A 113,572-nucleotide genomic window follows, 5' to 3' on the forward strand; every position below is an offset into this window, starting at 1 on the left:
TTGCCAATCATCGGCCGGAATTCGTGCGGGATCGGCCCCTTGTGCTCGATGGTGAGATAGGAGATGCAGCGGCGCGCATCCAGTTGATAGGGCGCGGGGAAAGCGGCCGTCGGACAGGCATCGAGACAGGCGCGGCAGGAGCCGCAATGGTCCCTCTCGGCCTCATCAAGACAGAGTTCGGCCGTGGTAAACATGCTGCCGAGAAACAGCCACGAACCATGGGTGCGGCTGACGAGATTGGTATGCTTGCCCTGCCAGCCGAGACCGGCGGCGGCGGCAAGCGGTTTTTCCATTACGGGTGCGGTATCGACAAAGACTTTCACATCCTCGCCGGCACGCGCGGCAAAACGGGTGGCGATTTCCTTCAGCCGCCCCTTGATGATGTCGTGATAATCGCGATTGCGGGCATAGACCGAAATGGCAGCCTTGTCGGGTTTGGAAAGCAGGTCGCGTGGGTCTTCCTCGGGACCGTAGTTCAGCCCGAACATGACGATGGAGCGCACGTCTCCCCAGAGCGTTTTCGGCTCTGACCGGCGGGCCTCGGTTTCCTCCATCCACGCCATCGTACCGTGATAGCCCTTGTCGAGAAACTGTCTCAGCCGTTCGGGCGCGAGCGGAATGCTGTCCGGCGCGGTGATGCGACACAGATCGAAGCCAAGCGAAAGCGCTTCCTGACGAACGAAGTCCGTCAGTTTACGCGCGCGTATTCGCTGCTTTTCGCTCGCGACGTCGATGGTCGTCTCTCCTGCGGGTTATTCTGCGGCATATATAATGCATGTCGCCCGAAAGTGTGCAGCGGTTTCGGGACAACGACATGCTTTAGATAAAACCGCAGGCCACAGCAAATAACCGGGAGGCCAGACCTCAGAAGTCCAGATCGGCGTAGTGGGAGGAAGGGGCAAGGCGCGGAATGCGTTCGCTGAGGAACGGCCGGAAGGAAGGACGGGATTTCACCCGCTGATACCATTCCTTGGCAATCGGCGCTTCGAGCCAGTTGATCTCACCGAGATAATCCAGCACCGAGACCGCGGCAGCCGCGGCAAGATCGGCATAGCTCAACCGGTCGCCGGCGAGCCAGGTGCGCGAGCCGGCCAACCATTCCAGATATTTGATGTGCTGGCGAATGTTGTTGCGGGCGGTGCGCAGCAGCTTTGAATCCGGCGGTCCGCCACCCTGCGCCGCCGTCATCTGCAATTTATAGACCCTTTCCCGCACCAGCGGCCGGGTCACGTCGTTTTCCATCTTCTGCAGAAACCATTCCGTCAGCCGGCGGATTTCCGCACGCTGAAACGGGTCTTCGGCGAGAAGCCGACGGTCGCGCTTCAGAACCCCATGCGTTTCGTCAAGAAATTCCGCAAGCACATAGGGCCCGCTCAGCGAGCGCATATTGTCATCCAGATAGACCGGCAGGGTGCCGGCCGGATTGAGCGCCAGAAACTCCCGCCGTCTTTCCCACGGCTGCTCCTCCACGAGATCGGTCTGGAACCCGTATTCCGCGAGGATCAGACGAACGAACCGGGATGCGGTCGACATCGGAGAGTGATAGAGAGTTGGCATCGGTACTCAATTTTTACGATTGGTTGTCATGATCGGCATTTGCCGAAAAACTTTTTCAGTTTCGCTTCATCAAGACGCTATAAGAGCTTGGCTACTTTAAAACAAGTTTAACGCAATTGCCTTCCATTGCCACTTTCCCCCTGAAAAGAAGGATACCTCATGGGTGACCAATCGATCATCAGCGCGCTTCTGCTGGGCATTATCGAGGGTCTGACGGAGTTCATTCCCGTCTCCTCAACGGCGCACGTGCTGCTGGCCGGGCATTTCCTCGGCTTCAAATCACCCGGCAACACCTTTGCCGTTCTTATTCAGCTCGGCGCGATCCTTGCGATCCTTCTTGTTTATTTTCAAAAGCTTGTGTCGATTGCGCTCGCTCTGCCGACAAGCGCGAAAGCGCGCCGTTTCGTGCTGGCCGTCGCTCTCGCTTTCCTGCCGGCGGCGATAATCGGCGCTTTGGCGCATGACTTCATCAAGACCGTGCTGTTTGAAACGCCGATGCTCATCTGCGTGGTGCTGATCATCGGCGGCGTCATTCTGCTCGGCGTCGACCGCATGCCGCTGAAGCCGAAATATACCGACATCATGGATTATCCGCCGTCGCTTGCCTTCAAGATCGGCCTCTTCCAATGCCTTGCGATGATTCCCGGCACGTCGCGGTCCGGCGCCACAATCGTCGGGTCGCTGCTGATGGGAACGGACAAGCGCTCCGCCGCCGAATTTTCGTTCTTCCTGGCGATGCCGACCATGCTCGGTGCTTTCACGCTCGATCTTTACAAGAACCGCGATGCGCTGAGCTTCGATGACGGTGCGCTGATCGCCGTCGGTTTCATCGCCGCTTTCGTCTCCGGCCTCTTCGTCGTTCGCTCCCTGCTGGATTTCGTATCGCGGCGGGGCTTTGCACCCTTCGCCTGGTGGCGCATCGCCATCGGTTCGCTGGGACTGGTGGCACTTCTGGTTCTGGGTTGAACCAGGGGCGGGAATAATCTCCGTTCGCGACGAACGAACAGAAAAAGAAAAAGCGCCCCGGAGAACCGGCGGCGCTTTTTCTTTGAAACTTTTAAAGGCCGATCAGTTGGTGCTGATCGAAGCCGTTGCGCAGGGGTCGACGCCATAGGCGGGAGCGCAACCGCTCTTACCCGCTGCAACCGTTCCCGGCGCCATGAAAGAACCCGCCAGAACCACCAAAGCCGCACACGCAAAAAAGAGTGCGATAGATCTGCCCATTTTATGATTGCCTTTCAGACGTTCGTTCGCGCGGATCATGCCGCCGTGTGTGAATTGAGTGGTCGGGATATGTTTGGAATGTGGCGAATATCAATAAAGCAGCTTGTTGAATACCGGGTTAATACGAAGTCTTTTCCACAGTTGCGCTTGTGCCACGCTTGCCTGTGGAGGCCGGACCACCGTTAACTTTTACCCGGCTTTGCAAAACAGCCCTGGTTCATTCAACACCTCCCCTGCAGTTGAGGGGAAAATGCACGAATAGCGGTTTGGTTGCGATTGAATTGCGCAAAAACAAAAAGCGGGAATGGCTCCCGCTTTGTTGTGTTCGATGAGGCTGAAGGTGGGCTTCAGGCCGCTTTTCCGGCATTGGAGAACTGGCCGTGCGGGCGGTATTGCACCATGTAGGAAGGCAGAATGGACGCGACGCGAACGGGGGTGATGCCAATGCCTTCCAGTGTCAGGCCGTTCTTTTCGGCGTCGGTGGAAACGACATTGTCCTTTTTCAGCATGGTCACCTGATCGGGCGTCAGCGGCGGCGCAATCAGCGGCACCATTGAAGCGATCTTGCCAATCATGGACGCGACGCCGAAGGGCAGGTTGACGAAGGGACGCTCCCGGTAGGTCGCGGCAAGAACCGCCTCGAGACAGTCACGGAATGTCATGACATCCTGACCGCCGAGTTCATAGATCGCGCCGGGTTTCAGCTTGCCATCGACGCCAAGGGCGACGGCTTCCGCGACATCCTCGACATAGACCGGCTGGAACCTGGTTTTCCCGCCACCGATCAGCGGCAGGAACGGCATGCTGCGGGCCATTTTTGCGAACTTGTTGAAGAAATCGTCTTCCGGTCCAAAAATGATCGACGGGCGCAGGATCACGGCGCCAGGCAGAATGGAATGGATGGCGGCCTCGGCGCGGCCCTTGGTGCGGCCATAACCGGTCGGCGAACCGGCATCCGCGCCGATGGCGGAAATATGCGTCAGCGTGGCGCCAGCATCGCGGGCCGCCTCGGCAATGGCTTTCGCACCGAATTCCTGTACGGCGTCAAAGGTGTTGCGGCCGCTTTCGGTCAGAATACCGACGCAATTGACCACATGGTCGGCGTCTTCCACGGCTTTAACGATGGAATCGCGATAACGCAGGTTCGCCTGGGCGAAGGAAATCTGGCCGACATTGCCGAGCGGCTGCAGGAACCCGGCGAGATCCGGGCGGCGCACGGCGACGCGGATGCGGTAACCGCGCTTCGCAAGTATCCGCACGACATGCCGCCCGACAAAACCCGAACCGCCGAAAACGGTGACGAGGGGTGGAAGGTTGGCCAAGGTCATGAGAGGCTCCTCAGAAGCTGTCGATAAAGCGTTTTTCAGTCTCTTAGCCCAAAGCCGCGCGCGCGTGAAGAGATGTTGTCGCGAGGCTGGAAGACGGTTTGGGAAATGCGGTTGACGGACGTCAAATTCCTTCGACGATCATCATCTCCGCATCCGCGACTTCCTGGCGGATTTTGGCCGCGGCCTGATATTCGGGAGAATTATAGCAGTCGATGGCGTGCTGCACCGACGGGAACTCGATGATGACGTTGCGCGCACGCGCCTTGCCCTCCAGCTCGGTCAGCGCGCCGCCACGGGCCAGGAAATTGGCGCCGAACCGCTCGAAAGCGGGCTTAGCCGTCGTGACATAGTCCTTGTAACGCTCACTATCGCGCACATCGACGCGGGCGATCCAATATCCCTTTGCCATTTCATCTCCTCCGATTGTCGTTACTGATTGGCCGGAAAGCTGGCGCGCAGCATGTCGTCAAGAATGGCGCGGGCCGCCGCTTTCGGGTCTTCCGCCCTGACGATCGGGCGGGCGACGACCAGATGGCTCGATCCGGCCTTGATGGCGTCGTAGGGTGTCATCACCCGCTTCTGATCGCCGAGATCCGCGCCGGCCGGGCGAATGCCGGGGGTGACGACGGCAAGGTCCGGGCCGAGGATTTCGCGCACGGCGGTCGATTCTTCCGCCGAACAGACGATGCCGCCCATGCCAGCCTCGCGTGCCTGCTCCGCCCGGCGCAGGACCAGCGAACGGGCGTCAGAGGCATAACCCGCCTCGGCGAGATCGACGTCGTCCATCGACGTCAGCACGGTGACGCCCAGCAGGCAGAGACCGGAGCCTTCGGCGGCCTTGACGGCGGCGCGCATCGCTTTGGGATAGGCATGCAGCGTCAGCATCGACATGCCCATGCGGGCGATGTTTTCGACACCGGAGGCGACGGTATTGTCGATATCGAGCAGTTTCATGTCGAGAAAGACCTTCTTGCCGCTCTGGACAAGGTCGCGCGCGAATTCGAGACCGCCGGCAAAGACCAGCTGATAACCGATCTTGTAGAACAGAACCTCGTCGCCGATTTTCGACACGATGTCTTCGGCTTGCTGCACAGTCGGAACATCCAGCCCGACGATGAGTTTTTCGCGCGCGGTCATTGTCTTATCCCTGCCATGTTTCCATTGCCGTCCAGTCGCATGTGGGGGACGCGGCTGCAAGTGAAAAGTCGGCGATGGAGAAGCGAAAGAGATTGCCGCCGCCGGGCGGCTGGTCCTTGTTGCGGCTGATGCCGCGGCCTTCGATATGGCATTTCAAAAGCGTACCTACGCCACCATGGCCGACAAAGGCAATCGGCTGCTGCGGGTCGTGCCGGTCGAGAACGGCTTTGACCGCCCCGACGATCCGCGCCTGCGCGTCGATTGCACGCTCCCAGCCGTGAAAGCTTTCCTCGGGATGGGCGAAGAACCAGTCCGCCGCCTTTTCGAATTCCGGCGGCGGCAGAAAACCGGTGGCGGACCGGTCGTTTTCATGCATCGCCTCGACGATGTCCATTTCCGCCCCGGAGGTTTCAGCCAGGATGCGGGCGGTTTCGATCGCCTTGGTTTCGGCGCTGGAAACGATGCGGCGCAATGACCGTGCCCAGGGCAGGCGGCTTGCCTCGCGCGTCCGCTCGGCACCCCTGTCCGAAAGCCCCCATTCGGGAACGGGAACAGCCGGATCGATCTTGACCTGGGGGTGGGTGATGTAGAGCGGATGCATGACAATCGGTCCTCAAGGGCGATGGAAAGGGCAAATCGACACCCTAACCATTCGTCACGACCGGGAAATGACGAGTTCCCGCACTCTGTCGAAGATCAGGCCCGCGTATAGGTCCACAATTGCGCCGGCGGAATATTGCGCACGATGAAATCGAAATGGCGGATGTGGTAGAGATGCGGCTGCGCGACGATGGGGGAAATCGGACCGTAGGATATCTGCACGACGGGGCGGCCATGGGGCACGCGCTCCAGCAATTCGTCGAGAAGCTTGATACGGGCGGCCATGGGGAAATTCAGCATCGGCACGGCGGAAACGACGCTGTCGAACATCTGGCCCTTGTGTTCGCCAAGCGTCGCATCGAGATCGAAGGCGTCGCCATTGACGAAATTGACGCCCGGATAGCTCCTGAGGAGCTGATTGTAGAAATCGGTCGAATATTCGATGGCGGTCAGGTTCTCCGGCTTGATGCCGCGCGCCAGAATGGCCTTGGTGATGACGCCCGTGCCCGGGCCGAGTTCGAGAACCGGCAAGCCGGAATGGGGATTGATGACACTCGCCATTTTTTTCGCCGTGATGGACGATGTCGGTACAATGGCCCCGACTTTTTTCGGCTGGCTGACCATGCCCTTGAAAAAGCGGATTTCTTCTTCAAATTTCTGTTCAAGCCGTTGCTTCAGGTTAAGTGCCATAGTTCCCTCAGATGCTTTTGGTCATTGTCAAAAAACTGTTACGCAATGTTGATCCCATTTGGCGCAAAAACAAGGCAAAATGTCGTAACTGGAAAAATTCGCTTACGGTTTGAAATACACCGTCGCCGAATCAAAAAAAGCCGGTGAAGCGTTCCACCGGCTTTTTTGATGAAACCTGCAAAAAAGTCCCGTTTCAAACGCGCATCGGCATCAGAACATAAAGCGCATCGTCGCCGGCGGTGTCGCGAACGAGCGTCGGCGAGCCGGCGTCGGCCAGCAGGAAAATCGCGTCGTCGCCGGAAAGCTGCGAGGTGATGTCGAGGAGATATTTGGCGTTGAAGCCGATTTCCATCGAATCATTGTCGTAACCGACAGCCACTTCTTCCGTAGCACTTCCCGAATCCGGGTTGTTGACGGTCAGCGTCAGCTGGCCGTTGGTGAGCGCGAGCTTCACGGCGCGGCCGCGCTCGGAAGAAATGGTCGAGACGCGGTCGACAGCCTGCGCGAAGGTCTGGCAATCGACGCGCATTTCCTTGTCGTTGCCGGTCGGGATCACGCGCTGATAATCCGGGAATGTGCCGTCGATCAGCTTCGAGGTCAGAACGACCGAACCGATGGTCAGGCGGATTTTCGCATCCGAGACTTCGACGGTGACTTCCAGCTCAGGGTTGTCCATCAACTTCTGCAACTCGCCGACGGTCTTGCGCGGTATGATGATACCCGGCATGCCTTCGGAACCGGAAGGCGCATCCACATCGGCGCGCGCCAGGCGGTGGCCATCGGTCGCGACGGCGCGCAGCTTCAGGTCGCCATTGCTTTCGATGGTATGGAAGAAAATGCCGTTCAGGTAATAACGCGTTTCTTCGGTCGAGATCGCAAATTGCGTCCGGTCGATCAGCATCTTCAGATCGGTCGCCTTCAGTTTGAAGGTGTGGCTGAAGGTGCCGGCCGTGAGGTCGGGGAAGTCCCCTTCCGGCAGGCATTGCAGCGAGAATTTCGAACGGCCGGAGGCAACCGTCATCGAGGAGCCGTCCGGATTGGTGGCCAGAAGCACTTCGGAACCGTCCGGCAGCTTGCGCACGATTTCATAAAGCAGATGCGCCGGCACGGTGGTGGCGCCTGCCTGCTCCACCATGGCCGGTGTCGCTTCGGTGATTTCGAGATCGAGGTCGGTCGCCTTCATGTCCAGATTGGCGCCGGATGCGCGCAGCAGGACGTTGGACAGGATCGGGATCGTGTTGCGACGCTCGACGACCCGGTGGACGTGGTTCAGCGATTTCAGAAGGTTCGACCGCTCAAGAGTAATACGCATGGACGCTACCGCTTTCAACCGTTGCGAACCGGCCACCGCCGGATCGGCAAGAAGAGTCTTCACCGGCCAGAAAGCCGGATAATGTGGACGGGCAAAATGGCAGAGTTATTGCAGGAAATGCAAGAGCCGAGTGCATCTGCCGCGGGTCATTTTGCTGCTATACAGCATGATCCACAGGCTGGGGGCGTCCGTGGACCTTGTTCGCCGGTTTTCTATTGCCCATAAAGAGAGGAAACCAGAGCGACCGGCCGCGAATAATCGGCCAGAATGATTGGAAGCCGTGTGACGGAAGAAATATCGAACAGCGACTTGAGAGATGCAACAAAGAGCTTCAGGATCGGCACGGCCACCATTCCGGCGCGGCCGCTGGAGCCTGCGCTTTATCTCGTGGCCACGCCCATCGGCAATCTTGGCGATATCACCATCCGCGCGTTGGAAACGCTGGCCTCGGCCGATGTTCTCGCCTGCGAGGATACCCGCGTCACCCGCATCCTGCTCGAACGTTACGGCATCCGCAACCGCCCGCTCGCCTATCATGAGCACAATGCAAACGAAGCGGGGCCGAAGCTCATTGCGGCGCTTGAGGCGGGAAAATCCGTGGCGCTGGTCTCGGATGCTGGAACGCCGCTCGTTTCCGATCCCGGTTACCGCCTCGGCCAGCTCGCGCTCGAGGCCGGGCATCGTGTCGTACCGGTGCCGGGAGCATCCGCGCCGCTCGCTGCCCTCGTGGGTTCGGGAATGCCGAGCGATGCTTTCCTGTTTGCGGGCTTCCTGCCGGTGAAGGATCGGGGCAAGCGCGACCGTTTTGCCGAACTCGCAAAAATCCCGGCCACCTTGATCTTCTTTGAATCGCCGCATCGCATTGGCGCTTCCGTCAAGGTCGCGTCCGAAGTGCTCGGCCACGACCGCCGCGCCGTGGTCTGCCGCGAGCTGACCAAGACCTTCGAGGAGTTCCGGCGCGGCACGCTTGGCGAGCTTGCGGATTATTACGGTGGTGACCGTGTGGTGAAGGGTGAGATCGTGCTTCTGGTGGAGCCGCCCTCTTATGACGAGATTCCCGATATCGAGGATGTCGAGAAGCTTCTGAAGGACCTCGTCGCCACCATGCCCGCCGCCAAGGCGGCAGGCGAAGCCGCCAAGCTGACGGGCCTGCCGCGCAAGGAGCTTTATCAAAGGCTGCTGGATATGAAGGAAACGGATGGCCGCTGACGGGCGAAGCAATAACAGGCGCAAGGCCGAGCGACGCGGCCATGCCGCGGAATATTGGGCGGCACTTTATCTGCTGCTGAAGGGATATCGCATCCTCGCCATTCGTTATCGTACCCGGCTGGGGGAAATCGATCTCATCGCCCGCAAGAAGGACCTCGTCGCCATTGTCGAGGTCAAGGCGCGAACGTCCGGCGAAGGTGCCGTGGATGCCGTCGGTTTCCATTCGCAGCAACGCATTCGGGCGGCGGCCGATCTGTGGCTCGCCCGTCGCAAGGATGCCGCGCGGTTTTCGCTGCGTTTCGATATCATCGCCGTTTTGCCACGACGCCTGCCGCAGCATTTTATCGACGCCTTTTAAAGGGGAGGGAAACATGTCCACCGAGCGGGAAAAAATGGCCGCGGGCGAATGGTACAGCTGCATGGATGCCGAGCTGGATATATTGCGCTGGCGGGCACGAGGGGCCGTCCACCAGCACAATACGATGCCGCCGGATGAGCGCGGGGCAATGGCCTCCTTGCTACGGTCTCTGTTCGTTTCTGTTGGTGAAGGGGCATTTATCGAAGCGCCGTTTCATTGCGCTTACGGTTTCAACATCACGCTGGGCAAAAATGTTTATCTCAATGCCGGCTGCACCATTCTCGATTCCGCGAAGGTTACGATAGGCGACGGCGCGATGCTCGGGCCTGCGGTGCACATCTATTGTGCGGAACACCATCTGGACCCGGTGTCGCGCGCGCAAGGCATTGAAATCGCAAAGCCTGTCACGATCGGCCGTGATGTCTGGATCGGCGGCGGAGCGATCCTTCTGGCTGGCATCACCATCGGTGACGGCGCGATTGTCGGTGCCGGTTCGGTGGTGACGCGCAATGTGCCGCCGGGCGTCACGGTGGTTGGAAATCCGGCTCGGCCCATAAAGCGCATGACCGACTGAGATTTTCGTCAGTCGCTGTAATAAATCTGACATGGAACTGTCAAAGAGGCGTCATGGAACGTCTCTATTCGCATCCTCATCCCAATAAATGGTGGAGAGGATTTAGTAATGTTGAAGAAGATTTCCATGGCCGCAGTGGCCGTCAGCATTTCGGCGACATCTTCCATGGCTGCTACCAACATCACCTGGTGGCACGGCATGGGCGGCCGCAATGGCGAAGTCATCAACGAAGTCGCCCAGAAGTTCAACGAAGCCCAGAAAGAATGCGCTCTGACGCCGGTTTCCAAGGGTTCCTATGAAGAAGCCCTGGCCAGCGGCATCGCTGCTTTCCGCTCTGGCGAACAGCCGAACATCCTCCAGGTTTTCGATGCTGGCGCCGCCACCATCATCAACGCCAAGGGCGCCGTCATTCCTGCCGAAGACCTCATCAACAAGGCCGGTTACAAGTTCGACCGCGACGCCTTCATCAACGGCGTGCGTTATTTCTATGCTGCCGCTGACGGCAAGTTTGTCGGCATGCCGTTCAACTCCTCCGCCCCCATCATGTACGTCAACGACGAAGCCCTGAAGAAGGCCGGCGTCGAAGCCCCGAAGACCTGGGAAGAGTTCGAGCAGGTTGCGCCGAAGCTGAAAGAAGCCGGCTACATTCCGCTCGTTCAGTCGCAGCTCACCTGGCAGTTCACGGAGAACTTCTTCTCCCGCAACAACATCCAGTTCGCCACCAACAATAACGGCTACAACAGCGTCACCGACACCAAGCTCAAGGTCACCGACCCGAACCTCGTCATGATGTTCGACAAGCTGAAGGACTGGAAGGACAAGGGCCTGTTCGCCTATTACGGCGCCGGCTGGAACGACAACCAGAAACCCTTCGAAGAAGGCAAGGTCGCGTTCTGGATCGGTTCTTCGGGCTCCTTCGGCGGCCTGCAGAAGACGGCGACCATGCCGTTCTCGGCAACCTTCCTTCCCTACTGGGGCTCCATCAAGGGTGCTGGCACCAACTCCTTCATCGGCGGCGCTGCGCTCTTTGCAATGTCGGGCAAGTCTGAAGCCGAAAACAAGTGCGTGGCCGACTTCTTCCAATTCCTGACCTCGCCGGAAATCCAGGTCTTCTACCACAAGGCAACCGGTTACGTCGCCATCACCAAGGCGGCTTACGAAAAGGCCAAGGCTGAAGGCTTCTACAAGGAGAAGCCGGTCGCGGAAGTCGGTATCCAGCAGCTCTCGCTGCCGGGCGGCGAATGGTCCAAGGGCTACCGCCTTGGTTTCTACCCGCAGATCCGCGCCGTCATGGAACGCGAATATAATCGCATCTTCTCCGGCGAAGTTACGCCGAAGGCTGCTTTCGAGATCATCGAGAAGGAAGGCAACGACCTGCTCGCCCGTTTCGCCAAGACGGCCGGCTGATCGTCTGTTTCGAAACCAATGACCATTGCCGAGCCTCCTTTCCCACGGAAGGGAGGCTCGCTCTCGGATAAGGAAGCGCAAGCGTGGCCTATACATCGTCTCAACCGCGCCGGTTTTTGTCCGGCTGGTCCGCAAAGGCTGGAAAGCCAGCCAAACCTGCCGACGCCGGCATGAAGCGCGTGCAGTTCTCCTCGTCCTACGTACCCTACCTGTTTCTGGCGCCGCAGCTTGCGGTGATTTTCATCTTCTTCTACTGGCCATCGGTTCAGGCCATACATTCGTCCTTCTATATCGAAGACCCGTTCGGTTTCGGCGCTTCCTTCGTCGGACTTGCCAATTATTCGGATGCGATCTTCAGCCCCGAATATCTCAGCATCGCCAAATTCACGGTCGTCTTCACCGTGCTGGTCACCTTCTTTTCGCTGGCGCTCGGCCTGCTGCTCGCCGTCAAGGCCGACGCGATCATTCGCGGCAGCTCGACATACAAGACGCTATTGATTTCCGTCTATGCCATCGCGCCGCCGGTCGCGGGTCTCATCGGCATGATGTTTTTCGACCAGCATATCGGCCCCTTCGTCAAAATGGCCGCATTCCTCGGCTGGGACATGAAGGTCGGCCTAAATTATTTCGATACGGCCTTCGCGATGATCGTCGTCGCGGTCTGGAAGCAGATCCCTTACAACTTCATCTTCTTCCTTTCGGGTCTTCAGGGCGTTCCGGTCTCGGTGCGGGAAGCCGCCGCCATCGACTGCCGTTCGGGCTTTCGCCGGTTCTGGACGGTGATCATGCCGCTTCTGGCGCCCACGGCCTTCTTCCTGCTGATCATCAACATCACCTATGCGCTCTTCGACACGTTCGGCGTCATCGACGTGATGGTGAAGGACAAGGCGGCCAACAATCCGATCACGCTGGTCTACAAGGTGTTTCTGGATGGTTTCCGCGGCAATGACATCGGTGGCTCCTCGGCCCAGTCCGTCATCCTGATGCTGGTCGTCTTCGTTCTCACCATCATCCAGTTCCGCTTCATCGAAAAGCGCATCCACTACAATTGAGGGAAAAGACCATGTACAAGACAAAACCCCTCGATCATCTGGTGCTGATCATCGGCGCGCTGTTCCTGATCTTGCCGGTCATCGTGGCCTTCATGACCTCCACCCATACCGCTGCAGAAATCCACCGCAGCGGTCTGACGATGGTTCCCGGCGACAATTTCATCGAGACTTATGAAAAGGTCCTGACCCAGAAGGGCGGCTTCACCGGGCAGATCACGGGTCTCAACATGGTGCTGAATTCGCTGATCCTCGGCATCGGTTTTGCCGTCGGCAAGATCGTCCTGTCGATGACGGCGGCCTATGCGATCGTCTATTTCCGCTTCCGGTTCGCAACGCTCGCCTTCTGGATCATTTTCACCACGCTGCTTCTGCCGCTTGAAGTGCGCATCATGCCCTCCTACGAGGTGATGAGCAAACTCGGCCTTTTGAACTCCTATACCGGCCTCATCGTGCCGCTTCTCGCTTCGGCGACGGGCACCTTCTATTTCCGGCAGTTCTTCAAATCCGTGCCGGAGGAACTTCTGGAGGCTGCCCGTATCGATGGTGCGGGTCCGGTGAAATTCTTCATCGACGTTCTCATCCCGCTGTCCCGCACCATGATGGCGGCGATCTTCATCATCATGTTCGTTTATGGCTGGAACCAGTATCTCTGGCCCATGCTGATGACGACGGATGAGGGCTTCTTCACCCTGATGCGCGGCATCAAGTCGATCCTGCAGGTCTGGGTCGGTTCGCAAATTCCCGATTACAACGAAGCTTTCGCGCTCGCCGTGCTGGCCATGCTGCCGCCGGTGCTGATCGTCGTCATTTTCCAGCGCTGGTTCATCAAGGGCCTGACCGAAAGCGATAAATAAGGAGACCGAAATGGCCGCGATAGAAATCAGTCAGGTCTGCAAGGATTATCATGGCGGCGTGCGCGCCGTGCACCACGTCGATATCGACATCAGGGATGGCGAGTTCATCGTTCTGGTCGGCCCCTCCGGCTGCGGCAAATCCACGCTTCTGCGCATGGTCGCAGGGCTTGAGGATATTTCCGAAGGCACGGTGAAGATCGGTGACCGGGTGGTCAATCAGGCCGATCCGGCCGACCGGGATATCGCCATGGTGTTTCAGAACTATGCGCTTTATCCGCATATGTCGGTGCGCCAGAACCTGGAATACGGGTTGAAGAATCGCAAGACGCCGAAGACGGAGATCGATGCGCGTGTGGCCGAAGCCGCGCGTATGCTGCAGCTCGAACCCTATCTGGACCGCAAGCCGCGCGCGCTTTCCGGCGGCCAGCGGCAGCGTGTCGCCATGGGTCGCGCCATCGTGCGCAAACCGGCGGCCTTCCTGTTCGACGAGCCCCTGTCCAATCTCGATGCCAAGCTGCGCGTTTCCATGCGCGGCGAGATCAAGCGCCTGCAAAAGCGCCTCGGCACCACCTCGATCTACGTCACCCACGATCAGCTGGAGGCCATGACGCTGGCCGACCGTCTTGTGGTGTTGAATGGCGGCCGTATCGAACAGATCGGCGCGCCGCTCGATGTCTATCACACCCCCGCCTCGACCTTCGTTGCGAGTTTCATCGGCTCTCCCGCCATGAACCTGCTGAACGCCGAATTGCATGGCGATAGCCTCGCCATCGGTCCGTCGCTCTTTGCGCTCAACGGTTTCGCACCTGCCTCCGGCCCCGTGACGGTGGGCATGCGGGCGGAAGATTTCCGCCTCGCTACGGCAGGTGAGCAGGGCTTCCCGCTTCGGGTCGATTACATCGAGGAACTGGGTTCGCAGCGACTTATCCACGGCATGATCGGCGACCAGAACCTGACAGTTGCTTTTCCGCCGGATGTCGAGGTTCCGTCTGCGCTCTCCGTCACGATCGCACCGGAAAAACTGCATTTCTTCTCCAGCGAAACCGGCAAGCGCATTGCCGGCAAAGCCGAGCAGCTGGCTGTGCAGCCCGCGCAAATGGCGACGGCCTGAGCGCATCGCAGAAATCGGCGTGATGACTAAAATTGCGCCGATTGTCAAAACCGCTTCGTTACGATCCCGATGATAGAAGACCTCCAATATTTCACGGGGGTTTTCTAATATGTCCTTCAAAATGATGTTCGCTGCCGCAGCAACCATGGCGGTCCGGACCGTGCCGATATTACCAGCCTATTTGCGCCGGTCAAAAGACGAGGCTGTCGTCAGCGCATCCTGCACCGATTTGCGGCTTCAGCCGGCCCCCATCAATCCGGAATGGATCATTTCCGGCAACCCCCAGGCGCGCGCGGCGGATCATTCCAGAAGCGGCGACCGTGCCTCCAGCACCGCCATGTGGGATTGCACGGCGGGTGAGTTCCGCTGGTTCTTCGGCTGGGATGAAACCGTCTATATTCTCGAAGGCGAAGTGCATGTGACCGCGGAAGACGGTTCAATCAGCATCCTGCGGGTCGGTGATGTCGCTTATTTCCCTGCGGGAACATGGGCCACCTGGCGAGTGGATGATTATGTCCGCAAGGTTGCCTTCATGCGCCGTCCGTTCCCCAAGGCGCTGGCTTTTGCCTATCGCGTCAAGAACAAGCTATTTGCCGGCCGTTCCTATAAGCTGGCGGCCTGAACCCATAAAACATTCCAGTCGGTGGGGCTGCACGGCTCCGCCGACGGAATTGTGAAGGTTCAATAAAACTCACACAAACCACCGCTTGCAGCAGTTGCCTTTGAATGGTCGCTGCCCTACATCTTCAGGGTTTTCTGAAGCATTTCCGGGTTTCTACCGGTCCTGCAGGGAAGCTTGAAAAGGCGAGGCAATGGGCACCGCGGGCCGACAAAGCGTCCGTATGCTGCAAGAGGAACATGCGCATGGCGAAGATCAAGAACGTCGCGATCCAGATGGATCATGTCTCCGGCATCAATATCGCCGGTGACTCCACCTTCGCCATGAGCCTTGAGGCGCAGGCACGCGGATACCGGCTGTTCCATTATACACCCGAGCGCCTTTCCATGCGCGATGGCAAGATTTACGCCACCGTCGAGCAGATGGAACTGCGTGACATCAAGGGCGACCATTTCTCCCTGTCCGAACCGGAGCGCGTCGATCTGTCGACCATGGATGTCATCCATCTGCGTCAGGATCCACCATTCGACATGGCTTACATCACCTCAACCCATCTGCTGGAGCGCATTCATCCGAAAACGCTGGTGGTCAACGATCCCGCCTGGGTGCGCAATTCGCCGGAGAAGATTTTCGTCACCGAATTCGCCGATCTGATGCCGAAGACGCTGATCACCAAGGACGTGGAGGAAATCGCCCGCTTCCGCAATGAAATGGGCGATATCATCCTCAAGCCGCTTTACGGCAATGGTGGTGCAGGCGTCTTCCATTCCGCGCGCGACGACCGCAATTTCTCTTCTCTGCTGGAGATGTTCGGCCAGATGTTCCGCGAGCCTTATATCGCCCAGCAATATCTGCCTGACGTCCGCAAGGGCGACAAGCGCATCCTCCTGGTGGATGGCGAGCCGGTTGGCGCAATCAACCGCGTGCCGGCGGAAAACGACGCCCGCTCCAACATGCACGCCGGCGGCCGGCCGGAACCGACGGAACTGACGGCGCGCGAGAAGGAAATCTGCCGCCGCATCGGCCCTGCCTTGCGGGAGCGCGGTTTCCTCTTCGTCGGTATCGATGTGATTGGCGACTATATGACGGAAATCAACGTCACCTCGCCGACCGGCATTCGCGAAGTGCGGAAATTTGGCGGTGCGGATGTCGCAAGCCTGTTGTGGGATGCGATCGAGAAAAAGCGCGAAGCCCAGGATTTCTGAGGCGAGCTTTCGCCGGTCCAGCTTTGTTCCGCGAGTACAACTAGACACAACTAAAATACATCGTCAGCGAGAAATTGTTCGCTGGATGTTCTTGTTTTATTCTTTGCCCTGTGGCACGTTGCTTGCGGGTGGCCGTGATAGGGCATGAAGCTCTGACCAGCGCGGCCGGTTTGCGGGGGCAGGCCATGGTGGCAAGGGTCAATACGGTTGCATTTCAGGGCATAGAGGGTGTGCCCGTCGAGGTGCAGGTCATGGTCGCACCGGGAAAGGTGGGCATCCAGATTGTCGGCTTGCCCGACAAGGCGGTGGCCGAAAGCCGCGAGCGGGTGCAGGCCGCCCTGCATGCCTCGGGTCTGGCGCTGCCGGCAAAAAAGGTCATCGTCAATCTCGCGCCTGCCGATCTGCCCAAGGAAGGATCGCATTTCGATCTTCCCATTGCGCTTGGCCTCATGGCCGCTTTGGGCGCGATACCGGCAGAAATGCTGGCACGTTATGTGGTTCTCGGCGAACTCAATCTCGATGGCACCATCGGTATGGTTTCGGGCGCCCTTCCAGCGGCGATCGGCGCCAATGCGCTTGGCAAGGGGCTGATCTGCCCGGCGGAAAGCGGGCCGGAAGCGGCCTGGGCCGGCGCCGGTATCGATATTCTCGCCCCGCGCAGCCTGATTGCGCTGGCCAATCATTTTCGTGGCACCCAGCTTCTTTCGCGCCCGACGCCCGCCATCCGCGCCAACCCGGTCAATCTGCCGGATTTAGCGGATATCAAAGGACAGGAGAGCGCCCGGCGTGCGCTGGAGGTGGCGGCCGCCGGCGGCCACAACCTGCTCATGGTCGGTCCGCCCGGCTCCGGCAAATCCATGCTCGCAGCCCGCCTGCCTTCCATCCTGCCGCCGCTGGAAGCGGCGGAATTGCTGGAAGTGTCGATGGTCCATTCCATCGCCGGCCAATTGTCCGGCGGCAAGCTTTCGGACCGCAGGCCGTTCCGCACCCCGCACCACTCCGCCACCATGGCGGCGCTGATCGGCGGGGGGCTTCGCGCCAAGCCGGGTGAGGCTTCGCTCGCCCATCACGGCGTTCTTTTTCTGGATGAGTTCCCGGAATTTTCGCCGCAGGTGCTGGATGCATTGCGCCAGCCGCTGGAAACTGGCGAATGCATCATTGCGCGGGCCAATCATCGCGTCAGCTATCCGGCGGAAATCCAGCTCGTTGCGGCGATGAACCCCTGCCGCTGCGGCATGGCGGGAGAGCCGGGTTTCACCTGCGCCCGAGGCCCGCGTTGTGTGACGGATTATCAGGCCCGCATTTCCGGCCCGCTGCTGGATCGTATCGATATCCGCATCGACGTTCCCGCCGTCTCCGCTGCCGATCTCATCCGCCCCGTCCCGTCCGAGCCGAGTGCGGCGGTTGCCGCCCGTGTCGCCCGGGCGCGCCTTGCGCAGCAGGAACGTTACGCGGCGGCGGGATTTGCCGCCATTCGCACCAATGCCCGCTGCACGACGACCCTGATAGAAAAATATGCCGAGCCGGATGCATCCGGGCTGCAATTGCTGCGCGATGCGGCCGAGCGGCTGAAGTTCTCCGCGCGCGGTTATCATCGCATTCTCAAGGTTGCCCGCACCCTGGCCGATCTGGATGGCAAACAGACGGTCGGCCGCATCCATGTGGCGGAAGCCGTGTCCTATCGTATCGCTGGCGAAAGGCTGACGGCGGCGGCATAGAACATTTCCAGTAAACGCACGAAGCGGTTTTTGGTGGGGAAGTGTGTAAAAACAAGTAATTAGAGCACATCTAACGATTCCGTTTAAACCGGATATGCTCCAGAAGGTCGCCTGTTGTACCTTCCCTGAAAAAACACTGTGCCGCCAGCGGAAGCCGGCGGCACATAAGAATATTCGCTACTCTGGCGCGCGATCCTTACCGCGCTTGAAAGCCTGGCTTAAAGCCCGAGGCCTTCGAAAAGCGCCGTCGAAAGGTAGCGTTCCGCAAAGGAAGGAATGATGACGACGATGTTCTTGCCGGCATTTTCTTCCCGCGCGCCAACCTTGATGGCCGCCGCCAGCGCCGCACCCGAGGAGATGCCGACCGGCACGCCTTCCAGCCTTGCCGCCAGACGTGCGGTTTCGAAAGCCTCGTCATTGGTCACGGTGACGATCTCGTCATAAATGCCGGTATCGAGGATGGCGGGTGCAAAACCGGCGCCAATGCCCTGAATCTTGTGCGGGCCGGGGTTGCCGCCGGAAAGAACCGGGCTGTCGGCAGGTTCGACGGCAATGACCTTCACCTCGGGCTTGCGGGATTTCAGCACCTGACCCGTGCCGGTGATGGTGCCGCCGGTGCCGATGCCCGAGACGAGAATATCGACCGTGCCTTCGGTGTCGTTCCAGATTTCTTCAGCCGTCGTCTTGCGGTGAATATCGGGATTGGCGGGGTTTTCGAACTGCTGCGGAATGATCGCGTCAGGCAGGGTCTCGGCCAGTTCCTGCGCCTTGGCGATGGCGCCCTTCATGCCCTTGGGGCCTTCGGTCAACACCAGTTCGGCGCCGAGCAGGGCCAGCATTTTCCGGCGTTCAACCGACATGGTTTCAGGCATGGTCAGGATCAGCTTGTAGCCCTTCGCGGCGGCGGCGAAGGCAAGCGCGATGCCCGTGTTGCCGGATGTCGGCTCCACCAGCGTGGTTTTGCCGGGGGTGATCTTGCCCTGCGCTTCCAGAGCTTCGATCATGGCGACGCCAATGCGGTCCTTCACGGAAGCGATGGGATTGAAAAATTCAAGTTTGGCGAGAAGGTTGGCCTTCACGCCCTTCTCCTTCGCCAGCTTGTCGAGCCGCACGATCGGTGTGTCGCCGATTGTTTCCGTAATCGAGGAATAGACGCGTCCGCGTCCGGGCTTTCTGGCTTCGGGCATGATGCTCTCCTGTGTAAAGACCGCAAGATTTGAGCGGCAGAATAGGAGCAATAGCTTTCGCAAGCTAGCGAACGTTCGTCCTAATATCCCTAAATTGCAGGAATAATTTCACGATAAATCGCATAAATGCACGAATTTGTTTTACGTGCTGCGGATCGCGATCATGGTGGCGGTTCCGGCCAGAATAGCCGCCGCCGTACGGTTGAGGATCGTCAAGGCGCTCGGCCTTTTCAGGAGGTTACGCGCCTTGGCCGCAAGCAGGATGTAAGGCAGGAGAACCGCCATCAGCACGACGAAGGTGATGGCGAGAAGTGTCGCATATTCCGAAGGGCCGATCATGCGGATATCGATCAGTGTCGGCACCAGCGCCACATAAAAAAGCATGGTTTTGGGATTGCCGAGGGTGATCAGCAGGCCGGACAGGAAGGACATGGACATGCTGGTGCTCTTCTTCGCCTTCAGGTCGTGCGGCAAGAGACCGGCGGTCCAAAGCTTCCAGGCGATATAAAGGAGATAGGCCGCGCCCGCGAATTTCAGCACCATGAAGGCTTCCTGAAAGGTCTGCGCGACGAAGGCCAGGCCCAGGATCACAGCGGTCAGGTAAATCATGTCGCCCAGCACCAGCCCGAGACCCATGAAAAAGGTTTCGCGAAAGCCCGAACCCAGCGCCCGCGCCACGATCGCCGTCATGCCGGGGCCGGGAATGGCGGCAGCGATGAAGAGGGCGGTGGCATAGGCGAAAAGGGTCGTCAGCGTCATGATCGTATTTCCCGAAAAATCCGCCAAATCCATAGCGAAATTGCCGGGTAAAGACAATCGGTCCGCGCTTCTGTCCCAGCGCTGTCGCTAAACGCCGGTGGAGCCGAAACCGCCGGCGCCCCGCGCCGTCTCAGAGGTCTCCGTCACTTCGCTCACAACAACCTGGGTTACCGGCGCGATCACCATCTGCGCAATGCGCATGCCGCGCTCGATGACGAAAACCTCCTGGCCAAGATTGGCGAGGATGACTTTCACCTCGCCGCGATAATCGCTGTCCACCGTGCCGGGAGAGTTGAGGCAGGTGATGCCGTTCTTGATGGCGAGGCCGGAGCGGGAGCGGATTTGCGCCTCATAACCCTGCGGAACCTCGAAGATGAAACCGGTCGGGACCAGGGCGCGTTCACCCGGTTGCAGGGTCAGCGGTTCACCGGCAGGTACGGCAGCGCGCAGGTCCATGCCGGCGGCGCCACGGGTTTCGTAGGACGGCAATTCGAGGTCAGCGCCATTGGCGAGGCGGACGAGCCGGAGAGGGGGGCGATTGTAGTTTTGAAGGGTCATCCGGCATTAGTTTGCCGAGATCGCGGCAAGGTCAATTGCAAATGCGGGCCTGAAACGCTAGATAGCCCGCAATTCCACAGGATTTGTCAGATGGCCGAAACACTTGCCGAGGCGGTCTCCCGCCGCCGCACCTTTGCTATTATCGCGCACCCGGACGCGGGTAAGACCACGCTCACCGAAAAACTGCTGCTGTTCGGCGGAGCGATCCAGCTTGCCGGTGAGGTGAAGGCGAAGAAGGATCGCATCCAGACCCGTTCGGACTGGATGAAGATCGAGCGCGAGCGCGGCATTTCGGTCGTCACCTCGGTCATGACCTTCGAATATAATGACCGGGTCTTCAACATCCTCGATACGCCCGGCCACGAGGACTTCGCCGACGACACCTACCGCACGCTGACGGCGGTGGATGCGGCGATCATGGTCATCGACGCCGCCAAGGGTATCGAGCCGCGCACGCTGAAGCTGTTCGAAGTCTGCCGCATGCGCGATATTCCGATCATCACCTTCATCAACAAGATGGACCGCGAAAGCCGCGACCCATTCGAGATTCTCGATGAGGTGGAAGAGAAGCTCGCGCTCGATACCGCGCCGATCACCTGGCCGGTCGGTCGAGCAAAGACCTTCTGCGGCGCCTATAATCTCGCCGACAGCACCTTCCGTGGCGTGGATACGCAGGTGGAAGCCATGCCGGTCAACGGTCCGCAGGCGGTTGCCGATCGTCTGCCGGAAAATGAGCGCCATCTTTTCGTCGAGGAAACGGAGCTTGCGCTGGAAGCCTGCCGTCCTTTCGATCGTCAGGCGTTTCTCGAAGGTCATATGACGCCGGTGTTCTTCGGTTCGGCGCTGCGCAATTTCGGTGTGCGTGATCTCATCAATGCGCTTGGCGATTTCGCACCGCCGCCGCGCGATCAGGTGGCGGACACCCGCACCGTCCATGCAGCTGAAGAGAAAATGACGGCCTTTGTCTTCAAGATTCAGGCCAATATGGACCCGAACCATCGCGACCGCATCGCTTTTGCCCGCATCTGCTCCGGCAAGCTGGAGCGCGGCATGAAGGCGCGGCTTGCCCGCACCGGCAAACAGATGGGCCTCACTGCGCCGCAGTTCTTCTTCGCCTCGCAGCGCCAGCTTGCCGATACGGCCTTTGCGGGTGACGTGGTCGGCATCCCGAACCATGGTACGCTGCGCATCGGCGATACGCTGACCGAGGGTGAAAACCTCGTCTTCCAGGGCGTGCCGAACTTTTCGCCGGAAATTCTCCGCCGCGTGCGTCTGGAAGACGCCATGAAGGCGAAGAAGCTGAAGGAAGCCCTGCAGCAGATGGCGGAAGAAGGCGTCGTGCAGCTGTTTTCGCCGGAAGACGGCTCGCCGGCCATCGTCGGTGTTGTCGGTGCGCTGCAGCTCGACGTGTTGAAGGAGCGTCTGATGGGCGAATATGGCCTGCCGGTCTCCTTCGAAATGTCGCGCTTTTCCGTCTGCCGCTGGATTTCTTCCGATCAGCCGGCGGAAATGGACAAGTTCCTCAACGTCAAGCGCGGCGATATCGCCCGCGATCTGGATGGCGATCCGGTGTTTCTGGCGCAGGACGCCTTCTCGCTCCGCTATGAGTCCGAGCGTTTTCCGGCGATCAAGATGGTCGCGATCAAGGAATATCACGTCGCCAAGGCGGCGTGACAAAGGCGTGATTGCACTTTGTATGCCAAGGGCTTAGTTTCCCCTGAAACGGGAAACTGGTCCGGCATCATGACGCTTTCAGGCAAACATATTCTCCTCATCATCTCCGGTGGCATCGCAGCCTATAAAAGCCTCGATCTCATCCGCCGCCTGAAAGAGCGCGGCGCGAAGGTGACGCCGGTGATGACGAAGGGCGCCCAGGAATTCGTCACGCCGCTTGCCGTCGGTGCACTTTCCGCCACCCATGTCTTCACCGATCTCTTTTCCCGGCAGGATGAACAGGATGTCGGCCATATCAGGCTGGCGCGTGACTGCGACCTCGTGCTTGTGGCGCCCGCCACCGCCGATCTGATGGCGAAGATGGCGCATGGTCTTGCAGACGATCTTGCCTCCACCATTCTTCTCGCGACGGATCGCAAGGTGCTGGTGGCACCGGCAATGAACCCGAAAATGTGGGCGGCAAAGCCCACGCTGCGTAATGCCGAAACGCTGAAAAAAGACGGCGTGTTTTTCATCGGACCCATGGCCGGTGAGATGGCAGAGAAAGGCGAGGCTGGTTTTGGCCGCATGGCCGAGCCATTGCAGATCGTCGAAGCCGTCGCCGCACTGCTGGATGAGGGGCCAAAGCCCCTGAAGGGCAGAACGGCGATCGTGACCTCCGGCCCCACGCATGAACCGATTGACCCGGTGCGCTACATCGCCAACCGCTCCTCCGGCAAGCAGGGCCATGCCATTGCGGCGGCTCTGGCGGAACTGGGGGCAGAGGTTACGCTGGTTTCCGGCCCGGTCACCATCGCCGATCCTGCCCGGGTCACGACGATCCATGTCGAGCGCGCCGAGGAGATGCGCGATGCGGTGATATCGAGACTGCCGGCGGATATCGCCGTCATGGTAGCCGCCGTCGCCGACTGGCGGGTGACGGGCTCGTCGGAGCAGAAGATCAAGAAGCAGCCGGGCGATGCCCCGCCGGCGCTGCAACTGACGGAAAATCCCGATATTCTCAAAACCGTCGGCCATCATGAAAAGCGCCCGAGAATTGTGGTGGGCTTCGCCGCCGAAACGCAGGATGTCGAGAAGAACGGCCGGGCGAAGCTGGAGCGCAAAGGGGCGGATTATATCGTCGCGAATGATGTTTCGGCGGAAACCGGCATCATGGGCGGGGATCGCAACAGCGTGAAGATTATTTCCGCGGATGGCATCGACGTCTGGCCGGATCTCGACAAGGCCGACGTTGCAAAACGTCTGGCGGTCCTGATCGCGGAGAAACTCGCATGAGCCTGTTCGATCGCAAGACATTCGACAGGGTGCTCGGCAAATGGCCGGGCGTGCGTTTCGTCGACCAATGGGATTCCCATGTCGCCAAGGTGGGCGACAAGGTCTTTGCCGTGCTTGGCGAGCGGGAGGACTGGCGGCTGGTCGTGAAATGCTCGGAAGAGAGCTTCGAAATATTGACCTCGCTGGAAGGCATAGGGCAGGCGCCCTATTTCGCCAAACGCAAATGGATATCGATTGGCGATCATTCCCCGCTCGAACAGGAAGAACTGGAGCATTATGTGCGCCGCTCCTATGAGCTTGTCGCGGCCGGTCTTACCAAAAAATTGCGGGGCGAACTGGGTATCGTGACCGATACTGCGCGTGCCCTGTAGTTTTTCGGTTCAGTCGAGCTTGGTGTCCTTGCCGATGATCTGGCGGACGCCTTCCTTGGTGAAGGGCTGCAGGAGCTGCGGCAGGAATCCTTTCGCAATCTTGCCCTTGATACCGATATCGGTGGAAGAGGGCCTGTCGGGATTATGGTAGGAGCCGAAGATCAGATCGAAGAAGACGAGATTCTCGCCGTAATTGGTGTTTCCTTCCGGAAGCTGTTTTGAATGGTGCCAGCGGTGCAGGCGCGGGGTGCTGAATACGTAATCGAGCGGCCCCGTTTTCATATCGACGTTGCAATGGGTCAAAATACCGATGAATGCGGTAACGGCACCGAGCCACCAGAAAACCTGTAGCGGCGCACCCATGAAATAGAGCGGAATCTGGCTGAGCGCGATCTTGAACAGGGAATCGGCCACATGGAACCGTCCCGTATTGACGACCCAGAGCCGCACGACGCTGTGATGCAGTGCATGGAAACGCCAGAAGAATACGGTTTCATGCGCAATACGGTGAGACCAGTAGAGGCCGAATTCGGCAATCGTCACTGCAAGGGCGACCTGAACGATCATCGGCAGATGAGACGGCCAGAGGTCGAACCGCATGGCGGCGAGCGGCTGCAGCACATTGGCGGTCACCATCGGGAAGATTGCCGCTGCGGCGGCTGCGAGCTGGACCAGCCCTTTCGTCAAAAGCGTGTGGCCGATGCTGTTCACGGTTTCGCCGTCACCCTCAAGCCATTGGATTTCGTAGGGAATATAACGTTCGAGAAGAAACAGGCTTAAAACCGCGCCCGCATAAACGGTCAAAAAGGCCGCGATGGGATGGCTGCTTGTGAAAGCGAAATAGGACCCCACGAGGCCGCCGACGAACACCAGCGGCCATGAAGAATAGGAAAGGGCCTCTTTCAATACTTGCGCTTTTGCCATCAAAATCAAATCCCGTCCGGCATCGTCCGTCTATACCGCCGGCGCAATTCCGCGCAGGCATCAAAGCAGCCCTTACCCCGCATCGATCACCTGTCTCGATTGGAGATCAGGCCCTTATCGCTCCAATGCATTACACAAACATGGCACTCACCGGTGCCGAGATGCTCAGCTTATCCTGATGGCGATGTAAAGAAGCGTCAGCGCTATGACCCAGAGTGCCGCCCGTCCCCATTTGGTGTGGCGCGCTTCCGCCTTGCCGATGGCTTCCGCCGTCTGCGCGTCGAAACGCAGGCCGTTCTCGCTCATATACATCAACTCGGAATGCAGCTTTTCGGTCTTGGCGGCGATCTCCGGCGCTGCCTCGGCAAGCTTGAGGGCCGCCTTCACGCCGTCCTTCAGATCGGTGACGATGCGTTTCGGGCCGAGATTGTCCCTGATCCAGCCACCGACGACGGGGTCTGCCGCCTTCCACATGTTGAAGCGCGGATTGAGCATGCGCGACACGCCTTCCACCACCACCATGGTCTTTTGCAGCATCACCAGTTCCGGCCGCGTTTCCATGTCGAAAAGCTCGGTCACTTCGAACAGCAGCGTCAAAAGCTTGCCCATGGAGATCGTTTCGGCCGGCTGGCCGTGGATCGGCTCGCCAATGGCGCGGATCGCCTGGGCGAAGCTTGCTATATCGTGATGGCCCGGCACGTAACCGGCTTCGAAATGCACTTCCGCCACCCGCATGTAATCGCGGGTAATGAAGCCGTAGAGGATCTCGGCAAGGAAGCGGCGTTCCTTTTTGCCGAGACGTCCGGCAATGCCCATGTCGACGGCGACGATCTCGCCCTCAGCATCGACAAAGAGATTGCCGGGATGCATGTCTGCATGGAAGAAGCCATCGCGCAGCGTGTGCCGCAGGAAGGACTGGATCAGCGTGTCGGCAAGTTTGTTCAGGTCGTGGCCGGCGGCCTTCAACCCTTCGATATCCGACATCTTGACGCCGTCGATCCACTCCATGGTGACGACATCGCGCCCGGTGCGTTCCCAGTCGACCTCGGGCACTCGGAATCCGGGATCGTCCCTGGTGTTTTCCGCAAGTTCGGAAAGGGCGGCGGCCTCGAGCCGCAGATCCATCTCGATCTTGGTGGTCTGCTCCAGCGTGCGTGTCACCTCGACGGGGCGCAGGCGACGTGCGGAGCGGACGAAACGCTGCTGCAGATCGGCGATCAGATACATCGCCTCGAGATCGTTCTGGAAACGCTGGCGCACGCCGGGGCGGATGACCTTGACGGCCACCTTGCGCGGCCCCTTCGGCGTATCCACAATTGCCGGATGAACCTGGGCAATGGAGGCGGCGGCAATAGGATCGCCGAATTCCCTGTAGAGATCGGACACCGAACGGCCGAGCGAGCCTTCGATATTCGCTTTCGCCGCAGCCGCCGGGAAAAAGGCCATGCGGTCCTGAAGGCTCGCAAGATCGTCGGCGAAGTCGGCGCCCACCACATCCGGCCGGGTGGCGAGAAACTGGCCCATCTTCACGTAGGAAGGACCAAGCCGCTCGACAGCCACCGCCAGACGGTCGCTGCGCTGCGCCCTTTTCGCCTTGCTGCGGGCGAACGGTTTCAGCAGCGCTTTCAACAATTGGGCGGGAGCAGGCAGGTCATCGGAAGGCAGGGCCAGCACGACGCCTTCGCGCACGAGAACCCAGCCAACCCTTGCGAGGCGGAAATATGCGCCCAAAGTACTCATGCTTATGCTTGTCTCCTGCGTCTGCCGGCCATGGTCTTAAAGCTTCCAGCCGGAATGCAGGGCGGCGATGCCGCCGGTGTAATTGGTATAGGTGACGCGGGAGAAGCCGGCGGTGCGGATCATCGTCGCGAAATCCTCCTGATTGGGGAATTTGCGGATCGACTCGACCAGATATTGATAGGGCTCGGCGTCACCCGTGATCATCTTGCCGAATTGCGGGATGGCGTTGAACGACCAGGCGTCGTAAACGCGGTCAAGCAACGGCATTTCTACCTCGGAAAATTCCAGCACCAGCAGCCGTCCGCCGCGCTTCAGCACGCGATGCGCCTCCTTCAGCGCGACGTCGATGCGCGGCACGTTGCGGATGCCGAAGGCAATCGTATAGGCGTCGAAACTGTTTGCCTCAAAAGGCAGTTCCTCGGCATTGGCCTCGACGAAGGTCAGATTGTCGGAAAGCTTCTTTTTTGCCGCGCGTTCTTCGCCGACGGCAAGCATCGAGCCGTTGATGTCGAGAACGGTGGCATGCGCCAGGCGGTTGGAGGCTTCGATGATACGGAAGGCGATATCGCCGGTGCCGCCGGCAACATCCAGAACCTTGTAGGACGCATCCTTGCGCGGCGAAAGCGAAGAGACCATGGCGTCTTTCCACAGCCGGTGCAGGCCGGCCGACATCACATCGTTCATGATGTCGTAGCGTTTGGCCACCTTGTGGAAGACTTCGTTGACCAGCCCCTGCTTTTTGCCTTCGTCCACCTTGTGGAAGCCATAGGACGTTTCCATGCCGCCTTGGGCAGTGGTACGGGCGTCGGTCATCGTCTGTCTCCATATTTATTGCGTGGCGGACCATAGCGGAAACGCCATGGCAACGCTATCTGTTGCCGCATCGCCTGGGCGCGACATTTCGCGTGCACTGTATAGACCACATGGTCCTAACGATAAACTGTCGGATAAGCCAGATGCCAGAACTGCCAGAAGTCGAAACCGTCAGACGCGGCCTTGCGCCCGCCATGGAAGGCGCAAGGGTCCGCAGGCTCCATCTCGGCCGCCCCGATTTGCGCTTTCCATTTCCGCAGGATTTCGCAGCGCTTATCGAAGGCAAGACGATCCTGTCGCTCGGGCGCAGGGCGAAATATCTTCTGATCGAACTGGAGGATGGGCTGACCATCGTTTCCCACCTCGGCATGTCCGGCTCGTTCCGTATCGAGGCGGAGGCAGATGAGGCCGGCGATGCTCCCGGCGTGTTTCACCATGCCCGTTCCAAGGACGGCAAGCATGACCATGTCGTCTTTCATCTGGATAAAGGAGAAAAGCGCGTCTGCGTCATCTATAATGATCCGCGCCGCTTCGGCTTCATGCATCTGGTGGAGCGCAACAAGCTCGACCTTTACCCCGCTTTTGCCGAGCTCGGCCCGGAGCCGACAGGCAATGCGCTGAGCGCGGATTATCTGGCGAGCCGGTTTGAAGGCAAAAGCCAGCCCCTGAAAAGCACATTGCTCGACCAGAAGGTCATTGCCGGTCTCGGCAATATCTATGTCTGCGAGGCGCTGTGGCGCGCGCATCTTTCGCCTTTGCGGGCGGCGGGGACGCTGGTGACGAAAGGTGGCAAGCCCAAAGCGCAGCTCGTCGATCTGACGGAGAAAATCCGCGACGTGATCGCGGATGCGATCGCCGCTGGCGGCTCCTCATTGCGAGACCATATACAGACGGACGGAACGCTCGGTTATTTCCAGCATTCCTTTTCGGTCTACGATCAGGAAGGCCAGCCTTGCCGGACGCCCGGCTGCCGGGGTACGGTTGAAAGGGTGGTGCAGGCCGGTCGTTCGACCTTTTATTGCGCCGCCTGCCAGAAGTAACGGAGCCGGAGTGCCGGAAGGGGAGATTGCCGTGGACTATGAAACGATACTGGTCGAGAAACGCGATGAGGTGGGTGTCATCACCCTCAACCGCCCCAAGGCGCTCAACGCTCTCAATTCGGTGCTTCTGAAAGAGCTGCGGCACATTCTGTCTTCGTTTTCCGCCGATGATTCCATCGGTGCGATCATTATTACCGGTTCGGAAAAGGCATTTGCGGCAGGCGCCGATATCAAGGAAATGCAGGGGCTGGATTTCGTCGATGCCTATGTCGGTGATTTTCTCGGCGGCTGGGACGAGGTTGCGGCCACCCGCAAGCCAGTCATCGCCGCCGTATCCGGCTTTGCGCTTGGCGGCGGCTGCGAACTGGCGATGATGTGCGATTTCATCATCGCTTCGGACACGGCAAAATTCGGCCAGCCGGAAATCACCCTCGGGGTCATTCCGGGCATGGGCGGCTCGCAGCGGCTGACACGGGCGGTCGGCAAGGCGAAGGCCATGGACCTGGTTCTGACCGGGCGCATGATGGATGCGGCGGAAGCTGAGCGGGCCGGTCTCGTGTCGCGTGTCGTGCCGGCTGCAAATCTCATGGACGAGGCGGTGGAGGCGGCAACCCGCATCGCTTCCCTGTCGCGTGCTTCCGTTCTCATGGCCAAGGAAAGCGTCAATCGCTCCTTCGAGGTGCCGCTTGCGGAAGGACTGAGATATGAAAGACGATCCTTCCAGTCGCTCTTTGCGACAGCGGATCAGAAGGAGGGCATGGCCGCCTTCGTGGAAAAGCGCAAACCCGCTTTCCGGAATCGCTAAGGATTCGGAATATCGGCGCTTTTAAGCGTTTTGCGCGTTGACGGGCGTAAGCTTTAGCGGTATATGCCCGCCCACGGTTAAGGAAAGCCATCCGGCTTGTCCGAAATTACTCCCGCATTCTTGGGTTACGTGAGGTCTTCGAACGACCCGATCCTATGGTTGCGGAATTTGGTTTGAATTCGAAGAGAGGCATACATGGCCAATACAACTTCGGCGAAAAAGGCGACCCGCAAGATCGCTCGCCGTACCGCAGTCAACAAGGCTCGCCGTTCGCGCGTTCGCGGCTTCATCCGCAAGGTCGAGGAAGCCATCGCTTCCGGTGATCTCGCAGTCGCTACCGAAGCTCTGAAGGCAGCTCAGCCCGAGATCCAGCGCGCCGCCACCCGGGGCGTGCTGCACGGCAACACCGCATCCCGCAAGGTGTCGCGTCTCGCACAGCGCGTTAAGGCTCTTTCCGCCTAATCCGGCTAATCACAAATAATTATTCAAAAAGCCTGGTCTTTTGACCGGGCTTTTTGTGATTCTAACTGCCCGTTAACCATTGCTGCCGTAACGTGACAAACGCATGTCAGATGGACGACAGGAAATTTGCAGTAAAAACAACAGCTTGCTGGAGGTCTCTGGAAAACTCGGGGGCTTTCTCTACGGAAGTCGCGGCCAGTTTTGAGTCAAGAAGATTTTTATTTTTTTGCCAAAATCAGCTCTCAAAAATTGCCAAAATTGAATCTCATTGATTCATAAGCGATTCTGCTTCGCACCCTGTCGGTGATGCAAAACGGCCTTTGCGAGTCAATGGCCGATCTGAGTTTTTGCAGAAAAAACGCCATTGATCTCTCCCCACGATCCTGCCTAAATGCATTTCAACAAGGGGTGCGGATCTCAGTCCACAGATTATCTCGATGATCGTATCGACGATATTCACCTTCTTGCTGGCGGGTCTTTCGGGGTCCGTTTTTTCAGGTCATGGAGCTTTTTGTGCCGTTTCGGTCTCCGGAACGGGCGGGAGCTTTTGTCCTCAAGGGTGCGCCTTAAGGTTGTAACGAAAGGAGCGTTTTAGCGTGTCGCAGGCCTCTCCATGAGGGGGAGGGAAATGGGATAACCGGCTCGCAAACGAGTAGTCGCCTTTGACGTTCTTTCGAGGGGAACGCTGGAGGCAAAAATATACGAGGGGGATCTCTGGCGATCGATCTTTGATCGTCAGGCTATGATTGGCAATTTGAAAGGCGGCAATATGCAATTGAATTTGGCGATGGGTGCGGTGGCTGATGGGGACCGCGCACCGAAGACGCGTGATGCAGCTTGCTCAGATGCGGCAGGGGACAAATCGGCAATGACGCACGATGCGCTGTTTGAACGTTTTAGCGCGCGGCTCAAGGCACAGGTTGGTCCGGAGGTCTATGCAAGCTGGTTTGCACGGCTCAAACTCCATTCCGTTTCGAAAAGCGTCGTCCGTTTTACCGTTCCGACGACCTTTTTGAAGTCCTGGATCAACAACCGTTACATGGATCTGATCACGAACCTCGTCCAGAGCGAGGATCCGGATGTGCTGAAGGTGGAGATTCTGGTCCGCTCGGCCAGCCGCCCGGTCCGTCCGGCACAGACAGAGGAAAGGGCGCAGCCCGTTCCGGAAGTCGGCGCGGTTCAGCGTAACAAGTCCTTCATTCCGTCGCAGCCGGCGACGCCTGCCGCACAGCCTGCGGCTTCGCAGGCGACCCTGCGTCAGGGCGGTTCCGGGCCGTTGTTCGGTTCGCCGCTCGACACACGTTTCACCTTCGATACCTTTGTCGAAGGCTCGTCCAACCGCGTCGCGCTTGCGGCGGCAAAGACGATCGCCGAAGCCGGTGCCGGCGCCGTGCGCTTCAATCCGCTGTTCATCCATGCGGGTGTCGGCCTCGGCAAGACGCATCTTCTGCAGGCAATCGCCAATGCCGCCATAGACAGCCCGCGCAATCCGCGCGTGGTCTATCTGACGGCCGAATATTTCATGTGGCGTTTCGCAACCGCGATCCGCGATAATGACGCGCTGACTCTGAAGGATACGCTGCGCAATATCGACCTGCTCGTCATCGACGACATGCAGTTTCTGCAGGGTAAGATGATCCAGCACGAATTCTGCCATCTGCTGAACATGCTGCTCGACAGCGCCAAGCAGGTCGTGGTCGCTGCTGACCGTGCGCCATGGGAGCTGGAATCGCTCGATCCGCGTGTCCGTTCCCGCCTTCAGGGCGGCATGGCCATCGAGATCGAAGGTCCCGACTACGACATGCGCTATGAAATGCTCAACCGCCGCCTCGGCTCGGCACGCCAGGACGATCCGTCCTTCGAGATTTCGGATGAAATCCTGACCCATGTGGCCAAGAGCGTGACGGCAAGCGGACGCGAGCTTGAAGGCGCCTTCAATCAGCTGATGTTCCGTCGCTCTTTCGAGCCGAACCTTTCGGTTGATCGTGTCGATGAGCTGCTGTCGCATCTCGTCGGAACGGGTGAGGCCAAGCGTGTACGCATCGAGGATATTCAGCGCATCGTCGCCAAGCACTATAATGTGTCGCGACAGGAGCTGGTGTCCAACCGCCGCACCCGCGTCATCGTCAAGCCGCGCCAGATCGCCATGTATCTGGCAAAGATGCTGACGCCGCGTTCTTTCCCCGAGATCGGTCGCCGTTTCGGCGGTCGCGATCACACCACGGTTCTGCATGCCGTGCGCAAGATCGAGGAACTGATTTCCGGCGACACCAAGCTCGGCCATGAGGTTGAGCTGTTGAAACGCCTGATCAACGAAAACAACGCATGAAAAAAGCGGCCTTCGGGTCGCTTTTTTATTGTCGTCTTGTCTATTGGGCTAAAGCTGGGGTGGAGGCTGGCGTCAGCAGGCGAGATCGGCCACCACCGCGTCCAGAATAAGCATGCCGGACGGCGTGCAGCGCAGGCGGGAATTGCCGAGCCTCTCCACGAAACCGTGCTGGAGGAGGAATTCCTCCTTTTCCGGATCGAGATCGCGGCCGGAAAGGTCGCTCCAGCGGGCGAGATCGATACCTTCGCGCAGGCGAAGTCCCATCAGCAGCAATTCATCGGCCTGCTCATCGACGCCAAGCAGCTCCTGATCGACCATGCCGTGGCCTTCCCGCTCAACGGTTTCGAGCCAGTTTTCCGGGTGGCGCTCGGTGGCGGTTGCGAGCTTGGAAGCGCCTCTCGTCAGGCGTCCATGCGCGCCGGGGCCGATGCCGGCATAATCGCCATAACGCCAGTAGGTCAGGTTGTGGCGGCTTTCAGCACCCGGCCGGGCATGGTTGGAAACCTCATAGGCCGGCATGCCGTAACGCTCGGTGATTTCCTGCGTCGCCTCATAAAGCACAGCCGAATGTTCGCCATCCGGCACGATGAGCTTGCCGGCCTTGTGCAGCCCGTAGAAGGGTGTGCCTTCCTCGATGGTCAGCTGATAGAGCGAAAGATGGTCGACAGCGTAGGAGACAGCCTCTTTCAGCTCTGCGTCCCATTCGGCCACCGTCTGGTTCGGGCGGGCATAGATGAGATCGAAGGACATGCGCGGAAAAATCTCCCGCGCCAGCCGGATGGCTTTCAAAGCATCGGCAACATCATGCAGGCGGCCGAGGAACTTCAGGTCCCGGTCGTTCAGCGCCTGTACGCCGAGCGAGACACGGTTGACGCCCGCCGCGCGGTAACCGCGAAAACGTTCCGCCTCGACGCTGGAAGGGTTGGCTTCCATGGTGATCTCGATACCATCCGGCACATGCCAGAAGCGCGAGACACCATCGAGAAGTGCCGCGACCGTCTGCGGGTCCATCAATGATGGCGTGCCACCGCCCATGAAAATGCTGGTCACAACACGCGGGCCGCTCAGCGTCCGCATATGTTCCATTTCACGGAGAAAGGCCGCCGTAAACCGTTCCTGATCCACCGGCCGGTGGCGGACATGGCTGTTGAAATCGCAATAGGGACATTTGGCCGCACAGAAGGGCCAATGCAGATAGATCCCGAAACCGGGATCGCCCGTATCCGGCAAAAGCGACGCGCCGGGGGCAGAAAGTTGATGCTCCCCGACCATCGGGTTCATGCCTCCAGGCAGGTTTCTACGAATTTTTTAAACGCCCGGGCACGGTGGGAAAGCGCGAAGGCGTCACCATGTTTCCAGCCGTGTTTTTCATCCGCGCTCATCTCGCCGAATGTGGTGTCGTATCCCTCCGGTTTGAAGACCGGATCATACCCGAAACCGCTCGTTCCGCGCGGCGGCCACACCACCGTGCCTTCTACCTCGCCACGGAAATATTCGACATGCCCGTCCGGCCAGGCGAGACACAGCACGCTGACGAAACGGCCGGTGCGATCTTCCGGCTTCGAAGCTCCTCGCTCGGCCAGCGCATCCTCAACCTTCTGCATCGCCATGGCGAAGTCCCGGGTACCATCGGCCGTTTCCGCCCAATTGGCGGTATAGACACCCGGCGCACCATCCAGCGCATCGATAACCAGACCGGAATCGTCGGACAAAGCCGGAAGACCCGATGCCTTCGCGGAGGCAAGCGCCTTGATGGCGGCATTTTCCTCGAAGGTCGTACCCGTCTCATCCGGCTCTTCGAAATTCAGCTCCGCCGCCGATTTGGCGGAAAAGCCGAAAGGCCCGATCAGATCGGCGATTTCGGCGATCTTGCCCTTGTTATGGCTGGCGACGACGATCGTTCTGGTATCGAGCTTGCGCATGGTGCTTTCCTGTCGGCTCAGGCGATCGCCTGTTTCTGAAGGGCGACCAGTTCGCTGCAACCGGCCTTGGCAAGACCGAGCAGCGTCAGGAATTCTTCCTCGGAGAAGGGCGCGCCTTCCGCCGTGCCCTGAACCTCGACGATGCCGCCGGAGCCGGTGATGACGAAATTTGCATCGGTCTCGGCGGAAGAATCCTCGAGATAATCGAGATCGATCACCGGCTGGTTGGCGAAGATGCCGCAGGAGATCGCGGCGATATGGTCCTTCAGAACCTTCTCGACCTTGATCATGTTACGGGTTTCCATCCATTTCAGGCAATCGTGGAGCGCAATCCACGCGCCGGTGATGGAGGCGGTGCGGGTGCCGCCATCGGCTTGGATCACGTCGCAGTCGATGCTGATCTGGCGCTCACCCAGCGCTTGCAGATCAACGACCGCGCGCAGCGAACGACCGATGAGGCGCTGGATTTCCTGTGTGCGTCCGCCCTGCTTGCCGGAGGCAGCCTCGCGCTTCATGCGTTCATGGGTGGAACGCGGCAGCATGCCATATTCGGCGGTGACCCAGCCCTTGCCGCTGTTGCGCAGCCACGGTGGGGTCTTTTCTTCAAGGCTTGCGGTGACGAGCACATGCGTGTCGCCAAACTTCACGAGACAGGAGCCCTCGGCATGCTTCGAGAAATTGCGCTCGAAGGAAACCTTGCGCATCTGGTCGGTTTTTCTGCCTGAAGGCCGCATATGATCCACTCTCCATGTTGGTCCCTGCCTTCTAAGGCGAGGTCCGGGCTTTTGCAAAGCCAATTTCCATTTTGCCCCGGCGTTGCAACGCATTATATTGATGCGAGCTGGTTTGAACGACAAAGAACGGACGAAATGGGTTTTTCCGCACCGCTATCAAAAGATCAGGCATCGCTGCTGGATGAACGGTCTCGGGAAATTTTCCGGCGCATCGTCGAAGGTTATCTCGATACGGGTGAGCCGCTCGGATCGCGCAGCCTGTCGCGGCTGTTGCCGATGTCGCTTTCACCCGCCTCCGTCCGCAATGTCATGAGCGATCTCGAAGAGCTCGGCCTCATCTATTCGCCGCATATCAGCGCCGGTCGCCTGCCGACCCAGACGGGGCTGCGCTTCTTTGTTGACGCCTTCATGCAGGTGGGTGATCTGCCCGCCGAGGAAAGGGCGACTATCGACCGTCAGATCGGGCCGGTCGCCGGCCACGAACAGTCCCTGGAAGGGCTTTTGACGGAGGCAAGCCGCATGCTGTCCGGCATGTCGCGCGGCGCGGGCCTCGTATTGACGGCGAAGAACGATGTCATCCTCAAGCATGTCGAATTCATAAGGCTGGAACCCACCAAGGCGCTCGCCGTGCTGGTGGGCGACCACAATCAGGTCGAAAACCGCATCATCGAATTGCCGGCCGGCATTTCCTCATCGCAATTGACCGAAGCGGCGAATTTCATCAATGCCCATCTCTCCGGTCAGACGCTGCATGAGTTGCGCGGTCAGTTCCAGACGCAGCGGGCGGAACTGCAATCGGAACTCGGCATATTGGCGCAGGACCTCGTGGAGCGCGGTCTGGCGGTATGGGCGGGAGACAATGAGGAGGGCAAGCTCGGTCGTCTCATCGTTCGCGGTCGCTCCAACCTGCTCGAAGGTCTCGCCGGCGAGGAAGATATCGATCGGGTGCGCCTGCTGTTCGACGATCTGGAACGCAAGGAAAATCTCATCGAAATCCTCAATCTCGCGGAAAGCGGCTCGGGGGTCAGGATTTTCATCGGCTCGGAAAACAAGCTGTTTTCCCTCTCCGGTTCGTCGCTGATCGTCGCGCCCTATCGCGATGAGGACAATCGTGTCGTGGGTGCGGTCGGCGTCATTGGCCCGACCCGGCTGAATTACGCCCGTATCGTGCCGATGGTGGACTATACGGCGCAGATCATGGCCCGCCTTTCCCGCAAGCAGAGATAGGACAGACCCGCAAGGTTAGGGAATGCGGCAAGCTTTTCGCCGCAAGCCTTGATTTTTGCCCGTCAAAGCTCGATATCGGGCGCAACCAACATATTCAAATCTGGAGAACGTCATGACCGACGATACAAAAAAGCCCGGACCTGACGCGGACGTCGCGGAAGAGTTTGTCGATCTTGCTCAGGCAGGTGAAGAACAGGCCGAAACGGCAGAGCCCGATCCGGTGGAGCTGCTCAAGGCTGAGAACGCCGATCTGCGCGATAAATTTCTGCGCCTTGCCGCCGAGATGGACAATCTTCGCCGCCGCACCGAGCGTGATGTCAAGGACGCCAAGGCCTATTCGCTGGCTGCCTTTGCACGCGACATGCTTGCCGTTTCGGATAATCTTCGCCGCGCGCTTGAAGCCATTCCCGATGAACTCAAGACCAATGGCGAAGCCGGTCTCAATGGTTTGATCGAAGGCGTCGAGATGACGGAACGTTCGATGCTGTCGACGCTGGAACGCCACGGTGTCAAGAAGATCGACGCGGAGGGCCAGAAGTTCGACCCGAATTTCCATCAGGCCATGTTCGAAATTCCGAATCCGGCAGTTCCGAACAATACCGTGCTGCAGGTGGTTCAGGCCGGTTTCACCATCGGCGACCGCGTCCTGCGCCCGGCAATGGTCGGCGTCGCCAAAGGCGGCCCGAAGGCGGAAGTTGCCTCATCGGCCGAGCCTGGCACCTCGTCTCTCAATGAAAAGGACGCGTAAGGCATCTATCCTTACGTCAGAAAAAACGCGCCTTCAGGGCGCGTTTTTTATTGCCGTTAAACTGAGGAAGTTAGCCCGCGATCAGGCCGCCGTCGCCTGCTCCTGATTGAGGAAAGCGTAGATTGCGGTGTCGGAATCGGTGGCGCGCAGCTTGGCGACCAGTTCAGGGTCGCGCAGGGCGCGTGCAATTCTGGACAACGCCTTCAGGTGATCCGCGCCGGCGCCCTCGGGCGCGAGCAGCAGGAAAACCAGATCGACGGGCTGGTCGTCCAGCGCTTCGAAATCGACCGGTGTTTCAAGACGTGCGAAGACGCCGGTGATCTGATGGATGCTGTTGAGCTTGCCATGCGGAATGGCGATGCCGTGGCCCACACCGGTGGAGCCGAGTTTCTCACGCTGGAGGATGACGTCGAAAACTTCCCGTTCCGAGACTCCGGTAATTCTGGCTGCCTTTGCGGCCAGCTCCTGAAGCAACTGCTTTTTGGAATTCACCTTGAGGGCGGGAATAATCGCATCTTGTTGCAGCAAATCTGCCAACGCCATTCTCTTTTTCCTTCATGCCATCGAGACGATGCAGGAGGCAGGTGCACTTTCGCGCTCTGCCTCCCACGTCTTGTCAGACTGTTCAGCTCTTGATCGTTTCCGCGTCGATCCAGCCAATATTGCCGTCATGACGCCGGTAAACGATGTTGAGATATTCCTTGCCCGGGCTGCGGAACAGCAGAACCGGTTCGTCCGTCATGTCGAGCGCCATCACGGCGCTGGCGACGGACATTGTCTTAATCTGTTTCGAACTCTCCGCTACGATGGTGGGTGCGTAATCTTCGGGAACCTCGTGGTCCTCATCGGGAATAGCATCCATCACCGTATAGGCGATTTCCTGCGACACGCCATTCGCACCATTGTGGTGGTCCTTAAGCTTGCGCTTGTAGCGGCGCAGGCGCTTCTCGATCCGCTCTGCGGCGGCATCGAAGCTGGCCTGCGGATCATTTGCCTGACCCGCCGCATGCAATACAATGCCCGTATCGAGATGCAGCTTGCAGTCCGCGGCAAAACGCGATCCGGACTTCTCCACGGTCACCTGGCCTGAATACCCCCCATCGAAGTATTTGGTAACCGCCAGACCTATATTGTCCTCGATCCGCTGACGGAAAGATTCACCGATCTCCATATGTTTACCAGATACACGCACACTCATGGAAATTTTCCTTTTTGTAGTGATTTGCGAGTACCAGCTTACGTCAAGCCGCGCGCGCATCCAAGCGTTTCGAAGACCTTAAAAAGCCCTCATTCGAATTTTACGCCCATGGACGGTGGAGATGAATCCGTTACAAATGACCTTGCTTACGTGTGCGGCGGGCTTCTAGCCCTTGCCGTGGCAAGAGTCAATGGTGCGGCAAAAAACCGCCATAAACGTGATCGCGGCCGCCGCTCAGAAGGTGGACAGCTTGGCCATCGCCTTCTTTTCCCGGCGCCTTTGCACGGAGGAGGGGATGTTCATCGCCTCGCGATATTTGGCGACGGTGCGGCGGGCGATATCGATGCCGCTCTTTTTCAGATTGTCGACGATATCATCGTCTGAAAGAACCGCCTCGGCGGCCTCCTGCGAGATCATGGCCTTGATGCGGTGGCGCACCGCTTCTGCCGAATGGCTGTCTCCGCCTTCCACGGCGCTGATCGACACGCTGAAGAAATATTTCAGCTCGAACAGACCGCGCGGCGTCAGCATGTATTTTTTCGATGTCACCCGGCTGACGGTGGATTCGTGCATCTTGATGGCGTCGGCCACCGTCTTGAGGTTCAGCGGGCGCAGATGATCCACGCCATTGACGAGAAAGGCGTCCTGCTGGCGCACGATTTCCGTCGCGACCTTCATGATCGTCCGGGCGCGCTGATCGAGGCTACGGGTCAGCCAATGTGCCGTCTGCATGCACTCAGTCAGAAAATCCTGATCCTCGCCTGCACGTGCCTTATGTTTCGACACCTCGGCGAAATAACTCTGGTTGATGAGCACGCGCGGCAGGGTCTCGGGATTGATTTCCACCAGCCAGCCGCCGGTGGAGGAGGGGCGAACGATAATGTCGGGAACGATGGTCTCCGAAACCATCGAATCGTAACCCGCGCCGGGGCGGGGGTTGAGCGTGCGGATTTCCGCCAGCATGTCGAGGAGGTCTTCCTCATCGACGCCGCAGATTTTTTTAAGGGAGGCGAAATCGCGTTTCGCCAGAAGTTCCAGATTGTCGACGAAAGCCCGCATGGCCGGGTCGAGCCGGTCCTTCTGGGCAAGCTGGATTGCCAGACATTCGCTTAAGGAACGGGAGAATACACCCGGTGGGTCGAAGCCCTGAAGCGTCTTCAGAACGTGCTCGACCGCTGACGGGGCCGCCCCCAGCCGTTCGGCGACGTCGTCGACGGCATCCGCCGCAATATAGCCGGTCTCGTCAAGCTGCCCGATCAGCGCATCGGCGATCATCCGGTCTTCGGCGGCGGATATGGCGAGCGGCAGTTGCTGATTGAGATGGTCGCTGAGGCTTTGGCTGGCCGCGACGAAATCGTCGAGATCGTAACTTTCCCCCGACTCCTGGCCGGGCATGGATTTCCATTGGCCGGCCAGTTCGGGCGCATCGGCCTTTCTGGGCTCGGCATCGTCGGGAAAGACGTTTTCGAAGCTGGTGTCCAGTTGCTCGCCGAGATTTGCGGCGCGGTCGCCATACCAGTCGTCGCTGTCAGGCGTCACCGTGGCGGATCTGTCCGGGCCTTCGCTATCCGCGTCGCCGAAACTCTCCGTCTCTGCCGGGGCATCGCTGCTCAAATCGCCATCGTTTGCCGCAATTTCCAGCAGTGGATTGCGCTCCACCTCCTGCGCGATGAACTGCGTCAGCTCGAAATGCGTCATCTGAAGCAGCTGGATGGACTGCATCAGTTGCGGTGTCATCACGAGTGACTGGTTTTGACGCAGCAAAAGGCTGGCAGACAATGCCATGGCGGACGCGAAACTCCCCTTACAGCTTCTCCATCGCCTTATTTTCCAGAAATTTTACTGAGACGATGGAACTTGGCCCAAAAATTGCTTTTTTATCTCATTTGGTCAAGCGTCAGGGCGGGGCGCGATGAAGAATCTTTCGCGCGCCGATCATGATGATTTTAGGCGGAAACGACCTAAAATCTTAAATCATGATCTAGATCATATAATTAGAGCGGGATTTCAAGCGAAAACCGCGCACACTTTTCGCTATCCCGCTCCAGGCGTTCAAAGGCTGAAATTATTGCCGAGATAGAGGCGGCGTACATCCGGATTGTTGACGATATCGTCCGGACGTCCATGCGTCAGCACCTCGCCGGCATGGATGATGTAGGCGCGGTCGATAAGACCGAGAGTTTCACGGACATTGTGATCGGTCACGAGAACGCCGATGCCGCGCGCTGTCAGGTGTCTCACCAGATTCTGGATATCGCTGACCGAAATCGGATCGACGCCCGCGAAAGGTTCGTCGAGCAGCATGAAGGTCGGATCGGTCGCGAGTGCGCGCGCGATTTCCAGACGTCGCCGCTCGCCACCCGAAAGCGCCACTGCAGGCGACTTTCGCAGTTGCGCGATATGAAACTCTTCCAGCAGCTCATCGAGCTTGCGGTTGCGCTTGGCAGCGTCCGGCTCATGCACTTCCAGCACGGCGCGGATGTTTTCCTCGACCGTCAAGCCCCGGAAGATCGATGCTTCCTGCGGCAGATAACCGACGCCGAGACGGGCGCGTCTATACATCGGCATGGTGGTGACATCATTGCCGTTGATAGCGATCTTGCCGGTGTCCACGGGCACCAGGCCCGTGATCATGTAAAAACAGGTGGTTTTACCCGCACCGTTCGGGCCGAGCAGTCCCACGGCCTCGCCTCGGCGCACGACCAGCGAAACCCCGTTGACGACACGGCGCGTATTATAGGTCTTCGTCAGGCCATGCGCGATCAGCGTGCCCTGATAGGGGGTCTTGTCCGCCGGCGAGGCCGCATCCGCGGATCGGCTGCGCCCGCCGCCGAATATCTTTGAGATCGAGGGTATCTTCACGAGGAAAGACTACTGTTTTTTCTGCGATTTCGGATCGAGCATGATCCGGACAGGGCCGCCGCAGCTTTCCAGCTTGGCCTGTCCCGTATTCATCAGAACGGTGAGCTTGCAGCCAGTGAAGACATTCGTGCCTTCGGACAGCACGACCTGCTTGCCGGTCAGGATGAAGGTCTGCGCCGCCATGTCGAATTCGCCGTGATCGGCCGTCGCCTTCTGGGTCTCGGACGTCAGGTAGACATTATTGTCGACGAAGATTTTTTCGATATTGGCGTCGCCGCTGGTGAGCGAAGAACCCTCGCCCTTGTAATTCACGGTCATCTTGCCGGCCTGAAGGGTGGTCGTTCCCTGCACCACTTTCACATTGCCGGTGAAATAGGCCTTGCGCTCCTGATCGCGAATCTCGAGCTGATCGCTTTCAATCGCGATCGGCTGGTCGCCTGAGAGCTTGACGCCCTGCATGTTGCTGGTGGTGTTCTGGGCGAAAGCCACAGTTGCAAGACAGGAAAAGACAAGGCCTGCGGCTGCAAGGCCGGCGGATTTGCCAAGGGAAACGGGACGGGAAATTTGCATCATCTGGACCGGGCTCTCACTTGCCTTCATTCTTGATATTGGATGCAGCGATACGTGCCCGTACCTGCCCCGAAAATGTAATTGTCTTGCCATTATCGGCGATGTCAATCGATTGCGCAACAATCGAGCCGTCGTTTGTTTTGATCGAAACCGGCTCCTGGCTGCTCATTTTTCCGGCCTTCAGATCGACATCCGCAGACTGGAACTTCGCTTGTATGCCATTGCTGAGATTGATGTCAAAAGGGGCGGTCATCTTCAGCTTGTTGGTCGCCCGGTCGAAAATGCCTTCCTGGGCGATCACCTGCGCGACACTGTCGTTCACCGGCACTGCCGCCAGAACCTTCTCAAGCGTCATGAGATTGGGGTTGGCGATGTCCTGCAACGCACGGTCGGCGTTCATGGAATAATCGATCCCCTTCTCGTTGCGGCCGGCAACAGCGGGTTTTTCCATCACGATCTTGCCGTCTTCAATTCGCGCGCTCTCCAGAGAGACCTCATCGGGCGCCCAGGTTCGGATAACCGAAACAGCGATGAAGGCGAGCGAAATGATTGCCGCGGCGAGCGGCAGAATGATTTTCAGCCGCTTTACGCGCGCAGAATGCCGCAGCGCGGTGTCATAGGCGCCGTTCTGGTCATTGGGCAGCGAAAATGCTGGCGCGGGTTCGCGGAGTCTTTCGAGCATAAGAGTGGGTCCGGAATGCTTCTAGGGCGCCATTGTGGCGCACAATCGAAGCTTGTGTCTCTATCTAAATGTCTTTGGCATGAGTGCTTTGTCCTGCCAATATGGTTTTTGTCTGGAGAGGTGCAAGGGAAATGCGAATTTTATCGTAATTCTGGTTTCCTTATTGTTTCCTTGCGGCTTCGCGTTAGAAGAACCATATGGCCTGAAGCGCAAAAGCGGATGACAGAGGTTTTTATGGACAACATGGCGATAGCGGATCGCAGGCGGTTGCGCCGCAAGCTGACTTTCTGGCGGATTGCCGCCGTTCTCCTACTTGTCGCCGGCGCTTTCGGTCTTTACCGGTTTTTATGGGATGGACCGCAGCAAAGCGCGAAGCCCCATATTGCCCGCGTCGAGGTCTCCGGCCTGATCACCGACAATACCGAACTTCTCGAGCGGCTCGACAAGATCGCCAAGAGCGAGAACGTCAAAGGGCTGATCGTGTCGATTTCCTCGCCAGGCGGCACCACCTATGGCGGTGAGCGCATCTTCAAGGCCATTCGTGGCGTTGCGGAAAAGAAGCCGGTTGTCTCGGATGTGCGCACGCTCGCTGCTTCGGCAGGTTATATGATCGCATCGGCAGGCGATGTCATCGTCGCCGGCGAGACCTCGATAACCGGCTCGATCGGCGTGATCTTTCAGTACCCCCAGCTTGGCCCGTTGATGGAAAAGCTCGGCGTTTCGTTGCAGGAAATCAAGTCGTCGCCGATGAAGGCGGAGCCTTCGCCGTTCCACGAGGCGCCGGAGGAAGCGAAGACGATGATCCGCGCCATGGTAATGGACAGCTACGGCTGGTTCGTCGATCTTGTGGCCGATCGCCGCAAGCTGCCGCGCGAAGACGTGCTGAAACTGGCGGATGGATCGATTTTCACCGGCAGGCAGGCGCTCGCCAACAAGCTGGTCGATACGCTTGGAGGCGAAAAGGAAATTCGCGCCTATTTCGAAACACGCGGTGTTGCCAAGGATTTGCCGATCGTCGAATGGCGTGCGCCATCATCCCGCTCGCCTTTTGCGGTTTTCAGTGTTGCGCAAATAGCGAAGTTTCTGGGATATGACGATTTAATTCCCTTCGCAGGCCCCGGCCAGCTCGGTACGGACAAGTTGTTTCTTGACGGTCTTGTTTCCGTTTGGCAGGTTGAGCCGCGTTAAAAATCCAATTCTTTCAGGGGGCAACCGTGATCAAGTCTGAACTGGTGCAGATCGTTGCTGCGCGTAACCCGCACCTTTATCACCGTGACGTGGAAAACATCGTCAATGCGGTGCTGGATGAAATCACCGACGCCCTGGCGGCAGGAAATCGTGTCGAGCTTCGTGGTTTCGGCGCATTTTCGGTGAAAAACCGTCCGTCGCGTTCCGGTCGGAACCCGCGCACGGGTGAGTCGGTTTTCGTCGAGGAAAAATGGGTGCCTTTCTTCAAGACGGGCAAGGAACTGCGCGAGCGCCTGAACCCCGGCATGGGTGACGAAGAGGACGATTGATCGTCCTCAGCCCGCGCCGGAAACGGAGCGAGCGGAGCCCCGCAGCGATGGAGTATTCTCGGATGTCGAAAAAAATCATCAACCTCATCATCCTGCTTCCGCTGGCGATTATTCTCGTCATCCTGTGCGTGGCCAATCGTCAATCCGTGACGCTGGCGCTCAATCCATTCCGACCGGAAGATGGCGTTCTGTCCTTCACCGCACCGTTTTTCGTATTCCTGTTTCTGGCGGTCATTTTCGGTGTGCTGCTGGGATCGGCGGCCACATGGTTCGCCCAGGGCAAACATCGCAAACGCGCCCGTATCGAGGCCAAAGAAGCCGTTCGCTGGCACGATGAGGCGAACCGCCAGAAGGCGGCCGCAACCGGGCAGCTGCCGCATGCGGGCCAACTCCCGGCAAAGTGATGGTGCCGACAGTCGCTCCGGCTCTAGTCGAGCGGCGTTCGGAATGCTATTTGCTGGCGCAATAAGACGCGGGCAGAAGCGGAAAGATTTCCATTGAAGAAAAAAGACAGCCGGCCGGGCAATCGCGCGCGCGCCGGGAGCGATAAAAAACAGGTCCATGCCGCAAAGCCGGCGCGCCGTGCGGATGCCACGCCGAAAAAGCGCGAGCCCGATGCAGTGCGCAACGTGCAGAAAGCCGCGCCGAAGGAAAAGACCGTCGTAGCGGCCCCCGTTGAACAGGTTCCTGCGCGCGCGCTTATGCAGCGCACCGGTGAACTGCCGGCAGAACAGGTTCCAGTCATTCTGGAATCGAGCGGCGCGGGTGATTTTCACCTGATCGACAGCGGCAACGGCCTGAAGCTCGAACAGTACGGTGACTACCGCGTCGTTCGTCCCGAGGCGCAGGCGCTGTGGCAGCCTTCCGTTCCTGATCGTGTGTGGCAGAATGCGGATGCCGTCTTTACCGGCGACACGGATGAGGACGGTATGGGGCGCTGGCGTTTCCCCAAGGCGGCTCTGGGTGAAACCTGGCCTCTCTCCCTGCTCGGGGTCGACTTTCTTGGCCGTTTCACCGCTTTCCGTCACGTCGGCGTCTTTCCGGAACAGATCGTCCATTGGGAATGGCTGAAAAATGCCGTCGAGACCGCCGACCGTCCGCTGAAAGTGCTGAACCTCTTCGGTTACACCGGCGTCGCGTCGCTGGTCGCGGCGGCCGCAGGCGCTGAAGTCACCCACGTGGATGCCTCCAAGAAGGCGATTGGCTGGGCGAAGGAAAATCAGGCACTTGCCGGGCTTGAACAGGCGCCGATCCGCTGGATTTGCGAAGACGCGATGAAGTTTATCCAGCGCGAGGAACGTCGCGGCAGCACATACGACATTATTCTCACCGACCCGCCAAAATTCGGCCGCGGCACCCATGGCGAGGTCTGGCAATTGTTCGACCATCTGCCGCTGATGCTCGATATCTGCCGCGAAATCCTGTCGCCCAAGGCGCTCGGCCTTGTGCTGACGGCCTATTCGATCAGGGCCAGCTTTTATTCGATGCATGAACTGATGCGTGAAACCATGCGCGGCGCCGGTGGCGTCGTCGCGTCCGGCGAACTGGTCATTCGCGAAGCCGGGCTTGATGGCAAGACGCCGGGCCGTGTGCTTTCCACATCGCTGTTCAGCCGCTGGGAGCCGAAATGATGAAAGATATGCGCGAAAACACCACGCGCCGGGTTGGCCAGGTCAAGGAAGTGACGAGCCTTGCCAATCCCATCATCAAGGATATCAAGGCGCTCACCCAGAAAAAGGGCAGGGAAGAGACCGGCACCTTCATGGCGGAAGGCCTGAAGCTGGTCATCGACGCGCTTGAACTCGGCTGGACGATCAAGACGCTGGTTTATGCCAAGGCCGCCAAGGGCAAGCCGCTGGTGGAGCAGGCGGCGGTGACGACTGTCGCATCGGGCGGTCTGGTGCTCGAAGTCAGCGAAAAGGTTATCGCCTCGATCACCCGCCGCGACAATCCGCAGATGGTCGTCGGCATTTTCGAACAGAAATGGAAGGCGCTGAAGGATATCCGCCCGGAAAAGGGCGAGACCTATATCGCGCTCGACCGGGTCCGCGATCCCGGCAATCTCGGCACCATCATCCGCACGGCTGATGCGGCGGGTGCTTCAGGCGTCATTCTCGTCGGGGATTGCACCGATCCGTTTTCGCTGGAAACGGTGCGCGCCACCATGGGGTCGGTTTTCGCAACTCCCGTCGCCCGCGCGTCGGTCGAGGAATTCCTGTCCTGGAAAAAATCGGCGCAGGTCAGCGTCGTCGCCACCCATCTGGCCGGCTCGGTTGACTATCGAAAGATCGACTATGCCGGAAAGCCGGTCGTGCTCCTGATGGGCAATGAGCAATCCGGCCTGCCGCCGGAACTCGCCGGCAAGGCCGACCAGCTCGCGCGCATTCCCCAGCAGGGCCGCGCCGACAGCCTCAATCTCGCCATCGCAACCGCCGTCATGCTTTTTGAAGCACGGCGACATCTCCTCGAACTCGCACCGGTGACGTAATGCCCAAAGCGGCTTTGTTCTCGAAATTCGGCCCGGCCTTCGCGCTGATCGTCGCCGCACTGGTGCTGGACCAGATCGTCAAGCAGCTGGTCGAAGCCTATCTGCCGCTGCAGGAGATGGTTCCCGTTGCCCCGTTCCTGGCGCTTTACCGCACCTATAATCTCGGCGTGGCCTTTTCGATGCTGGAGGACATGCATGGCTGGTTCATCGTCAGCATGCGGCTCGTCATCGTGGTCTTCGTCCTGTGGCTGTGGCGCAAGACGGCGGCGGACCGCACCTTTGCCCATCTCGGCTTTGCCTTCATTATCGCAGGTGCTGCCGGCAATCTGCTCGACCGTTTTTTTTATGGACATGTCATCGACTATATTCTGTTTCATACGCAGACATGGTCTTTCGCGGTCTTCAATCTGGCTGACAGTTTCATAACCATCGGCGCAGCCTGCGTCATTCTCGACGAGTTTTTGCACGCCCGGACGGCTAAAAAGTAAAATTTTAGGGTTTCAGCCAAACATATCAAAACCGCTGCCGTGGTAGCGGTTGCCTATGAGCGAACTGGCAAGACTTCGGCAGAAGGTTTCAGACGGGCTGGGCCTGGCCGCGACGGCGGCGCAGCCGGCGGATCGTGTCGAGGCAACAACGCGCCATGCTGAAGAACATGCGACCGATACCAGGTCGATTGCGCTCTATGTCGCCGCGTCGTTATCGGTCGGGGCTTTTTCCGCAGCCCTGATCGCGCTTGCGGTGCCTAATGCGGTTACCGTTGCGCTGGCGACCTTCTTTGGAGCGGTTCTCGTCGGTGTGCTGCTCTATGCGCTCTTTGATGAATCTTTCCATCAGCCCACCGTGCGGGCTGCGGATTCCGATCTTCAGCTGCGGCAAACGCAAAACCGCTCGCTGATTGCCGAGATGCAGGAATTCATGGGCGATATCGTCGTGATCCGTGACATGAACAGGCGCATTGTCGAAGCGAACCGGGTCTTCCGCGAAATGACCGGCTGTGCGGCGCCCGAAGGGCTGAGCTGCGAGGAAATCGGCATCGCTTTCCGTCCGGGCGACAAGGTCCATGCCTATGATGTGGAGATCGCGACCCCGTTCGGTCAGCGCATCTTTTCCTGGCATGATGTCGTGACCCGCGATCTGACAAGCAGCCGTCTCCTCATCAGCAGCATCGCCAGAGACGTGACCGAAGAGCGGCTTGCGCTCGGCGAGCGCGAGGACGCCCGGCTGCGCGCCGAAAAGGCCGATGCCGAAAAGGCGCGGCTGCTTGCCACCGTAAGCCATGAAATCCGCCTGCCGCTCTCCGGTATGCTCGGCATGAACCATCTTCTGTCGCAGACGAGGCTCAACGAGGAGCAGCGAAATTATCTCGATGGCATGCGGCAATCCGGCCAGTCGCTGGTGCAGCTTGTCGAGGATCTGCTGGATTATTCGACCATGGAGGCCGGCCGCTTCAGGCTCAATCCGCGCGCGGAAAACCTGCGCCGGCTGATCGAGAGCATCGTCGAGATGCTGGCCCATCGCGCCCATGAAAAAGGCATAGAAATAACCTCCTTCGTTGCGCCGAATGTGCCCGATCATCTCGATTTCGACCCGGCGAGGCTACGTCAGGTCCTCTTCAATCTCCTCGGCAATGCCGTCAAATTCACGCAGGAAGGCGGCGTCGTCATCCGGGCGCGCATGGCCGACGACGAATTGCACATTGCCGTCGAGGATACCGGCCCGGGCATGAGCCGGGCGGAACAGGCCCGTATTTTCGGGGAATTCGAGCAGGCGGGCCCGTTGTCGCAGCGAAGCGCCGGCACCGGCCTTGGACTTGCGATTTCCGCCCGTATCGTGCGGGAATTCGGCGGCCGCCTCACGGTTTCCAGCCGCAAGGGCAAGGGCAGCACGTTCAAACTGGCGTTTCGCCCGGCGGGCGCGCCTGCCGAAATGGCGGATCCGGCAAGGCGTCATTGCCTGCGGCATACAAATGTCCTGCTCATCGCACCGAAGGGCGTGGCGGCGGCGGTGACGATGGAGGCGATCGAGGCTTTCGGCGGTCAATGCACTCTCATCCATCAGCCTGAGGATCTGGAAAAGCTGAGGAAGGGTTCTGCTGCGCGAGCGGCCGACCTTACCGATATGATCGTCGACCGGCGCATTTCGCCGCTCTTCAGGGACGCCCTGAAGGATTGGCCGCAACAGAATGTCCGCCGCACGCTGCTGGTCAGCCCCGAAGAGCGGCCGTCGACCATGCATGTGGCCTTCGATGCCTGGTTGATCCGGCCGCTGCGGGAAAAATCCCTGATCGACGTCCTGTGCGGCCGTCTGCGCGGCATTGAGAGGCGCGACGCCATCAACGACAACCACCCGGATGTGGGATTTTCCTCGCGGGTGGCGGAAGGGGCGAGCGGTATCGAGATACTGGTGGCCGAAGACGATGCCGTCAATCAGCGCATCATCCGCGCCGTTCTGGAAAAAAGCGGCTATATCGTCCGCGCTGTCGAGGATTTTGAGGCGTTGCGGCAATCTGTGGAGCCGGGCGCAACCCGCCTGCCTGAACTCATCGTCTCAGATCTCAACATGCCGGGCGGCGAGGGGCTCGATGTGCTTCCCGACCTTCTCTATAAGCTCAAGGGCGAAAGAAATATTCCCGTCATCGTGCTCAGCGCAGATGCGAGTGACGCGACTGCCGAAATCCTGCTTGGGGCCGGTGTCGGTGCGGTTTTGACCAAGCCTGCCGACCCGCGACGGCTGGTTGAGGAAATTCGCCGTCTGCTGGAGGCGAAACGCCTGTCGCTATCATAACTTGACAGACTCGCGCTGGCGGCATTTTGTCACTATTCTGTCGTCAATTAGTGATTTATGACAGGAAAATTCTTTGGTGGCGGAGCGATTCCCCATGGTTGCCGAAATCCTCAATCACGACATTTGTGAAAACAATGTTGTCATTCATCCTCGTCCCGAGGCAGCTCAGGACAATGAGGGTCTTTTCGGCCGTATCGGCACGCTGGAAACACGGCTCGCCAGAAATGAACGCGAGATCGATGCCGCGCAATCAGTGCGTTACCGGGTTTTCGTCGAGGAAATGAAGGCGCGGCTTCCCGCGGAAGCCATGCGCCGCAAGCGCGACATCGATGCCTGGGACAGCGTCTGCGACCATCTGCTGGTGCTCGACAAGGCGATCGAAGGCGACAGCGAAGACCAGATCGTCGGCACCTATCGCCTGCTGCGGCAGGAAATCGCGCTTGCCAATAACGGTTTTTATTCCGCCAGCGAATTCGATATCGCCGGTCTCGTCGCGCGCCATCCGGGCAAGCGTTTCATGGAGCTTGGCCGTTCCTGCGTGCTGCCGGAATATCGCACCAAACGCACCGTCGAGCTTCTGTGGCAGGGCAACTGGGCCTATGCCGTAAAACACCGCATGGATGCCATGATCGGCTGCGCCTCCTTCCCCGGCGTGCAGCCGGAAGCCCACGCGCTTGCCCTGTCTTTCCTGCACCATAATTGCGTGGCCAAGGGTGAGTGGGAAGCTTCCGCCCTTCCCGAGCTTTATCATGAGATGGACCTTGTGCCGGCAGAGGCGCTCAACGCCCGCAAGGCGCTGAACGCCATGCCGCCGCTGATCAAAGGCTATATGCGCCTCGGCGCCATGTTCGGCTCCGGCGCGGTCGTGGACCATGCCTTCAATACCACAGACGTCCTCGTAGTCCTGCCGGTTTCGTCCATCGCCGGCCGTTACATCAGCTATTATGGCGGCGAGGCCGAGCGCATCAACGGCTGACCGAGTTTCGGCGCAGCCGGGCGGGATGTTCCTGTGGGCAGCGTTCCCGCGCGTGTTGTATTGAGGTGGAGATTGCCGCTAGTGTCGGCCCTTCTTTTCCGCAACACGATATGACATCGGCAGACCATTGACGGACGTTCTGACAACCGCTTCCCTGATCTCGGAAGAGAGCCGCGCGACGGCCACTCCGATGATGGAGCAATATATCGAGATCAAGGCGAACAATCCCGGTTCGCTGCTGTTTTACCGCATGGGCGATTTTTACGAATTGTTCTTCGACGATGCGGTCGAAGCCTCCCGCGCTCTGGGCATCACGCTGACGAAACGCGGCCAGCATATGGGTCACGATATTCCCATGTGCGGCGTCCCCGTCCATGCGGCGGATGATTATCTGCAGAAACTGATCCTGCGCGGTTATCGCGTTGCCGTCTGCGAACAGGTGGAAGATCCGGCGGAAGCCAAGAAGCGCGGTTCTAAATCCGTGGTCAAGCGTGATGTGGTGCGGCTTGTCACGCCCGGTACGCTGACCGAGGAAAAACTGCTGTCGCCGACGGAATCCAACTATCTGATGGCGCTCGCCCGCATTCGCGGCAGTGCCGAGGCGCAGTTTGCGCTCGCCTGGATCGATATTTCCACCGGCGTCTTCCGTCTGGCGGAAACCACGCTGACGCGGCTTCTGGCCGATATCTGGCGCATCGATCCGCGCGAGTTGATCGTCGCCGACAGCCTCTTCCATGACGAGGAACTGCGGCCGGTCTTCGATGTGCTTGGCCGCGTGGCCGTGCCGCAGCCGGCGATCCTCTTCGACAGCGCCACGGCGGAAGGGCGCATCGCGCGTTATTTCAACGTCTCGACGCTGGACGGCTTCGGCACCTTTTCGCGGGTGGAAATGGCGGCCGCCGCCGCTGCCGTCGCCTATGTCGAGAAAACCCAGATCGCCGAGCGCCCGCCGCTCGGTGCGCCGGAGCGCGAAAGCGCCGCTTCGACCCTTTTCATCGATCCCGCCACCCGCGCCAATCTGGAGCTGGTAAAGACGCTGTCGGGCGAGAGGGACGGATCGCTGCTGCATGCCCTGAACCGTACGGTAACAGGCGGTGGCGCGCGGCTTCTGGCCGAGCGGCTGATGTCGCCCTTGACCGACCCGGAAAAAATAAACGCTCGCCTCGATGCCGTGGCCTATCTGATCGATGACGTCTCGCTCTGTGACGGCCTGCGTGATGCGCTGAAACAGGTTGCGGATATGCCGCGTGCGCTCTCCCGCCTTGCTCTGGAGCGCGGCGGCCCGCGCGATCTCGGCGCCATCAGGCAGGGGCTGGCTTCTGTCGAGAAGATTGCCGCCATTCTCGATCAGGGATTGTTGCCGGACGAGCTGGCGGCGGCGCTCGCGGATTTGAAAGCCCTGCCCGGCGGTCTCGAAGCCATGCTCGGCTCGATGCTTGCCGACGATCTCCCGCTTCTGAAGCGTGATGGCGGTTTCCTGCGTGAAGGCGCCAATCCCGAACTCGACGAGGTGCGGGCGCTGCGCGACCAGTCGCGCCGGGTGATTGCCGGGCTGCAACTGAAATATGCCGATGAGACCGGCATCAAGTCGCTCAAGATCAAGCACAACAACGTGCTTGGCTATTTCATCGAGGTGACGGCAGGCAATGCCGATGTGATGATGGCGACGGACGAGGCCAAGGCGCGTTTTATCCACCGCCAGACCATGGCGGGCGCCATGCGCTTCACCACCACCGAGCTTGCCGATCTTGAAAGCCGCATCGCCAATGCCGCTGCGCAGGCTTTAACCATGGAACTGGAAGCCTTCGAGCGCATGGTCAAGGCTGTGGTGCACCAGGCGGAAGCGATCAAGGCCGGCGCACTGGCGCTTGCTGTGATCGATGTCGCCTCTAGCCTTGCTTATCTCGCGACCGAACAGGCCTATTGCCGCCCGATTGTTGATGCCTCCATGACCTTTGCGATCAAGGGCGGGCGGCATCCGGTGGTGGAGCAGGCGTTGCGGCGACAGTCTGCCGGACCCTTCATCGCCAATAATTGCGATCTGTCAGCCGTCAACGGTGGTAAGAACGGCGCGATATGGCTGCTCACCGGCCCAAATATGGGCGGTAAATCGACCTTCCTGCGCCAGAATGCGCTGATCGCCATCCTCGCGCAGATCGGTTCCTTCGTTCCGGCGGAAGCCGCCCATATCGGCGTCGTCGACCGGTTGTTTTCCCGTGTCGGCGCCTCCGACGATCTGGCGCGCGGCCGCTCGACCTTCATGGTGGAAATGGTGGAAACCGCCGCCATTCTCAATCAGGCGACGGATCGTTCACTGGTCATTCTGGATGAGATCGGCCGGGGTACGGCGACCTTTGACGGTCTTTCCATCGCCTGGGCGGCGGTGGAGCATCTGCACGAGGTCAATCGTTGCCGTGGTCTCTTCGCTACCCACTTCCACGAATTGACCGTGCTGTCGGAAAAGCTCGGCCGCCTTTCCAATGCCACGATGCGGGTGAAGGAGTGGGAAGGTGACGTCATCTTCCTGCACGAGGTCGGACCGGGTGCTGCGGATCGTTCCTATGGTATTCAGGTGGCCCGGCTTGCGGGCTTGCCTGCATCGGTGGTGGAACGCGCCCGCGAGGTGCTGACGAAGCTTGAAGATGCCGACCGCAAGAACCCGGCCAGCCAGTTGATCGACGATCTGCCGCTGTTCCAGATCGCGGTTCGCCGCGAGGAAACCCGCAAGGCCGGACCATCGAAGCTGGAGGAAGCTCTGAAAGGCTTCAACCCCGACGAAATGACGCCGCGTGAGGCATTGGACGCGCTCTATACGTTGAAGAAAGAACTTGGCAAGGCTTAAGAGGATAGACTGCCTGTCCATCGCCTTTAAAACTCGCTATAGGACACTCCCATCGCAAGTGGTGGGATTTCCCACAGGACATGGATACCGGCATAGATGGCCATCAAGGACCTGGATTTTTCCGACATTCTCGATGTATCGGCGCTGAAGCGCGACTGTGACATCATCTTCAAGGAAGACGGCAAACGCATCGCCGATATCAAGTCCGATCTACTGCCGATCTTCCGCAAGGCCAGTACGGAAGGCCGGGAAAAGGCCAGAGAACTACTGAAAGCCGATGGCAGCGGCATTGACTGCGCCCGGCGCATCTCCTGGCTCCAGGATCGGCTGATCGAAACGCTCTATGATCTCGCCTGCCAATACGTCTATCCGAAAGATGCGCCGCAGATCGCGGTCGCCGCGGTTGGCGGTTACGGACGCGGCACACTGGCGCCGGGATCGGATATCGACCTCCTGTTCCTGTTGCCGGCCAAGAACACGCCCGACATGCACAAGGCCGTGGAATTCGTGCTCTACCTCCTCTGGGACCTCGGTTTCAAGGTCGGCCACGCCACCCGCACGGTGGATGAATGCATTCGCCTCTCCAAATCCGACATGACGATCCGCACGGCGATTCTGGAAGTGCGGGCGATCTGCGGCAAGAAATCCCTGACCGACGATCTCGAAAAACGCTTCGAGTCGGAAGTCGTCACCGGCACCGGCCCGGAATTCATCGCCGCAAAGCTCGCCGAGCGCGACCAGCGCCACCGCAAGGCGGGCGATACGCGTTATCTGGTGGAGCCGAACGTCAAGGAAGGCAAGGGTGGCCTGCGCGACCTGCACACGCTGTTCTGGATCGCCAAATATTATTATCACGTCCGCGATACGGCCGATCTGGTCAAGCTCGGCGTCCTGTCGCGGCCTGAACTCAGGCTGTTCGAAAAGGCCGATGATTTTCTCTGGGCTGTGCGTTGCCAGATGCATTTCATCACCGGCAAGGCGGAAGAGCGCCTTTCCTTCGACATCCAGCGTGAGATTGCTGATGCCCTGAATTATCAGCCGCGCCCCGGCCTCTCCGCCGTTGAGCGTTTCATGAAGCACTATTTTCTCGTGGCGAAGGATGTCGGCGATCTGACGCGCATCGTCTGCGCCGCACTGGAAGACCGGCAGGCGAAGGATGTGCCGGGCCTTTCCGGTGTGCTGAGCCGCTTTGCCCATCGCGTGCGTAAAATCCCCGGCTCGGTGGAATTCGTCGAGGATCGGGGGCGCATCGCGCTTGCCAAGCCAGATGTCTTCAAGAACGACCCGGTCAATTTGATCCGGCTGTTCCACATTGCCGATATCAACAATCTCGAACTGCATCCCGATGCGCTGCGTGTCGTCACCCGCTCGCTGTCGCTCATCAATGACGAGCTGCGGGAAAATGAAGAGGCAAACCGGCTTTTCCTGTCGATCCTGACGTCGCGGCGCGATCCGGCGCTGACCCTGCGCCGCATGAACGAGGCAGGCGTGCTCGGCAAGTTCATCCCCGAATTCGGCAAGATCGTCGCGATGATGCAGTTCAACATGTATCATCACTATACGGTGGATGAGCATCTGATCCGCTCTGTCGGCGTGCTTTCGGAAGTGGACAAGGGAACGGCCGTCGATGCCCACCCGCTTGCCAACCAGCTGATGCCGAGCGTCGAGGAACGTGAGGCGCTTTATGTCGCCGTTCTATTGCACGATGTGGCAAAGGGCCGGCAGGAAGACCACTCGATTGCCGGCGCGCGTGTCGCCCGCAAGCTCTGCCAGCGTTTTCGCCTCACCGGCAAGCAGACCGAAACGGTGGTCTGGCTGATCGAGCAGCATCTTCTGATGTCCATGGTCGCCCAAACGCGCGATCTGCATGACCGCAAGACCATCACCGATTTCGCCGATAAGGTGCAGTCCATGGAGCGGCTGAAGATGCTGCTCATCTTGACGGTCTGCGATATCCGCGCCGTCGGTCCCGGCGTTTGGAACGGCTGGAAGGGGCAGCTGCTGCGTTCGCTTTATTACGAGACCGAACTGCTGCTGTCGGGCGGCTTCTCGGAAGTCTCCCGCAAGGAGCGCGCGCAGATCGCCCGGCAGGCGCTCTACGACGCCCTCGACGACTGGGGCCAGAAGGCGCGGCGCAAATATACCAAGCTGCACTACGAGCCCTATCTGCTGACGGTGGCGCTCGAAGACCAGGTGCGTCACACCCGCTTCATCCGGGAGGCCGACAAGCAGGAAAAAGCGCTGTCGACCATGGTGCGCACCCATTCCTTCCACGCCATCACCGAAATCACCGTGCTGGCGCCCGACCATCCGCGCCTGCTGTCCATCATCACCGGCGCCTGTGCTGCCGCCGGCGCCAATATCGCCGATGCGCAGATTTTCACGACGTCCGATGGGCGAGCGCTCGATACGATCCTGATCAACCGCGAATTTCCGATCGATGAGGACGAGACGCGGCGCGGCAACAATGTCGGCAAGCTCATCGAGGAGGTTCTGTCCGGCAAGCAGCGCCTGCCGGAAATGATCGCCACGCGCACCAAGAGCCGCAAGAAGAAGAGCGCCTTCACCATTCCGCCCTCGGTCATCATCTCCAACGGGCTGTCGAACAAGTTCACCGTCATCGAAGTGGAATGCCTCGACCGGCCGGGGCTTCTGGCGGATATGACGGCTGTGATCGCCGACCTGTCGCTCGATATTCACTCTGCCCGCATCACCACCTTCGGTGAAAAGGTCATCGATACCTTCTATGTGACGGATCTCTTCGGCCAGAAGGTGACGAATGACAACCGGCAGGCCAGCATCGCCACGCGCCTGAAGGCCGTGATGAGCGAGCAGGAAGACGAATTGCGAGACCGTATGCCGAACGGCATCATCGCCCATCCAGACGTGGCGGCCCTGCCGGCCGCGCGCACGGCAAAGGCTTGAGATTATGAGCCTGATCGGCAAGTTCGCCACCGTCGGCACCGCCACGCTCGGCAGCCGCATCTTCGGCTTCCTGCGCGAAACCCTGATGGCAGCCGCTGTCGGCACCGGTCCGGTGGCGGACGCCTTCAATGCCGCTTTCCGTTTCCCCAACACCTTCCGGCGGCTGTTTGCCGAAGGTGCGTTCAACTCGGCTTTCGTGCCGCTTTTCGCCAAGGAGATCGAGGCGAACGGCATGGAGGGCGCGAGACGCTTTTCCGAGGAAGTCTTCGGTGTCCTGTTCACCGTGCTTCTGGCCTTGACGATCCTGATGGAACTGTCGATGCCGTTCATCGTGCGCACGGTGATCGCGCCGGGCTTTCTGGAAGACCCGGTGAAATTCGACAACACCGTCCATCTCGCCACCATCATGTTCCCCTATCTCGCCTGCATGTCGCTGGCGGCAATGATGGGCGGCATGCTGAACTCGCTGCATCGTTATTTCGCAGCCGCAATTGCTCCCGTTTTCCTCAACATCATCCTCATCGGCGTGCTCGCTTTGGCATGGTGGAAGAATTACGATCCGCTTCAGGTAGGTTATGCGCTCTCCTGGGGCGTGATGGCGGCGGGTCTGGTGCAGCTTGCCATCGTCTGGATCGCCGTGCGCAATGCCGGCATGCGCATCGGTTTCCGCAGGCCCCGGCTGACAAAGAATGTGCAGCGCCTTCTGGTTCTTGCCCTGCCGGCAGCGATTACCGGCGGCATCACCCAGATCAATCTGCTGATCAACACGAATATCGCCTCTGCCGGCGAAGGTGTGATTTCCTCGCTTGCCTATGCGGACCGGATTTACCAGCTGCCGCTTGGCGTCGTCGGCATTGCGGTGGCCACCGTGCTTTTGCCGGAGCTGGCGCGGGCGTTGCGCGGCGGGCATATGGTCGAGGCCGGAAGCCTGCAGAACCGCTCGGTCGAATTCGTGCTGTTCCTGACATTGCCGGCTGCCGCAGCACTTCTCGTCATGGCGGAACCTATCGTTCGTTTTCTTTATGAACGCGGCAACTTTTCGCCCTCGGCCACCGTCACCGTCGCGCAAATCCTCGGTATCTATGGTCTTGGTCTGCCGGCTTTCGTGCTGATTAAGGCCTTCATTCCGGGCTTCTTCGCCCGCGAGGATACGCGCACACCGATGATCTTCGCGGCGATTTCCGTCGTCGTGAACGTCTCCCTGGCGCTGACACTGTTTCCGCGCCTTGGGGGGCCGGGCATCGCCATTGCCGAAATCACCGCCGGCTGGGTCAATGCCGCCTTGCTGTTCGGCATGCTTTTGTGGCGCGGGCACTGGCAGGTGGATATTCCGCTGCTCACCCGCATTCCGCGTTTGCTGCTGGCAGCAGCCTTGATGGCCGGTTTCGTGCACTATGCGCTGACCTGGCTGAGTTTCGAACTGTCTTCCGCTTCGTCCATTTTCGTGCGGGCTGGCACCATCATGGCTCTCGTCTTTGCGGCCATGCTGGTTTATTTCGTGCTCGCTTTCGTTTCCGGCGGTGCCGATATCGGCATGGTCAAGCGAGCTATCCGCAAGCGCGGCAAAAAGAACGTCGAAACGGAGGCGGGCTGATGTCCTTTGCCGAGAACCGCCGCATCGCGCTCGTCACGCTTGTCGTGGACGATTACGATCGGGCGAAGGCATTTTATTGCGACATTCTCGGGTTCGAATGCCTGTCCGATCAGCCGCTTGGCGACGGCAAGCGGTGGCTGGTGGTGAAGCCGCAAGGAACCGATGGCGGGGGCCTGCTGCTTGCCGAGGCCGATGGCGAAGAGCAGCGCCTTGCGATCGGCAACCAGACCGGCGGCCGTGTCGGATTTTTCCTGCACACCGATAATTTCCAGCGCGATTACGAGACCATGCTCGCCCGCGGCGTGCGCTTTCTGGAAGAACCGCGCCACGAGGTTTATGGTTCCGTCGCGGTCTTTGCCGACCCTTACGGAAATCGCTGGGACCTCCTTCAGCCGCGCCTTGGATAGCCCTTGAAAGCGCTTGATTGCGAGGGGCTGCGGGTGCATAAGCGCGCGTGCAATTCCAACCATGGGGCGGGGCCCTCCACAAGCCTTTTCGAGGACGACAATGAACGCATTCAAGCCGCTGGTTTTCTCGGGCGTCCAGCCGACCGGCAATCTGCATCTCGGTAATTATCTCGGCGCCATCCGCAAATTCGTGGCGCTGCAGGAAGATAACGACTGCATCTATTGCGTCGTCGATATGCATGCCATCACCGCCCAGCTCGTTCATGCGGACCTGAAGGCGCAGACCCGCTCGATTGCGGCCGCCTTCATCGCCTCGGGCATCGACCCTGTAAAACATATCGTCTTCAACCAGTCGGCCGTGCCGCAGCATGCGGAACTCGCATGGGTGTTCAACTGCGTGGCGCGCATCGGCTGGATGGAGCGCATGACGCAGTTCAAGGACAAGTCCGGCAAGAATGCCGAACAGGTGTCGCTGGGTCTGCTCGCCTATCCGAGCCTGATGGCTGCCGACATTCTCGTCTATCGCGCCACCCACGTTCCCGTTGGTGACGACCAGAAGCAGCATCTGGAACTTGCCCGCGATATTGCCCAGAAATTCAATATCGATTTCGGCGATCATATCCGCAAGGCGGGTCTCGGGCTCGATATCACCGTGGGCGATGAGCCGGTGCACGCCTATTTCCCGATGGTGGAGCCGCTGATCGGCGGTCCGGCACCGCGCGTGATGTCGCTCAAGGACGGCACCAAGAAAATGTCGAAGTCCGACCCTTCCGATCTTTCGCGCATCAACCTGATGGACGATGTCGATGCGATCTCGAAGAAGATCAAGAAGGCAAAGACCGATCCGGACGCGCTGCCGAGCGAAGTGGAAGGCCTGAAGGGCCGTCCCGAGGCCGAAAACCTCGTCGGCATCTATGCTGCTCTCTCCGACAGGACCAAGGCGGATGTTCTTTCCGAATTCGGCGGACAGCAGTTCTCGGCGTTCAAGCCGGCCCTCGTCGAGCTTGCGGTTAATGTTCTGGCCCCCGTCAACAACGAGATGCGCCGCCTTCTCGATGACCCGACCCATATCGACGCCATCCTCAAACAGGGCGGCGAGCGGGCACGCACCATCGCCGAAAAGACGATGAACGAGGTACGCGACATCATCGGCTTCCTGCGCTGACAGGTCGCTGCTGCGCGAATGCGGCGGGCGGTTTGCGCCTGCCGTGATTTGATATAATCTCCGCCCGAACCGTCGGGCGGTTTTACGGATCACGGCGGACCTAGGGAGTGCAGAATGGTTTCAAAACGGCTGTCGCGTCTGGAAGGGCATCGTCGCAAATTTCTCGCTGTTATCGATGACACACCGGAATGCGAAAGGGCCGTGCACTATGCCGGTCGTCGTGCCAAGAACTCCAATGGCGGGCTGGTGCTGCTTTACATGATCCCGGAAGGCGATTTCCAGCAATGGCTGGGTGTCGAGCAGATCATGCGGGCCGAAGCGCGTGAGGAGGCGGAAGCCACGCTCGCCAAGATCGCCCAGAAGGTGCGCGAGACCATCGGGATCGAGCCGGAAGCGGTGATCCGCGAAGGCAGCGCCACCGAGCAGATTCACGGGCTGATCGAGGAAGACCGCGATATAGCCATTCTGGTGCTCGCGGCTGGCTCGACGAAGGAAGGGCCGGGACCGCTTGTTTCCTCCATCGCCGGACGTGGGGCAGCCTTTCCCATTCCCGTCACCGTGTTGCCGGATACTTTGTCCGATGAGGAAATCGACGCTCTCTGCTGATCCGGGTCCCGGACAAGATTTAGGGGCTGACGATTTCTTGAATGTAATTATCATGTCAGGGCTTGAAGTGCAGCTTCGCCGGGCGTATTTTTTGGAAGAATTCTAAATTGCGGGGCGTGAACGGCGACCTCGAAGGAGACAGACGATGTTCATTCAGACGGAAGCCACGCCGAACCCGACGACGCTGAAGTTCCTGCCGGGCAAGGTGGTGCTGGAAAGCGGCACGGCAGAGTTTCTCAACCCGTCGCAGGCGCAGGCTTCGCCGCTGGCAGAGCGCCTCTTCACCATTCCGGGCGTGACCGGCGTTTATTTCGGTTTCGATTTCATCACCGTCACCAAGGACGGCGCGGAATGGCAGCATTTGAAGCCCGCCATTCTGGGCGCGATCATGGAACACTTCATGTCTGGCCGCCCGATCATGGGCACGGCTGTTGCGGCTGAAGTGTCGGATGAGGAAGGCGAATTCTTCGAAGAGGGTGACGAAACCATCGTCGCCACCATCAAGGAGTTGCTGGATACCCGCGTTCGCCCCGCCGTGGCGCAGGATGGCGGCGATATCACCTTCCGCGGTTTCCGCGACGGCACGGTGTTCCTGAACATGAAGGGCGCCTGCTCGGGTTGCCCGTCCTCCACCGCCACGCTGAAGCATGGCGTTCAGAATCTGCTTCGCCATTTCGTGCCGGAAGTGCGCGAAGTCGAAGCGGTATAAAAGCGCAAGCCAGGCCATCATGATTGTTCTCGCACTCGACACCTCAGGTGTGGATTGTTCCGCATGCGTTTATGACAGCGCCTCCGACAGGGTGCTCGGCGAGGTATGCGAAACGATCGGCAAGGGCCATGCCGAAAGGTTGATGGCGGTGATCGACGGTGCCCTGGAGCGGGCGCAACTGTCGCTCCAGAACATCGGGCGCATCGCCGTGACCATCGGGCCGGGGTCTTTCACCGGTATCCGCGTCGGGGTCGCCGCCGCGCGCGGCTTTGCCCTGTCGCTCGGCGTCGAGGCCGTGGGCGTCACCACGCTTGAAACGCTGGCGCTTCATCATCTGCTTGCAAATCCCGGCCGGTCCGTGGCCGTTGCGCTGGATGCCAAGCGCGGCGAAGCCTATCTCCAGACATTCGGTGCGGATGGATCGCCGCTGAGCGATGCTGCGCTTCTGCCCCTGGACGACGCCAAAACGGTTACCACCGGTTTTGATGGCGCCGTTATCGGTTCAGCCGCGCCGCTTTTGGCGGGGTTGGAGGCGGGTTCGGGACCGGATCACTTCCCGATTGCCTCGGTCGCGCGTGCTGCTGCGCGCAAGCCAGCTGGCCAGCCGAAACCCGCGCCGCTTTATCTGCGCGGGCCGGATGCCCGGCCGCAGACCGGTTTTGCGCTGGCACGTCAGGGCGTTGCCTGATAGGGCATTCGTCAACATGTGCGAATGATTCCTGTGATGCCCGATTCCTGTTATGTTTGACGACTATCTGACCTGGAAGCCCTATTTCGAGATCGTGCCGATGCAGCATGAGGATTGCGCCGCGGTGGCGGAGTTGCATGCGCTGCGCTTTCCGCGCCCGTGGAACGACGGGGAGTTTTCCGGGCTGCTGACGCAAGGGTCGGTTTTCGGTGCTGTCGCACGCCAGACCAACGCCTTTTTCAGCAAGCCGCTCGGTGGTTTCGTGCTGGCGCGGGAAGTGGCGGGTGAGGCGGAAATCCTGACCGTTGCCGTGGCGGACAAGTTCGCACGCGCCGGTCTCGGCTGGCGTCTGATGCAGTCGGCCATCCGCGAGGCGATGATGCGCGGCGCCGAAACCATGTTTCTTGAGGTGGATAATAATAATGCCTCTGCGCTGGGGCTTTACAGGAAGCTCGGCTTCAAAACCGTCGCGGAACGCAAGGCCTATTACACCGCAAAGGATGGAACGAAGTCGACGGCGCTTGTCATGCGCCGCGATCTTCGCTAGTTCCCTGCGACAGGCATTTTTCGGCGAAAGCCGCAAACCGGAATTCTCAAAAGGCCAGAAGACGTGACAGACCTTTCGAAAACGCTGGAGGAGCTTTGCGCCGAACGCGGCATGCGGATGACGGATCAACGCCGTGTCATCGCCCGCGTCCTTCAGGAGTCAGCCGACCATCCCGATGTCGAGGAGCTTTACCGCCGCTCCTCCGCCGTGGATCCGCGCATCTCGATTTCCACCGTCTACAGAACGGTGAAGCTGTTCGAGGATGCCGGCATCATCGAGCGTCACGATTTTCGCGACGGCCGTTCGCGCTATGAGACCGTGCCCGAGGAACATCACGATCACCTGATCGACTTGAAGAACGGCGTGGTCATCGAATTTCATTCCGCCGAGATCGAGGCACTTCAGGAAAAGATCGCCAGGGAACACGGCTTCAAGCTCGTGGATCACCGGCTGGAACTTTACGGCGTGCCGTTGAAGCCCGGCGAACACTGAGACGCCGGTGAGCAGACGGGCGTTCCAATCATGATGTGGCTCCGGACAGCCTATATCGCGGTCGTTCTTCTGATCGTCACGCTCATATTGCTGCCGCTGCAACTGTTGGGCCTTGCCTTCGACTGGCGGCTTCGCCGCCGCATTCCGCGCCTCTGGCATCGCATCGCCTGCCATGTTCTCGGCATCCGCGTGCATGTGCATGGCGATGTGGAGCGGGCGAAACCGCTGATGCTTGCGGTCAATCACGCCTCGTGGAAGGACATCCTCGTTCTCGGCAGCATTGCCGACGTCGTGTTCATCGCCAAGACGGAAGTGCGGGACTGGCCGGTGTTCGGCTGGCTTGCCCGCTTGCAGAAAAGCATCTTTGTTCAGCGTGAGCAGAAACGCAGCACCGGCGCGCAGGTGAGCGAGATCGCCAGCCGCATGGCCGATGGCGAGATCGTCGTTCTGTTTCCCGAAGGCACCACCTCGGACGGCAACCGCATGCTTGCCGTCAAATCCTCGCTGTTCGGTGCGGCCTCCACCGCCGCTGAACAGGTGCCGGGCAAGCTGGTTTATGTGCAGCCGGTCGCCATCGCCTATACCAGGGTGCAGGGCATGGCCATGGGGCGCTACCATCGCGTCATCGCCGCCTGGCCGGGCAGCATCACGCTCGTGCCGCATCTTCTCGGCATCATCAGGGCCGGCGCCATCGATGTCGACGTGACCTTCGGTGACAGCGTTCCGTTTCACAGCACGGATAACCGCAAGCGCCTGGCGACCGATATCGCCGCCTCCATCCGCTCCATGCTGGCCTTCAGCCTGCGCGGCGGCTGGCGGAATTAGCGAGATCGTAGCTTTTCCGGCATTTTTCTGTTTAATCTGGCCGTGAAAAACACTAGATAGCCGCCATGACCCAGGAAACGCTTGGCCTCGACGCCCCACCCATGATTGCCCGCGAGGGTTCGAACAGCAGAAAGGTCTTCATCAAGACCTACGGCTGTCAGATGAACGTCTACGATTCCGTCCGTATGAGCGATGCGCTGGCGAAGGACGGCTATGTTCAGACGGAGGATATGGGCGAGGCGGATCTGGTTCTGCTGAACACCTGTCATATCCGCGAAAAGGCGGCTGAAAAGGTCTACTCGGCGCTCGGCCGCCTGCGCGACATGAAAAAATCGCGCGAAGAGCAGGGTCGCGAATTCATGATCGGCGTTGCCGGCTGCGTTGCGCAGGCGGAAGGCGAGGAAATCCTTCGCCGTGCGCCCGCCGTCGATGTCGTCATTGGCCCGCAGACCTACCATCGCCTGCCGGACGCCCTGAAGCGGGTGCGCGGCGGCGAGCGTGTCATCGAGACCGAATATGCGGTTGAGGATAAGTTCGAGCACCTGCCTGTCGCCGAAAAGGCGACGCTGCGCACGCGCGGCGTAACGGCGTTTCTGACGGTGCAGGAAGGTTGCGACAAGTTCTGTACCTTCTGTGTCGTGCCCTATACGCGCGGTTCGGAAGTCTCCCGCCCCGTGCGCCAGATCGTCGATGAGGCGATGAAGCTCGTCGATGCCGGCGTGCGCGAGATCACGCTGCTCGGCCAAAACGTCAATGCCTGGCAGGGCGAAGGCCCGAAGGGTGAGAAATGGGGCCTTGCCGAGCTGCTTTACCGGCTGGCGGAAATTCCCGGCCTTGCACGGCTTCGCTACACCACCAGCCATCCGCGCGACATGGACGAGCGCCTGATCGGCGCGCATCGCGATTTGCGCATCCTGATGCCCTATCTGCATCTGCCGGTGCAATCGGGTTCGGACCGCATTCTGAAAGCGATGAACCGTCGCCATACGGGTGAGGAATATATCCAGCTTATCGAAAAAATCCGCGCCGCCCGCCCTGATATTGCCATGTCGGGAGACTTTATTGTCGGTTTCCCCGGTGAGACGGATCGCGATTTCGAAGATACGATGGCGATGGTCGAGACGGTGAAATATGCGCAGGCCTTCTCGTTCAAATATTCCACCCGCCCCGGCACGCCGGGAGCCGATCTCATCGATCAGGTTGCGGAAGAGGTGAAGGCTGAGCGACTGGAAAGATTGCAGGCCCTGTTGCTGCGGCAGCAGAAGGAATTTGCGGAATCGCTGGTCGGAAAAACCATGGATGTGCTGCTGGAAAAGCCCGGCCGCATGCCTGAGCAGTTGATAGGTCGCTCTCCATGGCTGCAATCCGTGAATCTTGATGCAAAGACGTTGAAAATCGGTGACATTGTTAATGTACGAATCACCGCAACGGGTCCAAACAGCTTGTTTGCCGAGGTGGCAGGGAGTTAGAGTGAGGAGCCGACACTGATTGGGACAGGAGTCTGACCGCTTGAACGCACACGAATTGGTATCAAATTCATCGCGCCAGCCACGCCAAGCCGCGACCGACGCCAATCACTTCGTCCTCACGTTCGAGAATAACAGGATAGCGGGAGAGCTATTCGGTCAGTTCGATCAGAACCTGAAGCTTCTGGAACAGCGCCTCAATATCGACGCTCGCCCGCGCGGTAATTCCGTTGCCATCACCGGCGATGTCGTTGCCACCAATCAGGCTCGTCGGGCGCTGGATTTCCTTTATGAACGGCTGCTCAAAGGCGGAACCGCCGAGGTTTCCGATGTCGAAGGCGCGATCCGCATGGCCATGGCCGCGGACGACCAGCTGACCTTGCCGACGATGGAACGCAAGGCGAAGATTTCCATGGCACAGATTTCCACCCGCAAGAAGACCATCGCTGCCCGCACGCCGACACAGGATGTCTACATGCGGGCACTGGAGCAGTCCGAACTGGTTTTCGGCGTCGGCCCCGCCGGCACCGGCAAGACCTATCTTGCCGTGGCGCATGCGGCGCAGCTTCTGGAGCGCGGCGCGGTTGACCGCATCATCCTGTCGCGCCCCGCCGTCGAAGCGGGTGAGCGCCTGGGCTTCCTGCCGGGCGACATGAAGGAAAAGGTCGATCCTTATCTGCGTCCGCTTTACGACGCGCTTTATGACATGATGCCGGGCGACAAGGTGGAGCGCGCCATTCAGGCGGGCGTCATCGAAATCGCGCCGCTGGCCTTCATGCGCGGTCGTACCCTTGCCAACGCCGCCGTCATTCTGGACGAAGCCCAGAACACCACGACCATGCAGATGAAGATGTTCCTCACCCGTCTTGGTGAGAACGGCCGCATGATCGTGACCGGTGACCCAAGCCAGGTGGATTTGCCGCGCGGCGTGAAATCCGGTCTTGTCGAGGCGCTGCAAATCCTCGGCGATGTGGAAGGCGTGTCCGTCGTGCGCTTCAAGGATGTCGATGTCGTTCGTCATCCGATGGTGGCGCGTATCGTCCGGGCTTACGAATCCCACACGGCCGTGCCGGATGAAAGCCTCGTAAAGGGCAGCTGACGTAAAGCAATGACAGCTCTGGATATTCAAATCAGCGTCGAGGCCGAAGGCTGGTCCTCGGAAGAGGACTTGGCTGCCTTCGCCACCAGGGTGCTGGATGCGGCGGTCGATTTCCTGAAGCGGGAAGAGGACCAACCCTTCCCGAAAATGCCGGTGGAACTGTCGCTGGTTTTCACCGACGACGAAAATATTCGCGAAATCAACGCTGAGTGGCGCGACAAGGACAAGGCAACCAATGTCTTGTCTTTCCCGGCTTTTCCGCTGGAGCCGGGCGGAATGCCGGGCCCCATGCTGGGCGATATCGTCATCGCGCGCGAGACGGTTGAACGCGAGGCTCTTGAACTTGAGAAGAGTTTCGGGGATCATCTGACCCATCTGCTCGTTCATGGGTTCCTGCATTTGTTCGGTTACGACCACATGGACGAGGAAGAAGCGGAAGAAATGGAGTCGCTTGAGACTCGCATTTTGGCGGTGCTTGGCCTATCTGATCCTTACGCGGGTCAGGAACCGCTTTAAATATTGTCTGGAGCCATGAACGAACATTCTGCACGACCTGCCAATGAGGGCAGAGAAAACGGCGAGCAGTCCTCTTCGGAGGAGGGCAGTAGTCACTTACGTCACGACTACAACGCCAAGCCGAAATCGACCATCTGGTCACGCATCGCACGGTTGCTGAAACCATCTCAGGGCGAGCGCCTGCGCGAGGATTTGACCGACGCGCTGATGGACGACACCGAAATCGGTGCGGCCTTTTCGCCCGAAGAACGGGCGATGCTCAACAATATCCTGCGTTTCCGCGAGATTCGGGTCGAAGATATCATGATCCCGCGTGTGGACATCGACGGTCTCGATGAGAATATGACGATCGGCGATGCGCTGATCCTCTTTGAGGAAACCGGGCGTTCGCGCATGCCGGTCTATGACGAGACGCTGGATAATCCGAAGGGCATGATCCACATTCGCGATCTGCTGGCCTATGTCGCCAAGCAAGCCCGCAACAAACGCCGGGCCGGTTCGCGAAGCGTCGCTTACGGTGAGGTGAAGGCGCCGCGTTCACCGCGGCCGAATTTCGACCTGGCACGTGTCGATCTGGAGCAGACGGTCGCCGCTGCCGGGTTGGTGCGCAAAATTCTTTTCGCACCGCCCTCCATGCTGGCCTCCGACCTTTTGAAGACGATGCAGGCCCAGAGAACCCAGCTTGCGTTGGTGATCGATGAGTATGGCGGCACCGACGGTCTCGTCAGCCATGAGGATATCGTCGAGATGGTCGTGGGTGACATCGATGACGAGCACGACAAGGACGAGGCGATGTTTTCGCGTCTTTCCGCCGATGTGCTTGTCGCGGATGCGCGCGCGGAACTCACCGAACTTGCCGAGGCGATCGGGCCGGAATTCGATGTGCGTGAACATCTGGAGGAAATCGATACGCTCGGCGGTCTCATCTTCTTCGCGCTCGGCCGCATTCCGGCCAAGGGCGAGGTGGTCAGGGCCGTGCCAGGTTTCGAGTTCCAGATCCTCGATGCGGATAGCAGGCGCATCAAGGGCGTTCGTATCGTCCGCGATCACGGCTCCGAAGGTGAGGATGATCGCGCTCCGGGCGAAGCGGGCGCCAATGAGGTGATTGCGCTGCCTGCGCCGGATGTTCGCCTTATCACGCACCAGCAGAACGCCGATTAAGAAAGGGTGACGGGGTTTTTCCCCGTCGCTTCCACCTTTCGACATATCAATGCGACAGGGATGAGTGCCCGTGTTCGGCGTCGAAAAGAACAAGTGGCGCTTCGGTCGCCACGCCTCCTGTGGACTGCGAATCTTTTTTCCTTTACGTCGGGTCTGAGGGGAAATTCCGTGGCGCGGCCTTGTCGGCGGCGGGCTTTTCCGGACGCGCATAAACGGAGATGGCATGGAGCGTCTTGCAGGCAGGGTAATGCTGGCCGGCGGCATGAGCCGCGCAGTTATGGCGATTGCCGCAGGTGCGGTCGGGGCGCTCGCTTTGCCTCCATTCGGCTTTTTCGCGGCGCTGTTTTTCTCTTTCACCCTGCTTGTCTGGCTTGTGGATGGCTGCACTGGAAAACCGGGCGGCGGCCTCTTCAGCCGCATCCTGCCGGCCTTCGGCATCGGCTGGTGTTTCGGGCTTGGTTACTTCGTCGCTGGCCTGTGGTGGCTCGGCAATGCTCTCCTGCTGGAGGCCGATGAATTCGCCTGGGCGCTGCCGCTCGCCATCCTTGGTCTTCCCGCTTTTCTGGCGTTGTTTTACGGTTTTGCGGTTGCCGCAGCCAATCTCCTCTGGTCGGAGGGCCTCGGCCGTATCGCTGCACTTGCTGCCGCGTTCGGCTTTTCGGAATGGCTGCGCAGCTTCCTGGCCACCGGCTTTCCCTGGAACGCCATCGGTTACGGCATCATGCCCATCCCGATCATGATGCAGTCGGCACATCTGCTTGGTCTTTTCAGTGTGGCGACGCTTGCGGTTTTCATCTTCGCCTCGCCGGCGCTGATAGGCACGAAAAAAGGAATGTGGTCGGGTCTCGCCGTGGCGGGGCTGCTACTGGCCGGCCATTTCGGTTATGGCTTCTACCGTCTCCAGACGCCGGCGGAGGTGCCCGTAGATGCACTGACCGTTCGGATCGTGCAGCCTTCCATCGATCAGTCACGCAAGATGCTGAACGCGGACAGGGCGGAGATTTTTGGCGAGCACCTGCGGCTCTCGGCTCTGCCGCCCGGCGAAGGGAAAAAGCGCCCTGATATCATCGTCTGGCCGGAAACCTCGGTGCCGTTCATTCTGACGCAAAACCCGGATGCTCTGGCGGAAATCGCCAAAACGCTGGAAGATGGGCAGGTGCTGTTCACCGGCGCCGTCAGAATGGAAGATCAGGGGGCAGGCCGCCCGCCGCGTTATTACAATTCGGTCTATGCGATCGACAGCCAGGGCGAGATCATCGGCGCGACCGACAAGGTGCATCTCACTCCTTTTGGCGAATATGTCCCCTTTGAAGGCATCCTGCGGGAATTCGGCATCGACAATGTCATCGCCCTGCCGGGAGGTTTTTCCGCCGCTTCCTCGCGCACGCCGCTCACGCTTCCTTCGGGCAAGACCTTCTATCCTCTCATCTGTTACGAGATCATTTTCCCGGGTGAGATGACGCCGGGGTTGGCAGGCTCGGCCGCCATCCTGAATGTGACCAATGATGGCTGGTTCGGCGATACGCCCGGCCCCTATCAGCATTTTCTGCAGGCGAGGGTCCGGGCCGTTGAGACGGGCGTGCCGGTGATTCGCGGTGCCAATACTGGAATTTCCGCCGTCATAGACCCCTATGGCCGCATTATTGCGGGGCTCGATTACGGTCGGGTGGGAATTGTTGATGCCACTTTGAGTGGTGGGTCAAACGACGCATTTACTTACGACATACATCGGACGTATTTCTGGTTGATTTTTTCTATCTTGATGATCGTTGCGGTATTTCCCGCCTTGAGTTTCGCTCGGCGCCAGAATTGACCGGGAACCCCTGTAATTGCATAGTGAATACGTCAGTCGTAAAACAAGTTTAGACGCTGTCGAATTGCCGACTCATTTCTTCGAATAGTAATGAAGCGAGATATCAACCCTTTCCGAGTGTCAGGACCGCATGATGACCGAGAATAAGAAAAAGCCTAACCCCATCGACATTCATGTCGGAAGCCGAATTCGCCTTCGCAGAACCATGCTCGGAATGAGCCAGGAGAAGCTGGGTGAAAGTCTCGGAATTACCTTTCAGCAAATCCAGAAGTATGAAAAAGGCACGAACCGCGTTGGCGCCAGCCGCCTCCAGAATATTTCCGCGATCCTTAATGTGCCCGTTTCCTTTTTTTTCGAAGATGCACCCGGCGATCAGGCTGGCGGCACACCCGGCATGGCGGAGGCGTCGAGCTCCAACTATGTGGTCGACTTTCTGTCCTCGGCTGAAGGTCTGCAGCTGAACCGCGCCTTCGTGAAGATCGCCGACCCGAAGGTTCGCCGCCGTCTCGTCGATCTCGTCAAGGCGCTCGCCGCCGAAGGTGACGCCGAGTAAGCGCAGCCCGCGCGACGCAGAAAATTTCCGGCACGGGATGCCGGGCACTCAACGGTCCGCAAGGACCGTTTTTTTGTGCCCGATTGGAAAGGAATTCTCACATAAAGATATATTTATGTGGTTGTGTCCTTGTTTTTCACGGCCGAAATGACTAACAAACTCCAAGACCGTTCTTTGAGGGGAATCCCGCATGCGTGCCAATTATCTGTTCACCAGCGAGTCCGTGGCCGAGGGTCATCCGGACAAGGTTTGTGATCGTATTTCCGATGAAATTGTGGATCTCATCTATCGTGAAGCGTCCAAGACGGGCGTTGACCCGTGGACCGTGCGCATTGCCTGCGAAACGCTTGCGACGACCAACCGCGTCGTTATCGCCGGTGAGGTTCGGGTTCCCGATACGCTTCTGAAGAAGGACAAGGACGGCAAGGTCCTCAAGGACGCCGCTGGCCATCCGGTCATCAACCCCTCGAAGTTCAAGTCCGCCGCCCGCAAGGCGATCCGCGACATCGGCTACGAGCAGGATGGTTTCCACTGGAAGACCGCCAAGATCGACGTTCTCCTGCATCCGCAGTCTGCTGATATCGCGCAGGGCGTGGACAACGCCTCCGACAAGCAGGGCGACGAGGGCGCCGGCGACCAAGGCATCATGTTCGGTTACGCCTGCAAGGAAACGCCGGACCTCATGCCGGCTCCGATCTATTATTCCCATCGTATCCTGCAGCTGCTCGCCACCGCCCGTAAAAGCGGCGAAGGCGAAGCGGCCAAGCTCGGCCCCGACGCCAAGAGCCAGGTCACGGTTCGTTACGTCGACGGCAAGGCGGCGGAAGCCGTATCCATCGTTCTGTCCACGCAGCATCTCGATGCAAGCTGGGATTCGAAGAAGGTTCGCGCCGTTGTCGAGCCCTATATTCGCGAAGCTCTGGGCGACCTGAAGATCGCTGACGATTGCCAGTGGTACATCAACCCGACCGGCAAGTTCGTCATCGGCGGTCCCGATGGTGACGCCGGCCTGACGGGTCGCAAGATCATCGTCGACACCTATGGCGGCGCCGCGCCCCATGGCGGCGGTGCATTCTCCGGCAAGGACACGACCAAGGTCGACCGTTCCGCCGCCTATGCCGCCCGTTATCTCGCCAAGAACGTCGTGGCTGCCGGTCTTGCCGAGCGCTGCACGATCCAGATTTCCTACGCAATCGGCATCGCCCAGCCGCTGTCGATCTATGTCGATCTGCATGGCACCGGCAAGGTCAGCGAAGATCAGGTCGAGGCCGCGATCCGCAAGGTCATGGACCTGTCGCCGTCGGGCATCCGCCGTCATCTCGATCTCAACAAGCCGATCTACGCCAAGACGTCTTCCTACGGCCATTTCGGCCGCAAGGCCGGCCGTGACGGCTCCTTCTCATGGGAGAAGCTCGATCTGGTGAAGCCGCTCAAGGAAGCTTTGAGCGCTTGAAGCATTTCCGGTAAAATCGCGTAGCGGTTTTACGTCCGGAAAATGCGTCAACCAGATATCGCGCTTGTTATTTGACGGCGATTGAGAGATACCGTCACCAATTTTGTAACCCGCACAGTGCCTCATGTGGCGCTGTGCGGGTTAAGTCTATTTGTTCTTGAGAGTATGAGATGACGGAAGAACGGCGTTCGCGCGCGACGGAAGCTTTTTTTGGCAGACGCAAGGGCAAGCCCCTGCGCAATCAGCAGGTCGATACAATCGAGAACCTGTTGCCTTTGCTGAAAATCGATCTGGAAAGCGTCCCGCCGCAAAATCTCGCCGCTCTTTTTCCCGCGGATGTGCGGTTGATCCGTCTGGAGATAGGCTTTGGCGGCGGCGAGCATCTCGCCCACCGCGCGGTTGAAAACCCGGAGACGGGTTTCATCGGCGTGGAGCCCTTCGTCAATTCCATGGCCAAGCTGCTCGCCGCCGTGCGTGAACGCGAGCTGATGAATATCCGCCTTTACGACGATGATGCGACGCAATTGCTGGACTGGCTGCCCGAGGGATCGATCGATCATATCGACCTTCTCTATCCTGACCCGTGGCCGAAGAAGAAGCACTGGAAGCGTCGTTTCGTTTCAGACGTCAACCTCGCCCGTTTCCATCGTGTGCTGAAACCCGGCGGAAAGTTCTGCTTCGCTTCCGATATCGATACCTACGTGAACTGGACGCTGCAGCATTGCGCCCGCCATGGCGGCTTCGAATGGACGGCGACGAGTGCTGATGACTGGCGCACGCCCTACGCCAACTGGCCGGGAACGCGTTATGAGAACAAGGCGAAAAGAGAAGGCCGCAGCTCGGCCTATCTCACCTTCATTCGTCGTTGAGCGGCTGATCCCTCAGAGTGCCGCATCCACTTCCGCGGCAAGCGGAATGGAAGGCTGGGCGCCGGCGCGGGTGCAGGCAAGTGAGCCTGCGACGGCGGCTCGCTTCAGCGCCCTTTCGAAATCCATACCCTGATCGAGGCTCGCGGCGAGATAACCGCAGAAGGTGTCGCCCGCACCGACCGTATCGACCGGTTCGATCTTGAGGCCGGAAGCCCGGAAAACCTTGCCGTTGCGCATGGCGATCACGCCATCGGCACCGAGCGTCACGATCAATGTCTGGCCGGTCCTGTCATGCAGGGCTTTCAGTTCGGTTTCCCGCTCAGAACCGGAAAGGCCGTTCTTTCCGATCAGCAATTCGAACTCGGTTTCATTGGCGATGACGATATCGGCAAGGCCCGCAAGCCGCGGCCCATCGGCGGTCAGTGGCGCAGTATTGATGACGGTGGTGACGCGCTTTGCCTTCGCAGCCGTCAGCGCCGCTTCGATAGCGGGCGCGGGTATCTCGAACTGCAGCATCAAAATATCGCCCGCCGACATTTCCGCCAGGGCTTTCGCGGCGTCGGATGCGGAGACTTCACCATTGGCGGCGGGAATGACCGAGATCATGTTTTCCCCGCCTTCGCCGATAAGGATCACTGCCGTACCGGTAGGGCCGGGCGTGGTCTTCACGAGTGAGAGATCGGTGCCGGCGTCGCGCAGCAATGTCAGCGCCGGCGCGGCAAAGGTGTCATCGCCCGCAGCTCCTGCCATCTTGACCGTGGCGCCCGCACGCCGTGCGGCCAGCGCCTGGTTGGCTCCCTTGCCGCCGGCGGCCGTGGAGAAGGTCTCGCCCGTCACGGTTTCACCCGGCTTGGGCAGGCGTTTGGCGGTGGCGACGAGGTCCATGTTGATGGAGCCGAAAACAGTAATCATGGAGGGCGTATCCGTATAGAATTCAAGCAAGGCGGCGACTTTGCCCGAGCGGATCACTCGTCGTCAACCACCCGCAACTTTGCCGTTCCCGCCCTGTTCTCGGCAAAGCGTCGAGCCTGCTCGATTTCCCCATGCGACGTTTCTTTTTCCGTCGGTGAAAAATCGAGACCTTCGATTTTCTGGCCGCGCGCCAGCACCTTGTCGGAGGAGATCAGCATCATGTCGATATCCTTTTGCGCCAATCCAAAATGGGCCTGCAGCTTGCGCGTCCGGTCGTCCAGCCGCCGCACATCGTCCATCAGCAATGCCACTTCACCCTGAATGAGATGCGCCTGCTCGCGCATGCGCTGATCCTTGAGCACGGACTGGATGACCTGTACCGACAGCATCAGAAGTGACGGCGAAACGATGACGACGCGGGCGCGGTGAGCGCGCTGCACCAGATATTCGAAGTGCTGGTGGATATCGGCGAAGATCGATTCGGACGGCACGAAAATGAAGGCCGTGTCCTGGGTTTCGCCGCGAATGAGATACTTCTCGGCGACATCGCGAATATGCACCTCCATATCGCGGCGGAACTGCTGCACGGCGGCGCGTTTGGTTTCGGGCGTCTCGTCCGCCTTGATGGCGTTCCACGCCTCCAGCGGAAACTTGGCGTCGATGACGAGCGGCGGGGCATTGTTGGGCATCTTGATGGTGCAGTCCGGCCGATAACCGTTCGAAAGCGTCGGCTGCAACTGGAAGGCCCCGGCCGGAAGCGCATCGGCAATCAGCGTCTCCATGCGGGCCTGTCCAAAGGCGCCGCGCGTCTGCTTGTTGGAAAGGATGGCCTGCAACCCGACGACGTCCTTGGCCAGATCCTGAATATTGCCCTGCGCGGCATCGATGACCGCGAGGCGCTCCTGCAGGCGGCTCAGATTCTCATGCGTCGACCGGGTCTGCTCCGTCAGTGTTTCGCCAAGGCGCTGCGACATGCCGTCGAGGCGCTGGTTCAGCGTCTGGCTCATCTCGGTCTGGCGGGTGCCGAGCGTTTCCGCCATGGCGGCGATGCGGCCATGCAGTTCGGACTGTGTTTTCAGGAGGTCGGAGATTTCGCCGTCGGCTCCTGCTTTTTTCGCACGGTTCGCCGTCACCAGCCAGGTCGTGACCAGACCGAAAACCAGAGCCGCGAGCAGCGCGCCGAAGCTGATGTCGACGGAGCCGGCCCGTAACGCGGGATCGAGGAGAACGGAGAAATCTATGCTCATAATTAAATCTAGCAGGTTTCGTGTGATTCGGAAGATCAAAACAAGAACATTCCTGCGGCGGAAATGAGTCGGGCGGGACGGATGCCGGAGGCGGTTTGAACCTCGTGTTTTTTATTTCCTCCGCGCAAGAGATACGTTATGGGAAGCCATGACCATCAAACCGCTTATCATTTTGCCCGATCCCGTGCTGCGCCAGCAATCGAAGCCCATCGAAAAGGTGGATGCCGAGGTGCTGCGTCTTGCCGACGACATGCTGGAAACCATGTATGATGCGCCGGGTATCGGCCTCGCCGCCATTCAGATCGGCGTGGCGCGCCGTATGCTGGTGATCGACGTTGCGCGTGAAGGCGAGGAAAAGACCCCGATCGTCTTCATCAATCCGGAAATCCTCAAGGTGTCGGACGATGTCTCGACCTATGAAGAAGGCTGCCTCTCCATCCCCGATTATTACGCCGAGGTTGAGCGTCCCGCGTCGCTCACGGTGCAATATGTCGGCCGTGACGGCAAGCAGCAGACGGTCGAGGCGGATGGCCTGCTCGCCACCTGCCTGCAGCACGAAATCGATCACCTGAACGGCGTTCTCTTCATCGACCATATTTCGCGGCTGAAGCGCGACATGGTCATCAAGAAATTCACGAAAGCGGCCCGCGCAAAGATCTGATCCGTCCTCTGCGGACCGGAATGGACGACAGGGCAGGGGGCGACGATGGCTCTTCGCATCATTTTTATGGGTACGCCGGATTTTTCCGTTCCCACCCTGCGTGCACTGGTGGAGGCCGGCCACGAGATCGTTGCCGTCTACACCCAACCGCCGCGTCCCGGCGGCCGTCGTGGCCTCGATCTGCAGAAGTCCCCGGTGCATCAGGCTGCCGAACTGTTGGGCCTGCCTGTGCTGACGCCGGTGAACTTCAAGGCAGAGGAAGACCGACAGCAGTTCCGGGATTTCAATGCCGATGTTGCGGTTGTCGTGGCTTACGGTCTGCTGCTGCCTGAAGCGATCCTCAGCGGCACGCGCCTTGGCTGTTATAACGGCCACGCCTCGCTGCTGCCGCGCTGGCGTGGCGCTGCCCCCATCCAGCGGGCCATCATGGCCGGCGATGCCGAGACCGGCATGATGGTCATGAAAATGGAAAAGGGGCTCGATACCGGCCCCGTCGCACTGACCGCCAAGGTCGCGATCGATGAGAACATGACCGCCGGAGAATTGCATAACAGCCTGATGCTGGCCGGCGCGCGGCTGATGCGGCAGGCTATGGACAAGCTGGAAACCGGTGACCTGCCGCTTGTCACGCAGGCGGAAGAAGGCGTGCTCTATGCCGCGAAGATCGACAAGGGCGAGACCCGCATCGATTTTTCGAGGCCGGCGCAGGACGTGCATAACCACATTCGCGGCCTTTCGCCGTTTCCCGGCGCATGGCTGGAAATGGACATCGGCGGCAAGACGGAACGCGTGAAGGTTCTGGCCTCCGAACTGGCAAGCGGCATGGGAGAAGCGGGCGCGGCGCTGGATGACGCCCTTACCATTGCCTGCGGCAGCGGCGCCGTGCGGCTCACCCGTCTGCAGAAGGCGGGCGGCAAGCCGATGTCGGCGGCCGATTTCGTGCGCGGCACACCGGTTCCGACCACAACGAGGCTCGGCTGATGCCACGTTTCCGCATGACTGTCGAATATGACGGCACGCCCTATTATGGCTGGCAGAGACAGGATAACGGCCCCTCGGTTCAGGGTGCGCTGGAGGCTGCGGTTCGCTCGTTGACGGGAGAGAGCGTCTCCATTCGCGGCGCCGGCCGCACCGATTCCGGTGTGCATGCCGTCGGGCAGGTCGTCCACGTGGATCTTTCCCGAGACTGGGAGCCCTACAAGCTTCGCAACGCGCTCAATGCGCATCTCGCCATGGCGGGTGAAGCCGTGGCCGTCCTCGATGCTGCTTCCGTGACCGAGGATTTCGACGCCCGGTTTTCCGCCCTTCGTCGGCACTACCTTTACCGCATCATCTGCCGCAAGGCCCGGCTGGCGCTGGAGCACAAGCGGGCATGGTGGGTTTCGAAGGACATGGACCATGAGCGCATGCATGAAGCCGCCCAGATGCTCGTCGGCCGGCATGATTTCACGACCTTCCGCTCCGTGCATTGTCAGGCGAACAGCCCGGTGCGCACGCTCGACCGGCTGGATGTGACGCGCACCGGCGATCTCATCGAGATACGTGCGACCGCGCAGAGCTTCCTGCATAACCAGATCCGCTCTTTTGCGGGCACGCTGAAACTGGCGGGCGAAGGCACGACGACGCCCGAGGATGTGCGCGCCGCACTGGAGGCGCGCGATCGCAAGGCCTGCGGCCCGGTCGCACCGCCGGACGGTCTCTACTTCATGCAGGTGGATTATCCCGACGTCATTCCGCCGCGTCGCAGGTACCCTGAAGCCGATATGGCTGAGGACGCGGATTGACCGCTAAAACCCACGCCGGCTCTCAGGCCGGATAAACGCCGAGAAAACGCTGCAGCGCTTCTGACAGAAGCATGCCGGGCACCAGCAGCGTCATGACGATGGCCGAGACGAGCAGTGACTGGTCGCGGATGAAGAACCGCACAATTCGCGAGAAGGCGAAGACCAGCGACAGAAGCAGCGCCAGCCAGAGAATGGCGATCAGCCCCTGCAAGGGCGGCAGGAAGAATGCGATCAGGATCAGAACCGCATAGGCGTAGGAAAAGGGCAGCGACAGCCAGTTCATGGTGGTGACGAGCGGCGCGAATTTTTCCCGTGCGCCGAAGGCAAACAGCAGCATGCCGATCAACAGTAGCGGCACGATCCAGCAGATCGCCTCGACCATTGCCAGACGAAAGAAGAAGATAAAGCCCGTTCCGGTGCCGGGCGGATAGCTGGCGAGGAAGGCGGCGCGCAGCCACAGCCAGGAAACCAGCATGGCGGGCAGGCACCAGAGGGCGGAATAGAAGGACCGCCACATGCCGCGCTCTGAAAGGTCCAGATAACGAGCGCCATTATGGTCGCCGAGCAGCAGAAGCCACAGGCCCGTCAGATAGAGCCTTATTTCACTCGCCGTCGGCATGGGCGAACCAGCGTTCGATAAAGGTCTCGTAAATGCGCGTCAGCGTCTCGAGATCGGCAACCGCCACACGCTCATCGACCATATGCATGGTCTGCCCGACGAGGCCGAATTCCACCACCGGGCAATAATCCTTGATGAAACGCGCATCCGAGGTGCCGCCGGTGGTCGAAAGCTTCGGTTCCTTGCCCGTCACGGCTTCCACCGCGCCGGAAAGCGACGAGATGAGGGCATTGTTCCGGGTAAGAAAGACATGGGCCGGGCGGTCGGCCCAGACGATATCGTATTTCACCGGTGCACGGTCGGGGCGAAGCTCACCTTCTGCCGCGGCGGCATCGAGGCGGCGGATGATTTCCGCGCGCAGGCTCTCTGCAGTCCACGTATCGTTGAAACGGATGTTGAAGGAGGCCGTTGCCCGCGCCGGGATCACATTGCTGGCGGCATTGCCGGTATCGACAGTCGTTACTTCCAGATTGGAGGGCTGGAAATTGTCGGTGCCATGATCGAAGGGCGGATGCATCAGCGCATGGGTGAGTTGCAGCAGACCGCGAATGGGGTTGTCGGCGAGATGCGGATAGGCCGCATGGCCCTGCACGCCATGGACCGTGATGCGGCCGGAAAGCGATCCCCGGCGGCCGATCTTGATCATGTCGCCAAGCTGGTCCGGATTGGTCGGCTCGCCAACCACGCAGGCATCCCATGTCTCGCCCTTGGCGGCCGCCCATTCCAGCAGCTTGGAGGTGCCGTTGATCGACGGGCCTTCCTCATCGCCTGTAATCAGGAAGGACACGGAGCCTTTCGGTTCGCCGTGTTTTTCGATATGGCGGGCAATGGCGGCAACGAAACAGGCGATGCCGCCCTTCATGTCCACCGCACCGCGACCGAACATTTCGCCGCCGGCGATTTTGGCCGCAAAGGGCGGATGGCTCCATGCGGCCTCGTCGCCCACCGGAACGACATCCGTATGGCCGGCAAACATCAGATGCGGACCTTCGGTGCCGAGCCGGGCGTAAAGGTTCTCCACGTCAGGCGTTCCCGCCTCGCTCGCCACCATCCTGTCCACCTGGAAACCAAGCGGTGAAAGCAGGGTGTCGAGCAGGGAAAGCGCGCCGCCTTCCGCAGGCGTCACCGAAGGGCAACGGATGAGGGCGGCGAGATTGGCAACGGGATCGGTCGTGGTCATGGCAGTCGCTTTATATCAGTCGCGCAGAAGCTCATTGATGCCGGTCTTGGAGCGGGTCTTTTCATCGACGCGCTTGACGATGACGGCACAATAAAGGCTCGGGCCCGGTTCGCCGTTCGGGAAAGGCTTGCCCGGCATGGTGCCGGCAACGACGACGGAATAGGGCGGCACTTCGCCATAGGTGATCTCACCGGTGGCGCGGTCGACGATCTTGGTGGACTTGCCGATGAAGACGCCCATGCCGAGAACGGCGCCTTCGCGCACGATGCAGCCTTCCACGACTTCCGAACGTGCGCCGATAAAGCAATTGTCCTCGATGATCGTCGGGCCCGCCTGCAAGGGCTCCAGAACGCCGCCGATGCCGACGCCGCCCGACAGATGCACATTCTTGCCGATCTGCGCGCAGGAGCCGACGGTTGCCCAGGTGTCGACCATCGTGCCTTCATCGACATAGGCGCCGAGATTGACGAAGGAAGGCATCAGCACCACGTTCTTGGCGACATAGGCGGAGCGGCGCACGACGGCGTTCGGCACGGCGCGGAAACCGGCGGCGCGGAACTGGTTTTCACCCCAGTTTTCGAACTTCGACGGCACCTTGTCCCACCAGGTGGATTCGCCCGGTCCGCCGGTAACAATCTCCATGTCGTTCAGGCGGAAGGAGAGAAGCACGGCCTTTTTCAGCCACTGGTTCACCTTCCAGTTTCCGTCAGCCTGCTTTTCGGCCACGCGTGCCTTGCCGCTATCGAGAAGTTGAAGAGATGTGTCCACGGCGTCGCGAACCTCGCCCTTCGTCGATACGTTCACACCATCGCGGTTGTCGAAAGCGGTTTCGATGATGGTTTCGAGGGAGGTGAGATCCGTAAGGCTCATGGAAAATTCCTTAAAGTCGCGTGGTGTTCGTGGTCACGGATGGTCCCGCGCCGCTGGAAGGCTTTGGTCATTTGATCTAAGGGAGTGTTGGAAAGGCGTCAATGTGATTTGGGTGATTTGGCGCGTCAGACGAAAGGCATGGAAATGACACGACTGAAAAACGGCAAGTTGCGGCGCAAGGACGGGGTATGGGACCCCTTGAAGCGCAGTGCCGTGGACAAGCAGCAGGCCGAGGTCGTTCAAAAAACACCGCAGTCGGATTCCCCGTCCTATCGCCTCGCCTATGTGGACATGGATTTCCTCTGCCGCGAGGAATTGCGCCCCGTCAGGCTTCAATTGGAACTGCTGAAGACGGAAATGGCGCTGACCGAGCGCGGCATCAAATCCACCGTCGTCATGTTCGGCGGCGCCCGCATTCCCGAACCCGGCGGTGAGGCCTGGGCGGCGCGCAATGAGACGCAGAAGCGCAATCTGGAGCAATCCTCGGTCTATTATGACGAGGCGCGTAAATTCGCCCGTCTCTGCACCGACTATGCCGCGAAATCCGACCACCTCGAATATGTGGTGGTCACCGGCGGCGGTCCCGGTGTCATGGAAGCGGGCAATCGCGGCGCTGCCGATGCCGGCGGTCCGTCCATCGGCCTCAACATCGTCCTGCCGCACGAGCAGGCGCCGAACCCCTATGTGACGCCGGAGCTGAGCTTCAACTTCCACTATTTCGCCATTCGCAAGATGCATTTCCTGATGCGGGCGAAGGCGGTGGTTATCTTCCCCGGCGGTTTCGGCACGCTGGACGAATTGTTCGAGGCCTTGACGCTCATCCAGACGAAACGCATGGAGCCCATTCCGCTCATCCTCTTCGGCGAGAAATTCTGGCGATCGGTGATCAATTTCGAATTCCTGGCGGATTTCGGCACCATCGCGCCGGAAGATATGAATCTTCTGCATTTCGCCGAAACGGCCGACGATGCATGGAAAATCATCTCGGCCCACTACGAACACTGATTATGCTTGGCGCGACGAAGTAATTTTAGGGCTTAATTAGCAATCTTCTTCTAATTTTGCCCCGTCGCGCTGCAGCGCACTGTCCCCTGCGGACGGGCCTCCATGACGGAGATTTCTCATCCGTTGACGTCAGCCTTTTCGGGCGGGCGATTTGATCGAGGCCAAAATGTTCAATTTCCAAGTGAAGTCGCTTGCGACCAAGCTCATCCTCGTGACCGGCTGTGCCATCACCACGGTTCTCGTTGCATCGAATTCCTTCCTCATCTCCCAGACCAGTGAGCGCGTGCACGCGCTGACCATGGATCAGGCCAATACGGAAGCCCGCGCCATCGCCAACGTAATCGCCGCCGATGTCGGTGAACTCGGCAGCGCCGCGCGCTCCATGGCCGGCGTTATCGGCCGTGCGCATCAGGCGAAATCGATGGATCGCCCCGGCATCGTCAACATCCTCAAGGCCAATGTCGAGCAGAATGCCTTTGCTTTCGGAAGCTGGTTCTGCGAGCAGCTCGGTCTCTTTGACGGGCAGAGCAAGGAGATTGCGGGCAGGCTCGATCTCGGCACCAATGAAAACGGTGCGTTTGCGCCCTATTGGTCGAAGACCCAGAAGGGCGACATCCAGTTCTCGACCTTCAAGAATGATTATGCGGCGGAATGGTATGCGCTCGCTTCCAAATCCGGTAAGGGCGCCATTACCCAGCCCTATCTCGCAGAGGGCACGGAAGTACCCACAACCATGACCTCGCTTGCCTATCCGGTCATGTCGGACGGCAAGATGATCGGCGTGGCAGGTGTGGATATCTCGCTGGCCTCGCTGTCGCAGAAGCTGCAGGCGCTGCACCCTTTCGAGACCGGCCGCGTAACGCTCGTTTCGCAGGGTGGCCAGTGGCTGGTGCCGCCGACGCCCGCGCAGAACATGAAAGCCTATGACGGAGACGGTGCGAGCACCGTTCAGGCGGCGATTACGTCCGGCAAGCAGGGCCTCATCGAAAATCTCGGCCTCGATACGGACGCGCCCTATAATCGTCTCGTTTATCCCTTCGCCGTTCCGGGTCTCAACGCGACCTGGGTGGTGCTGGTGGATATTCCCCATCAGGCCCTGAACGCACCGGTTCAGGAACAGACATACATGATGATCATCGGCGCGATCGTCATTCTCGCCGCCGTCATCACCGCGCTTTATTTCGCCGTGCGCCATTTCGTCCGCAATCCGCTTGCCTCCCTGGTGTCCGACGTCAGGACGCTGAGCGACGGTCGCTACGATGTGCCCGTTTCCGGACAGGAACGCCGGGATGAGACGGGTGCAGTGGCTACTGCGCTTGAAGGTTTCCGCGCGAAGCTTGCCGGCATCCGCGAGATGGAGGCCGAAGCCGAGGCCCAGCGTAGTCACGCGGAAACGGCGCGCCAGCGCTCGGAATCCGAGCGTACTGAAAACAGCCGGATGCAGCAGCACATTGTCGGCGTGCTGGGTGCAGGCCTCAATGCGCTTTCGCAGGGCAATCTCACCTACCGCATCGAGGACGAGTTCCCCGGCGAATATGCGAAGCTGCGCGAAGACTTCAACTCGGCGCTTGCGAGCCTCGAGGAAACCGTTTCCACCGTCAATGCAACCGTCGTCAGCATCGGTAACGGCACGGGCGAGATCACTCGCGCCGCCAGCGATCTTTCGCACCGCACGGAACAGCAGGCCGCAAGCCTGGAAGAAACCGCTGCCGCCCTCAATGAGCTGACCGCGCAGGTTAATTCCAGCGCGGAAAACGCCGCAGAGGCGGCCGGAGCCGTCAGCCATGCCTGCGACGATGCGGGCAAGTCGGGTGAGGTCGTGCAGCAGGCCGTGAATTCCATGGAAGGCATCGCGCAATCCTCGGCCGAAATCTCGCGCATCATCGGGGTTATCGACGAGATCGCTTTCCAGACCAACCTCCTGGCGCTGAATGCGGGCGTGGAAGCCGCCCGCGCCGGTGATGCCGGCAAGGGCTTTGCCGTCGTCGCACAGGAAGTGCGCGAACTGGCGCAGCGGTCCGCAACCGCCGCAAAGGAGATCAAGGGTCTCATCAACACCTCGGCCACCCAGGTGAACGAGGGCGTCCAGCTGGTCGGCAAGGCCGGTGAGACGATGAAAAAGATCGCCGATCAGGTTCTGCAGATCAACCAGCTGATACGGCAGATTTCCGCTTCCGCCAGTGAACAGGCAGTCGGCCTCAAGGAGATCAACTCCGCCGTCACGCAGATGGATCAGGTCACCCAGCAGAATGCGGCGATGGTGGAAGAAACCACGGCGGCCAGCGTAACACTGAACAGTGAGGCCGAAACGCTGAAGTCGCTCGTTGCCGGTTTCTCCGTTTCCGGCGGCCATTCCAGCCAGCAACTGCGCGCCACGGCAGCGGCAATGCGCGCACCCGCCGCTCCGGCGCAGGCGTCGGCCCGCCCGACCGCGCCCCGCGCCCGTCCGAGAACCAGCGGCGCAAACGCTTTGGCGCAGGATGACTGGACGGAATTCTGACGCTCCATTTCCGTCTCAAATAAAAAGGGTCGCTGGCATCGCCAGCGGCCCTTTTTTAATGTCCGCTTCCATCAGAGACGGGCGAAACGTTCCGTCAGCAATTCGAAGAAGCCGTCGGCATCCACATTGCGCATCACGCGGGCATTGGCGGGCCGTTCGGTAACCTTCCACCAGTCCACCACGGTCATGCCCATGGTGAGTTCGGAGTGGACCTCGATTTCGACATTGCACTCGCGACCCTGAAACAGTTCGGGTTTGACGAGATAGGCAATGACGGTCGGATCATGAAGCGGGCCGCCATCCGAGCCATATTTTTCGATGTCGAAACGCTCGAAGAATTCCAGCATTTCCGCCATGGCGATGGCCGGCCGCGTGCCAATGTCGCGAATGCGGCTGACCCGAGCCTTGGTCGTCAGCAACTGATGGGTGACGTCGAGCGGCATCATGACGATCGGCATGCCGGAGCGGAAGACGATATCGGCGGCCTGTGGGTCGACATAGATGTTGAATTCCGCCGCCGGGGTGATGTTGCCGCCCTCGAAGAAGCCGCCGCCCATCATCACCAGTTCCTTGACGCGGTCGGCGATTTCCGGCGCCTTCAGGAGCGCCAGCGCCACATTGGTCAGCGCGCCGAGCGTGCAGAGCGTTACGGTGCCGGCGGGTTCCCGCATCAGCGTTTCGATGATGAAATCGACCGCGTGCTGCTTTTGCGCTTCCATGGTCGGCTCATCGAGAACCGGGCCATCGAGGCCGGTGCTGCCGTGAACGTGCTCGGCGGTGATGGGCTTGCGCACCAGCGGCTTCTCGGCGCCCTCATAGACGGGAATATCGGTGCGGCCGCACAATTCGCTGATGATGCGGATGTTGCGGCTGGTCAGCTTCAGCGGAACGTTGCCGGCGACGGCGCACAATCCGAGAATGTCGATTTCCTCCGGGCTTGCGAAGGCGAGCATGATTGCCGCTGCGTCGTCCTGGCCCGGGTCGGTGTCGATAATGATTTTTCTGCGTTCTGCCATGTCTTGCCCGCCGTTGAGATGAGCGCTTTTTTCGAGCGGCGGGTGCTCACTTGTCAAGCCTCATTCCCCGGTGTCCCCTTTGCTCGTCGCCGCGTCTTGCGTATTGCGGTTGTGCTTCCCATATTGCAGGGGCCGGTGCGACTGACCGGCGAGGTTGCCGGAAGCGGGACCGCGAAACGTCGCTTGGTTGCAAGGACAAAAGAGACATGAGCCGCATGACGCCATTCACCCACCCGCTTTTGCTGGGTTTTGATGCCATGGAAAAAACGCTGGAGCGCATGGCGAAGGCCAATGACGGCTATCCTCCCTATAATATCGAGCGCCTGCCGGGTAGCGGCGATGTGCCGGAACGCCTGCGCATCACCATCGCGGTTGCCGGTTTTTCGCAGGACGATCTGGATGTGACGACGGCCGATAACCAGCTCGTCATTCGCGGACGCCAGCAGGAACAGGAGAAACGCGATTTTCTCTATCGCGGCATCGCGGCCCGCCAGTTCCAGCGGGTGTTCGTGCTTGCCGATGGCATGCAGGTCAGGGAAGCGCGCCTGCGCAACGGCCTGCTTTCCATCGATCTGGTCCGGCCGGAAATTTCAAACGTGGTGAAGAAAATTAATATTTCCGTCTCAGAGTAGAACGTGAACGCCGGAATCCGACACGAATCGCTCGGCGTGAAGAAGGAGGCTGAAATATGCTGTTGAAAGAAGCGCATGCGCGTCTCACCCAATCCCAGCTCGCCCATATCGGCGAAGGAGAAGTGGGATATATCCGCAAGATCCGCGCGGAAGACGTCAGCCGCTGTTTCCCGGAAGCGCCCGATCTCGATCCGCAATTGGACCTTTGGGCGCTGTTCGGTGCAGATGGTACGCCGATCCTCCTGACGGACAACCGGTCCAGTACGTTTTTCAAGGCTGCCGAAGACGATCTCCAGACCGTCAGCCTGCATTGAAGAAAAAAGCCCGCTTTTGAGCGGGCTTTTTCTTTAGCGGGTTAAAGGAACGGGCGGTCCGGCATGTCGTCGATGGAGATGACGCCGTCCTTGTTCTTGTCCAGCCGTTCGAACATCTTTTCGCCGGCGGCGGTGAATTCGGCCTTGCTGACCTGACCGTTCTCGTCGGTATCGGCCCAGCGGATCAGCGCGAAACCTGCGCCCTTGCCGCCATGCTTGCCCCAGCCCTGATGGCCGAAACGGCCGCCATGTTCGCGCTCGGCATGTCTTTCGGCGCGCTTGCCCTCGGGGCCCTTGCCGTCTTCGGCTTTGGCATCCTCACGCTCGGGGCGCGGATTGGCGGCGCGGAAAGCTTCCATCTTCGCCTGACGATACTCACGCATTTCCTTCGGCGTGATCGAGCCGTCCTTGTCCTTGTCGATCTCGGTGAAGAGCGCGTCCTGACGTGCGGCGAATTCCTCCTTGGAAATCTTGCCGTCCTTGTTGCTGTCGGCCACCTTCAGCAGGTGAACGAAGGCCGCTTCCTGGCGGATCGGCATGCGCTCGCCATGGCCTTTGCCCGGAGCGGGTGGGGCGGCGAAGCTTGCCGTCGCGGCCGTGCCGATCAAAAGGGCTGCGCCAAGAGCAGACAGGGCGATTTTTCGTGTGGTCATCGTCATTACCTTTCTTTGGTGTCCCTGAAGAGAAGATAATGACGTCCAGCACGCCTCACCACTTAAACATCCGTAAGGTGCATGAAGCTTCGGTAATGTTCGCTGCTCAGCCTGCGATGGCTTTCGTCAGGAAGCCGGTCAGGTCGTCGGTGATGTAGTCGATATGCGCATCCGTGGCCGCTGGGATTTCCCAGCGTTCCATGATGACGCCCTCGAGATTGGCGGGGACGAGCAGAACGGTCTTCATGCCGAGCGCCTTGGGCGCTGCGAGATTGCGCGGCAAATCCTCGAACATGGCGGCTTTTTGGGTGTCGAGTTTCGCAAGCGCCGCGAACTTCTCATAGGTCGCGCTGGCCGGTTTCGGCAGATAGCCCGCGGCGACAATATCGAAAATATCCTCGAAATGATCGAGAATGCCTAGCGCACCGGCCGCCGCCTGCGCATGTTTGACGCTGCCGTTGGTAAGGATGAATTTGCGGCCCGGCAAAGCCTTGATCGCCTCGCCGAGTTCCGGATGCGGCTTCAGCGCCGAATAATCGATGGCATGGGCGCGTTCCAGAAACTCGTCCGGGCTGATGCCGTAATGGATCATCAGGCCCTGAAGCGTCGTGCCGTGGTCGTGATAATAGCGCTTCTGCAGTGCCCGGGCCTCGTCGGGATCGAGCTTCAGAAGCTCCGCCACATAGGCCGTCATGTTACGGTCGATCTGCGAAAACAGATTGATGTGATGCGGATAGAGCGTGTTGTCGAGATCGAAGACCCATTCGCTCACATGGTCGAAATCGGCGGCTTCTGGCAGGTTTTTCGGCTTTGTGTCCATGGCCTGCTTTATGCCCGTTTCGAAGGCCGAAGAAAATCGAAAAGACGACGATTGATCAGAAAATCGGGCTTGGCTGCGGCCTCCGGTGCATGATACCGCCAAGGCCATGGAACTCTGGATAGGCATCACTTTCGCAAGCGCGTTCTTGCAGAACCTGCGCTCGACCCTGCAAAAGCACCTCAAGGGCATGATGGGCACCACGGGCGCGACCTTCGTGCGCTTCGTTTTCGGCATGCCTTTCGCTCTCGCCTATCTTGCTTTTCTGCATTTCGGGCTCGGCCGCCCTCTGCCGGTGCCGAACATGTCCTTCGCCGTGTGGGCGACGGTCGGCGCCATGGCGCAGATCGCCGCCACCTTCCTGCTGGTGCACCTGTTCTCCTTCCGTAATTTTGCGGTTGGAACGGCCTATTCCCGCACCGAGCCGGCGCAGGCGGCACTGTTCGCGCTTATTTTCATCGGGGAAAGCGTCAATGGCGGCACATTGGCGGCCATCGCCATCTCGGTCGCCGGCGTCATGCTTATTTCGGTGGCGCGCACGGAAGTCACGCCCGCTTCCTTCTTCACGTCGATCTTCAGCCGGACAGCGGGTATCGGCCTTGCCTCGGGGGCTTTCTTCGGCCTGTCATCGGTTGCCTACCGGTCTGCGTCGCTCGCGCTTGCACCGAGCCTTCCCGCTCCGGACGCGATGATGCAGGCGGGCTTTACCCTCGTTGTCGTCATCGTCATGCAGACGGTTTCGATGTTCCTGTGGATCGTCTGGCGCGAGCGGGAAGAGTTGCGGCGCATCGCGAAGGTATGGAAACCGTCGCTGGCGGTCGGTTTCGTGGGCGCTACGGCCTCGTTCGGCTGGTTCACGGCGATGACCCTGCAGCAGGCCGCCGTGGTGAAGGCATTGGCGCAGGTGGAGATGCTTTTCGCCTTCGCATCGACCGTGCTTTTCTTCAAGGAGAAGATCAACAGGCTCGAACTGTCCGGCTGCCTGCTGATTGTCGTGGGCGTGCTATCGCTTCTGGCATTCGGCTGAACGCCTGTCGTGGCGGACAGGCTTGCCGTCCGCCACCTGAAGCCTGTCAGGGCACGATGAGCGTGCCGGCGCCTTCCGTGAAGATTTCCAGAAGCACGGAATGCGGCGTCTTGCCGTTGAGGATCACCACGCCCTGAACACCGGCCTTGATGGCGTCGATGCAGGTCTCGACCTTTGGGATCATACCGCCGGAAATCGTGCCGTCCTTGATGAGCGCACGCGCCTGCGAGACGGTGAGTTCCTTGATGAGTTCCTTGTTCTTGTCGAGAACGCCGGGAACGTCGGTGAGAAACAGCAGACGCGAGGCGTGAAGCGCACCCGCAATCGCGCCGGCGAAGGTATCGGCATTGATATTGTAGGTGGCACCATCGCGGCCAGGCGCGACCGGGGCGATGACTGGGATCATTTCCGACTTGGCGAGCAGGTCGAGCAGGGTGCGGTCGACTTCCGTGACTTCGCCGACAAAGCCGAGATCGAGCACACGTTCGATATTGCTGTCGGGATCGATGACGGTCTTTTTCGCCTTTTCGGCAAAGACCATGTTGCCGTCCTTGCCGCACAGGCCGATGGCCCATTCGCCCGTCTGGTTGATGAGGGCGACGATTTCCTTGTTGATCGAGCCGGCCAGAACCATTTCGACGATCTCGACCGTCTTGGCGTCGGTGACGCGCAGGCCGCCCTCGAATTTCGATTCGATGCCCATCTTGGTCAGCATCGCGCCGATCTGCGGGCCGCCGCCATGTACGACGATGGGGTTAATGCCCGATTGCTTCAACAGGGCGATGTCTTCCGCGAAAGCCTTGCCGAGCGTGGAATCCCCCATGGCGTGACCGCCATATTTCACCACGATGGTCTTGTTCTCGTATTTCTGCATGAAAGGCAGAGCCTGTGCGAGCAGCCGCGCCTGAGTTTCGCTTTCGGAAGACGTCATCTAAAAACCTCGGTCTGTGGTTGCGGCCGTTGAAAGCCTGTCACCGCTCTAAAGCAAGTCTTTGACGGATGAAATAACCTCCTGGCCTTATTGTGTCGGCAGCGGTCAAATTTCTTTTTTTTGGCTGTCCCGGCCCCGTAATGAGATTGACATAAAGGCCCAATGGGACCAGCCTTCCATGGAAAGGGGAGGGGTTAATTCAGGGCGATATGGGATGTCGCGCGCCGCGGGAGCGATGCTGACCTGAACGACCGAGGAGCGAGAGACCACATGACGGCACCCGATAGAGACAAGCAAAGCGGTTTGCGGGATGAAGTCCTTGCGGGCGAATATGTGCTGGGTGCCCTGCCGCCGGAAAGCATGGCGGAGCTTGCCAAGCGCGTCAAACGCGACCGCCAGTTCGCGGCCATGGTCAGGCGCTGGCGGGACAATCTGGCGGAAGCCGAACATCGCGAAAACGCGACCGTCGCCGCGCTGCTGGAACGGGACCCAAGCCGCTCCGGCCTGCCATTCAGGGGCCAGCCGCTACGGGGTGGCAGCATGTTCGCAGCCATGCTTTCGGAGGTCTGGCATTCCGTGCGCTTCTGGCGCCTTCTGGCGTTGACGGCGATGCTCTGGACCGCCGTTCTGCTTTTCACCATCGCCTGAGAGGCGTGTCTCTCAAAGAGAGATCGTTCTGACGATCTCGGCCCGCAGGCTATCCAGCCCGAATGATTTTTCCGAGGATGTGGCGAGAACTTCCGGATAGGCGGCGGGACGCTTGCGGATTTTCTCCAGCGTTTCGCCGATCAGCCGCGGAACGCCGGCATCCTTGATCTTGTCCGTCTTCGTCAGCACGATCTGGTAGGAAACGGCCGCCTTGTCGAGCAGGGTCAGAACCTCCTCGTCGTTCTTTTTCACGCCATGGCGGGAATCGATCAGCACGTAAACGCGCTTCAGCGTCGCACGGCCGCGCAGATAATCGAAGACGAGCTTGGTCCAGGCATCGACCTGATCCTTCGGGGCCTGCGCATAACCGTAACCGGGCATGTCGACCAGCGCCATCGGCGGCAGGTCGCCAGCTTCGCCGGAATAACCATCCGGAACGAAATAGTTCAGTTCCTGCGTGCGTCCGGGCGTATTGGACGTGCGGGCAAGCCCCTTGTGGCCCACCAGCGCATTGATGAGCGAGGACTTGCCGACATTCGAACGGCCGGCGAAGGCAATCTCCGGCGGGCCTTCGGGCGGCAGGAATTTCATTGCGGGAACGCCGCGAATGAAAATCCAGGGTCGCCCGAACAGGGGCTTTTCGGTTGCCGTGCCGGTCTCACTCATTTCGATTGCACCGGCTTTCGCTTGAACAGCCCCTTGATGTTATCAAACAGCTCGATCTTGGCGCCCTGGCGCTTCATGATGACGGCCTGCTGGGTGATGGAGAGCGTATTGTTCCATGCCCAGTAGATGACCAGACCGGCCGGGAAGGAGGCCAGCATGAAGGTGAAGATCAGCGGCATCCAGTTGAAGATCATCGCCTGCGTCGGATCGGGCGGCGTCGGGTTCATGCGCATCTGCAGGAACATGGTAATGCCCATGACAAGCGGCCAGACACCGATCATCAGGAAGTGTGGAACATCATAGGGCAGAAGGCCGAAGAGATTGAACAGCGACGTCGGATCCGGCGCGGAAAGGTCGTGAATCCAGCCGAAGAACGGCGCATGCCGCATTTCGATGGTGACGTAGATGACCTTGTAGAGCGCGAAGAAGACCGGGATCTGCAAAAGCATCGGCCAGCAGCCGGCAACAGGATTGATCTTCTCTTCCTTGTAGAGCTGCATCATCGCCTGCTGCATGGCCATGCGGTCATCGCCATGCTTGGCCTTCAGTTCTTCCATCTTCGGCTGCACGCGCTTCATGTTCGCCATGGAAGCATATTGCTTGCTGGCGAGCGGGAAGAAGAGCGCCTTGACGACGATGGTGGTGAGCAGGATCGCCACGCCGAAATTGCCAAAATAACGGAAGAAGAAATCCATCAGTTTGAACATCGGCTTGGTGATGAAGTAGAACCAGCCCCAGTCGATCAGAAGGTCGAACTTCGGAATGGCGTAGGTCGTCTCGTAACGATCGACCAGCGGCACTTCCTTGGCGCCGGCGAAAACGAGGCTCTTCAGCTCGATCGACTGGCCGGGCTCAACCGTCAGCGGGTCGCTCTTGAAATCGGCCTGATAGCTCGGCTGATTGCCGGTAATGTGCGAATAGCGGGTTTCGAAAGGCGTCGTCTGCGGCGGAACGATGGCCGCGGCCCAATATTTGTCGGTGATGCCGAGCCAGCCGCCGGTCGCCTTGGCAACCGTTACCGGTGCTTCTTCGACGTCCTTGTATTTTTCTTCCGTCAGGCTGCCGTCTTTGCCCGAAACGCCGAGAAAGCCTTCATGGATGACGAAGACCGGGGGAACTGCGGGCTTGTTGTTGCGCGTCACGCGGCCATAGGTGGCGAAGGAGATCGCCGCCTGTCCGGGGTTCTCCACCTTGTCGGCGACCGAGATCATGTAATGCTCGTCGATCGAAACCGTACGGGAGAAAATCACGCCCTTGGAATTGGTGTAGGTGAGGGTGACCGGGGTGGTTTCCGTCAGCTTGTCGCCGCTTGCCAGCGTCCACACGGTGGTCGGGCCGGGAACGCCGCCGACTTCCTGTGCTGCAACGTAACCGAGTTCGGTGAAGTAGCCGTCCTTGGTGTCGGAGGGCGAGAACAGCGTGATGATCGGGCTCGAGTCATCGACGGTCTCATGGTAGTCCTTGAGCCGGATGTCATCGAAGCGGGCGCCGGTAAGGTTGATCGAGCCGGCGATGGCGTTGGTCTCGATGGCCACGCGCTGGGTTCTTGCAATCGACTCTTCGCGGGTCGCCGTGGCGGCAGTCTGCGGTGAGGAGGCGGGCGGTGCGCCTTCAACGGCAGCACCTGGTGCGGCGCCCGGCGCCGGCTGCTGTTGCTGCGTCGTCTGCTGCTGCGCCTGGCGGGCCTCTTCGGCGCGGCGCTGCTGCTCGATACGCGGATTCATGTAAAGGAATTGCCAGGCGAGGACGATGACAACCGAAAGGGCTATCGCGATGAAGTAATTACGGTTCTTTTCCATCATTCTTTCCTGGAGCGGGTCTCCTGGGACCGTTTCGGTTTCGCCGTTCCTTCAATTCGCTCGTTAAGGAGAGACTGAAGTTTCGGGAAGGCCGTATCGAGCACGTCCCTGCGGGCGACAATCACATAGTCATGACCGGGCTTCATTGCGAATCCGGCAGAAAGCCTGACGGCTTCCTTGAGACGGCGGCGCATGCGATTTCGCTCTACCGCGTTGCCTTGTCTTTTCGTTACGGTAAAACCGACGCGAGGCTCGGTTTCCGGGGCTTTCCGGTCAAGCACTTCCAGAAGAAAGGTGCCTCCCCGCCGTTTTTCTCCTGCCTGAACGGCAAGGAAATCCGACCGGTTTTTAAGCCGGCCGGGCAGTTTTCCTGTCTTACTCATGTGCCCGCGACTTTCACCGGGTCACAGAGGCGGCAATTAAGCCGAAAGACGAGCGCGGCCGCGCGCACGGCGGGCTGCGAGAACCTTGCGGCCGCCGGCGGTAGCCATACGGGCGCGGAAGCCATGGCGACGCTTGCGGACAAGCTTGGACGGTTGGTAAGTACGCTTCGACATTTATTTAATACCGCGGTGTGCGGCCCTTCTTGAATTTGCAATAATTTGCAAGAGCGTTTCGTTTTTTGCACGGCTAACCCCGCCTGGGCGAGCTTTCAATGGCCGAGCGTGCGCGGCTTATAAGGGCATAGGCCGAGCAAAGTCAATTGCCGAAGGGGTTTTCGCGCTTCACCTTTTGCGGAAAACGCACCGCCATCTCCTTAGCCGACCGCCGATGGAGGCCGATTCCGGCGCGCAATCGATAAAATCCGAAATTCTTTCTTAACGCAGCGTTGATAAATCTTGTGACGCGAAAAAGTTATGCCAGCTTCTCATTTTCATTGCGCGGCTGGTTTTTGTTGGGGGAACGAAGTTGAGAATTCGCGGTCGTATCAATCTACTTGTCGGGCTGATGAGCCTTGTGGCCTGTACCATTGGCGGGTTGTCCATCTATGCGATCAACGAATTCCGGGTTCGGTCGCATCATTTCGAGGAAACTGCCGAAAGGGCCTACAAGGGCGAGGCGCTCAACCGTCTGGTAACGGCAGTCGTCATGGAGGCACGCGGTGTCTATGCGGCAGCCGATGTGGCGGCAGCCACCCCCTTTGCCGACGGGATGGTCAAAAACCTCGACGCCATGGAAAAGCTCATTGCCAGCTGGGCGCCGCTCGTGCCGGCGGAACAACAGGCGAGTTTCGACAAGCTTGTCGGCCGGTCCAAGGAATTCCGCACTTTCCGTCTGGAAACCGTGCGGCTGGCGAAGGAAAACGGGCCGCAGGCGGCCAGCCAGCAGGGCAATAACGAGGCGAACCGCGCCAACCGCAAGGCCTATCAGGCGGAGATCGACAGCGTCGTGAAAAACGACCTCGCCGAACTCGAAGTCGTGAAGGCAGGAGTAGATTCTTTCAGCACCGCGATATTCTGGGTGATCGTCGCGGTGACGGTTGCCGGTGTCGGCGCGGGAGCCGCCTTCGGTCTCTACATCGGAACGCGGCAGCTCAGCGCCCCCATCCGCAGGGTTTCGCAGGTGATGAATGCCGTGGCCCATGGAAATCTCGACGCGGACGTTCCCTATCTCGGCCGCAACGACGAAATCGGCGAAATGGCTGCGGCCGTCGAGGTCTTTAAGAAAAACGGCAGCGAAGTGCGCCGCATGAATGCGCAGGAAGCCGCCATGCGCGCCAAGAGCGACGATCTGCAGGCCGGCATGGCCATCGTCGTCGACGCTGCGGCCCAGGGCGATTTCAGCCGCCGCATCAACAAGGACTATGGCGACGACAACCTCAATCGTTTCGCCGCGACGATCAATTCGCTCCTCACCGGTGTCCATAATGGCGTATCCGAGACCAGCCGCGTCATCGAAGGCCTTGCGCGGGGCGATCTGACGGAGAGAATGGATGGCGAGTTCCGGGGCGTATTTGCTGAACTCCAGGGGAACGTCAACCAGACGCTGACCAAGCTGCGCGAGACGATGCGCGAAGTGCGCGGCAGCACGGAGGGCATCAGCGGCAACGCGAACGAATTGCGCTCGGCGGCCGACGACCTGTCGAAGCGGACCGAACAGCAGGCGGCGGCGCTGGAGGAAACCTCCGCCGCTCTGGATGAGATTACCGCCGTCGTCCGCAATTCGACCGACCGTGCGCAGGAAGCCAGCGCCATGGTTGCCGAAACGAAGCAGAAGACGGAAGAGTCCGCCAATGTCGTGCGCGACGCCGTGTCCGCCATGGATCGCATCGAGCATGCCTCGCGCGAAATCAGCCAGATCATCAACGTCATCGACGAAATCGCCTTCCAGACCAACCTGCTGGCGCTGAATGCCGGCGTGGAAGCCGCCCGTGCGGGTGAAGCGGGCAAGGGCTTTGCCGTCGTCGCTCAGGAAGTGCGAGAACTTGCGCAACGATCCGCAACGGCAGCGAAGGACATCAAGGCGCTGATCACCAAATCCGGCGAAGAGGTCGGGCGTGGCGTATCGCTGGTGCAGAGAACCGGCGGCGCACTGAGCGAGATCGAGACCCGCGTTCTGGCAATCAACGAGCACATCCATTCGATCGCCACGGCCGCCAGGGAGCAGTCCACCGGCCTGCATGAGGTGAATACCGCCATCAACCAGATGGACCAGGTAACGCAGCGCAACGCCGCCATGGTGGAGGAGACCTCGGCCGCAACCCATAAGCTCAGCAGCGAGGCCGACCATCTCGTGACGCTCGTGGCGCGCTTCAACGTCGGCGCGGAGAATGTGCAGCGCGCGCCCCGCATCGAGCAGCCCGCGAGGCCGATGACGGTTTCCGCCGGACCGGTGGCAGTGTCTGGCAGGACGCCGGCGGTGGCGTCTCCGGCCCGCAAATTGATGAACAGCGTCAGCCGCGCGCTCAATGCCCAGCCTGCGGCAGCACCCGCACATGGCGACTGGCAGGAGTTCTAGACGACCAGCGGTCCACTTCAAACCGGCTTACCTTCGAACGCCGCCCCTGCCGGGCGGCGTTTGTTTTTCCGGCAATGAAAACCTTTATTTTGCAGCGCATTGGAAAAATATCCATTAGGTCCTATTATCATCGCTGCATATAAACCGAGCCGTTCCACGCAAGCAGCGGCGCGCATACAGGATCATGGCCCGGTGTTTTCTAAAGGCGTAGACAGCTTGGACCGCACGCAAGACGATCCGGTGCATTGCATGCCGGGATTGACCGCCGGTCTTTCGGGACGGCTGCTGCTGCTCACGGTCATCTTCGTGATGATCGCCGAAGTGCTGATCTTCGTGCCTTCCGTCGCCAATATGCGTCTTTCATGGTTGCGCGACCGTCTGAATACGGCTGCGGCCGCCGGCGCTGTCATCGACGGCCTGCAGGCCGAACTGCCGCGAAGCGTGCAGAACGACACGCTGATGGCAACCGGGGCGAAGCTTATCGCGCTGCGCAAGGACGGCACCTCACGCCTGCTCGCCGTGGCGGAAACGCCGCCGGGCGTCGATGAGCAATATGATCTTTCCGACGTTTCGCAGGTGGCGGCGGTGCGGGACGCCTTTTCCACCCTGCTGTTCGGCGGCAACCGCGTCATTCGCGTTTTCGATGTCGTCGGCGACAGCGACACGATCATCGAACTGGTGCTCGGCGAAAACAAGCTGCGGGCGGCAATGCTTGCCTATGCCCGCAACGTTTTCCTGATTTCCATCGTCCTGTCGCTGATCACCGCAGGCCTGATCTTCATCTCCATCAACCGCATCATGATCCGGCCCATACGCCGGCTGACGCTCGGCATGCAGAACTTCTCCGAGGATCCGGGCAATCCCGAGCGGATTTTCGTACCTGATGAGGGAACGGATGAACTATCGGTTGCCGGCCGCCACCTCGCCGACATGCAGACCGAACTGCAGAAGACCCTGCGCCAGCAGAAGAACCTCGTGGATCTCGGCCTGGCGGTCTCGAAGATCAATCACGACATGCGCAACATCCTGTCCTCCGCGCAGCTCATGTCGGACCGTCTGGTGGACGCAAAGGATCCGATGGTCAGGAGCTTCGCGCCGAAACTGCTGCGCACCATCGACCGCGCCGTGGCCTATACCGGCGAGGTTCTGGCCTATGGCCAGGCGACCGAAGGCGCACCGAAACGCAAGATGGTGCAGTTGAGCCTTCTGGTGCGGGATGTGCGCGATATTCTGGCGCTCGATCCGGACAGCGGTATTGAATTTCAGGACAGCGTGCCATCCGACCTCACAGTCGATGCGGATTCCGAGCAGCTTTTCCGGGTCATCCACAATCTCTGTCGCAATGCCGTTCAGGCCCTGCAATCGGATACCGCGAATGCTGCGCTTCGGCATCTTTCCATCTCGGCCCAGAGGGCCGGCAGCGTCGTCAGCATCGTCATCGACGACAATGGGCCGGGCATGCCGCGCAAGGCCAAGGAGAACCTGTTTTCCGCTTTCAGGGGTTCGGCCCGCTCCGGCGGCACGGGCCTCGGGCTGGTCATTGCCCGCGAACTCGTGCTTGCCCATGGCGGCACGATCGCGCTCGTCGAAAAGCCCGGTCCCGGCACGCAGTTCCGCATCGAGATAGCCGACCGCGCCGCCTCCGTACAGGCGGCCAGAACCGCCTGAAAAACCAGCTCCGCAGCCGGTTCGCGCAGTCATTCTCCCCGCCCAAACGGACAGGGTATCTGGCCCGTGGAAAATGATCCGCATGGAATTTATAATAAAATCAATGAGATACATGAATTGCTGCGGAAAAATGACAATTTCGAAGCGAAATCGCTTGCATTCGGAATGAGGACGTTTTAGAGGATCGCCACGCCACCGGAAACGACCGGAACGGCACGCACCCGTAGCTCAGCTGGATAGAGCACCAGACTACGAATCTGGGGGTCAGGAGTTCGAATCTCTTCGGGTGCGCCATTTCTCTTCCCATAAAATAAAGTCCTGAAACAATCGCCTTCACGCGCGATATCGCTGATATCGGCAAGTGTGTTCTGGCGGATGCTTCGACGGTCCGCAGGGCCGAGTGAATTCCGAACGTCCCGAATATATGCTAAAGTCACCCGGTCATCAGATGTCCCCGGGTGAAAGCCATGTTGGAAGCGGACAAGGTGTTTGCGGGTTCGATTCCGGAAAATTACGACCGCTATATGGTGCCGCTGATTTTTGCGCCATTCGCCGCCGATCTGGCGCGCAGGGCGGCTGCCTTGATGCCAATTGATATTCTGGAAATCGCCGCAGGCACCGGCGCCGTCACGCGCGAATTGGCTCCCCGATTATTGCCCGCGGCAAACTATGTGGTAACCGACCTCAACCAGCCGATGCTCGATTTTGCGGCGTCGCAACAGGCGCCGGATCGCCGCATAAGATGGCGGCAGGTGGATGCCCAGACGTTGCCTTTTGAAAACGCTGTGTTCGATCTCGTTTTCTGCCAGTTCGGCGCGATGTTCTTTAATGACCGCTTGTCGGCCTATCGCGAGGCGAAGCGGGTATTGAAGCCCGGCGGACATTATCTATTCAATGTATGGGACCGCATCGAGGAAAATCACTTCGCGGATGATGTGACGAACGCTCTGGCGCGCCTGTTCCCCGGTGATCCGCCGCGCTTCATGGTCCGTACCCCGCACGGTTATCATGACACGGCACTCATTCGCCACGAGCTGGAGGAGGCCGGTTTTTCCCGCGTGACGATTGAGACGGTGGCCGCGCAGAGCCGCGCCTCTTCACCGCGCATTCCGGCCATGGCTTATTGTCAGGGAACCGTGCTTCGGACGGAAATTGAGGTGAGAGCACCGGGAGGGCTCGACACCGCGACAGATTGCGCCGCCGCGGCCATCGAAGCGCGGCATGGCGGTGGCGCGGTTGCCGCGAAAATTCAGGCGCATGTGATTCTCGCCGCCGTTTAAACCGACGCTGCCGGCCCGCTTCTCAGTCTATAAGTGCGAACGGGGAATATTTGAGCAATACCCCCTAAATATTAGTGGTTTTGGGTGGAGGCCTGTACCAAAGGATTTTCCGATAGCCCGGGATTACCGGGCTTTCGAGTGTCATCGAACTTTCCGCAAACCTTCGTCATATTGTCATACAATATAAGCATATGCGCTCCAGAAAAGGAGCGCAGAATGACGCCACAATCACTTGAACTTTCGGGCATCGGCAAAGGCTTCGGGGCTGACGATGTTCTGAAAGAGATCGATCTCTCCATCCGTCCCGGAGAGTTTTTGTCTCTCGTCGGCATGTCGGGCTGCGGCAAGTCCACGCTTCTGCGTATCATTGCGGGGCTGGAAACACCGGATCGCGGTTCGGTCTCCATCGGCGATCAGGATGTGACAGAGGTTGATCCGAGCGATCGTAATCTGGCGATGGTTTTCCAGTCCTACGCCCTTTATCCGCATATGAGCGTGCGCCAGAACATTGCCACACCGCTCAGGATGCGGCGTTTGCCCTTTGCCGCCCGCCTGCCGCTGGTCGGACGGTTTGCGGCCCCGGCAGAAACGCTGAGCCAGATCGACGCCGCCGTCGAACAGGCGGCCGAGACGCTACAGATCGCGCATTTGCTGGATCGCAAGCCGGCGCAGCTTTCCGGCGGCCAGCGTCAGCGCGTGGCGCTCGCCCGGGCGCTGGTGCGTTCGCCCGCTGCCTTCCTGATGGACGAGCCGCTCTCCAACCTCGATGCGAAGCTCCGCGCCCACATGCGTGAGGAACTGGCCGGCCTGCACCGTCGGCTGGGGGCGACCTTCATCTATGTCACCCACGACCAGATCGAAGCCATGACCATGTCCGACCGCATCGCGTTGATGTCGGAAGGCCGCATCGAGCAGCTTGGCACGCCGGACGAGCTTTACCGCAAGCCCGCGACGCTGACGGTCGCGCGTTTCATCGGCACGCCATCCATCAACCTGCTGCCGGTCGAAATCGACACGCAGGGTAAAGTCACGGCCTTTGGACGCGATCTTGGCATCGAGGGTGTGGGCCGCGATGCCGGCCCGGCGACGCTCGGCCTTCGTGCCGAAGATTTGCGCCCGGGCGAAGAAGGTTTTGCTGTGCGCGTGGTGCGCAGCGAAACCCACGGCGCCGACCGCTTTGTGAGCTGCCGTCTGCTGAGCGACGAGACGGTCGCCATCACCCTGCGTCAGGGCGCCGGCGATGCCGTGGGAGCGGATATGAATGGCGTAATGAATCTCGGCTTTGCGCCGGAACGCGCGCATCTTTTCGCGGCCGATGGCCTGCGCCGCAAGATCACGGTGCGCGAACGGGTGCCGGCATGACGGCGGTCGATTTTTCCACGGCCGCGCGCGCGAAGGCTCGCCCGCGGCTGTCAAAGGCGGACCGGCGGATGATCTGGCGCGGCCTGATGTTCGCTGCCCCCGCAAGCCTGCTGCTTCTGGCGATCTATATCGTTCCGATGCTCGTTCTGGCCGGTTTTTCCGTCACCGATTACCAGCTCGGTTCGCTCTCCACCCGCTTTGTCGGCCTCGGAAACTTCGTCAAGGCGTTTCAGGATCCGGTCTTCCTGCGCTCTCTGGCCAATACCGCCATCTATGCGCTCATCGTCATTCCCTTCGGTGTGTTTCTGGCGCTCGGCGTGGCTTTGCTCGTTTATAACCGCAAGCGCAGCCGGGCTTTCTGGGAGGTGGCTTATTTCCTCCCCGTCACCGCAACCCTCGTCGCCATGGCGACCGTGTGGCAGTTCCTGCTGCATCCCTCGCTTGGTCCGGTGAATGCGGCGATCAAATGGCTGGGCTTTGAGCCGGTCGCCTTCCTCTCCAATCCCGTCCTCCTCATTCCCACCATGGCGCTGATGGGCGTCTGGCAGATCCTGGGTTTCAACATGGTGCTGTTCCTCGCGGGCCTCACCGCCATTTCGAAGGATCTGCACGAGGCGGCGCGGCTGGATGGCGCCAAGAACCCGATCGACCGCTTCCTGACCGTGACTTGGCCGATGCTTGGGCCGACGACCATGTTCGTGGTGGTCACCACCTCCATCTCGGCCTTCAAGGTGTTCGAGACGGTGGCTGTGCTCACCAAGGGCCGCTTCGGATCTGAAACCCTGCTGTTCGATCTCTATCTCGAAGGTTTCGAATATTCCAACACCGGTTATGCCGCCGCGCTGACGATTATCTTCCTCGCGATCGTGCTGGTCCTGTCTATCGGCCAGACGCTGCACATGGACCGGAAGGTGCACTACTGATGGCCGCACTCCGCAAATATCTCCCACATCTCGTGCTTGCCCTTGGCGCTTTCGTGATGCTCCTGCCGTTCTACTGGATGGTGTTGACCTCGATCCGCTCACCGGCAGAGATTTTCGATGTCTCGCTTTGGCTGATCCCGCAGAAATTCGACGCTGTGGATAATTATGCCAGGGCGGCGGGTCAGGTCCCGATGGCGCGCTTCATGCTCAACGGCGTCATCGTCTGCGTCGGCATTCTCGTCGTGCAGATCCTGACGTCGGTTCCGGCTGCCTATGCGCTGGCGAAGCTCCGGTTCCCCGGTCGCAAGCTGCTGCTGGGCCTCGTCATTGCGGCGCTCTGCGTTCCCATTCAGGCGCTCGCCCTGCCGCTTTTTGTCGGTCTAGCCAAGACGGAACTCCTGAATACCTATTTCGCGATGATGATGCCGTTCTTCCTTTCGGTCTTCGCCATCTTCCTGTTCAATCAGTCCTTCCGCAGCTATCCGAATGAAATCATCGAGGCTGCCCGCATGGATGGGTTCTCGGAAATGGAGATTTGCTGGGGGCTGGTCCTTCGCGGATCGCTGCCTTCGCTCGCCGCTTTCTCGATCTTTTCGCTCGTTGCCCACTGGAACGACCTTTATTGGCCGATGATCGTGGTCTCCGACACCAATCTCGCCCCGCCGCCGCTTGGCATGATGCTCTTCGCCGATGTCGAATCCGGCGCGAATTACGGTGCGCTGATGGCGGGCGCCACACTGATTACCGCGCCGATGGTGCTGTGCTTCCTCCTCGCACGGCGGCACTTCATCGCCGGTATTACCATGACCGGCGTCAAGTGACGCCGTTCAGATTTCCTCCTCCCAACCTCTCTGGAGACTGACATGAAACTCAACCGACGCGCTGTGATAGGCGGTCTGGCTCTCGGCATGGCTTTTGCGGGCCTCGCTCAGCCGGTTCTGGCCAATGAAATCACGCTCAACGTTCTTTACAACCTGCCGGGCTTCACCAAGTTCCATCAGCCGCTGGCCGATGAATTCATGAAGAAGAACCCGGACGTAAAGATCAACTTCCTCGCTCCAGCCGCCGGTTATAATGAAGGCCAGCAGCAGGTTCTGCGTTCCGCTGTCACGGGCAATCTGCCGGACGTTTATTTCTCTGGCTACAACCTGACGGCGGAACTCGTTCACACGCTCGCACCGCGCAACCAGATCACCGATCTTGGCCCGTTCATTCAGGCTGAAGGCGGTCAGGCCTTCCTCGACAAGAACTACAGCCCGAAGATGGCCGCCCTCGGCCAGATCGACGGCAAGCAGTATGGTCTGCCGGTCAACGCGTCCTCGCCGATCATCTACATCAACTCCGACCTCGTCACCAAGGCTGGCGGCGATCCGGACAAGATGCCGACGACCTTCGCCGAGCTCATTGCTCTCGCAAAGAAGATCAAGGCTCTCGACCCCAAGTTCGCCGGCATGAGCTACGACATCAACGGCTGGCCGGATGACTGGTTGTGGCAGGCGCTCATCGTCGAACAGGGCGGCAAGCTCGTTGACGAGAAGGCCAAGACCGTTGGCTTCGACAACGAGATCGGCCTCAACGCCCTAAAGATGACCCGTCAGTTCGTCACCGAAGGCGGCCAGAACCTGCTCGACTGGGATCAGTCGCGCCAGCAGTTCGGTGCAGGCCTCACCGGTTTCATCTTCTCGACGCCTGCCCATGTTCAGACGATCCAGGGTCTGGTCGGCGACCGCTTCAAGCTGAAGACCGCGACCTTCCCGCTCGACAACAAGGAAAAGGGCGGCGTTCCGACCGGCGGCAACTCGGCAGTTATCCTGACCCAGGAAAAGGCCAAGCAGGACGCCGCCTGGAAGTACCTGAAGTGGATCACCGGTCCGGAAGCGCAGAACACCATCGTTCGCATCACCGGTTACCTGCCCACCAACAAGCTGGCCACCGGCCCGGACTTCCTCGCTCCTTATTATGTCGAGAACCCGAATGTGAAGACCGCTTCGCTTCAGGCTGACCGTTCTCTGCCCTGGGCCGGTTATCCGGGTGGCGATTCCGTCCGTATCTGGCGCACCCAGCGCGACATCATCGGCACCGTCATGCGCGGTGAGGTGACGCCGGAAGCCGGTCTCAAGCAGATCGTCGAGCAGACCAACGCCCTGCTGAAATAAGCAAAATCATCGAAAAGGCTGCGGGGAAATCCGTTCCCGCAGCCATTTTGCGCAGAAAGACCTGTTATGAAGATCATCCAGATCACCGACACCCATCTCGTACCCCCCGGCATTGCTGTAAACGGCGTCGACCCGGAAAAGCAGCTGCGCGCGGCGGTGGCCGATATTGTCGAAAAACATGCCGACGCCGATCTTCTTGTGATGACGGGTGATCTTTGCAATTACGGCGAGCCGGAAGCCTATGAGCTGCTTCGCGACATCCTCGCGCCCGTTTCGATCCCCGTGCGGTTGATGCTCGGCAATCACGACCGCCGCCCGGAATTCGTCGCGGCTTTTCCGGAACAGCCGCGTGACGATAACGGCTACATCCAGTCCTTCATCGATACCGAATTCGGTCGGCTGCTGTTTCTCGACAGCCACGAGGCCGATGTGATCGGCGGCATATATGGTGCGGATCGTCTGGGATGGCTGGAGAGTGCGCTGGAAGGCGCGGGCGACCTGCCGGTGACGGTGTTCATTCATCACCCGCCGATGGATTGCGGCATCCGCCATTTCGAACATATCGGCATGCATGATGACGGAGCTGTCATGCGCCGTCTCGCCGCTCATCCGGCCGGTATACGTCATATCATTTTTGGCCATATCCATGTGCCGATGGCAGGTACGACCGCCGAAGGCATCGCCTACAGCTCCGGTCAGGCCTGCGCCCACCGTTTCATCACCGATATCGATGTTGTCGATCCGCTGTGGACAGGCGGCAATCCCTGTTACCGGGTGATAAGCCTGGGTGCATTCGGTCTGCGTGCCTATGATGCGGAAGCGGGGCAGGTCGTGCTCGGTCAGGCGCCTGTCTGTGAAGGCCCCTGACATCGGACGTTTCCCTGTTGCACGGGATGACCTTCGCCTCGTCGCCTGTTGCCGGTGGTGAGGGAGGGGTTTTTGACGATTGCAAGGCTGCGGTGGTGAGAAGAGCCCCGCGGCCTGTCGCGCCGATGCGCCACTTCTGGTTTGTTGAACGGGATGTGATGCATCGGAACCATGGTTCCGTGCGCACCCTTGATCTATGTCAGTTTCATCGATGAAACTGCACGCCATAGTCGCCGAAAGGTGGCCGGCCGAATGCCGTGCCATCGTGATGACAGATCATGGAGAATTGCATGCTTGAAAAGCGTATCCGCAACGCGTCCCTCTTGAACAGGATCGTCAGCGCCGAAGAGGCCGCCAGTCTCATTCAGGACGGTATGACGGTGGGCATGAGCGGCTTTACGCGGGCCGGCGAAGCGAAGGCGGTGCCGCTGGCGCTGGCCGAACGCGCCAAGACGAACCCCATGAAAATCACCCTGATGACCGGCGCCTCACTCGGCAACGATCTCGACAAGACCATGGTGGAGGCGGGCATGCTGGCGCGCCGCATGCCGTTCCAGTCCGATCCGGCTTTGCGCAGGGCGATCAATGACGGCAAGGTGATGTTCATCGATCAGCACCTTTCCGAAACGGTTGAGCAATTGCGCGGCGGCCAGATCCACGGGGTCGATATCGCCATTGTCGAGGCGGTGGCGATCACGGCGGAAGGCGGCATCGTGCCCACCACTTCCGTCGGCAATTCCGCAAGCTTCGCCATTCTGGCCGATAAGGTCATCGTCGAAATCAACCTCTCGCAGCCCGAGGTGCTGGAGGGGTTGCACGACATCTTCATTCCCGCCAGACGCCCGACCCGCATGCCCATTCCGGTAGTGGCGACGGATAGCCGTGTCGGCCTGCCATTCATTCCGGTGCCGCCGGAAAAGATCGCCGCCATCGTGCTGAGTGACAAGAGTGACAGTTTTTCAACGGTGCTGCCGCCGGATGACGAGACGAAGGCCATTGCCGGCCATCTCACCGAGTTCCTGCTGAACGAAGTGCGTCACGGCCGCATGACCCATGAACTCCAGCCGCTCCAGGCCGGCATCGGCACCATCGCCAATGCCGTGATGCACGGTTTCATCGATACGCCGTTTCACGATCTCAAAATGTATTCGGAGGTCCTGCAGGATTCGACTTTCGAACTGTTTGATGCGGGCAAGCTGACTTTCGCCTCCGGGTCGTCGATCACGCTGTCTTCCGCCATGAACGAGAAGGTGATGCCGCGACTGGCGGAATATAAGAGCAGGCTTATTCTGCGGCCGCAGGAGGTCAGCAACCACCCGGAAGTCATCCGCCGCCTCGGCATTATCGGCATCAACACGGCGCTGGAATTCGATATCTATGGAAACGTCAATTCCACCCATGTCGGCGGAACGCACATGATGAACGGCATCGGCGGCTCGGGGGATTTCGCCCGCAACGCCTATATGTCCATCTTCGTCACCAAATCGATCGCCAAGGGCGGGGCCATTTCAAGCGTCGTGCCGATGGTCAGCCATGTCGATCATACCGAACATGATGTCGATATTCTCGTCACCGAAATCGGGCTTGCCGATCTGCGTGGGCTCGCGCCTCGCGAGCGCGCGGCGGTCATCATCGCAAACTGCGTGCATCCTGATTATCGCGATTCGCTGACGGATTATTACCGGCGGGCGGTGGCGCGGGGTGGACATACGCCGCATCTCATCGAGGAAGCGCTCTCCTGGCATGCGGCTCTGCGCGAAAGGGGCACGATGCTGCCGCAGAAATAGGCCTGCATTTTAGAAGGCGCCCCGTTGCCGGTGTGACAGCCGTGCTATTGGGTCCGTTTGGACACACCGGGGCGGAAATTGTCCGCTCCGGTGCTGTGGTTGCTGGCGCGGCGGTTCCGCCTCCGGTAGAAAATCCTCTCCCCCGGCTGCTGTCTGGCTGCCTCTGGGTTGTAGGAGAGTAACGTGATGCCCATTCGCTTCGTGGCCATGATCGCCATTGTCGCCCTGCTCGCCGGCTGCGGGGGGCGTCCGATTGGGGTCATGACGCCGACGGGGCAAACCGTGGCGGGAACCACGCCGGTCAACCTTCTGGTCGCCACCACCCGTGCACCATCGGAAAACGCCGCCGTGCTTTTTGGCGGCGAGCGCGGAACGGGTCTGAAGGTGGATGCGGTGACGGTTTCCATTCCGCCCAATGCCAACCGCAAGGTCGGGCAGGTGCAATGGCCGAAGAAACTGCCGCCGAACCCGCTGAAGGATTTCACCACGGTTGCGGTGGAGCCCATTCGCTCCGAAGCGGAGACACGAAGCTGGATCAGCAAGCATATCCAGAAAGACCGCCGCGTGCTGGTCTTCGTGCATGGTTTCAATAATCGTTACGAAGAATCCGTCTATCGCTTCGCCCAGATCGTCCATGATTCCGGCACGGATGTCGTGCCGGTGGTCTTCACCTGGCCGTCGCGGGCGAGCATTTTCGACTATAATTACGATAAGGAAAGCACCAACTACTCTCGCGATGCGCTGGAGGAAATGCTGACCCGCCTCGCCAAGGACAAGTCCATCGGCGAGGTCACCGTCATGGCCCATTCCATGGGCACCTGGCTTGCGGTGGAGGCGCTGCGCCAGATGGCCATTCGCAATGGCCGGGTCGATCCGAAGATCAGCAATGTCATTCTGGCCGCACCCGATCTGGATGTCGACGTGTTCAGCCGGCAGTTCGCAAGCCTCGGCAAAACACCGCCGAAATTCACTCTGTTCGTTTCGCAGGATGATCGCGCTCTCAGCCTGTCACGTCGTATTTCCGGCAATGTCGATCGTCTCGGCCAGATCGACCCATCGGTCGAACCCTATCGCAGCGAGCTTGAAAAAGCCGGCATCACCGTTCTGGATTTGACCAAGCTGCAATCCGGCGACCGCCTGAACCATGGAAAATTTGCCGAAAGCCCCGAAGTTGTTCGGCTTATCGGCGACCGCCTTATCGCCGGCCAGACGGTGACGGATTCGGATGTCGGTCTGGGTGAGGCGCTGGGTGCTGTCAGCATCGGGGCGGCGCAAACCGTTGGAACGGCGGCCAGCGTCGTGGTCAGCGCGCCGATTGCGGTCTTCGATCCGCGTACGCGTGAAAATTACGGCAGGCAGGTGGAACGGCTCGGCCGCTCCGTTGAAAATACCGTCGGATCGGTGGGCGATACGGCGGGTTCTGTGGTGGACGATCAGGCTGTTCAGTCATCGAGAGTGAATTGCGAGGCGGCCGCCAATCGAAACCGGGCAGAGTGCCGTAACCGATAGATCAAAGATCAAGAGCGAGATGGTGAAACCGGAAGCGGTTTTCATCATCTCGCCCTCGTAGATTTGTATACAGCTTGTATTTTTATCTGTATGGTCGGGTCAACAACCCAACTTCCGGAGTAGACCACCATGCGTTGGAAACGCACCCTCCAGCTTCTCGATGTTCATTGTGAAGGCGAAATCGGCCGTGTCGTCACCGGCGGCGCGCCGAAAATCCCCGGCAACACCGTGGCCGAACAGCTTCACTGGATGAATACCGATCCGCAGGGAGAGGCGCTTCGTCGCTTCCTGACGCTGGAGCCGCGCGGCACGCCGATGGGGTCGGTCAATCTTCTCCTGCCGCCGAAGCACCCGGATGCGCACGCCGCCTTCGTCATTCTCCAGCCAGATCAGGCGCATGCCAGCTCCGGGTCCAATTCCATCTGCGCGACGACGGCGCTTCTGGAAAGCGGCATGGTGGAAATGCAGGAGCCGGAAACCGTCATCATCCTCGAAACGGCGGCCGGTCTGGTCAAGGCCACAGCCACCTGCCGCGACGGTCGTTGCGAAAAGGTCAAGCTGACCATGGTGCCATCCTTCGTGCATGAGCTGGATGTCAGCATCGACACGCCCGAATGGGGCAGGGTGACGATGGATATTTCCTATGGCGGCATTTTTTATGCGCTGGTCGATGTCCGCCAGATCGGCCTCACCATCGAAAAGGCCAATGCGGCAAAGCTGGTCTCGGCGGGCATGATCCTGAAAGATCTGGTCAACCGCGAAATGACCGTCGTTCATCCGGAAATTCCGGCCATTTCCGGCGTTGCCTATGTCATGTTCCGCGATGTGGATGCGGATGGCTCCATCCGCACCTGCACCACCATGTGGCCGGGCCGGGCGGATCGCTCGCCCTGTGGCACCGGCAATTCGGCCAATCTCGCCACGCTATATGCGCGCGGCAAGGTGAAGGTGGGAGACGAGTATAAATCCCGCTCGATCATCGGTTCGGAATTCGATGTCGGCCTTTCCACCGTCACCGAGGTGGCCGGCCGCCCGGCTGTCATCCCCACCATTGCCGGACGCGGCTTCACCTTCGGCCTGCATCAGGTGGGTCTCGATCCCTTTGATCCGCTGGCCGATGGTTTCGCCATGACCGATGTCTGGGGTCCGGAAGCGGGCAACATCTGAAGCGTGCTTTAAAAAAATGCCATTTACGGCTGCCTGATCGTGTCGGGCGGCTGTTTTCCCGCGACAAAAGATGCTAAGCGGGCGCAATTCCATCATGCTCCGAGGTATCCCGATGAAGTCGCTCACCCTGCGCCGCCCTGATGACTGGCACCTGCACCTGCGTGATGGGGCAATGCTGGAAGGGGTGATCGGGGATACGAGCCGCCATTTCGCCCGCGCCATCATCATGCCGAACCTGGTGCCGCCGGTCGTCACCACGGCCGATGCCCGCGCCTATCGCGAACGCATCGTCAAGGCCATTCCCGCGAGTGACCGTTTCGAGCCGCTGATGACCCTCTATCTCACCGAGGACACGCAGGCCGACGATGTGGAAGAGGGCAAAAAAAGCGGCCTCATCACCGCCGTAAAGCTATACCCGGCGGGCGCGACCACCAATTCCCATGGCGGTGTGCGCGATTTCAACAAGGCCATGCCGGTTCTGGAACGCATGGCGAAGATCGGCCTGCCGCTTTGCGTGCATGGTGAGGTGACGACGCCGGAAGTCGATATTTTCGACCGCGAGAAGGTGTTCATCGATACGGTTCTGGAGCCGCTGCGCCAGCGCCTGCCGGAACTCAAGGTGACGATGGAGCACATCACCACCCGCGACGGCGTGGACTATATCAAGTCGTCCAAGGCCAACATCGCCGGCTCCATCACCACCCATCACCTCATCATCAACCGCAATGCCATCTTGGTCGGCGGTATCAAGCCGCATTATTATTGCCTACCCGTCGCCAAGCGCGAAGAACACCGGCTGGCGCTACGGGCTGCCGCGACTTCGGGCGATGCACGCTTCTTCCTCGGCACGGATTCCGCTCCGCATGTGGACCCGCTGAAGGAATGCGCCTGCGGCTGCGCCGGCATCTATACCTCGATCAACACCATGAGCTGTCTCGCCCACGTCTTCGAGGATGAAAACGCCCTCGATAAGCTGGAAGCCTTCGCTTCGCTTAACGGCCCGGCCTGGTACGGGCTGGCCCCGAACGAGGAGACGATCACGCTGGTCAAGCGCGAGGAAGCGGTGGCCTTTCCTGAAAAAATCGAGACGGGCGCCGGGCCGGTCACCGTGTTCGATCCGATGTTCCCGGTCCATTGGGATGTAAGTTGATTTTTTAGTAACCGCCGGCACTGCCGGCGGTTTTGTTATGGTCCCCAGGCATTCGCCCTTCGGCGCCGCCTGCGGATGCCTGCAATGCTGAACCGAGACATTGTGCTTTCCGAAAACCGATCCGGGTTTTCGGAGCGATAAACCAAGGCCGAAAAAGGAGAACGCCTATGAACCATTTCACATTCACTGACCGCGCCGTCGTTGCGGAACTGGTTGCGAAGATGTTGTGGGAAATCAAGGCGGTCCATTTTAATTCGGAAAGCCCCTACACCTTCGCTTCGGGCATGAAGAGCCCGGTTTACATCGACATGCGCAAGCTCATCTCCTTCCCGCGCATCCGCTCGGCGGCGATGGATTTTGCGGCGGCGGCGGTGATGCGCGAGGCCGGTTTCGAGAAGTTTGACTGTGTGGCAGGTGGTGAAACGGCGGGCATTCCCTTTGCCGCTTTCCTTGCCGAGCGCCTCGGCCTGCCGATGATCTATTGCCGCAAGAAGCCGAAAGGCCATGGCCGCAACGCTCAGATCGAAGGCCATATGCCGGAGGGAGCCCGCGTTCTTGTCATCGAGGATCTGACGACGGCCGGCGGCTCGATGTTCACCTTCATCGACGCCATCCGAGCGGCGGGCGGCATTGTCGATCACGGCATCGCGCTGTTCTATTACGGCATCTTCGAAGAGGCCGAAGCGCGCTTCGCCAATGGCAATGTCAAGCTGCATTACCTGACCACCTGGCGCGATGTTCTGGCCGTTGCCCGGGCTGAAAAACTGTTCGACGAGAAGACCCTGTCGGAGGTCGAAGCCTTCCTCGATAACCCGCTGCCATGGTCGGCAAAACGCGGCGGTGTCAGCGAATTGCCGCAATCTTAATTTCGGATGCGGCCAGCCCGGTTTTGCGGCTGGCCTTCCGATCGATCTTCGTCTAAATCGATTTAAGTCCATTTGATTTGCTGTTTTGAGGAGGACCGTAATGATCCTGTGTTGTGGTGAAGCCCTGATCGACATGCTGCCCCGGCAGACGACGCTGGGTGAGGCGGGTTTTGCCCCCTATGCAGGCGGAGCGGTCTTCAACACGGCGATTGCGCTGGGGCGTCTCGGCGTTCCATCCGCCTTCTTCACGGGCCTTTCCGATGACATGATGGGCGATATCCTGCGGGAAACCCTGCGCGCCAGCAATGTCGACTTCAGCTATTGCGCCACCCTTTCGCGGCCGACCACCATCGCCTTCGTGAAGCTGGTGGATGGCCATGCGACCTATGCCTTCTATGACGAAAACACCGCCGGCCGGATGATCACCGAAGCGGAGCTTCCGGCACTGGGCGCCGATTGCGAGGCGCTGCATTTCGGTGCGATCAGCCTTATCCCGGAGCCTTGCGGCAGCACCTATGAGGCGCTGATGACGCGCGAGCACGAAAGCCGTGTCATCTCGCTCGATCCGAATATTCGCCCCGGTTTCATCAAGGACAAGCAGTCCCACATGGCCCGCATCCGCCGCATGGCGGCCATGTCGGATATCGTGAAATTCTCGGATGAGGACCTTGCCTGGTTCGGGCTGGAAGGTGATGAGGACACGCTTGCCCGCCACTGGCTGCACCATGGCGCGAAACTCGTCGTCGTCACCCGTGGCGCCAAAGGCGCTGTGGGGTATAGCGCCAATCTCAAGGTTGAAGTGGCCTCCGAGCGGGTGGAAGTGGTCGACACTGTCGGCGCGGGTGACACCTTCGATGCCGGCATTCTTGCCTCGCTGAAAATGCAGGGTTTGCTGACCAAGGCGCAGGTTGCCTCGCTGACGGAAGACCAGATCAGGAAGGCTCTGGCGCTCGGCGCGAAAGCGGCCGCTGTCACCGTTTCGCGGGCCGGCGCGAACCCACCCTTTGCGCATGAAATCGGTTTGTGATGAGCGCGGTTGAACCATTTTGAAAAGGTGGTTCAACACTCTTCGCGGCTTTAGAACCGTAAAAAACCGTTATTTCGATATTATGAAGCTTGTGTCCGCTGTTTTTTCACGAAACAAGCGTCGCATGAGCGTTCCCAAGTCCCATCCTTTCGATTTCGACCCGACCTATGGCATGCAACGCGAGCAGCTGCTGGCCATCACCCCGCCCGAAGCGCCGCCGGGCTTCGATGATTTCTGGAAAAAGCGCTATCGCCGCGCGCTCGCCACGGATTCCCGGCCGGTGCTACGCAAGAGCAGGCTCACCGACCCCCGCTGGCATGTCCTTGATATGACCTACACCTCCACCGGCGGTTTTCGCATCGGCGGGTGGCTGCTTTTGCCGCGCGAAGGGCAGGTGCGCCGCGGCCTCGTTGTCGGCCATGGTTATGGTGGGCGAGGGGAACCCGATTTCGACGTGCCGGTGGAAGAAACGGCCGTGCTGTTTCCCTGTTTTCGCGGGCTTTCGCTGAGCGCCTGTCCGCCGATTTCGTCCGACCCGTCGCTTCATGTTCTCTATAATATCGACAGGAAAGACGATTACATCATCGGCGGCTGCGTCGATGATCTGTGGGTTGCCGTTTCCACGCTCATCAGCCTCTATCCGTGGCTGGAAGGGCAGGTGGGTTATAGCGCCATCAGTTTCGGCGGCGGCATCGGTGCACTGGCCATCCCTTTCGACGAGCGCATTGATCGCGGCCATCTTGTCGTGCCGACATTCGGTCACCGGCCGTTCTGGCTGACGTTGCCCACCGTTGGCAGCGCGGATGCGGTTCAGACCTATCAGAAGACCCATGCCAATGTGCTTGAGACGCTTCGCCTGTTCGACGCCGCCATTGCCGCCACCCGCATAAAAGTGCCGATGCTGGTCGCACCCGCGCTTTTCGATCCGGCGGTCGCGCCGCCCTGCCAGTTCGCGGTGGCCAATGCGCTGCCGAAATCAAAATTTAATGAAATATTCATCCTCGACGCCGGGCATTTCGATTACCCTGACAGCGCATCGCAAGATGCGGTCCATAAGGACAAGGTCAGACGGTTTTTCAAGGTGCCATGAAACGCGAATATCTCCGCTGGTATAGTCAAAGGCTCCATCGCGACATGGAGCTGTTAATATTCGGACATTCCGGCGCCAGGGTGCTGATGTTTCCCACCCGCGACGGGCGTTTCTTCGAATATGAGGAACTGGGTCTTGTCGGCAGTCTGGCCGACAAGCTGGAGGCGGGCCACCTTCAGCTCTATTGCATAGAGGGGCTTGCCAGAGAGACCTTCTACGCGGCCGGGCATCATCCCGCCGATCGCATTCGCCGCCATGCCGCCTTCGAAGAGTATATTCTGAACGAAGTGCTGCCGCTGATGGCCGAGAAAAACCCGAATAACGATACGATCGTGCAGGGTTGCAGCCTGGGTGCGTTTCAGGCCGCCAGTCTCGTTTTTCGCCACCCGCATCTTTTTCGCAAGCTCGTCGCCTTTTCCGGCCGTTACGATCTGACGATGAAGGTGGAATTCTTCGGCGATCTGTTCGATGGCTATTACGACGACGACATCTATTTCCACATGCCGAGCCATTTCCTGCCGGGCCTCGCCTGCCCATGGCGGCTTGAACACCTGCGCCACATCGACATGGTTTTCACCATCGGCGATGCTGACCCGTTTCTCCACAACAACCATCATCTGAGCCGGGTTCTATCGGAGAAGCAGGTGGGGCATCAAATGCATGTCTGGGATGGCCGCGCCCACCGGGCCGGAGCGTGGCGCAAGATGGCGGCGCTTTATATTTAAGGCCGCCGCATAAAAAAGCCGGAGGTGTCTCCGGCTTTTAAGATTGCGGTCGTAACGTCACTCAGCCTGCCAGACCGGCCAGCGCCTTCACCAGTCCCTGCGTAGAGCTGTCATGGCCGGCAGCGCTTTCCTTGCCTTCCACGACCGGCAGCAGGCCGGTCGCCAGTTCCTTGCCCAGCTCCACGCCCCATTGGTCGAAGGAGTTGATGCGGAACAGCACGCCTTCGACGAAAACGCGGTGCTCGTAGAGCGCGATCAGACGGCCAAGCGCGAACGGCGTCAGCTTGTCGTATACGAAGGTGATGGAGGGGCGGTTGCCGGTAAAGACGCGATGCGGCGCGATGAAATCGGCGAGTTCGTCTTCCATGCCCTTGGAGGTGAGCTGGGCTTTTGCCTCAGCCAGCGTGCGGCCCTTCATCAGCGCTTCCGATTGCGCCAGGCAATTGGCAATGAGAAGCTGGTGCTGGTGGCGCAGTTCGGGCTCGAAACCGTTGGCGGCGATCATGAATTCGGCCGGAATGACGCTCGTGCCCTGGTGGATGAGCTGGTAGAAGGCGTGCTGGCCATTGGTGCCGGGCTCGCCCCAGACGACCGGGCCGGACTGGCCTTCGACGGGCGTGCCGTCGATAGTGACGCCCTTGCCGTTCGATTCCATGTCGAGCTGCTGCAGATAAGCCGGGAAACGCGACAGACGCTGGTCATAGGGCAGGATCGCCCGGGTCGGATAATTCAGCACGTTGCGGTTATAAAAGCCGATGAGGCCGAGCAGCATCGGCAGGTTTTCACGGATCGGCGCTTCGCGGAAGTGCCTGTCCATGGCATGCGCGCCATCCAGGAACTTGCCGAAATTATCCGGCCCGATGGCGATCATCAGCGGCAGGCCGATGGCCGACCAGATCGAATAACGTCCGCCAACCCAGTCCCAGAAACCGAAGATGCGGTCGCTTTCGATGCCGAAGGCGGCAACCTTGTCCAGCGCGGTGGAAACGGCGGCGAAGTGATGCTTGACAGCTGCCTCACCCAGTTTCTCGGCGATGAAGCGGCGCGCAGTGGCGGCATTCGTCATCGTCTCGATGGTGGTGAAGGTCTTCGACGCGACGATGAACAGCGAGGTTTCCGGGTCGATAAGCTTCAGAGTATCGGCGATATGGGCGCCATCGATGTTCGAGACGAAATGCGCACGCGGGCCGTCATGGAAAGGCGCAAGCGCCAGCGTCGCCATCACGGGGCCGAGGTCGGAACCGCCAATGCCGATATTGATGACGTCGGTAATCTTCTTACCGGTCGCACCCTTCAGCGAACCGGAACGGATCGCCTCGGCAAACTTGCCCATGGCGGTGAGAACGGCGTTCACGTCAGGCATCACATCCTTGCCCTCCACGAGAACCGGCGTGTTGGAGCGATTGCGCAGCGCAGTATGCAGCACGGCGCGGTCTTCGGTGAAGTTGATCGCCTTGCCCGAGAACATCTCCTCGCGCTTTGCCTCGACGCCACCTTCGCGTGCGAGCTGTTCGAGAAGCGTGACGATTTCCTCGTTCACGGCGCATTTGGAATAGTCCATCAGCAGGTCATCGAATTTGGCGCTGAAACGGCTGAATCTCTTGTCGTCGGCCGCAAAGGCGGCGCGAAGATCGGTTGCGGCTGTGCTGCTCGCCGTTGCTTTCAGTTTTTCGATGGTGGCCTGCATCTTGTGCTCCTCGGCTTCCGTGGAAGGATGAGGAAACTATTCTTTTTCAGGCGGCCAAATCAAGGCGACTTTGATAAAAGAAAAGGGCCGGGACGAAAGAAAGAGCCGGTCGCCCGGCTCTCCCCATTGCGCGAGACAATCAGTTCAGATTGCGCAATTCTCGCCGCAAGATTTTGCCGACATTCGATTTCGGCAACTCGGTGCGGAACTCGATGATTTTCGGCCTTTTGTAGTTCGTCAGGTTCTTGGCGCAGAAGGCCTTGAGCTCCGCTTCCGTGAGTGACTGGTCCTTCTTGACCACGAAAAGCTTGACGGTTTCGCCGGAATGTTCATCCGGAACACCGATTGCGGCGCATTCCAGCACGCCCGGATGGCTGGCGGCCACTTCTTCCACCTCGTTCGGATAGACGTTGAAACCGGAAACGAGGATCATGTCCTTCTTGCGATCAACGATCTTGGTGTAACCGCGCTCGTCCATGAAACCCATGTCGCCGGAACGGAAGAAGCCGTCGGCGGTCATGGCTTTTGCGGTTTCATCCGGCCGCTGCCAATAGCCGGCCATGACCTGCGGCCCGCGAATGCAGATCTCGCCGACTTCGCCTGTCGGCAGGCTGTTGCCGTCCTCATCGCGAATATCGATTTCCGTCGAGGAGATGGGCAGGCCGATGGTGCCGCTGAATTCCGTGGAATCGAGGCGGTTGACGGTGGCGACCGGGGATGTCTCGGAGAGGCCGTA

At 59.8% G+C, this 113,572-nt stretch carries 110 protein-coding genes, 1 tRNA gene and 2 pseudogenes (2 of these 113 only partly in view); 74 read left to right on the plus strand and 39 right to left on the minus strand.

The genetic code is table 11. From position 1 onward, the window contains the following. Window positions 1-734: the 5' portion of a tRNA epoxyqueuosine(34) reductase QueG gene (queG, locus tag PIB16_RS01110; protein WP_271044967.1), read on the minus strand. Its footprint begins 418 nt before the window's first position; the window shows 734 of its 1,152 coding nt (coding positions 1-734); it begins with the start codon at window positions 732-734; its stop codon lies off the left edge, out of view. 130 nt (window positions 735-864) lie between these two features. Next, entirely contained in the window at window positions 865-1,557 is a 693-nt protein-coding gene (locus PIB16_RS01115; protein WP_003520121.1) for a glutathione S-transferase family protein, read from the minus strand. A gap of 159 nt (window positions 1,558-1,716) precedes the next feature. Between PIB16_RS01115 and PIB16_RS01120 the strand changes: the two genes are divergently transcribed. Continuing rightward, the gene (locus tag PIB16_RS01120; protein WP_065654605.1) at window positions 1,717-2,523 is read left to right on the plus strand and encodes an undecaprenyl-diphosphate phosphatase; all 807 of its coding nucleotides are present in this window, start codon (window positions 1,717-1,719) and stop codon (window positions 2,521-2,523) included. A gap of 102 nt (window positions 2,524-2,625) precedes the next feature. Here PIB16_RS01120 and PIB16_RS01125 read toward each other — a convergent pair whose 3' ends face one another. From PIB16_RS01125 to dnaN, 7 genes are all read right to left on the minus strand, one after another. Beyond that, window positions 2,626-2,781 carry a hypothetical protein gene (locus PIB16_RS01125; RefSeq protein WP_004439462.1) on the minus strand — a complete coding sequence of 52 codons (156 nt, stop codon included), beginning with the start codon at window positions 2,779-2,781 and terminating at the stop codon, window positions 2,626-2,628. Between the two features lie 347 nt (window positions 2,782-3,128). Next, complete coding sequence (locus PIB16_RS01130; protein ID WP_065654604.1) at window positions 3,129-4,109, minus strand: complex I NDUFA9 subunit family protein; 981 nt, start codon at window positions 4,107-4,109, stop codon at window positions 3,129-3,131. A gap of 121 nt (window positions 4,110-4,230) precedes the next feature. Beyond that, on the minus strand, window positions 4,231-4,518 hold the full coding sequence (locus PIB16_RS01135) for a DUF1330 domain-containing protein (RefSeq protein WP_065654603.1): 288 nt from the start codon (window positions 4,516-4,518) through the stop codon (window positions 4,231-4,233). A 20-nt stretch (window positions 4,519-4,538) separates the two neighbouring features. Continuing rightward, complete coding sequence (gene pyrF / locus PIB16_RS01140) at window positions 4,539-5,246, minus strand: orotidine-5'-phosphate decarboxylase (protein WP_003503850.1); 708 nt, start codon at window positions 5,244-5,246, stop codon at window positions 4,539-4,541. Window positions 5,247-5,250: 4 nt separating this feature from the next. After that, entirely contained in the window at window positions 5,251-5,847 is a 597-nt protein-coding gene (locus PIB16_RS01145; RefSeq protein ID WP_271044837.1) for a histidine phosphatase family protein, read from the minus strand. A 95-nt stretch (window positions 5,848-5,942) separates the two neighbouring features. Continuing rightward, window positions 5,943-6,536 carry a phospholipid N-methyltransferase PmtA gene (pmtA, locus tag PIB16_RS01150; protein WP_271044838.1) on the minus strand — a complete coding sequence of 198 codons (594 nt, stop codon included), beginning with the start codon at window positions 6,534-6,536 and terminating at the stop codon, window positions 5,943-5,945. A gap of 193 nt (window positions 6,537-6,729) precedes the next feature. Continuing rightward, complete coding sequence (gene dnaN, locus PIB16_RS01155) at window positions 6,730-7,848, minus strand: DNA polymerase III subunit beta (RefSeq protein WP_065654600.1); 1,119 nt, start codon at window positions 7,846-7,848, stop codon at window positions 6,730-6,732. A gap of 267 nt (window positions 7,849-8,115) precedes the next feature. On the opposite strand from dnaN, the gene rsmI reads away from it, so the two are divergent. The 11 genes and pseudogenes from rsmI to PIB16_RS01205 all read left to right on the plus strand — a co-directional run bounded on the left by rsmI (window position 8,116) and on the right by PIB16_RS01205 (window position 17,955). Then, window positions 8,116-9,057 (plus strand): 16S rRNA (cytidine(1402)-2'-O)-methyltransferase, encoded by a 942-nt coding sequence (rsmI, locus tag PIB16_RS01160; RefSeq protein WP_271044839.1) that lies wholly within the window; start codon window positions 8,116-8,118, stop codon window positions 9,055-9,057. After that, window positions 9,047-9,415 carry a YraN family protein gene (locus PIB16_RS01165; RefSeq protein WP_065654598.1) on the plus strand — a complete coding sequence of 123 codons (369 nt, stop codon included), beginning with the start codon at window positions 9,047-9,049 and terminating at the stop codon, window positions 9,413-9,415. The genes rsmI and PIB16_RS01165 overlap by 11 nt, the downstream gene beginning before the upstream one ends. Window positions 9,416-9,449: 34 nt before the next feature. Next, window positions 9,450-9,590: pseudogene (locus PIB16_RS26750) on the plus strand (maltose acetyltransferase domain-containing protein); the annotation flags it as partial. A 222-nt stretch (window positions 9,591-9,812) separates the two neighbouring features. After that, window positions 9,813-9,977, plus strand: a pseudogene (locus tag PIB16_RS26755) (DapH/DapD/GlmU-related protein); the annotation flags it as partial. A gap of 120 nt (window positions 9,978-10,097) precedes the next feature. Continuing rightward, complete coding sequence (locus PIB16_RS01175; protein ID WP_271044841.1) at window positions 10,098-11,396, plus strand: extracellular solute-binding protein; 1,299 nt, start codon at window positions 10,098-10,100, stop codon at window positions 11,394-11,396. Between the two features lie 83 nt (window positions 11,397-11,479). Further along, window positions 11,480-12,448: an ABC transporter permease subunit gene (locus tag PIB16_RS01180; RefSeq protein WP_271044842.1), complete on the plus strand. Its 969-nt coding sequence runs from the start codon at window positions 11,480-11,482 to the stop codon at window positions 12,446-12,448. 11 nt (window positions 12,449-12,459) lie between these two features. After that, a complete protein-coding gene (ugpE, locus tag PIB16_RS01185; protein ID WP_003520108.1) occupies window positions 12,460-13,302 on the plus strand; it encodes a sn-glycerol-3-phosphate ABC transporter permease UgpE in 843 nt (280 codons plus the stop codon). A 10-nt stretch (window positions 13,303-13,312) separates the two neighbouring features. Beyond that, the gene (locus PIB16_RS01190; RefSeq protein WP_271044843.1) at window positions 13,313-14,413 is read left to right on the plus strand and encodes a sn-glycerol-3-phosphate import ATP-binding protein UgpC; all 1,101 of its coding nucleotides are present in this window, start codon (window positions 13,313-13,315) and stop codon (window positions 14,411-14,413) included. Window positions 14,414-14,522: 109 nt separating this feature from the next. Then, window positions 14,523-15,035 (plus strand): cupin domain-containing protein, encoded by a 513-nt coding sequence (locus PIB16_RS01195; RefSeq protein ID WP_035264088.1) that lies wholly within the window; start codon window positions 14,523-14,525, stop codon window positions 15,033-15,035. Between the two features lie 242 nt (window positions 15,036-15,277). Continuing rightward, entirely contained in the window at window positions 15,278-16,237 is a 960-nt protein-coding gene (gene gshB, locus PIB16_RS01200) for a glutathione synthase (protein WP_003503823.1), read from the plus strand. 185 nt (window positions 16,238-16,422) lie between these two features. Next, window positions 16,423-17,955 (plus strand): YifB family Mg chelatase-like AAA ATPase, encoded by a 1,533-nt coding sequence (locus tag PIB16_RS01205; protein ID WP_271044844.1) that lies wholly within the window; start codon window positions 16,423-16,425, stop codon window positions 17,953-17,955. Window positions 17,956-18,173: 218 nt separating this feature from the next. On the opposite strand, the gene cysK is transcribed toward PIB16_RS01205, so the two are convergent. The 3 genes from cysK to dut all read right to left on the minus strand — a co-directional run bounded on the left by cysK (window position 18,174) and on the right by dut (window position 20,459). After that, entirely contained in the window at window positions 18,174-19,142 is a 969-nt protein-coding gene (gene cysK, locus PIB16_RS01210) for a cysteine synthase A (RefSeq protein WP_003520103.1), read from the minus strand. Between the two features lie 141 nt (window positions 19,143-19,283). Continuing rightward, window positions 19,284-19,901, minus strand: a complete 618-nt coding sequence (locus PIB16_RS01215; RefSeq protein ID WP_271044845.1) for a LysE family translocator — start codon at window positions 19,899-19,901, stop codon at window positions 19,284-19,286. Between the two features lie 87 nt (window positions 19,902-19,988). After that, window positions 19,989-20,459 carry a dUTP diphosphatase gene (dut, locus tag PIB16_RS01220; protein ID WP_271044846.1) on the minus strand — a complete coding sequence of 157 codons (471 nt, stop codon included), beginning with the start codon at window positions 20,457-20,459 and terminating at the stop codon, window positions 19,989-19,991. 90 nt (window positions 20,460-20,549) lie between these two features. Between dut and PIB16_RS01225 the strand changes: the two genes are divergently transcribed. The 3 genes from PIB16_RS01225 to PIB16_RS01235 all read left to right on the plus strand — a co-directional run bounded on the left by PIB16_RS01225 (window position 20,550) and on the right by PIB16_RS01235 (window position 23,779). After that, window positions 20,550-22,133: a peptide chain release factor 3 gene (locus PIB16_RS01225; protein ID WP_003520100.1), complete on the plus strand. Its 1,584-nt coding sequence runs from the start codon at window positions 20,550-20,552 to the stop codon at window positions 22,131-22,133. Window positions 22,134-22,202: 69 nt separating this feature from the next. Further along, window positions 22,203-23,408: a bifunctional phosphopantothenoylcysteine decarboxylase/phosphopantothenate--cysteine ligase CoaBC gene (gene coaBC / locus PIB16_RS01230; RefSeq protein ID WP_271044847.1), complete on the plus strand. Its 1,206-nt coding sequence runs from the start codon at window positions 22,203-22,205 to the stop codon at window positions 23,406-23,408. Then, window positions 23,405-23,779: an MmcQ/YjbR family DNA-binding protein gene (locus PIB16_RS01235; protein WP_065654591.1), complete on the plus strand. Its 375-nt coding sequence runs from the start codon at window positions 23,405-23,407 to the stop codon at window positions 23,777-23,779. Before coaBC ends, PIB16_RS01235 begins: the two co-directional genes overlap by 4 nt. A 9-nt stretch (window positions 23,780-23,788) precedes the next feature. On the opposite strand, the gene PIB16_RS01240 is transcribed toward PIB16_RS01235, so the two are convergent. The 3 genes from PIB16_RS01240 to ubiE all read right to left on the minus strand — a co-directional run bounded on the left by PIB16_RS01240 (window position 23,789) and on the right by ubiE (window position 27,256). Beyond that, window positions 23,789-24,703: a sterol desaturase family protein gene (locus PIB16_RS01240; protein ID WP_065654590.1), complete on the minus strand. Its 915-nt coding sequence runs from the start codon at window positions 24,701-24,703 to the stop codon at window positions 23,789-23,791. A gap of 165 nt (window positions 24,704-24,868) precedes the next feature. Beyond that, window positions 24,869-26,443, minus strand: a complete 1,575-nt coding sequence (gene ubiB, locus PIB16_RS01245) for a 2-polyprenylphenol 6-hydroxylase (protein ID WP_065654589.1) — start codon at window positions 26,441-26,443, stop codon at window positions 24,869-24,871. A gap of 36 nt (window positions 26,444-26,479) precedes the next feature. Next, window positions 26,480-27,256, minus strand: a complete 777-nt coding sequence (gene ubiE / locus PIB16_RS01250) for a bifunctional demethylmenaquinone methyltransferase/2-methoxy-6-polyprenyl-1,4-benzoquinol methylase UbiE (protein WP_003520094.1) — start codon at window positions 27,254-27,256, stop codon at window positions 26,480-26,482. 143 nt (window positions 27,257-27,399) lie between these two features. Here ubiE and mutM point away from each other — a divergent pair, with 143 nt between their 5' ends. From mutM to dnaA, 4 genes are all read left to right on the plus strand, one after another. After that, on the plus strand, window positions 27,400-28,296 hold the full coding sequence (mutM, locus tag PIB16_RS01255; RefSeq protein ID WP_078051346.1) for a bifunctional DNA-formamidopyrimidine glycosylase/DNA-(apurinic or apyrimidinic site) lyase: 897 nt from the start codon (window positions 27,400-27,402) through the stop codon (window positions 28,294-28,296). A 31-nt stretch (window positions 28,297-28,327) separates the two neighbouring features. After that, a complete protein-coding gene (locus tag PIB16_RS01260) occupies window positions 28,328-29,101 on the plus strand; it encodes an enoyl-CoA hydratase (protein ID WP_065654587.1) in 774 nt (257 codons plus the stop codon). Window positions 29,102-29,296: 195 nt separating this feature from the next. Continuing rightward, complete coding sequence (gene rpsT, locus PIB16_RS01265) at window positions 29,297-29,563, plus strand: 30S ribosomal protein S20 (protein ID WP_003493474.1); 267 nt, start codon at window positions 29,297-29,299, stop codon at window positions 29,561-29,563. Between the two features lie 868 nt (window positions 29,564-30,431). Then, complete coding sequence (dnaA, locus tag PIB16_RS01270) at window positions 30,432-31,892, plus strand: chromosomal replication initiator protein DnaA (protein ID WP_003520091.1); 1,461 nt, start codon at window positions 30,432-30,434, stop codon at window positions 31,890-31,892. Between the two features lie 72 nt (window positions 31,893-31,964). On the opposite strand, the gene hemW is transcribed toward dnaA, so the two are convergent. From hemW to rph, 3 genes are read right to left on the minus strand one after another with little or no spacing between them, the layout of a single operon-like run. Further along, complete coding sequence (gene hemW, locus PIB16_RS01275) at window positions 31,965-33,164, minus strand: radical SAM family heme chaperone HemW (protein ID WP_059759503.1); 1,200 nt, start codon at window positions 33,162-33,164, stop codon at window positions 31,965-31,967. A gap of 5 nt (window positions 33,165-33,169) precedes the next feature. Next, the gene (rdgB, locus tag PIB16_RS01280; protein WP_065654586.1) at window positions 33,170-33,814 is read right to left on the minus strand and encodes an RdgB/HAM1 family non-canonical purine NTP pyrophosphatase; all 645 of its coding nucleotides are present in this window, start codon (window positions 33,812-33,814) and stop codon (window positions 33,170-33,172) included. Window positions 33,815-33,831: 17 nt separating this feature from the next. Then, entirely contained in the window at window positions 33,832-34,548 is a 717-nt protein-coding gene (gene rph / locus PIB16_RS01285; RefSeq protein ID WP_003503798.1) for a ribonuclease PH, read from the minus strand. A gap of 135 nt (window positions 34,549-34,683) precedes the next feature. Between rph and hrcA the strand changes: the two genes are divergently transcribed. Both hrcA and grpE read left to right on the plus strand, forming a co-directional pair. Continuing rightward, the gene (gene hrcA / locus PIB16_RS01290) at window positions 34,684-35,775 is read left to right on the plus strand and encodes a heat-inducible transcriptional repressor HrcA (RefSeq protein ID WP_020811203.1); all 1,092 of its coding nucleotides are present in this window, start codon (window positions 34,684-34,686) and stop codon (window positions 35,773-35,775) included. A gap of 112 nt (window positions 35,776-35,887) precedes the next feature. Beyond that, a complete protein-coding gene (grpE, locus tag PIB16_RS01295; protein WP_035259966.1) occupies window positions 35,888-36,523 on the plus strand; it encodes a nucleotide exchange factor GrpE in 636 nt (211 codons plus the stop codon). Between the two features lie 81 nt (window positions 36,524-36,604). On the opposite strand, the gene ptsN is transcribed toward grpE, so the two are convergent. From ptsN to lptC, 6 genes are all read right to left on the minus strand, one after another. Next, a complete protein-coding gene (ptsN, locus tag PIB16_RS01300) occupies window positions 36,605-37,066 on the minus strand; it encodes a PTS IIA-like nitrogen regulatory protein PtsN (RefSeq protein WP_003503792.1) in 462 nt (153 codons plus the stop codon). 82 nt (window positions 37,067-37,148) lie between these two features. Continuing rightward, on the minus strand, window positions 37,149-37,721 hold the full coding sequence (hpf, locus tag PIB16_RS01305) for a ribosome hibernation-promoting factor, HPF/YfiA family (RefSeq protein ID WP_059759321.1): 573 nt from the start codon (window positions 37,719-37,721) through the stop codon (window positions 37,149-37,151). A gap of 234 nt (window positions 37,722-37,955) precedes the next feature. Next, window positions 37,956-39,506 carry an RNA polymerase factor sigma-54 gene (gene rpoN, locus PIB16_RS01310; protein WP_271044848.1) on the minus strand — a complete coding sequence of 517 codons (1,551 nt, stop codon included), beginning with the start codon at window positions 39,504-39,506 and terminating at the stop codon, window positions 37,956-37,958. Between the two features lie 267 nt (window positions 39,507-39,773). Beyond that, on the minus strand, window positions 39,774-40,583 hold the full coding sequence (gene lptB / locus PIB16_RS01315) for an LPS export ABC transporter ATP-binding protein (RefSeq protein ID WP_003520083.1): 810 nt from the start codon (window positions 40,581-40,583) through the stop codon (window positions 39,774-39,776). A 9-nt stretch (window positions 40,584-40,592) separates the two neighbouring features. Continuing rightward, window positions 40,593-41,156 (minus strand): LptA/OstA family protein, encoded by a 564-nt coding sequence (locus tag PIB16_RS01320; RefSeq protein WP_003503784.1) that lies wholly within the window; start codon window positions 41,154-41,156, stop codon window positions 40,593-40,595. Window positions 41,157-41,169: 13 nt separating this feature from the next. After that, on the minus strand, window positions 41,170-41,835 hold the full coding sequence (gene lptC / locus PIB16_RS01325; protein WP_271044849.1) for an LPS export ABC transporter periplasmic protein LptC: 666 nt from the start codon (window positions 41,833-41,835) through the stop codon (window positions 41,170-41,172). Window positions 41,836-42,069: 234 nt separating this feature from the next. Between lptC and sppA the strand changes: the two genes are divergently transcribed. The 27 genes from sppA to trmB all read left to right on the plus strand — a co-directional run bounded on the left by sppA (window position 42,070) and on the right by trmB (window position 71,333). Next, window positions 42,070-43,023 carry a signal peptide peptidase SppA gene (gene sppA, locus PIB16_RS01330; protein WP_271044968.1) on the plus strand — a complete coding sequence of 318 codons (954 nt, stop codon included), beginning with the start codon at window positions 42,070-42,072 and terminating at the stop codon, window positions 43,021-43,023. A gap of 2 nt (window positions 43,024-43,025) precedes the next feature. Next, complete coding sequence (locus PIB16_RS01335) at window positions 43,026-43,352, plus strand: integration host factor subunit beta (RefSeq protein WP_219256707.1); 327 nt, start codon at window positions 43,026-43,028, stop codon at window positions 43,350-43,352. A 62-nt stretch (window positions 43,353-43,414) separates the two neighbouring features. Continuing rightward, window positions 43,415-43,756 (plus strand): LapA family protein, encoded by a 342-nt coding sequence (locus PIB16_RS01340; RefSeq protein WP_065654584.1) that lies wholly within the window; start codon window positions 43,415-43,417, stop codon window positions 43,754-43,756. 93 nt (window positions 43,757-43,849) lie between these two features. Continuing rightward, window positions 43,850-44,983, plus strand: a complete 1,134-nt coding sequence (locus PIB16_RS01345) for a class I SAM-dependent methyltransferase (protein WP_271044850.1) — start codon at window positions 43,850-43,852, stop codon at window positions 44,981-44,983. Next, window positions 44,980-45,840: a TrmH family RNA methyltransferase gene (locus PIB16_RS01350; protein ID WP_271044851.1), complete on the plus strand. Its 861-nt coding sequence runs from the start codon at window positions 44,980-44,982 to the stop codon at window positions 45,838-45,840. Before PIB16_RS01345 ends, PIB16_RS01350 begins: the two co-directional genes overlap by 4 nt. Further along, window positions 45,840-46,328 carry a signal peptidase II gene (lspA, locus tag PIB16_RS01355; RefSeq protein WP_078051339.1) on the plus strand — a complete coding sequence of 163 codons (489 nt, stop codon included), beginning with the start codon at window positions 45,840-45,842 and terminating at the stop codon, window positions 46,326-46,328. Before PIB16_RS01350 ends, lspA begins: the two co-directional genes overlap by 1 nt. Window positions 46,329-46,383: 55 nt before the next feature. Beyond that, window positions 46,384-48,627 (plus strand): hybrid sensor histidine kinase/response regulator, encoded by a 2,244-nt coding sequence (locus PIB16_RS01360; RefSeq protein ID WP_271044852.1) that lies wholly within the window; start codon window positions 46,384-46,386, stop codon window positions 48,625-48,627. Between the two features lie 94 nt (window positions 48,628-48,721). Further along, window positions 48,722-49,603: a GNAT family N-acetyltransferase gene (locus tag PIB16_RS01365; protein WP_065654580.1), complete on the plus strand. Its 882-nt coding sequence runs from the start codon at window positions 48,722-48,724 to the stop codon at window positions 49,601-49,603. Window positions 49,604-49,793: 190 nt separating this feature from the next. Further along, window positions 49,794-52,445 carry a DNA mismatch repair protein MutS gene (mutS, locus tag PIB16_RS01370; protein ID WP_271044969.1) on the plus strand — a complete coding sequence of 884 codons (2,652 nt, stop codon included), beginning with the start codon at window positions 49,794-49,796 and terminating at the stop codon, window positions 52,443-52,445. A gap of 96 nt (window positions 52,446-52,541) precedes the next feature. Beyond that, window positions 52,542-55,370, plus strand: a complete 2,829-nt coding sequence (locus tag PIB16_RS01375; RefSeq protein ID WP_125145226.1) for a [protein-PII] uridylyltransferase — start codon at window positions 52,542-52,544, stop codon at window positions 55,368-55,370. Window positions 55,371-55,374: 4 nt separating this feature from the next. Beyond that, window positions 55,375-56,964: a murein biosynthesis integral membrane protein MurJ gene (murJ, locus tag PIB16_RS01380; RefSeq protein ID WP_271044853.1), complete on the plus strand. Its 1,590-nt coding sequence runs from the start codon at window positions 55,375-55,377 to the stop codon at window positions 56,962-56,964. Further along, window positions 56,964-57,371 (plus strand): VOC family protein, encoded by a 408-nt coding sequence (locus PIB16_RS01385; protein WP_078051335.1) that lies wholly within the window; start codon window positions 56,964-56,966, stop codon window positions 57,369-57,371. The genes murJ and PIB16_RS01385 overlap by 1 nt, the downstream gene beginning before the upstream one ends. A 100-nt stretch (window positions 57,372-57,471) precedes the next feature. Further along, window positions 57,472-58,536 (plus strand): tryptophan--tRNA ligase, encoded by a 1,065-nt coding sequence (gene trpS, locus PIB16_RS01390; protein ID WP_174038758.1) that lies wholly within the window; start codon window positions 57,472-57,474, stop codon window positions 58,534-58,536. A gap of 114 nt (window positions 58,537-58,650) precedes the next feature. Continuing rightward, window positions 58,651-59,142 (plus strand): universal stress protein, encoded by a 492-nt coding sequence (locus tag PIB16_RS01395; protein WP_003503758.1) that lies wholly within the window; start codon window positions 58,651-58,653, stop codon window positions 59,140-59,142. Window positions 59,143-59,287: 145 nt separating this feature from the next. Then, entirely contained in the window at window positions 59,288-59,851 is a 564-nt protein-coding gene (locus tag PIB16_RS01400) for a NifU family protein (protein ID WP_271044854.1), read from the plus strand. Window positions 59,852-59,870: 19 nt separating this feature from the next. After that, window positions 59,871-60,539, plus strand: a complete 669-nt coding sequence (tsaB, locus tag PIB16_RS01405; protein WP_174038759.1) for a tRNA (adenosine(37)-N6)-threonylcarbamoyltransferase complex dimerization subunit type 1 TsaB — start codon at window positions 59,871-59,873, stop codon at window positions 60,537-60,539. A 52-nt stretch (window positions 60,540-60,591) separates the two neighbouring features. Continuing rightward, window positions 60,592-61,086, plus strand: a complete 495-nt coding sequence (locus PIB16_RS01410) for a GNAT family N-acetyltransferase (protein ID WP_020812438.1) — start codon at window positions 60,592-60,594, stop codon at window positions 61,084-61,086. A 63-nt stretch (window positions 61,087-61,149) separates the two neighbouring features. Beyond that, on the plus strand, window positions 61,150-61,578 hold the full coding sequence (locus PIB16_RS01415) for a Fur family transcriptional regulator (RefSeq protein WP_003503749.1): 429 nt from the start codon (window positions 61,150-61,152) through the stop codon (window positions 61,576-61,578). Between the two features lie 30 nt (window positions 61,579-61,608). Then, window positions 61,609-62,403 (plus strand): lysophospholipid acyltransferase family protein, encoded by a 795-nt coding sequence (locus PIB16_RS01420; protein ID WP_125145228.1) that lies wholly within the window; start codon window positions 61,609-61,611, stop codon window positions 62,401-62,403. Window positions 62,404-62,468: 65 nt separating this feature from the next. Continuing rightward, a complete protein-coding gene (miaB, locus tag PIB16_RS01425) occupies window positions 62,469-63,872 on the plus strand; it encodes a tRNA (N6-isopentenyl adenosine(37)-C2)-methylthiotransferase MiaB (RefSeq protein ID WP_271044855.1) in 1,404 nt (467 codons plus the stop codon). A 40-nt stretch (window positions 63,873-63,912) separates the two neighbouring features. Further along, complete coding sequence (locus tag PIB16_RS01430; RefSeq protein ID WP_020812441.1) at window positions 63,913-64,968, plus strand: PhoH family protein; 1,056 nt, start codon at window positions 63,913-63,915, stop codon at window positions 64,966-64,968. A 9-nt stretch (window positions 64,969-64,977) separates the two neighbouring features. After that, the gene (gene ybeY, locus PIB16_RS01435) at window positions 64,978-65,484 is read left to right on the plus strand and encodes an rRNA maturation RNase YbeY (RefSeq protein WP_020812442.1); all 507 of its coding nucleotides are present in this window, start codon (window positions 64,978-64,980) and stop codon (window positions 65,482-65,484) included. A 15-nt stretch (window positions 65,485-65,499) separates the two neighbouring features. Then, the gene (locus tag PIB16_RS01440) at window positions 65,500-66,645 is read left to right on the plus strand and encodes a hemolysin family protein (RefSeq protein ID WP_078051329.1); all 1,146 of its coding nucleotides are present in this window, start codon (window positions 65,500-65,502) and stop codon (window positions 66,643-66,645) included. Between the two features lie 223 nt (window positions 66,646-66,868). Further along, complete coding sequence (lnt, locus tag PIB16_RS01445; protein WP_271044856.1) at window positions 66,869-68,458, plus strand: apolipoprotein N-acyltransferase; 1,590 nt, start codon at window positions 66,869-66,871, stop codon at window positions 68,456-68,458. Between the two features lie 133 nt (window positions 68,459-68,591). After that, a complete protein-coding gene (locus PIB16_RS01450) occupies window positions 68,592-69,011 on the plus strand; it encodes a helix-turn-helix domain-containing protein (protein WP_003520055.1) in 420 nt (139 codons plus the stop codon). Window positions 69,012-69,201: 190 nt separating this feature from the next. Beyond that, a complete protein-coding gene (metK, locus tag PIB16_RS01455; RefSeq protein WP_003520054.1) occupies window positions 69,202-70,464 on the plus strand; it encodes a methionine adenosyltransferase in 1,263 nt (420 codons plus the stop codon). Window positions 70,465-70,634: 170 nt separating this feature from the next. Further along, window positions 70,635-71,333 (plus strand): tRNA (guanosine(46)-N7)-methyltransferase TrmB, encoded by a 699-nt coding sequence (gene trmB, locus PIB16_RS01460; protein ID WP_065654569.1) that lies wholly within the window; start codon window positions 70,635-70,637, stop codon window positions 71,331-71,333. 12 nt (window positions 71,334-71,345) lie between these two features. On the opposite strand, the gene PIB16_RS01465 is transcribed toward trmB, so the two are convergent. Together PIB16_RS01465 and PIB16_RS01470 are read right to left on the minus strand one after the other, a co-directional pair. After that, entirely contained in the window at window positions 71,346-72,245 is a 900-nt protein-coding gene (locus PIB16_RS01465; protein ID WP_065654857.1) for a ribokinase, read from the minus strand. Between the two features lie 53 nt (window positions 72,246-72,298). After that, complete coding sequence (locus tag PIB16_RS01470; protein ID WP_003520050.1) at window positions 72,299-73,492, minus strand: DNA recombination protein RmuC; 1,194 nt, start codon at window positions 73,490-73,492, stop codon at window positions 72,299-72,301. 148 nt (window positions 73,493-73,640) lie between these two features. Between PIB16_RS01470 and def the strand changes: the two genes are divergently transcribed. The 3 genes from def to truA are packed head-to-tail and all read left to right on the plus strand — an operon-like array spanning window position 73,641 to window position 75,937. Then, the gene (gene def, locus PIB16_RS01475) at window positions 73,641-74,153 is read left to right on the plus strand and encodes a peptide deformylase (protein WP_003503724.1); all 513 of its coding nucleotides are present in this window, start codon (window positions 73,641-73,643) and stop codon (window positions 74,151-74,153) included. Between the two features lie 45 nt (window positions 74,154-74,198). Continuing rightward, window positions 74,199-75,134 carry a methionyl-tRNA formyltransferase gene (gene fmt / locus PIB16_RS01480; RefSeq protein ID WP_142844079.1) on the plus strand — a complete coding sequence of 312 codons (936 nt, stop codon included), beginning with the start codon at window positions 74,199-74,201 and terminating at the stop codon, window positions 75,132-75,134. Then, on the plus strand, window positions 75,134-75,937 hold the full coding sequence (truA, locus tag PIB16_RS01485) for a tRNA pseudouridine(38-40) synthase TruA (RefSeq protein WP_078051324.1): 804 nt from the start codon (window positions 75,134-75,136) through the stop codon (window positions 75,935-75,937). Before fmt ends, truA begins: the two co-directional genes overlap by 1 nt. Window positions 75,938-75,959: 22 nt before the next feature. On the opposite strand, the gene PIB16_RS01490 is transcribed toward truA, so the two are convergent. From PIB16_RS01490 to dapD, 3 genes are read right to left on the minus strand one after another with little or no spacing between them, the layout of a single operon-like run. Continuing rightward, a complete protein-coding gene (locus PIB16_RS01490; RefSeq protein ID WP_003520047.1) occupies window positions 75,960-76,556 on the minus strand; it encodes a hypothetical protein in 597 nt (198 codons plus the stop codon). After that, complete coding sequence (gene dapE / locus PIB16_RS01495) at window positions 76,540-77,736, minus strand: succinyl-diaminopimelate desuccinylase (protein ID WP_271044857.1); 1,197 nt, start codon at window positions 77,734-77,736, stop codon at window positions 76,540-76,542. Before dapE ends, PIB16_RS01490 begins: the two co-directional genes overlap by 17 nt. A 15-nt stretch (window positions 77,737-77,751) precedes the next feature. Beyond that, entirely contained in the window at window positions 77,752-78,606 is an 855-nt protein-coding gene (gene dapD, locus PIB16_RS01500; RefSeq protein WP_059759385.1) for a 2,3,4,5-tetrahydropyridine-2,6-dicarboxylate N-succinyltransferase, read from the minus strand. 138 nt (window positions 78,607-78,744) lie between these two features. Here dapD and PIB16_RS01505 point away from each other — a divergent pair, with 138 nt between their 5' ends. Both PIB16_RS01505 and PIB16_RS01510 read left to right on the plus strand, forming a co-directional pair. Beyond that, on the plus strand, window positions 78,745-79,611 hold the full coding sequence (locus PIB16_RS01505) for an LOG family protein (protein ID WP_031234344.1): 867 nt from the start codon (window positions 78,745-78,747) through the stop codon (window positions 79,609-79,611). Window positions 79,612-79,777: 166 nt separating this feature from the next. After that, window positions 79,778-82,111, plus strand: a complete 2,334-nt coding sequence (locus tag PIB16_RS01510) for a methyl-accepting chemotaxis protein (RefSeq protein ID WP_271044858.1) — start codon at window positions 79,778-79,780, stop codon at window positions 82,109-82,111. A gap of 71 nt (window positions 82,112-82,182) precedes the next feature. Here the strand turns inward: PIB16_RS01510 and PIB16_RS01515 are convergent, their stop codons facing one another. After that, window positions 82,183-83,127: a nucleoside hydrolase gene (locus tag PIB16_RS01515; RefSeq protein WP_080855871.1), complete on the minus strand. Its 945-nt coding sequence runs from the start codon at window positions 83,125-83,127 to the stop codon at window positions 82,183-82,185. Between the two features lie 206 nt (window positions 83,128-83,333). Between PIB16_RS01515 and PIB16_RS01520 the strand changes: the two genes are divergently transcribed. Further along, entirely contained in the window at window positions 83,334-83,759 is a 426-nt protein-coding gene (locus PIB16_RS01520; protein WP_003520041.1) for an Hsp20 family protein, read from the plus strand. A 56-nt stretch (window positions 83,760-83,815) separates the two neighbouring features. Next, complete coding sequence (locus PIB16_RS01525) at window positions 83,816-84,073, plus strand: DUF1150 family protein (RefSeq protein ID WP_003520040.1); 258 nt, start codon at window positions 83,816-83,818, stop codon at window positions 84,071-84,073. 41 nt (window positions 84,074-84,114) lie between these two features. Here the strand turns inward: PIB16_RS01525 and PIB16_RS01530 are convergent, their stop codons facing one another. Further along, window positions 84,115-84,732 (minus strand): EF-hand domain-containing protein, encoded by a 618-nt coding sequence (locus tag PIB16_RS01530; protein WP_035263941.1) that lies wholly within the window; start codon window positions 84,730-84,732, stop codon window positions 84,115-84,117. A 100-nt stretch (window positions 84,733-84,832) separates the two neighbouring features. Beyond that, window positions 84,833-85,546: a pyrimidine 5'-nucleotidase gene (locus PIB16_RS01535; RefSeq protein ID WP_065654562.1), complete on the minus strand. Its 714-nt coding sequence runs from the start codon at window positions 85,544-85,546 to the stop codon at window positions 84,833-84,835. Window positions 85,547-85,652: 106 nt separating this feature from the next. Here PIB16_RS01535 and PIB16_RS01540 point away from each other — a divergent pair, with 106 nt between their 5' ends. Further along, the gene (locus PIB16_RS01540; protein WP_065654855.1) at window positions 85,653-86,570 is read left to right on the plus strand and encodes a DMT family transporter; all 918 of its coding nucleotides are present in this window, start codon (window positions 85,653-85,655) and stop codon (window positions 86,568-86,570) included. 46 nt (window positions 86,571-86,616) lie between these two features. On the opposite strand, the gene argB is transcribed toward PIB16_RS01540, so the two are convergent. Beyond that, window positions 86,617-87,501: an acetylglutamate kinase gene (argB, locus tag PIB16_RS01545; protein WP_003503698.1), complete on the minus strand. Its 885-nt coding sequence runs from the start codon at window positions 87,499-87,501 to the stop codon at window positions 86,617-86,619. Window positions 87,502-87,771: 270 nt separating this feature from the next. Here argB and PIB16_RS01550 point away from each other — a divergent pair, with 270 nt between their 5' ends. Further along, on the plus strand, window positions 87,772-88,149 hold the full coding sequence (locus tag PIB16_RS01550) for a hypothetical protein (RefSeq protein WP_271044859.1): 378 nt from the start codon (window positions 87,772-87,774) through the stop codon (window positions 88,147-88,149). 12 nt (window positions 88,150-88,161) lie between these two features. Here PIB16_RS01550 and yihA read toward each other — a convergent pair whose 3' ends face one another. From yihA to rpmH, 4 genes are read right to left on the minus strand one after another with little or no spacing between them, the layout of a single operon-like run. After that, the gene (gene yihA, locus PIB16_RS01555) at window positions 88,162-88,815 is read right to left on the minus strand and encodes a ribosome biogenesis GTP-binding protein YihA/YsxC (protein WP_035263945.1); all 654 of its coding nucleotides are present in this window, start codon (window positions 88,813-88,815) and stop codon (window positions 88,162-88,164) included. Continuing rightward, a complete protein-coding gene (gene yidC / locus PIB16_RS01560; protein WP_003520032.1) occupies window positions 88,812-90,614 on the minus strand; it encodes a membrane protein insertase YidC in 1,803 nt (600 codons plus the stop codon). Before yidC ends, yihA begins: the two co-directional genes overlap by 4 nt. Continuing rightward, window positions 90,614-90,997, minus strand: coding sequence for a ribonuclease P protein component (gene rnpA, locus PIB16_RS01565; RefSeq protein ID WP_003520031.1), 384 nt, complete (start codon window positions 90,995-90,997; stop codon window positions 90,614-90,616). The genes yidC and rnpA overlap by 1 nt, the downstream gene beginning before the upstream one ends. 36 nt (window positions 90,998-91,033) lie before the next feature. Further along, complete coding sequence (rpmH, locus tag PIB16_RS01570) at window positions 91,034-91,171, minus strand: 50S ribosomal protein L34 (protein ID WP_003493611.1); 138 nt, start codon at window positions 91,169-91,171, stop codon at window positions 91,034-91,036. A 352-nt stretch (window positions 91,172-91,523) separates the two neighbouring features. On the opposite strand from rpmH, the gene PIB16_RS01575 reads away from it, so the two are divergent. The 17 genes from PIB16_RS01575 (at window position 91,524) to PIB16_RS01655 (ending at window position 111,149) form a co-directional block, all read left to right on the plus strand. Further along, a complete protein-coding gene (locus PIB16_RS01575; protein ID WP_271044860.1) occupies window positions 91,524-93,572 on the plus strand; it encodes a methyl-accepting chemotaxis protein in 2,049 nt (682 codons plus the stop codon). 249 nt (window positions 93,573-93,821) lie between these two features. Then, on the plus strand, window positions 93,822-95,240 hold the full coding sequence (locus tag PIB16_RS01580; RefSeq protein WP_271044970.1) for an ATP-binding protein: 1,419 nt from the start codon (window positions 93,822-93,824) through the stop codon (window positions 95,238-95,240). A gap of 217 nt (window positions 95,241-95,457) precedes the next feature. Beyond that, a tRNA-Arg gene (locus PIB16_RS01585) sits at window positions 95,458-95,534 on the plus strand. A gap of 173 nt (window positions 95,535-95,707) precedes the next feature. Beyond that, entirely contained in the window at window positions 95,708-96,520 is an 813-nt protein-coding gene (locus tag PIB16_RS01590) for a class I SAM-dependent methyltransferase (RefSeq protein WP_142844071.1), read from the plus strand. Window positions 96,521-96,736: 216 nt separating this feature from the next. Further along, window positions 96,737-97,882 (plus strand): ABC transporter ATP-binding protein, encoded by a 1,146-nt coding sequence (locus PIB16_RS01595; protein ID WP_161987696.1) that lies wholly within the window; start codon window positions 96,737-96,739, stop codon window positions 97,880-97,882. Then, complete coding sequence (locus tag PIB16_RS01600) at window positions 97,879-98,805, plus strand: carbohydrate ABC transporter permease (RefSeq protein ID WP_003520025.1); 927 nt, start codon at window positions 97,879-97,881, stop codon at window positions 98,803-98,805. Before PIB16_RS01595 ends, PIB16_RS01600 begins: the two co-directional genes overlap by 4 nt. After that, window positions 98,805-99,626 (plus strand): carbohydrate ABC transporter permease, encoded by an 822-nt coding sequence (locus PIB16_RS01605; RefSeq protein WP_142844070.1) that lies wholly within the window; start codon window positions 98,805-98,807, stop codon window positions 99,624-99,626. The genes PIB16_RS01600 and PIB16_RS01605 overlap by 1 nt, the downstream gene beginning before the upstream one ends. Before the next feature lie 42 nt (window positions 99,627-99,668). Next, window positions 99,669-100,961: an ABC transporter substrate-binding protein gene (locus PIB16_RS01610; protein WP_271044861.1), complete on the plus strand. Its 1,293-nt coding sequence runs from the start codon at window positions 99,669-99,671 to the stop codon at window positions 100,959-100,961. Between the two features lie 66 nt (window positions 100,962-101,027). Then, on the plus strand, window positions 101,028-101,828 hold the full coding sequence (locus PIB16_RS01615) for a phosphodiesterase (protein ID WP_271044862.1): 801 nt from the start codon (window positions 101,028-101,030) through the stop codon (window positions 101,826-101,828). A 290-nt stretch (window positions 101,829-102,118) separates the two neighbouring features. Beyond that, window positions 102,119-103,615: an acetyl-CoA hydrolase/transferase family protein gene (locus PIB16_RS01620; RefSeq protein WP_271044863.1), complete on the plus strand. Its 1,497-nt coding sequence runs from the start codon at window positions 102,119-102,121 to the stop codon at window positions 103,613-103,615. A 186-nt stretch (window positions 103,616-103,801) separates the two neighbouring features. Continuing rightward, a complete protein-coding gene (locus tag PIB16_RS01625; protein ID WP_271044971.1) occupies window positions 103,802-105,124 on the plus strand; it encodes an alpha/beta hydrolase in 1,323 nt (440 codons plus the stop codon). Window positions 105,125-105,253: 129 nt separating this feature from the next. Next, entirely contained in the window at window positions 105,254-106,291 is a 1,038-nt protein-coding gene (locus tag PIB16_RS01630; protein WP_271044864.1) for a 4-hydroxyproline epimerase, read from the plus strand. A 112-nt stretch (window positions 106,292-106,403) separates the two neighbouring features. Then, window positions 106,404-107,441: a dihydroorotase gene (gene pyrC / locus PIB16_RS01635; RefSeq protein ID WP_271044865.1), complete on the plus strand. Its 1,038-nt coding sequence runs from the start codon at window positions 106,404-106,406 to the stop codon at window positions 107,439-107,441. A gap of 167 nt (window positions 107,442-107,608) precedes the next feature. Next, entirely contained in the window at window positions 107,609-108,307 is a 699-nt protein-coding gene (locus PIB16_RS01640) for an orotate phosphoribosyltransferase (protein ID WP_003520012.1), read from the plus strand. Between the two features lie 100 nt (window positions 108,308-108,407). After that, entirely contained in the window at window positions 108,408-109,334 is a 927-nt protein-coding gene (locus tag PIB16_RS01645; protein ID WP_003520009.1) for a carbohydrate kinase family protein, read from the plus strand. A 124-nt stretch (window positions 109,335-109,458) separates the two neighbouring features. Beyond that, window positions 109,459-110,424, plus strand: a complete 966-nt coding sequence (locus PIB16_RS01650) for an acetylxylan esterase (protein ID WP_078051524.1) — start codon at window positions 109,459-109,461, stop codon at window positions 110,422-110,424. Next, the gene (locus PIB16_RS01655; RefSeq protein ID WP_078051308.1) at window positions 110,421-111,149 is read left to right on the plus strand and encodes an esterase family protein; all 729 of its coding nucleotides are present in this window, start codon (window positions 110,421-110,423) and stop codon (window positions 111,147-111,149) included. Before PIB16_RS01650 ends, PIB16_RS01655 begins: the two co-directional genes overlap by 4 nt. A gap of 61 nt (window positions 111,150-111,210) precedes the next feature. On the opposite strand, the gene pgi is transcribed toward PIB16_RS01655, so the two are convergent. After that, on the minus strand, window positions 111,211-112,836 hold the full coding sequence (gene pgi / locus PIB16_RS01660; RefSeq protein WP_271044866.1) for a glucose-6-phosphate isomerase: 1,626 nt from the start codon (window positions 112,834-112,836) through the stop codon (window positions 111,211-111,213). A 139-nt stretch (window positions 112,837-112,975) separates the two neighbouring features. Then, window positions 112,976-113,572, minus strand: the final stretch of a protein-coding gene (locus tag PIB16_RS01665; RefSeq protein WP_271044867.1) for a long-chain fatty acid--CoA ligase. Its footprint extends 1,116 nt past the window's final position; the window shows 597 of its 1,713 coding nt (coding positions 1,117-1,713); the start codon falls outside the window, past its right edge — the gene reads right to left on this strand; it ends in the stop codon at window positions 112,976-112,978.

This window comes from Agrobacterium sp. ST15.13.015 (assembly GCF_027871645.1).
GTDB classification, from domain to species: domain Bacteria; phylum Pseudomonadota; class Alphaproteobacteria; order Rhizobiales; family Rhizobiaceae; genus Agrobacterium; species Agrobacterium leguminum.

Coding starts and splice junctions, on each gene's coding strand:
- PIB16_RS01115 (WP_003520121.1), bottom strand. CDS start 1,557: ATGCCAACTCTCTATCACTCTCCGATGTCGACCGCATCCCGGTTCGTT.
- PIB16_RS01120 (WP_065654605.1), top strand. CDS start 1,717: ATGGGTGACCAATCGATCATCAGCGCGCTTCTGCTGGGCATTATCGAG.
- PIB16_RS01125 (WP_004439462.1), bottom strand. CDS start 2,781: ATGGGCAGATCTATCGCACTCTTTTTTGCGTGTGCGGCTTTGGTGGTT.
- PIB16_RS01130 (WP_065654604.1), bottom strand. CDS start 4,109: ATGACCTTGGCCAACCTTCCACCCCTCGTCACCGTTTTCGGCGGTTCG.
- PIB16_RS01135 (WP_065654603.1), bottom strand. CDS start 4,518: ATGGCAAAGGGATATTGGATCGCCCGCGTCGATGTGCGCGATAGTGAG.
- pyrF (WP_003503850.1), bottom strand. CDS start 5,246: ATGACCGCGCGCGAAAAACTCATCGTCGGGCTGGATGTTCCGACTGTG.
- PIB16_RS01145 (WP_271044837.1), bottom strand. CDS start 5,847: ATGCATCCGCTCTACATCACCCACCCCCAGGTCAAGATCGATCCGGCT.
- pmtA (WP_271044838.1), bottom strand. CDS start 6,536: ATGGCACTTAACCTGAAGCAACGGCTTGAACAGAAATTTGAAGAAGAA.
- dnaN (WP_065654600.1), bottom strand. CDS start 7,848: ATGCGTATTACTCTTGAGCGGTCGAACCTTCTGAAATCGCTGAACCAC.
- rsmI (WP_271044839.1), top strand. CDS start 8,116: ATGATTGGAAGCCGTGTGACGGAAGAAATATCGAACAGCGACTTGAGA.
- PIB16_RS01165 (WP_065654598.1), top strand. CDS start 9,047: ATGGCCGCTGACGGGCGAAGCAATAACAGGCGCAAGGCCGAGCGACGC.
- PIB16_RS01175 (WP_271044841.1), top strand. CDS start 10,098: ATGTTGAAGAAGATTTCCATGGCCGCAGTGGCCGTCAGCATTTCGGCG.
- ugpE (WP_003520108.1), top strand. CDS start 12,460: ATGTACAAGACAAAACCCCTCGATCATCTGGTGCTGATCATCGGCGCG.
- PIB16_RS01190 (WP_271044843.1), top strand. CDS start 13,313: ATGGCCGCGATAGAAATCAGTCAGGTCTGCAAGGATTATCATGGCGGC.
- PIB16_RS01195 (WP_035264088.1), top strand. CDS start 14,523: ATGTCCTTCAAAATGATGTTCGCTGCCGCAGCAACCATGGCGGTCCGG.
- gshB (WP_003503823.1), top strand. CDS start 15,278: ATGGCGAAGATCAAGAACGTCGCGATCCAGATGGATCATGTCTCCGGC.
- PIB16_RS01205 (WP_271044844.1), top strand. CDS start 16,423: ATGGTGGCAAGGGTCAATACGGTTGCATTTCAGGGCATAGAGGGTGTG.
- cysK (WP_003520103.1), bottom strand. CDS start 19,142: ATGCCCGAAGCCAGAAAGCCCGGACGCGGACGCGTCTATTCCTCGATT.
- PIB16_RS01215 (WP_271044845.1), bottom strand. CDS start 19,901: ATGACGCTGACGACCCTTTTCGCCTATGCCACCGCCCTCTTCATCGCT.
- dut (WP_271044846.1), bottom strand. CDS start 20,459: ATGACCCTTCAAAACTACAATCGCCCCCCTCTCCGGCTCGTCCGCCTC.
- PIB16_RS01225 (WP_003520100.1), top strand. CDS start 20,550: ATGGCCGAAACACTTGCCGAGGCGGTCTCCCGCCGCCGCACCTTTGCT.
- coaBC (WP_271044847.1), top strand. CDS start 22,203: ATGACGCTTTCAGGCAAACATATTCTCCTCATCATCTCCGGTGGCATC.
- PIB16_RS01235 (WP_065654591.1), top strand. CDS start 23,405: ATGAGCCTGTTCGATCGCAAGACATTCGACAGGGTGCTCGGCAAATGG.
- PIB16_RS01240 (WP_065654590.1), bottom strand. CDS start 24,703: ATGGCAAAAGCGCAAGTATTGAAAGAGGCCCTTTCCTATTCTTCATGG.
- ubiB (WP_065654589.1), bottom strand. CDS start 26,443: ATGAGTACTTTGGGCGCATATTTCCGCCTCGCAAGGGTTGGCTGGGTT.
- ubiE (WP_003520094.1), bottom strand. CDS start 27,256: ATGACCGACGCCCGTACCACTGCCCAAGGCGGCATGGAAACGTCCTAT.
- mutM (WP_078051346.1), top strand. CDS start 27,400: ATGCCAGAACTGCCAGAAGTCGAAACCGTCAGACGCGGCCTTGCGCCC.
- rpsT (WP_003493474.1), top strand. CDS start 29,297: ATGGCCAATACAACTTCGGCGAAAAAGGCGACCCGCAAGATCGCTCGC.
- dnaA (WP_003520091.1), top strand. CDS start 30,432: ATGACGCACGATGCGCTGTTTGAACGTTTTAGCGCGCGGCTCAAGGCA.
- hemW (WP_059759503.1), bottom strand. CDS start 33,164: ATGGTCGGGGAGCATCAACTTTCTGCCCCCGGCGCGTCGCTTTTGCCG.
- rdgB (WP_065654586.1), bottom strand. CDS start 33,814: ATGCGCAAGCTCGATACCAGAACGATCGTCGTCGCCAGCCATAACAAG.
- rph (WP_003503798.1), bottom strand. CDS start 34,548: ATGCGGCCTTCAGGCAGAAAAACCGACCAGATGCGCAAGGTTTCCTTC.
- hrcA (WP_020811203.1), top strand. CDS start 34,684: ATGGGTTTTTCCGCACCGCTATCAAAAGATCAGGCATCGCTGCTGGAT.
- grpE (WP_035259966.1), top strand. CDS start 35,888: ATGACCGACGATACAAAAAAGCCCGGACCTGACGCGGACGTCGCGGAA.
- ptsN (WP_003503792.1), bottom strand. CDS start 37,066: ATGGCGTTGGCAGATTTGCTGCAACAAGATGCGATTATTCCCGCCCTC.
- hpf (WP_059759321.1), bottom strand. CDS start 37,721: ATGAGTGTGCGTGTATCTGGTAAACATATGGAGATCGGTGAATCTTTC.
- rpoN (WP_271044848.1), bottom strand. CDS start 39,506: ATGGCATTGTCTGCCAGCCTTTTGCTGCGTCAAAACCAGTCACTCGTG.
- PIB16_RS01320 (WP_003503784.1), bottom strand. CDS start 41,156: ATGATGCAAATTTCCCGTCCCGTTTCCCTTGGCAAATCCGCCGGCCTT.
- lptC (WP_271044849.1), bottom strand. CDS start 41,835: ATGCTCGAAAGACTCCGCGAACCCGCGCCAGCATTTTCGCTGCCCAAT.
- sppA (WP_271044968.1), top strand. CDS start 42,070: ATGGACAACATGGCGATAGCGGATCGCAGGCGGTTGCGCCGCAAGCTG.
- PIB16_RS01340 (WP_065654584.1), top strand. CDS start 43,415: ATGTCGAAAAAAATCATCAACCTCATCATCCTGCTTCCGCTGGCGATT.
- PIB16_RS01350 (WP_271044851.1), top strand. CDS start 44,980: ATGATGAAAGATATGCGCGAAAACACCACGCGCCGGGTTGGCCAGGTC.
- lspA (WP_078051339.1), top strand. CDS start 45,840: ATGCCCAAAGCGGCTTTGTTCTCGAAATTCGGCCCGGCCTTCGCGCTG.
- PIB16_RS01360 (WP_271044852.1), top strand. CDS start 46,384: ATGAGCGAACTGGCAAGACTTCGGCAGAAGGTTTCAGACGGGCTGGGC.
- PIB16_RS01365 (WP_065654580.1), top strand. CDS start 48,722: ATGGTTGCCGAAATCCTCAATCACGACATTTGTGAAAACAATGTTGTC.
- mutS (WP_271044969.1), top strand. CDS start 49,794: ATGATGGAGCAATATATCGAGATCAAGGCGAACAATCCCGGTTCGCTG.
- PIB16_RS01375 (WP_125145226.1), top strand. CDS start 52,542: ATGGCCATCAAGGACCTGGATTTTTCCGACATTCTCGATGTATCGGCG.
- murJ (WP_271044853.1), top strand. CDS start 55,375: ATGAGCCTGATCGGCAAGTTCGCCACCGTCGGCACCGCCACGCTCGGC.
- PIB16_RS01385 (WP_078051335.1), top strand. CDS start 56,964: ATGTCCTTTGCCGAGAACCGCCGCATCGCGCTCGTCACGCTTGTCGTG.
- trpS (WP_174038758.1), top strand. CDS start 57,472: ATGAACGCATTCAAGCCGCTGGTTTTCTCGGGCGTCCAGCCGACCGGC.
- PIB16_RS01395 (WP_003503758.1), top strand. CDS start 58,651: ATGGTTTCAAAACGGCTGTCGCGTCTGGAAGGGCATCGTCGCAAATTT.
- PIB16_RS01400 (WP_271044854.1), top strand. CDS start 59,288: ATGTTCATTCAGACGGAAGCCACGCCGAACCCGACGACGCTGAAGTTC.
- tsaB (WP_174038759.1), top strand. CDS start 59,871: ATGATTGTTCTCGCACTCGACACCTCAGGTGTGGATTGTTCCGCATGC.
- PIB16_RS01410 (WP_020812438.1), top strand. CDS start 60,592: ATGTTTGACGACTATCTGACCTGGAAGCCCTATTTCGAGATCGTGCCG.
- PIB16_RS01420 (WP_125145228.1), top strand. CDS start 61,609: ATGATGTGGCTCCGGACAGCCTATATCGCGGTCGTTCTTCTGATCGTC.
- miaB (WP_271044855.1), top strand. CDS start 62,469: ATGACCCAGGAAACGCTTGGCCTCGACGCCCCACCCATGATTGCCCGC.
- ybeY (WP_020812442.1), top strand. CDS start 64,978: ATGACAGCTCTGGATATTCAAATCAGCGTCGAGGCCGAAGGCTGGTCC.
- PIB16_RS01440 (WP_078051329.1), top strand. CDS start 65,500: ATGAACGAACATTCTGCACGACCTGCCAATGAGGGCAGAGAAAACGGC.
- lnt (WP_271044856.1), top strand. CDS start 66,869: ATGGAGCGTCTTGCAGGCAGGGTAATGCTGGCCGGCGGCATGAGCCGC.
- PIB16_RS01450 (WP_003520055.1), top strand. CDS start 68,592: ATGACCGAGAATAAGAAAAAGCCTAACCCCATCGACATTCATGTCGGA.
- metK (WP_003520054.1), top strand. CDS start 69,202: ATGCGTGCCAATTATCTGTTCACCAGCGAGTCCGTGGCCGAGGGTCAT.
- trmB (WP_065654569.1), top strand. CDS start 70,635: ATGACGGAAGAACGGCGTTCGCGCGCGACGGAAGCTTTTTTTGGCAGA.
- PIB16_RS01465 (WP_065654857.1), bottom strand. CDS start 72,245: ATGATTACTGTTTTCGGCTCCATCAACATGGACCTCGTCGCCACCGCC.
- PIB16_RS01470 (WP_003520050.1), bottom strand. CDS start 73,492: ATGAGCATAGATTTCTCCGTTCTCCTCGATCCCGCGTTACGGGCCGGC.
- def (WP_003503724.1), top strand. CDS start 73,641: ATGACCATCAAACCGCTTATCATTTTGCCCGATCCCGTGCTGCGCCAG.
- fmt (WP_142844079.1), top strand. CDS start 74,199: ATGGCTCTTCGCATCATTTTTATGGGTACGCCGGATTTTTCCGTTCCC.
- truA (WP_078051324.1), top strand. CDS start 75,134: ATGCCACGTTTCCGCATGACTGTCGAATATGACGGCACGCCCTATTAT.
- PIB16_RS01490 (WP_003520047.1), bottom strand. CDS start 76,556: ATGCCGACGGCGAGTGAAATAAGGCTCTATCTGACGGGCCTGTGGCTT.
- dapE (WP_271044857.1), bottom strand. CDS start 77,736: ATGACCACGACCGATCCCGTTGCCAATCTCGCCGCCCTCATCCGTTGC.
- dapD (WP_059759385.1), bottom strand. CDS start 78,606: ATGAGCCTTACGGATCTCACCTCCCTCGAAACCATCATCGAAACCGCT.
- PIB16_RS01505 (WP_031234344.1), top strand. CDS start 78,745: ATGGAAATGACACGACTGAAAAACGGCAAGTTGCGGCGCAAGGACGGG.
- PIB16_RS01510 (WP_271044858.1), top strand. CDS start 79,778: ATGTTCAATTTCCAAGTGAAGTCGCTTGCGACCAAGCTCATCCTCGTG.
- PIB16_RS01515 (WP_080855871.1), bottom strand. CDS start 83,127: ATGGCAGAACGCAGAAAAATCATTATCGACACCGACCCGGGCCAGGAC.
- PIB16_RS01520 (WP_003520041.1), top strand. CDS start 83,334: ATGAGCCGCATGACGCCATTCACCCACCCGCTTTTGCTGGGTTTTGAT.
- PIB16_RS01525 (WP_003520040.1), top strand. CDS start 83,816: ATGCTGTTGAAAGAAGCGCATGCGCGTCTCACCCAATCCCAGCTCGCC.
- PIB16_RS01530 (WP_035263941.1), bottom strand. CDS start 84,732: ATGACGATGACCACACGAAAAATCGCCCTGTCTGCTCTTGGCGCAGCC.
- PIB16_RS01535 (WP_065654562.1), bottom strand. CDS start 85,546: ATGGACACAAAGCCGAAAAACCTGCCAGAAGCCGCCGATTTCGACCAT.
- PIB16_RS01540 (WP_065654855.1), top strand. CDS start 85,653: ATGGAACTCTGGATAGGCATCACTTTCGCAAGCGCGTTCTTGCAGAAC.
- argB (WP_003503698.1), bottom strand. CDS start 87,501: ATGACGTCTTCCGAAAGCGAAACTCAGGCGCGGCTGCTCGCACAGGCT.
- PIB16_RS01550 (WP_271044859.1), top strand. CDS start 87,772: ATGACGGCACCCGATAGAGACAAGCAAAGCGGTTTGCGGGATGAAGTC.
- yihA (WP_035263945.1), bottom strand. CDS start 88,815: ATGAGTGAGACCGGCACGGCAACCGAAAAGCCCCTGTTCGGGCGACCC.
- yidC (WP_003520032.1), bottom strand. CDS start 90,614: ATGGAAAAGAACCGTAATTACTTCATCGCGATAGCCCTTTCGGTTGTC.
- rnpA (WP_003520031.1), bottom strand. CDS start 90,997: ATGAGTAAGACAGGAAAACTGCCCGGCCGGCTTAAAAACCGGTCGGAT.
- rpmH (WP_003493611.1), bottom strand. CDS start 91,171: ATGTCGAAGCGTACTTACCAACCGTCCAAGCTTGTCCGCAAGCGTCGC.
- PIB16_RS01580 (WP_271044970.1), top strand. CDS start 93,822: ATGCCGGGATTGACCGCCGGTCTTTCGGGACGGCTGCTGCTGCTCACG.
- PIB16_RS01590 (WP_142844071.1), top strand. CDS start 95,708: ATGTTGGAAGCGGACAAGGTGTTTGCGGGTTCGATTCCGGAAAATTAC.
- PIB16_RS01595 (WP_161987696.1), top strand. CDS start 96,737: ATGACGCCACAATCACTTGAACTTTCGGGCATCGGCAAAGGCTTCGGG.
- PIB16_RS01600 (WP_003520025.1), top strand. CDS start 97,879: ATGACGGCGGTCGATTTTTCCACGGCCGCGCGCGCGAAGGCTCGCCCG.
- PIB16_RS01605 (WP_142844070.1), top strand. CDS start 98,805: ATGGCCGCACTCCGCAAATATCTCCCACATCTCGTGCTTGCCCTTGGC.
- PIB16_RS01610 (WP_271044861.1), top strand. CDS start 99,669: ATGAAACTCAACCGACGCGCTGTGATAGGCGGTCTGGCTCTCGGCATG.
- PIB16_RS01615 (WP_271044862.1), top strand. CDS start 101,028: ATGAAGATCATCCAGATCACCGACACCCATCTCGTACCCCCCGGCATT.
- PIB16_RS01620 (WP_271044863.1), top strand. CDS start 102,119: ATGCTTGAAAAGCGTATCCGCAACGCGTCCCTCTTGAACAGGATCGTC.
- PIB16_RS01625 (WP_271044971.1), top strand. CDS start 103,802: ATGCCCATTCGCTTCGTGGCCATGATCGCCATTGTCGCCCTGCTCGCC.
- PIB16_RS01630 (WP_271044864.1), top strand. CDS start 105,254: ATGCGTTGGAAACGCACCCTCCAGCTTCTCGATGTTCATTGTGAAGGC.
- pyrC (WP_271044865.1), top strand. CDS start 106,404: ATGAAGTCGCTCACCCTGCGCCGCCCTGATGACTGGCACCTGCACCTG.
- PIB16_RS01640 (WP_003520012.1), top strand. CDS start 107,609: ATGAACCATTTCACATTCACTGACCGCGCCGTCGTTGCGGAACTGGTT.
- PIB16_RS01645 (WP_003520009.1), top strand. CDS start 108,408: ATGATCCTGTGTTGTGGTGAAGCCCTGATCGACATGCTGCCCCGGCAG.
- PIB16_RS01650 (WP_078051524.1), top strand. CDS start 109,459: ATGAGCGTTCCCAAGTCCCATCCTTTCGATTTCGACCCGACCTATGGC.
- PIB16_RS01655 (WP_078051308.1), top strand. CDS start 110,421: ATGAAACGCGAATATCTCCGCTGGTATAGTCAAAGGCTCCATCGCGAC.
- pgi (WP_271044866.1), bottom strand. CDS start 112,836: ATGCAGGCCACCATCGAAAAACTGAAAGCAACGGCGAGCAGCACAGCC.